At 72.1% G+C, this 113,581-nt stretch carries 97 protein-coding genes, 1 tRNA gene and 8 pseudogenes (2 of these 106 only partly in view); 57 read left to right on the plus strand and 49 right to left on the minus strand.

Features of this window, described 5'->3' with window-relative positions:
• Together ACFY3J_RS08500 and ACFY3J_RS08505 are read left to right on the plus strand one after the other, a co-directional pair.
• Positions 1-153, plus strand: partial view of a peptidylprolyl isomerase gene (locus ACFY3J_RS08500; protein ID WP_225076460.1) — the 3' end only. It extends 381 nt beyond the left edge of the window; the window shows 153 of its 534 coding nt (coding positions 382-534); its start codon lies beyond the left edge, outside the window; it ends in the stop codon at positions 151-153.
• A 131-nt stretch (positions 154-284) separates the two neighbouring features.
• On the plus strand, positions 285-1,211 hold the full coding sequence (locus ACFY3J_RS08505) for a rhomboid family intramembrane serine protease (protein ID WP_384174439.1): 927 nt from the start codon (positions 285-287) through the stop codon (positions 1,209-1,211).
• A gap of 269 nt (positions 1,212-1,480) precedes the next feature.
• Here the strand turns inward: ACFY3J_RS08505 and crgA are convergent, their stop codons facing one another.
• Positions 1,481-1,735 (minus strand): cell division protein CrgA, encoded by a 255-nt coding sequence (crgA, locus tag ACFY3J_RS08510; RefSeq protein ID WP_225076462.1) that lies wholly within the window; start codon positions 1,733-1,735, stop codon positions 1,481-1,483.
• A 140-nt stretch (positions 1,736-1,875) separates the two neighbouring features.
• On the opposite strand from crgA, the gene ACFY3J_RS08515 reads away from it, so the two are divergent.
• The 6 genes and pseudogenes from ACFY3J_RS08515 to ACFY3J_RS08540 all read left to right on the plus strand — a co-directional run bounded on the left by ACFY3J_RS08515 (position 1,876) and on the right by ACFY3J_RS08540 (position 5,662).
• Positions 1,876-2,652 carry a DUF881 domain-containing protein gene (locus tag ACFY3J_RS08515; RefSeq protein WP_384174443.1) on the plus strand — a complete coding sequence of 259 codons (777 nt, stop codon included), beginning with the start codon at positions 1,876-1,878 and terminating at the stop codon, positions 2,650-2,652.
• Between the two features lie 41 nt (positions 2,653-2,693).
• Positions 2,694-2,816: pseudogene (locus tag ACFY3J_RS08520) on the plus strand (class E sortase); the annotation flags it as partial.
• Between the two features lie 54 nt (positions 2,817-2,870).
• Positions 2,871-3,079: pseudogene (locus ACFY3J_RS08525) on the plus strand (hypothetical protein).
• Positions 3,076-3,714: an aminodeoxychorismate/anthranilate synthase component II gene (locus ACFY3J_RS08530; RefSeq protein WP_141359834.1), complete on the plus strand. Its 639-nt coding sequence runs from the start codon at positions 3,076-3,078 to the stop codon at positions 3,712-3,714. Before ACFY3J_RS08525 ends, ACFY3J_RS08530 begins: the two are co-directional and overlap by 4 nt.
• Entirely contained in the window at positions 3,711-4,871 is a 1,161-nt protein-coding gene (locus ACFY3J_RS08535) for a class E sortase (RefSeq protein ID WP_384174447.1), read from the plus strand. The genes ACFY3J_RS08530 and ACFY3J_RS08535 overlap by 4 nt, the downstream gene beginning before the upstream one ends.
• 14 nt (positions 4,872-4,885) lie before the next feature.
• On the plus strand, positions 4,886-5,662 hold the full coding sequence (locus ACFY3J_RS08540) for a class E sortase (protein WP_384174450.1): 777 nt from the start codon (positions 4,886-4,888) through the stop codon (positions 5,660-5,662).
• Positions 5,663-5,753: 91 nt separating this feature from the next.
• Here the strand turns inward: ACFY3J_RS08540 and pknB are convergent, their stop codons facing one another.
• The 6 genes from pknB to ACFY3J_RS08570 all read right to left on the minus strand — a co-directional run bounded on the left by pknB (position 5,754) and on the right by ACFY3J_RS08570 (position 13,925).
• Positions 5,754-7,733 (minus strand): Stk1 family PASTA domain-containing Ser/Thr kinase, encoded by a 1,980-nt coding sequence (gene pknB, locus ACFY3J_RS08545; RefSeq protein ID WP_384174454.1) that lies wholly within the window; start codon positions 7,731-7,733, stop codon positions 5,754-5,756.
• Positions 7,734-7,903: 170 nt separating this feature from the next.
• Entirely contained in the window at positions 7,904-9,388 is a 1,485-nt protein-coding gene (locus ACFY3J_RS08550) for a peptidoglycan D,D-transpeptidase FtsI family protein (protein WP_384174457.1), read from the minus strand.
• Entirely contained in the window at positions 9,385-10,830 is a 1,446-nt protein-coding gene (locus ACFY3J_RS08555; RefSeq protein ID WP_390840585.1) for an FtsW/RodA/SpoVE family cell cycle protein, read from the minus strand. The genes ACFY3J_RS08550 and ACFY3J_RS08555 overlap by 4 nt, the downstream gene beginning before the upstream one ends.
• Positions 10,831-10,857: 27 nt before the next feature.
• Positions 10,858-12,411, minus strand: coding sequence for a Stp1/IreP family PP2C-type Ser/Thr phosphatase (locus ACFY3J_RS08560; protein ID WP_390840586.1), 1,554 nt, complete (start codon positions 12,409-12,411; stop codon positions 10,858-10,860).
• A 121-nt stretch (positions 12,412-12,532) separates the two neighbouring features.
• Positions 12,533-13,045 carry an FHA domain-containing protein gene (locus ACFY3J_RS08565; RefSeq protein WP_384174466.1) on the minus strand — a complete coding sequence of 171 codons (513 nt, stop codon included), beginning with the start codon at positions 13,043-13,045 and terminating at the stop codon, positions 12,533-12,535.
• Between the two features lie 10 nt (positions 13,046-13,055).
• Positions 13,056-13,925: an FhaA domain-containing protein gene (locus tag ACFY3J_RS08570; RefSeq protein WP_384174469.1), complete on the minus strand. Its 870-nt coding sequence runs from the start codon at positions 13,923-13,925 to the stop codon at positions 13,056-13,058.
• A gap of 489 nt (positions 13,926-14,414) precedes the next feature.
• On the opposite strand from ACFY3J_RS08570, the gene ACFY3J_RS08575 reads away from it, so the two are divergent.
• A tRNA-Leu gene (locus tag ACFY3J_RS08575) sits at positions 14,415-14,501 on the plus strand.
• Positions 14,502-14,673: 172 nt separating this feature from the next.
• Here ACFY3J_RS08575 and ACFY3J_RS08580 read toward each other — a convergent pair.
• A pseudogene (locus ACFY3J_RS08580) lies at positions 14,674-15,363 on the minus strand (carbohydrate-binding protein); the annotation flags it as partial.
• A gap of 208 nt (positions 15,364-15,571) precedes the next feature.
• Between ACFY3J_RS08580 and ACFY3J_RS08585 the strand changes: the two are divergent.
• The 5 genes and pseudogenes from ACFY3J_RS08585 (at position 15,572) to ACFY3J_RS08605 (ending at position 20,494) form a co-directional block, all read left to right on the plus strand.
• The gene (locus tag ACFY3J_RS08585) at positions 15,572-16,420 is read left to right on the plus strand and encodes a hypothetical protein (RefSeq protein WP_390840587.1); all 849 of its coding nucleotides are present in this window, start codon (positions 15,572-15,574) and stop codon (positions 16,418-16,420) included.
• Between the two features lie 154 nt (positions 16,421-16,574).
• Positions 16,575-16,904, plus strand: a complete 330-nt coding sequence (locus ACFY3J_RS08590; protein ID WP_390840631.1) for a rhodanese-like domain-containing protein — start codon at positions 16,575-16,577, stop codon at positions 16,902-16,904.
• 829 nt (positions 16,905-17,733) lie between these two features.
• Positions 17,734-18,537, plus strand: a pseudogene (locus ACFY3J_RS08595) (DUF5819 family protein); the annotation flags it as partial.
• Positions 18,534-19,745 (plus strand): HTTM domain-containing protein, encoded by a 1,212-nt coding sequence (locus tag ACFY3J_RS08600; RefSeq protein ID WP_384174475.1) that lies wholly within the window; start codon positions 18,534-18,536, stop codon positions 19,743-19,745. The pseudogene ACFY3J_RS08595 and the gene ACFY3J_RS08600, both read left to right, overlap by 4 nt.
• Positions 19,742-20,494, plus strand: a complete 753-nt coding sequence (locus tag ACFY3J_RS08605) for a TrmH family RNA methyltransferase (RefSeq protein ID WP_390840588.1) — start codon at positions 19,742-19,744, stop codon at positions 20,492-20,494. Before ACFY3J_RS08600 ends, ACFY3J_RS08605 begins: the two co-directional genes overlap by 4 nt.
• A 13-nt stretch (positions 20,495-20,507) precedes the next feature.
• On the opposite strand, the gene paaN is transcribed toward ACFY3J_RS08605, so the two are convergent.
• Positions 20,508-22,199, minus strand: a complete 1,692-nt coding sequence (gene paaN / locus ACFY3J_RS08610; RefSeq protein WP_384174482.1) for a phenylacetic acid degradation protein PaaN — start codon at positions 22,197-22,199, stop codon at positions 20,508-20,510.
• A 170-nt stretch (positions 22,200-22,369) separates the two neighbouring features.
• On the opposite strand from paaN, the gene ACFY3J_RS08615 reads away from it, so the two are divergent.
• Together ACFY3J_RS08615 and ACFY3J_RS08620 are read left to right on the plus strand one after the other, a co-directional pair.
• Positions 22,370-23,884 (plus strand): 3-hydroxyacyl-CoA dehydrogenase, encoded by a 1,515-nt coding sequence (locus ACFY3J_RS08615; protein ID WP_384174484.1) that lies wholly within the window; start codon positions 22,370-22,372, stop codon positions 23,882-23,884.
• Positions 23,881-24,468, plus strand: a complete 588-nt coding sequence (locus tag ACFY3J_RS08620; RefSeq protein WP_384174487.1) for a TetR/AcrR family transcriptional regulator — start codon at positions 23,881-23,883, stop codon at positions 24,466-24,468. Before ACFY3J_RS08615 ends, ACFY3J_RS08620 begins: the two co-directional genes overlap by 4 nt.
• Before the next feature lie 13 nt (positions 24,469-24,481).
• Here the strand turns inward: ACFY3J_RS08620 and ACFY3J_RS08625 are convergent, their stop codons facing one another.
• Positions 24,482-24,961, minus strand: a complete 480-nt coding sequence (locus ACFY3J_RS08625) for an Lrp/AsnC family transcriptional regulator (RefSeq protein WP_384175055.1) — start codon at positions 24,959-24,961, stop codon at positions 24,482-24,484.
• Positions 24,962-25,151: 190 nt separating this feature from the next.
• Here ACFY3J_RS08625 and pdhA (ACFY3J_RS08630) point away from each other — a divergent pair, with 190 nt between their 5' ends.
• Genes pdhA (ACFY3J_RS08630) through ACFY3J_RS08660 form a run of 7 tightly spaced genes read left to right on the plus strand, consistent with a single transcriptional unit; the run spans position 25,152 to position 33,253 of the window.
• A complete protein-coding gene (pdhA, locus tag ACFY3J_RS08630; protein ID WP_141359818.1) occupies positions 25,152-26,291 on the plus strand; it encodes a pyruvate dehydrogenase (acetyl-transferring) E1 component subunit alpha in 1,140 nt (379 codons plus the stop codon).
• Positions 26,288-27,292, plus strand: a complete 1,005-nt coding sequence (locus ACFY3J_RS08635) for an alpha-ketoacid dehydrogenase subunit beta (protein WP_384174493.1) — start codon at positions 26,288-26,290, stop codon at positions 27,290-27,292. The genes pdhA (ACFY3J_RS08630) and ACFY3J_RS08635 overlap by 4 nt, the downstream gene beginning before the upstream one ends.
• A complete protein-coding gene (locus ACFY3J_RS08640; protein ID WP_390840589.1) occupies positions 27,292-28,698 on the plus strand; it encodes a dihydrolipoamide acetyltransferase family protein in 1,407 nt (468 codons plus the stop codon). Before ACFY3J_RS08635 ends, ACFY3J_RS08640 begins: the two co-directional genes overlap by 1 nt.
• A 55-nt stretch (positions 28,699-28,753) precedes the next feature.
• On the plus strand, positions 28,754-29,671 hold the full coding sequence (locus ACFY3J_RS08645; RefSeq protein WP_384174499.1) for an NTP transferase domain-containing protein: 918 nt from the start codon (positions 28,754-28,756) through the stop codon (positions 29,669-29,671).
• Positions 29,671-31,143 (plus strand): molybdopterin molybdotransferase MoeA, encoded by a 1,473-nt coding sequence (locus tag ACFY3J_RS08650; RefSeq protein ID WP_390840590.1) that lies wholly within the window; start codon positions 29,671-29,673, stop codon positions 31,141-31,143. Before ACFY3J_RS08645 ends, ACFY3J_RS08650 begins: the two co-directional genes overlap by 1 nt.
• Positions 31,140-32,240: a potassium channel family protein gene (locus ACFY3J_RS08655; RefSeq protein ID WP_384174505.1), complete on the plus strand. Its 1,101-nt coding sequence runs from the start codon at positions 31,140-31,142 to the stop codon at positions 32,238-32,240. The genes ACFY3J_RS08650 and ACFY3J_RS08655 overlap by 4 nt, the downstream gene beginning before the upstream one ends.
• Positions 32,241-32,272: 32 nt before the next feature.
• Positions 32,273-33,253 (plus strand): NAD(P)H-quinone oxidoreductase, encoded by a 981-nt coding sequence (locus ACFY3J_RS08660; protein WP_384174508.1) that lies wholly within the window; start codon positions 32,273-32,275, stop codon positions 33,251-33,253.
• A gap of 34 nt (positions 33,254-33,287) precedes the next feature.
• On the opposite strand, the gene ACFY3J_RS08665 is transcribed toward ACFY3J_RS08660, so the two are convergent.
• A complete protein-coding gene (locus ACFY3J_RS08665) occupies positions 33,288-33,959 on the minus strand; it encodes a hypothetical protein (RefSeq protein ID WP_384174511.1) in 672 nt (223 codons plus the stop codon).
• A 127-nt stretch (positions 33,960-34,086) separates the two neighbouring features.
• Between ACFY3J_RS08665 and ACFY3J_RS08670 the strand changes: the two genes are divergently transcribed.
• Positions 34,087-34,644, plus strand: a complete 558-nt coding sequence (locus ACFY3J_RS08670) for a PadR family transcriptional regulator (RefSeq protein WP_384174514.1) — start codon at positions 34,087-34,089, stop codon at positions 34,642-34,644.
• 66 nt (positions 34,645-34,710) lie between these two features.
• Positions 34,711-35,250, plus strand: a complete 540-nt coding sequence (locus tag ACFY3J_RS08675; protein WP_141359811.1) for a bacterial proteasome activator family protein — start codon at positions 34,711-34,713, stop codon at positions 35,248-35,250.
• A gap of 198 nt (positions 35,251-35,448) precedes the next feature.
• On the opposite strand, the gene ACFY3J_RS08680 is transcribed toward ACFY3J_RS08675, so the two are convergent.
• Positions 35,449-37,083, minus strand: a complete 1,635-nt coding sequence (locus ACFY3J_RS08680) for a protein kinase (protein WP_384174517.1) — start codon at positions 37,081-37,083, stop codon at positions 35,449-35,451.
• Between the two features lie 341 nt (positions 37,084-37,424).
• On the opposite strand from ACFY3J_RS08680, the gene ACFY3J_RS08685 reads away from it, so the two are divergent.
• Positions 37,425-39,035, plus strand: a complete 1,611-nt coding sequence (locus ACFY3J_RS08685) for a protein kinase (RefSeq protein WP_384174520.1) — start codon at positions 37,425-37,427, stop codon at positions 39,033-39,035.
• Positions 39,036-39,122: 87 nt separating this feature from the next.
• Here the strand turns inward: ACFY3J_RS08685 and ACFY3J_RS08690 are convergent, their stop codons facing one another.
• Positions 39,123-40,139 carry a phosphotransferase gene (locus ACFY3J_RS08690; protein WP_384174523.1) on the minus strand — a complete coding sequence of 339 codons (1,017 nt, stop codon included), beginning with the start codon at positions 40,137-40,139 and terminating at the stop codon, positions 39,123-39,125.
• A gap of 571 nt (positions 40,140-40,710) precedes the next feature.
• Here ACFY3J_RS08690 and pdhA (ACFY3J_RS08695) point away from each other — a divergent pair.
• From pdhA (ACFY3J_RS08695) to ACFY3J_RS08705, 3 genes are read left to right on the plus strand one after another with little or no spacing between them, the layout of a single operon-like run.
• Positions 40,711-41,907, plus strand: coding sequence for a pyruvate dehydrogenase (acetyl-transferring) E1 component subunit alpha (gene pdhA / locus ACFY3J_RS08695; protein WP_384174526.1), 1,197 nt, complete (start codon positions 40,711-40,713; stop codon positions 41,905-41,907).
• Between the two features lie 2 nt (positions 41,908-41,909).
• Complete coding sequence (locus ACFY3J_RS08700; protein ID WP_384174529.1) at positions 41,910-42,890, plus strand: alpha-ketoacid dehydrogenase subunit beta; 981 nt, start codon at positions 41,910-41,912, stop codon at positions 42,888-42,890.
• Positions 42,891-42,901: 11 nt separating this feature from the next.
• The gene (locus ACFY3J_RS08705; RefSeq protein WP_384174532.1) at positions 42,902-44,329 is read left to right on the plus strand and encodes a dihydrolipoamide acetyltransferase family protein; all 1,428 of its coding nucleotides are present in this window, start codon (positions 42,902-42,904) and stop codon (positions 44,327-44,329) included.
• Between the two features lie 91 nt (positions 44,330-44,420).
• Here the strand turns inward: ACFY3J_RS08705 and ACFY3J_RS08710 are convergent, their stop codons facing one another.
• From ACFY3J_RS08710 to ACFY3J_RS08720, 3 genes are all read right to left on the minus strand, one after another.
• Positions 44,421-45,422 (minus strand): DUF1648 domain-containing protein, encoded by a 1,002-nt coding sequence (locus ACFY3J_RS08710; RefSeq protein WP_390840591.1) that lies wholly within the window; start codon positions 45,420-45,422, stop codon positions 44,421-44,423.
• Entirely contained in the window at positions 45,419-45,766 is a 348-nt protein-coding gene (locus tag ACFY3J_RS08715) for a GntR family transcriptional regulator (protein WP_390840592.1), read from the minus strand. Before ACFY3J_RS08715 ends, ACFY3J_RS08710 begins: the two co-directional genes overlap by 4 nt.
• A gap of 96 nt (positions 45,767-45,862) precedes the next feature.
• Complete coding sequence (locus ACFY3J_RS08720) at positions 45,863-46,765, minus strand: D-alanyl-D-alanine carboxypeptidase family protein (protein ID WP_384174541.1); 903 nt, start codon at positions 46,763-46,765, stop codon at positions 45,863-45,865.
• A 200-nt stretch (positions 46,766-46,965) separates the two neighbouring features.
• Between ACFY3J_RS08720 and ACFY3J_RS08725 the strand changes: the two genes are divergently transcribed.
• The gene (locus ACFY3J_RS08725; RefSeq protein ID WP_384174544.1) at positions 46,966-47,616 is read left to right on the plus strand and encodes a GntR family transcriptional regulator; all 651 of its coding nucleotides are present in this window, start codon (positions 46,966-46,968) and stop codon (positions 47,614-47,616) included.
• A complete protein-coding gene (locus tag ACFY3J_RS08730; RefSeq protein WP_384174547.1) occupies positions 47,613-48,920 on the plus strand; it encodes a nitrate/nitrite transporter in 1,308 nt (435 codons plus the stop codon). The genes ACFY3J_RS08725 and ACFY3J_RS08730 overlap by 4 nt, the downstream gene beginning before the upstream one ends.
• 137 nt (positions 48,921-49,057) lie before the next feature.
• On the opposite strand, the gene ACFY3J_RS08735 is transcribed toward ACFY3J_RS08730, so the two are convergent.
• Positions 49,058-49,882 (minus strand): maleylpyruvate isomerase family mycothiol-dependent enzyme, encoded by an 825-nt coding sequence (locus ACFY3J_RS08735; protein WP_384174549.1) that lies wholly within the window; start codon positions 49,880-49,882, stop codon positions 49,058-49,060.
• Positions 49,883-50,063: 181 nt separating this feature from the next.
• Between ACFY3J_RS08735 and ACFY3J_RS08740 the strand changes: the two genes are divergently transcribed.
• Positions 50,064-50,888: a carbon-nitrogen family hydrolase gene (locus ACFY3J_RS08740; RefSeq protein WP_384174552.1), complete on the plus strand. Its 825-nt coding sequence runs from the start codon at positions 50,064-50,066 to the stop codon at positions 50,886-50,888.
• A 24-nt stretch (positions 50,889-50,912) separates the two neighbouring features.
• Here ACFY3J_RS08740 and ACFY3J_RS08745 read toward each other — a convergent pair whose 3' ends face one another.
• Positions 50,913-51,407: an LURP-one-related/scramblase family protein gene (locus ACFY3J_RS08745; RefSeq protein WP_384174555.1), complete on the minus strand. Its 495-nt coding sequence runs from the start codon at positions 51,405-51,407 to the stop codon at positions 50,913-50,915.
• Between the two features lie 110 nt (positions 51,408-51,517).
• Here ACFY3J_RS08745 and ACFY3J_RS08750 point away from each other — a divergent pair, with 110 nt between their 5' ends.
• Positions 51,518-53,347 (plus strand): NHL domain-containing thioredoxin family protein, encoded by a 1,830-nt coding sequence (locus ACFY3J_RS08750; protein WP_384174558.1) that lies wholly within the window; start codon positions 51,518-51,520, stop codon positions 53,345-53,347.
• Between the two features lie 25 nt (positions 53,348-53,372).
• On the opposite strand, the gene ACFY3J_RS08755 is transcribed toward ACFY3J_RS08750, so the two are convergent.
• The 5 genes from ACFY3J_RS08755 to ACFY3J_RS08775 form a co-directional block, all read right to left on the minus strand.
• Positions 53,373-53,537, minus strand: coding sequence for a hypothetical protein (locus ACFY3J_RS08755; RefSeq protein ID WP_172632907.1), 165 nt, complete (start codon positions 53,535-53,537; stop codon positions 53,373-53,375).
• A 68-nt stretch (positions 53,538-53,605) separates the two neighbouring features.
• Positions 53,606-54,640, minus strand: coding sequence for a glycosyltransferase (locus tag ACFY3J_RS08760; protein WP_384175057.1), 1,035 nt, complete (start codon positions 54,638-54,640; stop codon positions 53,606-53,608).
• A 313-nt stretch (positions 54,641-54,953) separates the two neighbouring features.
• Positions 54,954-55,202, minus strand: a complete 249-nt coding sequence (locus tag ACFY3J_RS08765) for a DUF6458 family protein (RefSeq protein ID WP_384174561.1) — start codon at positions 55,200-55,202, stop codon at positions 54,954-54,956.
• Positions 55,203-55,373: 171 nt separating this feature from the next.
• Entirely contained in the window at positions 55,374-56,672 is a 1,299-nt protein-coding gene (locus ACFY3J_RS08770; protein WP_390840594.1) for a M18 family aminopeptidase, read from the minus strand.
• 120 nt (positions 56,673-56,792) lie between these two features.
• Entirely contained in the window at positions 56,793-58,619 is a 1,827-nt protein-coding gene (locus ACFY3J_RS08775; RefSeq protein ID WP_384174568.1) for an acyl-CoA dehydrogenase, read from the minus strand.
• 160 nt (positions 58,620-58,779) lie between these two features.
• Between ACFY3J_RS08775 and ACFY3J_RS08780 the strand changes: the two genes are divergently transcribed.
• The 3 genes from ACFY3J_RS08780 (at position 58,780) to ACFY3J_RS08790 (ending at position 61,580) form a co-directional block, all read left to right on the plus strand.
• Complete coding sequence (locus tag ACFY3J_RS08780; RefSeq protein ID WP_141366432.1) at positions 58,780-59,262, plus strand: SseB family protein; 483 nt, start codon at positions 58,780-58,782, stop codon at positions 59,260-59,262.
• 116 nt (positions 59,263-59,378) lie between these two features.
• Entirely contained in the window at positions 59,379-60,350 is a 972-nt protein-coding gene (locus ACFY3J_RS08785) for a pirin family protein (protein ID WP_390840595.1), read from the plus strand.
• A gap of 183 nt (positions 60,351-60,533) precedes the next feature.
• The gene (locus ACFY3J_RS08790) at positions 60,534-61,580 is read left to right on the plus strand and encodes an AI-2E family transporter (RefSeq protein ID WP_384174574.1); all 1,047 of its coding nucleotides are present in this window, start codon (positions 60,534-60,536) and stop codon (positions 61,578-61,580) included.
• Positions 61,581-61,600: 20 nt separating this feature from the next.
• Here ACFY3J_RS08790 and ACFY3J_RS08795 read toward each other — a convergent pair whose 3' ends face one another.
• Positions 61,601-63,772 (minus strand): SpoIIE family protein phosphatase, encoded by a 2,172-nt coding sequence (locus ACFY3J_RS08795; protein WP_390840596.1) that lies wholly within the window; start codon positions 63,770-63,772, stop codon positions 61,601-61,603.
• A gap of 204 nt (positions 63,773-63,976) precedes the next feature.
• Between ACFY3J_RS08795 and aspS the strand changes: the two genes are divergently transcribed.
• Positions 63,977-65,740: an aspartate--tRNA ligase gene (gene aspS / locus ACFY3J_RS08800; RefSeq protein ID WP_390840597.1), complete on the plus strand. Its 1,764-nt coding sequence runs from the start codon at positions 63,977-63,979 to the stop codon at positions 65,738-65,740.
• A gap of 71 nt (positions 65,741-65,811) precedes the next feature.
• Here the strand turns inward: aspS and ACFY3J_RS08805 are convergent.
• Positions 65,812-66,685: pseudogene (locus tag ACFY3J_RS08805) on the minus strand (hypothetical protein).
• Positions 66,686-66,809: 124 nt separating this feature from the next.
• Positions 66,810-67,277 (minus strand): ATP-binding protein, encoded by a 468-nt coding sequence (locus tag ACFY3J_RS08810; protein ID WP_384174585.1) that lies wholly within the window; start codon positions 67,275-67,277, stop codon positions 66,810-66,812.
• A gap of 161 nt (positions 67,278-67,438) precedes the next feature.
• Here ACFY3J_RS08810 and ACFY3J_RS08815 point away from each other — a divergent pair.
• A pseudogene (locus tag ACFY3J_RS08815) lies at positions 67,439-68,313 on the plus strand (helix-turn-helix domain-containing protein).
• The gene (locus tag ACFY3J_RS08820; protein ID WP_384174588.1) at positions 68,310-68,519 is read left to right on the plus strand and encodes a DUF397 domain-containing protein; all 210 of its coding nucleotides are present in this window, start codon (positions 68,310-68,312) and stop codon (positions 68,517-68,519) included. Before ACFY3J_RS08815 ends, ACFY3J_RS08820 begins: the two are co-directional and overlap by 4 nt.
• Positions 68,520-68,588: 69 nt before the next feature.
• On the opposite strand, the gene metG is transcribed toward ACFY3J_RS08820, so the two are convergent.
• The 5 genes from metG to ACFY3J_RS08845 all read right to left on the minus strand — a co-directional run bounded on the left by metG (position 68,589) and on the right by ACFY3J_RS08845 (position 74,974).
• Positions 68,589-70,304: a methionine--tRNA ligase gene (gene metG / locus ACFY3J_RS08825; RefSeq protein WP_390840598.1), complete on the minus strand. Its 1,716-nt coding sequence runs from the start codon at positions 70,302-70,304 to the stop codon at positions 68,589-68,591.
• Between the two features lie 177 nt (positions 70,305-70,481).
• Positions 70,482-72,329 (minus strand): VWA domain-containing protein, encoded by a 1,848-nt coding sequence (locus ACFY3J_RS08830; RefSeq protein WP_390840599.1) that lies wholly within the window; start codon positions 72,327-72,329, stop codon positions 70,482-70,484.
• A gap of 115 nt (positions 72,330-72,444) precedes the next feature.
• Positions 72,445-73,362 carry an endonuclease/exonuclease/phosphatase family protein gene (locus tag ACFY3J_RS08835; RefSeq protein ID WP_384175059.1) on the minus strand — a complete coding sequence of 306 codons (918 nt, stop codon included), beginning with the start codon at positions 73,360-73,362 and terminating at the stop codon, positions 72,445-72,447.
• 105 nt (positions 73,363-73,467) lie between these two features.
• On the minus strand, positions 73,468-74,400 hold the full coding sequence (locus ACFY3J_RS08840) for a hypothetical protein (protein WP_390840632.1): 933 nt from the start codon (positions 74,398-74,400) through the stop codon (positions 73,468-73,470).
• A 133-nt stretch (positions 74,401-74,533) separates the two neighbouring features.
• Positions 74,534-74,974: a hypothetical protein gene (locus tag ACFY3J_RS08845; protein ID WP_384174594.1), complete on the minus strand. Its 441-nt coding sequence runs from the start codon at positions 74,972-74,974 to the stop codon at positions 74,534-74,536.
• 125 nt (positions 74,975-75,099) lie between these two features.
• On the opposite strand from ACFY3J_RS08845, the gene ACFY3J_RS08850 reads away from it, so the two are divergent.
• Together ACFY3J_RS08850 and ACFY3J_RS08855 are read left to right on the plus strand one after the other, a co-directional pair.
• Positions 75,100-76,161: a hypothetical protein gene (locus ACFY3J_RS08850; protein WP_384174596.1), complete on the plus strand. Its 1,062-nt coding sequence runs from the start codon at positions 75,100-75,102 to the stop codon at positions 76,159-76,161.
• A 54-nt stretch (positions 76,162-76,215) separates the two neighbouring features.
• Complete coding sequence (locus ACFY3J_RS08855; protein WP_390840601.1) at positions 76,216-76,506, plus strand: hypothetical protein; 291 nt, start codon at positions 76,216-76,218, stop codon at positions 76,504-76,506.
• Positions 76,507-76,823: 317 nt separating this feature from the next.
• Here the strand turns inward: ACFY3J_RS08855 and ACFY3J_RS08860 are convergent, their stop codons facing one another.
• The gene (locus tag ACFY3J_RS08860) at positions 76,824-76,988 is read right to left on the minus strand and encodes a hypothetical protein (protein WP_384174600.1); all 165 of its coding nucleotides are present in this window, start codon (positions 76,986-76,988) and stop codon (positions 76,824-76,826) included.
• Positions 76,989-77,176: 188 nt separating this feature from the next.
• Between ACFY3J_RS08860 and ACFY3J_RS08865 the strand changes: the two genes are divergently transcribed.
• A complete protein-coding gene (locus ACFY3J_RS08865) occupies positions 77,177-78,520 on the plus strand; it encodes a tetratricopeptide repeat protein (RefSeq protein WP_384174602.1) in 1,344 nt (447 codons plus the stop codon).
• Positions 78,521-78,741: 221 nt separating this feature from the next.
• Here the strand turns inward: ACFY3J_RS08865 and ACFY3J_RS08870 are convergent, their stop codons facing one another.
• Positions 78,742-79,512: a hypothetical protein gene (locus ACFY3J_RS08870; protein WP_390840602.1), complete on the minus strand. Its 771-nt coding sequence runs from the start codon at positions 79,510-79,512 to the stop codon at positions 78,742-78,744.
• Between the two features lie 295 nt (positions 79,513-79,807).
• Between ACFY3J_RS08870 and ACFY3J_RS08875 the strand changes: the two genes are divergently transcribed.
• On the plus strand, positions 79,808-80,779 hold the full coding sequence (locus ACFY3J_RS08875) for a nucleoside hydrolase (protein WP_384174606.1): 972 nt from the start codon (positions 79,808-79,810) through the stop codon (positions 80,777-80,779).
• Between the two features lie 72 nt (positions 80,780-80,851).
• Here ACFY3J_RS08875 and ACFY3J_RS08880 read toward each other — a convergent pair whose 3' ends face one another.
• Positions 80,852-81,808, minus strand: a complete 957-nt coding sequence (locus ACFY3J_RS08880; RefSeq protein ID WP_384174608.1) for an LAETG motif-containing sortase-dependent surface protein — start codon at positions 81,806-81,808, stop codon at positions 80,852-80,854.
• A gap of 321 nt (positions 81,809-82,129) precedes the next feature.
• Between ACFY3J_RS08880 and ACFY3J_RS08885 the strand changes: the two genes are divergently transcribed.
• On the plus strand, positions 82,130-83,827 hold the full coding sequence (locus tag ACFY3J_RS08885) for a glycoside hydrolase family 13 protein (RefSeq protein WP_390840603.1): 1,698 nt from the start codon (positions 82,130-82,132) through the stop codon (positions 83,825-83,827).
• 38 nt (positions 83,828-83,865) lie between these two features.
• Here the strand turns inward: ACFY3J_RS08885 and ACFY3J_RS08890 are convergent, their stop codons facing one another.
• The gene (locus tag ACFY3J_RS08890; RefSeq protein ID WP_376397628.1) at positions 83,866-84,582 is read right to left on the minus strand and encodes a DUF4142 domain-containing protein; all 717 of its coding nucleotides are present in this window, start codon (positions 84,580-84,582) and stop codon (positions 83,866-83,868) included.
• Positions 84,583-84,790: 208 nt separating this feature from the next.
• Between ACFY3J_RS08890 and ACFY3J_RS08895 the strand changes: the two are divergent.
• Positions 84,791-84,996: pseudogene (locus ACFY3J_RS08895) on the plus strand (hypothetical protein); the annotation flags it as partial.
• A 64-nt stretch (positions 84,997-85,060) separates the two neighbouring features.
• Here ACFY3J_RS08895 and ACFY3J_RS08900 read toward each other — a convergent pair.
• Positions 85,061-85,546 (minus strand): hypothetical protein, encoded by a 486-nt coding sequence (locus tag ACFY3J_RS08900; RefSeq protein ID WP_390840604.1) that lies wholly within the window; start codon positions 85,544-85,546, stop codon positions 85,061-85,063.
• A 186-nt stretch (positions 85,547-85,732) separates the two neighbouring features.
• On the opposite strand from ACFY3J_RS08900, the gene ACFY3J_RS08905 reads away from it, so the two are divergent.
• On the plus strand, positions 85,733-86,653 hold the full coding sequence (locus tag ACFY3J_RS08905) for an NAD(P)-dependent oxidoreductase (protein ID WP_384174615.1): 921 nt from the start codon (positions 85,733-85,735) through the stop codon (positions 86,651-86,653).
• Positions 86,654-86,686: 33 nt separating this feature from the next.
• Here ACFY3J_RS08905 and ACFY3J_RS08910 read toward each other — a convergent pair whose 3' ends face one another.
• From ACFY3J_RS08910 to ACFY3J_RS08950, 9 genes and pseudogenes are all read right to left on the minus strand, one after another.
• Positions 86,687-87,610, minus strand: coding sequence for a hypothetical protein (locus ACFY3J_RS08910; protein WP_384174617.1), 924 nt, complete (start codon positions 87,608-87,610; stop codon positions 86,687-86,689).
• Between the two features lie 144 nt (positions 87,611-87,754).
• Positions 87,755-88,120 (minus strand): annotated as a pseudogene (locus ACFY3J_RS08915) (hypothetical protein).
• A 38-nt stretch (positions 88,121-88,158) separates the two neighbouring features.
• Positions 88,159-89,217 carry a hypothetical protein gene (locus ACFY3J_RS08920; RefSeq protein ID WP_390840605.1) on the minus strand — a complete coding sequence of 353 codons (1,059 nt, stop codon included), beginning with the start codon at positions 89,215-89,217 and terminating at the stop codon, positions 88,159-88,161.
• Positions 89,218-89,307: 90 nt separating this feature from the next.
• Entirely contained in the window at positions 89,308-90,129 is an 822-nt protein-coding gene (locus ACFY3J_RS08925; RefSeq protein ID WP_390840606.1) for a rod shape-determining protein, read from the minus strand.
• 81 nt (positions 90,130-90,210) lie between these two features.
• Positions 90,211-90,543, minus strand: coding sequence for a TraR/DksA family transcriptional regulator (locus tag ACFY3J_RS08930; protein WP_384174624.1), 333 nt, complete (start codon positions 90,541-90,543; stop codon positions 90,211-90,213).
• A gap of 168 nt (positions 90,544-90,711) precedes the next feature.
• Complete coding sequence (gene secD / locus ACFY3J_RS08935) at positions 90,712-93,120, minus strand: protein translocase subunit SecD (RefSeq protein WP_390840607.1); 2,409 nt, start codon at positions 93,118-93,120, stop codon at positions 90,712-90,714.
• 72 nt (positions 93,121-93,192) lie between these two features.
• Positions 93,193-93,645 carry a hypothetical protein gene (locus ACFY3J_RS08940; RefSeq protein WP_390840608.1) on the minus strand — a complete coding sequence of 151 codons (453 nt, stop codon included), beginning with the start codon at positions 93,643-93,645 and terminating at the stop codon, positions 93,193-93,195.
• A gap of 115 nt (positions 93,646-93,760) precedes the next feature.
• The gene (locus tag ACFY3J_RS08945; RefSeq protein ID WP_100568361.1) at positions 93,761-94,420 is read right to left on the minus strand and encodes a response regulator transcription factor; all 660 of its coding nucleotides are present in this window, start codon (positions 94,418-94,420) and stop codon (positions 93,761-93,763) included.
• Positions 94,421-94,422: 2 nt separating this feature from the next.
• Positions 94,423-95,379 (minus strand): HAMP domain-containing sensor histidine kinase, encoded by a 957-nt coding sequence (locus ACFY3J_RS08950; RefSeq protein ID WP_384174630.1) that lies wholly within the window; start codon positions 95,377-95,379, stop codon positions 94,423-94,425.
• Between the two features lie 298 nt (positions 95,380-95,677).
• Here ACFY3J_RS08950 and ACFY3J_RS08955 point away from each other — a divergent pair, with 298 nt between their 5' ends.
• The 7 genes from ACFY3J_RS08955 (at position 95,678) to ACFY3J_RS08985 (ending at position 105,873) form a co-directional block, all read left to right on the plus strand.
• The gene (locus ACFY3J_RS08955) at positions 95,678-96,001 is read left to right on the plus strand and encodes a TraR/DksA C4-type zinc finger protein (RefSeq protein ID WP_225076525.1); all 324 of its coding nucleotides are present in this window, start codon (positions 95,678-95,680) and stop codon (positions 95,999-96,001) included.
• Positions 96,002-96,058: 57 nt separating this feature from the next.
• Entirely contained in the window at positions 96,059-96,430 is a 372-nt protein-coding gene (locus ACFY3J_RS08960; protein WP_384174632.1) for a TraR/DksA family transcriptional regulator, read from the plus strand.
• A complete protein-coding gene (locus ACFY3J_RS08965) occupies positions 96,427-97,251 on the plus strand; it encodes a rod shape-determining protein (protein WP_390840609.1) in 825 nt (274 codons plus the stop codon). Before ACFY3J_RS08960 ends, ACFY3J_RS08965 begins: the two co-directional genes overlap by 4 nt.
• A gap of 146 nt (positions 97,252-97,397) precedes the next feature.
• Positions 97,398-98,051: a hypothetical protein gene (locus ACFY3J_RS08970; protein WP_384174636.1), complete on the plus strand. Its 654-nt coding sequence runs from the start codon at positions 97,398-97,400 to the stop codon at positions 98,049-98,051.
• A gap of 433 nt (positions 98,052-98,484) precedes the next feature.
• Positions 98,485-100,584 (plus strand): SPFH domain-containing protein, encoded by a 2,100-nt coding sequence (locus ACFY3J_RS08975; RefSeq protein ID WP_384174638.1) that lies wholly within the window; start codon positions 98,485-98,487, stop codon positions 100,582-100,584.
• A 172-nt stretch (positions 100,585-100,756) separates the two neighbouring features.
• The gene (locus tag ACFY3J_RS08980) at positions 100,757-105,700 is read left to right on the plus strand and encodes a DNA repair ATPase (RefSeq protein WP_390840610.1); all 4,944 of its coding nucleotides are present in this window, start codon (positions 100,757-100,759) and stop codon (positions 105,698-105,700) included.
• A 5-nt stretch (positions 105,701-105,705) separates the two neighbouring features.
• Complete coding sequence (locus ACFY3J_RS08985) at positions 105,706-105,873, plus strand: hypothetical protein (RefSeq protein WP_384174642.1); 168 nt, start codon at positions 105,706-105,708, stop codon at positions 105,871-105,873.
• A gap of 25 nt (positions 105,874-105,898) precedes the next feature.
• Here the strand turns inward: ACFY3J_RS08985 and ACFY3J_RS08990 are convergent, their stop codons facing one another.
• Positions 105,899-106,165, minus strand: a complete 267-nt coding sequence (locus tag ACFY3J_RS08990) for a GlsB/YeaQ/YmgE family stress response membrane protein (RefSeq protein WP_141359764.1) — start codon at positions 106,163-106,165, stop codon at positions 105,899-105,901.
• A gap of 210 nt (positions 106,166-106,375) precedes the next feature.
• On the opposite strand from ACFY3J_RS08990, the gene ACFY3J_RS08995 reads away from it, so the two are divergent.
• Positions 106,376-107,569, plus strand: a complete 1,194-nt coding sequence (locus tag ACFY3J_RS08995) for a TerD family protein (RefSeq protein ID WP_390840611.1) — start codon at positions 106,376-106,378, stop codon at positions 107,567-107,569.
• A 560-nt stretch (positions 107,570-108,129) separates the two neighbouring features.
• Here the strand turns inward: ACFY3J_RS08995 and ACFY3J_RS09000 are convergent.
• From ACFY3J_RS09000 to ACFY3J_RS09010, 3 genes are all read right to left on the minus strand, one after another.
• Positions 108,130-108,813: a phosphatase PAP2 family protein gene (locus ACFY3J_RS09000; RefSeq protein WP_384174647.1), complete on the minus strand. Its 684-nt coding sequence runs from the start codon at positions 108,811-108,813 to the stop codon at positions 108,130-108,132.
• A 632-nt stretch (positions 108,814-109,445) separates the two neighbouring features.
• Entirely contained in the window at positions 109,446-110,303 is an 858-nt protein-coding gene (locus ACFY3J_RS09005) for a hypothetical protein (protein WP_390840613.1), read from the minus strand.
• A gap of 270 nt (positions 110,304-110,573) precedes the next feature.
• A complete protein-coding gene (locus tag ACFY3J_RS09010) occupies positions 110,574-111,206 on the minus strand; it encodes a TetR/AcrR family transcriptional regulator (RefSeq protein WP_384174651.1) in 633 nt (210 codons plus the stop codon).
• 78 nt (positions 111,207-111,284) lie between these two features.
• Between ACFY3J_RS09010 and ACFY3J_RS09015 the strand changes: the two genes are divergently transcribed.
• The 3 genes from ACFY3J_RS09015 to ACFY3J_RS09025 all read left to right on the plus strand — a co-directional run.
• Entirely contained in the window at positions 111,285-111,887 is a 603-nt protein-coding gene (locus ACFY3J_RS09015) for a peroxiredoxin-like family protein (RefSeq protein ID WP_384174653.1), read from the plus strand.
• Positions 111,884-112,252: a YrdB family protein gene (locus tag ACFY3J_RS09020; RefSeq protein WP_384174655.1), complete on the plus strand. Its 369-nt coding sequence runs from the start codon at positions 111,884-111,886 to the stop codon at positions 112,250-112,252. Before ACFY3J_RS09015 ends, ACFY3J_RS09020 begins: the two co-directional genes overlap by 4 nt.
• Positions 112,253-112,770: 518 nt before the next feature.
• A protein-coding gene (locus tag ACFY3J_RS09025) for a hypothetical protein (RefSeq protein ID WP_390840614.1) crosses the window boundary here: on the plus strand, positions 112,771-113,581 show its 5' portion. It continues 131 nt past the right edge of the window; the window shows 811 of its 942 coding nt (coding positions 1-811); the start codon lies at positions 112,771-112,773; its stop codon lies off the right edge, out of view.

A 113,581-nucleotide genomic window follows, 5' to 3' on the forward strand; every position in this document is an offset into this window, starting at 1 on the left:
AACCGCAAGCACACCATCTTCGGCGAGGTCACCGACGCGGCCAGCCAGAAGGTCGTGGACTCCATCGCGACCGCGCAGACCAACCCGCGCACCGACCGCCCGGTCAACGACGTCGTCATCGAGTCGGTCGTCGTCGAGACCCGCGAAGGCTGAGTGAAGGGCCCGTCCCGACACCTCCCCCAGGGAACCAAACGCCCCGCTTGTCCGTAAGGATGGGCGGGGCGGTGCATTGCCCACGAGCAGCCGCAGCCGTGCTCCGCGCAGGACGAATCGAGGGGAACCCCATGGACCAGGCACCAGGCAGCCCGCAGGGCCCGGCGGGCCAGGACCCGGCGGACCACGGCCCGCCGGACGCCCACCGCCTGCCCACCTGCTACCGCCATCCGGGCCGCGAGACCGGTATCCGCTGCGCCCGCTGCGACCGGGCGATCTGTCCCGAGTGCATGGTCGACGCCTCCGTGGGCTTCCAGTGCCCGGACTGCGTCCGCGGCGGCTCCGGCACCGGCCACCCGCCCGCCGCGTCGCGGCCCCGCACGCTGGCCGGCGGCACCATGACCGCCGACCCCCGCCTGCTCACCAAGATCCTCATCGGGATCAACATCGCGGTGTTCATCGCGGTCAGCGTCGACTCCTCACTCCTCGGGGACCTGTTCCTGATCGGCGCCTGGCCGCCGGCTCCCTTCACCCCCACCGCGGGTGTCGCGGACGGCGAGTGGTACCGCCTGGTGACCTCGATGTTCACGCACCAGGAGATCTGGCACATCGGCTTCAACATGCTGAGCCTGTGGTGGCTGGGCGGCCCCCTGGAGGCGGCCCTGGGCCGGCTGCGCTATCTGTCGCTGTACTTCGTCTCCGGGCTCGCGGGCGGAGCGCTGACGTACCTGCTCGCCTCGCCCAGCCAGGCCACGCTCGGCGCCTCGGGCGCCATCTTCGGACTGTTCGGCGCCACCGCGGTGCTGATGCGCCGGCTCAACTACGACATGCGGCCGATCATCGTCCTGCTGGTGATCAACCTGATCTTCACCTTCTCCCCGGGCTTCCACATCGCCTGGCAGGCGCACATCGGCGGTCTGGTGGCCGGTGTGGTGGTGGGGTACGCGATGGTGCACGCCCCACGTGAGCGGCGGGACCTGGTGCAGTACGGCACCTGTGCGCTGGTGCTGGTGGTCGTCGTCGTGTTGACGCTGCTCAGAACGGTTCAGCTCACCTGAGAGCGCCTGTTGTCCACAGCTGGTGTCCGATCTTGTGCATAGCGTGCGGGAACACGTGTGCCCCCTGCCGTCGACCTGCGTTGTCGCAGGTCAGGCAGGGGGCGTACGCACTCTGGATGAGCGGTGTGACAGTCGCACCGGTGTCAATGGCGCGCTGGTTATCCACAGATCATCAGCGTTTTCCCCAGGCCGCATGTGGAAATTCCTCCGGCCTGTGGATAACTCAGCGGATACCCGTGGGCAGAGCTGTGTTCACCGGGAGGACGAGGTCACTTCCACTGCGTGGAGACGGCGAATCCGGCCGCGATGAAGCCGAAGCCCACGACGATGTTCGCGTTGCCCAGGGCGTCGATGGGCAGGGAGCCGTCGGTCACATAGAAGACGACGATCCAGGCCAGGCCGATGAGGAAGAGCGCCAGCATGACGGGCGCCACCCAGCCGCGGCCCTCGAGCTTGATACTCGCGGCCTGCTTGGCGGGCGGCGGCGTGTAGTCGGCCTTCTTGCGGATACGTGACTTCGGCACGAGGGTCTCTCCTGTCGATGCGCTGGTGGCCGCGCAGGGAACTGGGCTGGCTCCGGGGCAGCGTACAAGGGCACACTGAGCACTCCCCCGGACGTCCGTTAGCGTAGTGCTTCCGCGGCGCCGAAGGAGATAAGGGTACGTTGAGCAATTCTGCCGACTTCCCGGGGACGGGTGCCGGCCCGGACCGCACGCGCCGCCCGAGGCCCGTGCGGATCATGACCGTGGCCGTCTTCGCCCTCGCCGGGTTGATCTTCTTCACCAGTTTCAACACGGCCAAGGGCACCAACATCCGCACGGACACGTCCCTTCTGAAGCTGTCCGACCTCATCCAGGAGCGCAGCCGGAAGAACAAGGAGCTGGACGAGTCCAACGCCGCCCTGCGCGACGACATCGAGTCCCTCGCCGCGCGCGACGACGGCGGCAAACCCCAGGACGGCAGGCTGACCGGCCTGGAGAAGAGCGCGGGCACCCAGAAGCTCACGGGCAAGGCGATCACGGTCACGCTCAACGACGCCCCGCCCGACGCCACCGCGAAGCTCCCCGGCTACCCCGAGCCGCAGCCCGACTACCTGGTGATCCACCAGCAGGATCTCCAGGCCGTGGTCAACGCGCTGTGGAAGGGCGGTGCCCAGGGCATCAAGGTGATGGACCAGCGGCTGATCTCCACCAGCGCGGTGCGCTGCGTGGGCAACACGCTGATCCTCCAGGGCCGCGTCTACTCGCCGCCGTACAAGATCACGGCGGTCGGTGATCCGGGCAAGCTCCAGAAGGCGCTCGCGGACTCCCCGGCGATCCAGAACTACATGGTGTACGTCAACGTCTACGGCCTCGGCTGGAAGGTCACCGACGACGGAACGGTGACGCTGCCCGGCTACTCCGGCACGGTGGACCTGCAGCACGCGCAGCCCGCGCAGTAGGCACGGACGCCAGGACGCCGGCACCCCGGTGCGGGCGCCCTGGCGCCGTACTGGTGAACGGAACGGCCTGGTTCGCGTATCGGATCGACAAAGGGCCGTACAAAACCGTGTCCGCGATCGTTGAGGTGATCGACGCTGTGCCACGTACGTCCGGTCGCACGCGGTTTTCGCACAGCTCGCGGAGGCCGGGAAACCTCGGGCGCCGCGCCGTTAGTCTGGTGGCGCACGGCGTGAGTCTGGTGCCGTGGGAGACGGAAGGGACGGCATGTACGGCTGGATCTGGCGGCATCTGCCGGGGAACGCGTGGGTGAAGGCGCTGATCTCACTGGTGCTGGTCCTGGCCGTGGTCTACGCCCTGTTCCAGTACGTCTTCCCGTGGGCCGAACCGCTGCTTCCCTTCAACGATGTGACGGTGGACAACCAGTGAGTGCGCGGATTCTCGTCGTCGACAACTACGACAGCTTCGTCTTCAACCTGGTCCAGTACCTGTACCAGCTGGGGGCCGAGTGCGAGGTGCTGCGCAACGACGAGGTGTCGACGGCGCACGCACAGGACGGCTTCGACGGCGTGCTGCTCTCGCCGGGACCGGGCACGCCCGAGCAGGCCGGCATCTGCGTGGAGATGGTCCGGCACTGCGCCGCGACCGGTGTTCCCGTGTTCGGTGTGTGCCTGGGCATGCAGTCGATGCAGGTGGCCTACGGCGGTGTGGTGGACCGCGCGCCCGAGCTGCTGCACGGCAAGACCTCGCTGGTGGAGCACGAGGGCACGGGCGTCTTCGCGGGCCTGCCCTCCCCCTTCACGGCGACCCGCTACCACTCCCTGGCCGCCGAGCCGGCGACCGTGCCCGACGAGCTGGTGGTCACGGCACGCACGCACGACGGCATCATCATGGGCCTGCGGCACCGTGAACTTCCCGTCGAGGGCGTGCAGTTCCATCCCGAGTCGGTGCTGACCGAGCACGGGCACCGGATGCTGGCCAACTGGCTGGCGGAGTGCGGCGACAAGGAGGCCGTGGCGAGGTCGGCGGGGCTCGCCCCGGTGGTGGGCAGGGCCACGGCGTGACCGCGCTGCGCCCCGAGCGCGACACGGACACCTCGTACGGGCCGCAGTCGTACGGGGGGCCGGACGCGTTCGAGGAGTGGTACGGCGGCGGGGCGCAGGGCACGCCCCAGGACCCCTACGCGGCGTCCTACGGCTCTCCTGGGGCGGCGCCTCAGCAGAACGCCACCCAGCAGCACGCGGCGCCTCAGCAGAGCGCGGCGGGGGTGCCGTACGGGCCCGCGGGTGACGCGACGGCGTATCTGCCTCCCGTCGACGACGAGACGATGGCGCTGCGGATCCCGGATCCGCCGCCTGGCGCGTCTTCCGCCGAGCGGGCCCCCGCACCCCCACCGGGTGGACGCGCGGCCCGCAGAAAGGCCGCCAGGCGCCGTCACGGCCGTGGTGGGGCCGCGGCGGGCGTGCCGTCGGAGGAGGACAGCCCGGCCGACCGGGTGTCCGCGCCGCTGTCCCGCGTGGAGGCGCGCCGGCAGGCGCGGGCACGCAGGGCGAGCCCGGCCGTGATCGCCAGCCGGGTCATCGGCGAGATGTTCATCACCACCGGTGTGGTGATGCTGCTCTTCGTCACCTACCAGTTGTGGTGGACGAACGTCCGGGCGCACGCGCAGGCGGGCAGTGAGGCAAACCAGTTGCAGGACGACTGGGCGACCGGCAAGCGCAATCCCGGGACGTTCGAGCCGGGGCAGGGATTCGCCCTCCTGCACATCCCGAAGCTGGACGTGGTGGTGCCCATCGCGGAGGGCATCAGCAAGCCGAAGGTGCTGGACAAGGGCATGGTCGGGCACTACGGGCAGGGCGACCTCAACACGGCCATGCCGGACGCGAAGACGGGCAACTTCGGGCTCGCGGGCCACCGCAACACGCACGGTGAGCCGTTCCGGTACATCAACAAGCTCTCGCCGGGCGACGCCATCGTCGTGGAGACGCAGGACACCTACTTCGTCTACAAGATGGCGTCGATACTGCCGGTGACCTCGCCGGCCAACATCAGTGTCCTCGATCCCGTCCCGAAGGGATCGGGCTTCACCGGGCCCGGCCGCTACATCACGCTGACCACCTGCACACCGGAGTTCACCAGCAAGTACCGGATGATCGTCTGGGGCAAGATGGTCGAGGAACGGCCGCGCAGCAAGGGCAAGCCGGATGCGCTCGTCAGTTAAAGGGCGGATGAACAGTGGCAGCGACCACGGACGACACGGCAGGGCACACCGACGGCCGCGAAGGGCACGGTGACGCGTCGGGCCCCGGCCGGGCGCGGCGCCGCCGGGGCACCGGCCCGCTGGCCCTCGCCGTCAGCGTCTTCGGCGAACTCCTCATCACGGCGGGTCTGGTCCTCGGCCTGTTCGTCGCCTACTCCCTGTGGTGGACGAACGTCCTGGCGGACCGCAAGGCCGGCCAGGAGGGCGGCAAGGTCCGCGACGAGTGGGCCCAGTCCGTGGCCGACGCCCCCGGAGCGCTGGACACCAAGGACGGCATCGGCTTCCTGCACGTGCCGTCCATGCACAACGGCGAGGTCCTGATCAAGAAGGGCACGTCGGCCGAGGTGCTGAACGACGGCGTGGCCGGCTACTACGTGGATCCCGCCAAGGCGACCCTGCCGACGTCCGGCAAGTCCGGCAACTTCACCCTCGCCGCCCACCGGGACGGTCACGGCGCGAAGTTCCACAACATCGACAAGGTGCGGGTGGGCGATCCGGTCGTCTTCGAGACCAAGGACAAGTGGTACGTCTACAAGGTCTACGACATCCTCCCCGAGACGTCGAAGTACAACGTCCAGGTCCTGTCCTCGGTCCCCAAGGAGTCGGGCGTCACGAAGGCCGGCCACTACATCACCCTGACGACCTGCACACCGGTGTACACCTCGCGCTACCGCTACGTGGTCTGGGGCGAACTGGTCCGCACGGAGAAGGTGGACGCCAAGCGCACACCGCCGAAGGAACTGACCGGTTGACGGACACCCTCCGGAGGGACGTGCGGTACGACGGAGCCCCGGTTCCCCTCCTGCGAGGGGAACCGGGGCTCTGAGTGTCAGGGGTCGGGGGTCAGCCTCCGAAGAAGCCGCCGTTGTTCCCGTTGCCGTTGTTGCCGCCGCCGCCGAAGGTCGTCAGCGTGATCGGCGTGTTGGGGTCGTCGACCTCTTGGCCCTCGTTCGGTTCCTGCTTGAAGACGAACGCGTTGTCGTCCTGGCTGCTTCCCTCGGCGAACTGGATGTTGGTGAAGCCGTTCTGCGCCAGAACCTGCTTGGCCTCCCCCAGACGCATGCCTTGGACCTTCGGCACCCGCTTCTTCTCCTGCTGCTGCAGCTTGCCGACCTGGATGTCGACGCTGGAGCCCTTGTCGACCTGCTGGTTGGCTTGCGGAACGGTCTGGACGACCTTGCCGTCCTGGTTGGGGTCGTTGGTGGGCACCTCCCTGCAGGTGCCCTTGAGGTTGCTGCCCTGAAGCTGCTGCTGGGCCTCTTCGCAGGTCGCGCCGACGACATTGGGGACAGTCGCCCTCTCGGCCGGCTTGGCGACCGTGAGGGTGATGGTGGAGCCCTTCTCCAGCTCCGTGTCGCCCTCGGGGTCCTGGCTGATGACCACGTCGGGGGTCTGGTCGGACTCCTGGGTCTTCTTCTCGACCGTGAAGCCCTTCTCCTTCAGTTGGGACTGCGCCTTGTCGAATGTCACGCCGCGGACATCGGGAACCGTCACCTTCGGCGCCCCGGTGGACAGCACCAGGTTGATCGTGTCGCCCTTCTTGACCTCGCCGTCCTTGGGGTCCTGTGAGCAGACCTTGCCCTTGGGCTGGTCCTCGCAGGTGTCCTGGGTGAAGGCCACTGCGACGCTGCCGTTCTCGGCCATTTTCTCGGCGGCGACCTTCGTTTGGCCGACGAAGTTGGGCACGGGCACCGTGTCGTTGTTGGCGCCCTTCCCGCCGAAGGCGTACATGCCGATGAAGATCGCGCCGACGAGGACCAGGAGGCCGGCGACGATCAGCAGGATCGTCGAGGTGTTGGACTTCTTCTGACGGCGCCGGTCGGGGCGGTCGTCGTAGCCGAAGCCGCCGTCGTCCGGGTTCATGGGCGGCAGCATCGTCGTCGCGGCCGCGGGGCCGGCGTCGGGGCGCAGCGCGGTGGTCGGCTGGTCGTCGGGGTAGGCGCCGTAGCCGACGGAGCCCATGGCCGCCGTGGCCGCGACCGGCTGGCCGTCGAGGCAGGCCTCGATGTCGGCGCGCATCTCGTCGGCGGACTGGTAGCGGTAGTCGGGGTCCTTGACCAGTGCCCGCATCACGATCGCGTCCATCTCGGGCGTGATCTCGGGATCGAAGACGCTCGGCGGCTGCGCTTCCTCGCGGACGTGCTGGTAGGCCACCGCGACCGGGGAGTCGCCCACGAAGGGCGGGCGGACCGTCAGCAGCTCGTAGAGCAGGCAACCCGTCGAGTACAGGTCCGAGCGCGCGTCGACCTGCTCGCCTTTGGCCTGCTCGGGAGACAGGTACTGGGCGGTGCCGATGACGGCCGCGGTCTGGGTCATGGTCATGCCGGAGTCGCCCATGGCGCGGGCGATGCCGAAGTCCATGACCTTGACCTGGCCGTTGCGGGTCAGCATGACGTTGGCCGGCTTGATGTCGCGGTGGACGATGCCGCTGCGGTGGGCGTACTCCAGGCCCTGGAGGATGCCGATGGTCATCTCCATGGACCGCTCGGGCAGCAGCTTGCGGCCGCTGTGCAGCAGTTCACGGAGCGTGGAGCCGTCGACGTACTCCATCACGATGTACGGGATCGAGACCCCGTCGATGTAGTCCTCGCCCGTGTCGTAGACCGCGACGATCGCGGGATGGTTGAGCGAGGCGGCCGACTGGGCCTCCCGGCGGAACCGGGCCTGGAAGGAAGGGTCGCGCGCCAGGTCGGCGCGCAGCGTCTTCACCGCCACGGTGCGTCCCAGCCGGGTGTCATGCGCGAGGTACACCTCCGCCATGCCACCACGGCCGAGCACATGGCCCAGCTCGTACCGGCCGCCTAGGCGACGCGGCTCTTCCATAGCTACCTACCAGCCCTCTCCGTCGGTCCCGACCGGCACCGCTTGTGCCGCCGGAGGCTGCTGTCCGGGCCTACCGTACCCGGCTCGCTCTGTGTGACCTGGCCAAGCCCGTCACCCGATACAGGACCGGTATCGCAACGTGCACCGATGTGAGGGGGGCGTGACAGGGCTCACTGCCTGGAGTTGATGACCGCCTCCATGACGTTCTTCGCGATGGGCGCCGCGAGGCCGCCACCGGAGATGTCGTCGCGGTTGGCGTTGTTGTCCTCGACCACCACCGCCACGGCGACCGGCGAGCTGCCGTCGGCGAGCTTGGCGTAGGAGATGAACCAGGCGTAAGGCTTCTCGCTGTTGTCGACGCCGTGCTGGGCGGTACCGGTCTTGCCGCCCACCGTGACGCCGTTGATCTGCGCGTTCTTGCCCGTGCCGTCCTTGACGACGGTCTCCATCATCGACTGCAGGATCTGGGCGTTCTGCGAGCTGAGCGGCCGGCTCAGTTCCTGCGGCTGGGTCTGCTCCAGAGTGTCCACGCCGGGAGACTGGAGCTTGTCGACCATGTACGGCTTCATCAGCTTGCCGTCGTTGGCGACGGCGGAGGCGACCATGGCCATCTGGAGCGGGGTGGCGGCGGTGTTGAACTGGCCGATGGAGGACAGCGCGGTCTGCGACTTGTTCATGTCGTTGGAGAACACCGAGGCGTTGGCGCGCACCGGCGTGAACTGCTCGCTGTCGAAGCCGAACTTCTTCGCCTCCTCGAGCATCTTGTCGTTGCCGAGGTCCGCGCCGATCTTGCCGAAGACGGTGTTGCAGGACACCCGCAGCGCCTCGCGCATGGTGGCGTTCCTACAGGGGATGTTGCCCTCGTTCGGCAGCTCGGTGGTGGTGCCGGGCATGGTCCACGGCAGCGGCGAGTCGGTGGCTTCGTCCGCCGACTTGTACAGCCCGTTCTCCAGCGCGGCGGCCGCGGTGACCACCTTGAAGGTGGAGCCCGGCGGGTAGGTCTCGCGCAGTGCCCGGTTCAGCATCGGGTCGTTGGGGTCGGACTTCTTCTGGAGCTTGTTCCAGGCCTTGGCGTCCGCGTCGGAGGTGCCGGCGAACGACGACGGGTCGTAGGACGGGTAGGACGCCAGGGCGAGGATCTTGCCCGTGGAGGGGTCCAGGGCCACCGCCGCGCCCTTGCCGCCGACCTTCTTCAGGCCGTTGAAGGCCGCCTTCTGCGCTGCCGCGTTGAGCGTGGTGACCACGTTGCCGCCCTGCTTGGGCTTGCCCGTGATCATGTCCAGGGTGTTGCGGAAGAAGAGCCGGTCGTCGTTTCCGGTGAGGATGCCGTCCTCGATGCTCTCCAGATGAGTGGCGCCGTAGGCCTGGGAGGTGAACCCGGTCACGGGCGCCCACATCGGGCCGTCCTTGTACGTGCGCTTGTACTTGAGGTCGTTGAGTCCGTTGCTCTTGGTCTCGACCGACCCGGTGACCGGGTTGCCGCCGACGATGATGTCGCCGCGCGGGGTGGCGTAACGCGCGATGGTGACGCGGCGGTTGTGCTTGTCGTTCTTGAGGGTGTCGGCCTTGACGTACTGGATCCAGTTGTCGCGGACGAGCAGCGTGAGGACGAGGAGCCCGCAGAAGATCGCGATTCGGCGCAGGGGCTTGTTCACGGGCGGACCACCTGGGTCATCTCGGCGTCGGGGTTGGAGGCGGGCGCGGGCGCGGGTCTGCGGGCGGTGTCGCTGATCCGGATCAGGATGCCGATCAGGGCCCAGTTGGCGATGACGGAGGAGCCGCCGTACGCCAGGAACGGCATCGTCATACCGGTGAGCGGGATGAGGCCCATCACACCGCCGGCCACGACGAAGACCTGCAGCGCGAAGGCGCCGGACAGGCCGATGGCGAGCAGCTTGCCGAAGGGGTCGCGGGCGGCCAGCGCGGTGCGTACGCCGCGCTCCACGATCAGGCCGTAGATGAGCAGGATCGCCATGAGGCCGGCCAGGCCCAGTTCCTCGCCGAAGGTGGCGAGGATGAAGTCGGAGTTGGCGGCGAACCGGATGAGGTCGGAGTGGCCCTGGCCGAGGCCGGAGCCGAGGGTGCCGCCGGAGCCGAACGCCCACAGCGCCTGCATGGCCTGCTCGGAGTGCATGATGCCGTCCTTGGTCCCGGCCCGGCTCAGCTGGTATTCGCGCATCGGGTCGAGCCAGGCCTGGACGCGCGTCTGGATGTGCGGTTCGAAGGACGCCACGCCGACGGCGCCGGCGGCGGACATCAGCAGACCGAAGACGATCCAGCTGGTCCGCTCGGTGGCGACGTACAGCATGACGACGAACATGCCGAAGAACAGCAGCGAGGTGCCGAGGTCGGTCTCGAAGACCAGGATGAGGATCGAGATCACCCAGACGACCAGGATCGGTCCGAGGTCGCGGCCGCGGGGCAGGTACAGGCCCATGAAGCGGCGGCTGGCCAGGGCGAGCGCGTCCCGCTTCACCATGAGGTAGCCGGCGAAGAAGATGGCGAGCACGATCTTGGCGAACTCACCGGGCTGGATGGAGAATCCGGCGACCGAGATCCAGATCTTGGCGCCGTAGATGTTGGCGCCGAGGCCCGGCACGAGCGGCAGCAGCAGCAGGATCAGCGCGCCGACCATGGAGATGTAGGTGTAGCGCTGAAGGGCGCGATGGTCCTTGAGGAAGATCAGCACCACCACGAACAGGGCGATGCCCAGGGCCGTGTACAGCAGCTGCCGTGGCGCGGCCGTTCCCGCCTGGTTGATGGCCTGGAGCAGTTTCGACTGGTCCAGCCGCCAGATGACGACCAGTCCGAGCCCGTTCAGCAGCGTGGCCAGCGGCAGCAGCAGCGGGTCCGCGTACGGGGCGAACTTGCGGACGACGAGGTGCGCGACGCCGGCCAGCAGACCGAGGCCCAGGCCGTAGCTCAGCAGGCCCGCGGGCACCTGGCTGTTGATGGCCAGGCCCACGTTGGCGTAGGCGAACACCGGGATGGCGACGGCGAAGACCAGCAGCGCCAGCTCGGTGTTGCGGCGGCTGGGCGCGCCGATCGCGCCGATCGTGGACGTGTGGTGCGTCGACGGGTTGGTAGTGCTGCTCATCGTGTGACAGGGCCTCTCACGGCTTGCCTACTGCTTACCGCACAGCGAGACGACCTTCTGCTCTTCCTCCGAGAGAGTGGGGCCGGGGCTGGGAGTGGACGCGGTGGCGGACGTGGACGGGGAGGACGGGGACGTGGTCGTCGACGGGTTCGGCGTCGGCGTCGCCTTGGACGTGAAGGAGGTGCGGGTGGTTCCCGTGGTGCCGGTGGTACCGCCCGCCTGGCCTTCTTGCGTCTTGGCGCCGTTCTTGTCCTCGGCGGTGCGGCGCTGGGTCTCCTTCTTGCACGCGGAGGCCTGCACGGACAGCTCGTCGATCTTCTTCTGGGCGTTGGTCAGACCGCCCTCGGTGATCGTCGCCTTGACCTGCTGCTGCTGATAGGGCGGCAGGTACTTGAGTTCGATCTCGGGGTGGTCCGTGTGGAGCTTCGACAGCTTCAGCCAGGCCAGGTCCTGGCTGATGCCCTGGTACAGCGCGACGTGCTCCTCGTTGGCGCCGACGAAGTACTGCGTCTGCGTCCAGCGGTAGCCGCCGTACAGGCCGCCGCCGAGCACGGCGAGCGCGAGCACGCTGTAGAAGGAGCGCTTGAGCCACCTGCGGTTCTTGCGGGGCTTGACGAAGTCCTCGTCGCCGTAGTCGCCGAAGCCGGCCGCGGGGGCGTAACCGTCGGTGTCGCCGGATCCGGGCGGACCGAACTCGCCGCCACCGCCGCCCTGTCCGGGCACCTGGCGGCCGAGGCCCGAGGCGCGTCCGGCGGGGGTCTGCATGATGCCGTTGTCGTGCAGGTGGTTCTGGTTCTCGGCGACCGCGCCGACCACGACCGGGGTGTCGGACAGCTGTCCGGCGAGGGTGTCGCCGGTGTCCAGGTCCAGGACGTCGGCGACGATGACGGTGATGTTGTCGGGGCCGCCGCCGCGCAGCGCGAACTGGATCAGCTCCTGCACCGTCTCCTGCGGGCCCTGGTAGCCGGCGAGGGTCTCCTCCATCGTCTGGTGGGAGACGACGCCGCTGAGGCCGTCGGAGCAGATCAGGTAGCGGTCGCCGGCGCGCACCTCGCGGATGGACAGGTCGGGCTCGACGTGTTCGCCGCTGCCGAGGGCGCGCATGAGCAGGGCGCGCTGCGGGTGGGTGGTGGCCTCTTCCTCGGTGATGCGTCCCTCGTCGACGAGGCGCTGCACCCAGGTGTGGTCCTGGGTGATCTGCGTCAGCACGCCGTCGCGCAGCAGGTAGGCGCGCGAGTCGCCGACGTGCACCAGGCCGAGTCGCTGGCCGGTCCACAGCAGGGCGGTGAGCGTGGTGCCCATGCCCTCCAGCTGCGGGTCCTCCTCGACCATGGCGCGCAACTGGTCGTTGGCGCGCCGTACGGCGGTGCCGAGCGAGGTGAGGATGTCGGAGCCGGGGATGTCGTCGTCGAGGGCGACGATGGTGGAGATCACCTCGGAGGAGGCGACCTCGCCGGCGGCCTGGCCGCCCATTCCGTCGGCGATCGCGAGCAGGCGGGGACCGGCGTACCCGGAATCCTCGTTGCCCTCGCGGATCATGCCTTTGTGCGATCCGGCGGCGAAGCGCAGTGACAGACTCATGCGCACCTCGCCCGTCGGCTCCGGGTACATCCGCACGGTGCCCACCCTCCGGTCGGGAGCGCGCCGGGGCCCGGGGTGCCGGCCGCCGTTGCGTGCTCGCTCCGCTCGCTCATTAGTCGTATTACTTCCGCAGCTCGATGACGGTCTTGCCGATGCGGATCGGCGCGCCCAGCGGCATTGGTGTGGGGGTCGTCAGCCGGGCCCGGTCCAGGTATGTGCCGTTGGTGGATCCGAGGTCCTCGACGATCCACTGGCCGTCGCGGTCCGGGTAGATCCTGGCATGGCGGCTGGAGGCGTAGTCGTCGTCCAGCACGATCGTGGAATCGTGCGCACGGCCCAGGGTGATGGTCTGGCCCTGCAGCGCGACGGTGGTGCCGGTGAGGATGCCCTCGGTCACCACGAGTTTGGTGGGGGCGTTGCGCCGCTGGCGGCCACCGCCCTGCTGACCGCGCTGCGGCGGTGGCGCCGCCTGGCGGGCGGCCTGCTGCGGCCGGGCTGTCTCCCTGCGGGCCCCCCGCTGGGTGACGCGCGTACCGAACAGGTCGCTGCGGATGACCTGCACGGCCACGATCACGAACAGCCACAGTACGGCCAGGAAACCCAGCCGCATGACCGTGAGGGTCAGCTCTGACATTGCCCCCGCTTCACCCTTCGGCTTGCCGGTAAATGATGGTGGTGCTGCCCACGACGATCCGCGAGCCGTCGCGGAGCGTAGCGCGGGTGGTGTGCTGCCCGTCCACCACGATGCCGTTGGTGGACCCGAGATCCTGGATCGTCGAGGGCGTTCCGGTCCGGATCTCGCAGTGCCGGCGGGAGACGCCGGGGTCGTCGATCCGCACGTCGGCCTCGGTGCTGCGGCCGAGCACGAGTGTCGGGCGGGAGATCTGGTGGCGGGTGCCGTTGATCTCGATCCAGTAGCGGGTGCGGCCGCCGCTCGCCGGGGCCGGCGCGGGCCGCTGGGCGGCGGGCGGCGGGTAGCCGTAGCCGCCGGGGCGGGCGCCGGGCGGCGGCGCGGACGGCATGGGGGGCGCTGCCGAGGGGCCGGCCGCGGGCGGGTAGCCGTACCCGCCCGGTGCGGCGGGGCGGCCGCCCGGGCCGGCCGAGGGTGCCTGGGGCGCCTGGGGAGCCTGCTGGCTGCTGGAGGAGGCGAGCGTACGGCTGCGCACCCGGTACAGGCCGGTGTCCAGGTCCTCCGCCTTCTCCAGGTGGACCTTGATCGGCCCCATGAAGGTGTAGCGCTGCTGCTTCGCGTAGTCGCGCACCATGCCGGCGAGCTCGTCGCCGAGCTGGCCGGAGTAGGGGCTCAGACGCTCGTAGTCGGGCGCGCTGAGCTCCACGATGAAGTCGTTGGGTACGACGGTGCGGTCGCGGTTCCAGATGGTCGCGTTGTTGTCGCACTCGCGCTGGAGCGCACCGGCGATCTCCACGGGCTGGACCTCGGACTTGAAGACCTTGGCGAAGGTGCCGTTGACCAGACCTTCGAGACGCTGCTCGAACTTCTTCAGGACTCCCATGGGGCACCTCCTCCATCGTTGCCGTCGCTGCGGGTCGTGCCGTCGTGCTGCGTGTTGCTTGCCTGGTACTGCTTACTGATCGTATCCACGCGCCGGTGAATCGGCTGGTTCCCCCTGTCGGCCCTGTCGATCGGGTGTCGACGCCTTCCGTGTGCCCGGTGTCGCTCGGTACTTCTGCCCAGGATCGTAGAGGGGGTCGCAGACCAGTGTCCCGCACCCGACTGTGGTCCTCGTCCGGCTCCTGGGCAGACGGGCGTGACCGGTACGAGGTTGATACGTGAACGGGCGCGCTCCGATACGGAAAGAGGGTCTGTCCTGGCGGCGTGGCCCGGGGGCCGGCGGCCTGCCGCGGCGGGTGGACGCGTTGCGGTCGGGGCTGGGCGTCTGCCCTGGGAAAGCGATGTGAATCCACCCTTCGGGGCGTGCTAATGTTCTGCATGTCGGAAGGCGCCAGCCCCCAGAGGGACGGAGCCGGAGGACACACCCAATGCGCGGGTGGCGGAATAGGCAGACGCGCTGGATTCAGGTTCCAGTGCCCGCAAGGGCGTGGGGGTTCAACTCCCCCCTCGCGCACCATGAGATACCGATGGAACGGGTCTCCGCCAGTGACGGAAGTCACGGTGGGGCCCGTTTCTCGTTGTGCCGGCGAGTGTGGGCCATTCCACAACTCGGCCGACGGACAACGACCCCGGCGCGTGAGATACCTCACGCGCCGGGGCCTCTTGTGTGCCGTCGGGGCCGATGGTCGCTCGCGCCGCCTGAGGGCGGGGACGTCCGGCGGTTCCCAGCCGGTCATGGATGTGTGGGCCTGGAGGCAGCGGTAGGCGGCGCCGGCGTACGTGACGCGGTCGCCCGCGGCGCAGGAGCGGCCGGGGGCCCGGCCGCGCAGACGTTCATCAGCGGCCGGGTCGAAGAGGGCGTCGGTGCCGTTGCGCGGCTCGCCGGGGAGGTGCAGCCGGGTGGTGAGCACCGGACGGCCGGGCGCCTGCGCCTTCACGTTGAGGTGCCGGGTGCGGCCGGGGTGGAGGCCCGGCACGATCGTGCTCAGCGCGTACGCGCCGGCGGAGTTCGTGAACTGGTGGCCCCGCTGGGCGTATCCGCCCATGTCGTGGGCGCCGGCGTCGTCGGCCTGCCAGAAGTCGAGCAGGGTGCCGGACAGCGGGACGCAGTTGCGGCCGAAGACATGGCCGTTGACGGTCGGCCGGGGTGTCGGGGTGCCGGGCGTCACCAGGGCGGTGCGCAGTGGTGAGTTCGGCTTGAAGCAGGGGCCTTCTATCTGGTCGTGGGTCCGGCCGTCCCCGTCGTCGCACACGGGCGTCGGCGGAGGGGACCGGTCCGGGGCGGTGGGGCCCTGGGCGGGTGTCATGGCGGTCCTCGGTTTCCTCGAGTCGGGGAAAGCGGGGAAAGCGTGGGGAGAGGGACGGGGCGTGCGTGACATGGAGCGCGCGGTGCGCTGGGCGCGCGGGTCGCGCTCCGGTGGGGGCCGCCGACGACGGTCATCGCGCCGGTCGCGCCCGAGGAGATGTCGTTGCGTCCCCCCTTGCCCGGCGTTGTGGGCGGCCCGGCGGACAGGGGGCGTTGGAGCCGGGGGCACGGTCGTCGCGGCGGTGGGCGGGGCCCGGCCCGTGCGGCGCTAGTCTGGTCGGGTGACGACCCCGGAAGCTGAACAGGGTGACGTCGCCGGGGCGGACCGGGCGACGTCCGAGGGCGCCTCTGCGCGGCCCGAGGAGCGGTTGGAGCGGGCCGTACGGGCCGCCGAACAGGCGCTCATCGACTACGAGATCGCGGTGGAGACCTTCCGGGTGGAGGTCGAGAACTTCGCCCGGCTGCACGAGCAGAGACTCGGACCGCTCTACGCCCGGCTGGAGGAGCTGAAGGCGCTGACGGCCGAGGCCAGGGCCGCGCGCACCGGTGACCCCGAGGACCTGCGCAAGGCGCGGGAGGCACGGGCCGATCTGCAGCCGATCCCCGGGGTCGAGGAGCTGCTGAACGGCTGGATGGACTCCAACGGTCTGTACCCGGAGGCCGTCGCGATGCTCACCGACGAGCCCGTGCGGCCCCCGCAGCGGGTGCGCCCCAGCGAGGAGGCCCGCCGCCTGTACCGCGAGCTGGCCCGCAAGGCTCACCCCGACCTGGCGCAGGAGGACGACGAGCGCAAGCGGCGCGAGGAGTTCCTCACCCGGGTCAACGCCGCCTACGCGCGCGGCGACGAGGACGCGCTGCGGGAGCTGGGCGCGGAGTGGGCGGCCGGCCCGAAGCTCAAGGAGCAGGGGCCGAGCCGCAGCGAGGAGCTCTACGCCCGCCTTGAATGGCTCGCCCGGCGCAAGGAGCTGCTCACGGTGGTCGCCAAGGGGCTGGAGGACGGCGCGATCGCCGGGATGCTTCGGCTGGCCCCCGACGATCCCGACCGCCTCCTCGACGAGATCGCCGAGCAGCTGCGCAAGGAGGTCGCGGAGCGCGAGGCGGAACTGGCCGAGCTGCTGAGCCAGGAGTGACACGCGTGACTTGTGTGGCTCTCCCCGTGTGACCTGCCCGCCCTCGCGTGACCTGCGTCACCCGTGACTGGCCGGGTGCCGGATCCGCGCCGGTCCGGGCCGGAACCCTCCGGTGCGCTTCGGGTAGCGTCGACTCATGCATTTCGGAGCTGGTGTGCCCACGGTCGGGGTCCAGGACCTCGAGGACGGCGACTTCCTGCTGGACGTCCGCGAGGCCGACGAGTGGCGGGCGGGCCACGCCGAGGGGGCGCTGCACATTCCCCTCAGCGAGTTCGTGGCCCGGTACGGCGAACTGACCGAGACGGCGCCCCAGGACGGGCGGGTCCATGTGATCTGCCGCTCCGGCGGGCGGTCGGCGCAGGTCGCGATGTACCTGGTCCAGCAGGGCGTCGACGCGGTGAACGTCGACGGCGGCATGCAGGTGTGGGCCGCCTCGGGGCGGCCCGTCGTGACCGACGAGGGGCGGCCCGGCCAGGTGGTGTGACACCGGGGCGGGGCCCTGTACTCCCCAGTGTCGACATGTACCTGGCGGGGTGTCAGGAGTGCGGTGGCTTGGGAGGATGGGCACGGCCGGACGGCCGACTGATCCCGTGTGCCCGGTCGATTCCATGTTGCGGCGGACCGCCGTAGGGTGGCCCCCTCCGCCGGACGACTGCCGGACGGCCGCCGGACGACTGCCGGTTCAGTCCGGCGCGGCGCCCGGTACGCCCCGGGGATGTGCCCGGAGGGCGGCCCTGAGTACCGTTCCGGTGCGGCGCCGGGAAGCGGTGCGCGCGGGCGGTGCGGGCGCCCCGCGGCCGGGTGGGGGCCGGAGGACGGACCGGGATCGGAAACGGGGCGGGATGAACGCGCACGACGACGACTCGACCGCCTCACGTGCCCCCAGCCGCCCGGGCGCCCGGCCGGACGAGGGCTCCCGGACCTCCGTCGGGTCCGCTGACGGGCCGCCGGCCGCTGCCGACCCGGACGAGGACGCCGGGGCCGCTGACAGGCCGGACGAGAACGCCCCGGCCCCCGCGCCCGTCTCCGTTCCAGCTCCCCGCTCAGCCCCCGGCACGGTTCCTGGTTCTGCCCCCGGTCCCGTTCCCGGTCCCGCTCCTGGTCCTGGTCGCGGCCCGGCCGCAGTCCCGGCTCCCGATGCCAGCACCGGTCCCACTCCCACTTCCCGTCCTGGCACCGTTCCCGGTCCTGGCCCCGGTTCTGCTTCCGGTAGCGGCCCGGCCGCAGTCCCGGCTCCCGACCTCAGCACCGGTCCCGCTCCCGCTCCCGGTCCCGCTCCCGCTCCCGGTCCTGGCACCGCTCCCGGTCCCTCTCCCGACCCCAGCCCCGGTCCCGACCTCTGCCCCGGTCCTGGCCCCGCCGCGCTCGCCGCTCCCGCCTCCATATCTGCCCCCGCCCCCGTACCCGTACCTGCTCCTCCCCCCGTACCTGCTCCTGCCCCCGCCCCCGCCCTCGGTGGGCCGGTGTCTCGTGGTGGTGTTGCCGCCTTGTCCCTGCCGTGTCAGGTGGGTGCGGTGCTGGTGCTCGCGGTGGTCGCCGTGGTGGTGTGTGTGCATCTCGGGATGGTGTTCCTGCACGTCACGCCGTCGAACACGGTGAACAGGGAGCACGCCGAGGCCGTCGACGGGTGGGTCTACCCGGAGTTCGAGCAGAACTGGAAGCTGTTCGCGCCGAACCCGCTCCAGCAGAACGTCGCCGTCCAGGTGCGCGCGGAGGTCGGCACGGCGGACGGCGGCACCCGTACCACCGGCTGGTACGACCTGTCCGCCGAGGACGGCCGGGCCATCGAGGGCAATCTGCTGCCCAGCCACACCCAGCAGAACGAACTGCGCCGCGCCTGGGACTTCTACGGCGCCGTCCACGACGCCGACAACCGGCCGGTGGGCCTGCGCGGCGCCCTGGCCGAGCAGTACCTGCGCCGTATCGCGGTGCTGCGTCTGGAACGCGGGGACGCGGCCGGCGCGGGCGGCGTCCTCGAACGCGTCCAGATCCGCAGCCGCACCAGCAACGTGCCCCCGCCCCCGTGGAGCAACGAGAAGGCGACAGGCAAGCCGTCCTACCGCACGCTGCCCTGGTGGACGGTGTCGGCCGGCGAGACCCGGGGAGGCGTACGGTGAACCGCCTCGCGCTCTCGGTCTCGCGCGGGGTCGCCCGGGTCACCGAGACGGCCCTGGGCCCCTACCAGACCGCCGTCATACGCATCGGCTTCTCCCTGACCTGGCTGCTGTTCCTGCTGCGCGAGTTTCCCCACCGCCATGAGCTCTACGGCCCCGACGGCCCGTGGAGCTGGAACCTGGCCCAGCAGCTGACCTCGGACAACGGCGCCTTCACGGCCCTGATGTGGTTCCGCGGCGACCTCTGGTTCGAGACGTGCTACGCGCTGGCCGTGCTGGCGAGCCTGCTGCTCGCGCTGGGCTGGCGCACCCGCACCACGTCCGTGCTCTTCATGGTCGGCGTGCTCTCCCTGCAGAACCGCAGCGTCTTCGTGGGCGACGGCGGTGACAACGTGCTGCACCTGATGTCGCTGTACCTGGTGTTCACCCGCTGCGGCCAGGTCTGGTCGCTCGACGCGCGCCGGGCCGCGCGGGTACGGGCGGCACACGCGCGCGGGGAGCGGGTCCCCGACCGGACCGGTCCCGCGCTGTGGAGCGTGCTGGGGCTGTTCCTGGCCGTGATCACCGCGGCGGGCCGGATGCAGGGCGAGGTGTTCGTGCCCGTCCTCCTGTGGACGGTCTGGCTGGGCCTGGCCCTGTGGTGGGCGGCCGGGCGCCGGGCGCGTTCGGCGCAGCCGCGGATGCTGCTGAACGTCGTCGCCGACATCGTCCACAACGGCGCCCTGCTCGTGATCATGGCCGAGGCCTGCCTGATCTACGCCACGGCCGGCTGGTACAAGGTCCAGGGCTCGCGCTGGCAGGACGGCACCGCTGTCTACTACCCGCTCCACCTGGACTACTTCTCGCCCTGGCCGGCCCTGGCCGGTCTGCTGTCCGCCAGCGGCACGCTGGTGATGCTGGTGACCTACGGGACGGTGATGGCGCAGGTCGCCTTCCCGTTCACGCTGTTCAACCGGCGGGTGAAGAACGTCCTGCTGGCGGTCATGATGACCGAGCACGCCGTGATCGCGGTCGTGCTGGGGCTGCCGTTCTTCTCACTGGCGATGATCGCGGCGGACTCGGTGTTCCTGCCGACGCCCTTCCTGCGCCACCTGGGCGGCCTCGCGGCACGCGCGCGTGCGCGACTGCGGCGGGGCGGGGACCGGCCCGAGGCGAAGGACCCGCGCTCGCCGGAGGACACCGGACCCGCCCGCGTAGGCTTCCCGGCATGAGCGACCCCGTACGCGCCTGGCACCGGCTGGCCGGCGGCTCCGTGCTGCTCGACGGCTTTCACGCCGTCAAGCACGCCCTGCGCTTCGGGGCCGAGGTGCCGGTGGCCGTCACCGCCGACCGGCACGCGGCGCTCGCCCTCGCCGACGAGCTGGCCCCCGACGTACGGGAGACGCTGGACGCCCTGCTGAACGAGGTGCCGCGGGAGACGTACGCCTCCCTCGTGCCGCGCCCGCATCCCACCGCCGTGGCGGCGCTCGCCGTGCGGCCCTCCCGCGAGGCCAATCTGCGGGCGCTGGCGCACTCGCCCCGCAGCGCGCCGGTCGTCGTCCTGGACCAGCCGCGCAACCTGGGCAACGCGGGCGCGGTGATCCGCCTGGCCGCCGGCTTCGGGGCGACCGGAGTGGTCACCACGGGCACTCTGGACCCCTGGCACCCGACGGTGGTGCGCGGCGGGGCGGGGCTGCACTTCGCGACCGCCGTGGAGCGGCTGGACGTCGACGAGCTGCCCCGGGGGCCGCTGTTCGCGCTCGACCCGGAGGGCGAGGACATCCGCGGGGTGAAGCTGCCCGACGACGCGGTGCTCGCCTTCGGCTCCGAGCGCAGCGGCCTGTCGGCCGAGCTGCGCGCGCGCACCGACCATCTGGTGGCGCTGCCGATGCGCCCCCAGGTCTCCAGTTACAACCTCGCCACCAGTGTGGCGATGACGCTGTACCACTGGAGCACCACCGGGGGCGCATCAGCATCCTGAGGGACTGAGGGACCTACGCCTCCCGACGGACCTCCACCACACGGAAGCGGTTGGCGACGAACGCACCGTCGGTGAGGGCCGCGTTGGCCGCCGGGTTGCCGCCGGAGCCGTGGAAGTCGGAGAAGGCGGCGGTCTGGTTGACGTACACCCCGCCGGTGAGGTTCAGCGACAGCTGGGCGGCCTCCTCCAGGCACACCTCCTGCACCGCCTGCTCGACCTCCTCGTCGGTCGTGTACGCGCCCACCGTCATCGCGCCCTTGTCGCGGATCGTGCGGCGCAGCAGCTCCACCGCGTCGGCGGCCGAGTCGACGGCGACGGCGAAGGAGACGGGGCCGAAGCACTCGTTCATGTAGGCGGCCTCGGCGTCCGGCTTGGCGCCGTCCAGCTTCACGATCACCGGCGAGCGGACGACCGCGCCGGGGAAGTCCGGGTTGGCGATCTCGCGGGAGGCGAGGGCGACCTCGCCGAGGCCCGCGGCGGCCTCCAGGCGGGCCTTGACGTCCGGGTTGACGATCGCGCCCAGCAGCGCGTTGGCGCGGGCGTCGTCGCCGAGGAGGCCGTCCACGGCCTTGGCGAGGTCGGCCGCCACCTCGTCGAAGGACTTGGGGCCCTCGTCGGTGCGGATGCCGTCGCGGGGGATCAGCAGGTTCTGCGGGGTGGTGCACATCTGGCCGCTGTAGAGGGACAGCGAGAAGGCCAGGTTGGCGAGCATCCCCTTGTAGTTCCCGGTGGACTCCACGAGCACCGTGTTGACGCCGGCCTTCTCCGTGTAGACCTGCGCCTGGCGGGCGTTGGTCTCCAGCCAGTCGCCGAAGGAGGTCGAGCCCGTGTAGTCGATGATCCTGATCTCGGGTCGGGTGGCCAGCGTCTTGGCGATGCCCTCGCCGGGACGTTCGGCGGCGAGCGCGATCAGGTTCGGGTCGAAGCCGGCCTCGGCGAGCACCTCGCGGGCGGTCTTCACCGTGAGCGCGAGCGGCAGCACCGCGCGCGGGTGGGGCTTGACCAGGACGGCGTTGCCGGTGGCGAGGGAGGCGAACAGGCCCGGGAAGCCGTTCCAGGTCGGGAAGGTGTTGCAGCCGATGACCAGCGCGATCCCGCGCGGGACGGCGGTGAACTGCTTGGTGAGGGCGAGCGGGTCGCGCTTGCCCTGCGGCTTGGTCCACTCGGCGGTGTCGGGGGTGCGCACCTGTTCCACGTACGCGTACGCCACCGCCTCCAGGCCGCGGTCCTGGGCGTGCGGGCCGCCCGCCTGGAACGCCATCATGAAGGCCTGGCCGGAGGTGTGCATGACCGCGTGCGCGAACTCGTGCGTCCGGTCGCTGATCCGCTTGAGGATCTCCAGGCACACCACGGCGCGCGCCTCCGCGCCCGCGTCCCGCCACGCCCGCTGGCCGGCCTTCATGGCGGGCAGCAGTACGTCGATGTCCGCGTGCGGGTAGCTCACGCCCAGTTCGATGCCGTACGGCGAGACCTCGCCGTCCACCCAGTCGTCCGTGCCGGGCTGGCCGAGGTCGAGGCGGGTGCCCAGGACGGCGTCGAAGGCGGCCTTGCCGGCGGCCGCGTCGAGGCTGCCGTTCTCCCCGTAGGCCTTGGGGTGCTCGGGGTGGGGCGACCAGTACGCGCGGGTGCGGATCGCCTCCAGCGCCTGGTCCAGGGTGGGCCGATGCCTGGCGATCAGCTCGTGTGCGGTCAGTTCGGCGGCCATGCGGGACCAACTCCTCGTCTCAAGAGCTCCTCGTCGAGCCCGTGATCTGGCATCTCCATGGTCACGGCCATGGGCAGGAACAGGCGGTCAGAGTTAGAGTAACCGAACGATCGGTCGGTACAAGGGGTCCGCCGCATCCGTGGACAGCGTTGTGCGGGAGGATCGCGAACATGACAGCACTCGACCTCAGCAGTCCGGTGGCCGTCGTCGGCACCGGCACCATGGGCCAGGGCATAGCCCAGGTCGCGCTGGTCGCGGGCCACACCGTACGCCTGTACGACGCCGTGCCCGGGCGGGCCCGGGAGGCGGCCGCCGCGATCGGCGCCCGGCTCGACCGGCTCGTCGAGAAGGACCGGCTGACCGGCGCCGAGCGGGACGCGGCCCGCGCCCGGCTCCTGGCCGCCGACGGCCTGAGTGAACTCGCCGACTGCGCGCTGGTCGCCGAGGCCGTCCTGGAGCGGCTCGACGTCAAGCAGGAACTGCTGAAGGAGCTGGAGGGCGTCGTCGGCGACGACTGCCTGCTCGCCACCAACACCTCCTCCCTGTCGGTGACGGCCGTCGGCGGCGCGCTGCGCGTCCCGGGCCGCCTCGTGGGTCTGCACTTCTTCAACCCGGCCCCGCTGATGCCGCTGGTCGAGGTGGTCTCCGGGTTCGCCACCGACGCCACGTCGGCCACGCGCGCGTACGAGACGGCCCGCGCCTGGGGCAAGACCCCCGTGGCCTGTGCGGACACCCCCGGATTCATCGTCAACCGCATCGCCCGGCCCTTCTACGCCGAGGCCTTCGCGGTGTACGAGTCCCGGGGCGCCGACCCCGCCACCATCGACGCGGTCCTGCGCGAGTCGGGCGGCTTCCGGATGGGCGCCTTCGAACTGACCGACCTCATCGGGCAGGACGTCAACGAGTCCGTCACGCACTCGGTGTGGCGGTCGTTCTTCCAGGACGTGCGCTTCACCCCCTCGCTGGCCCAGCGCCGTCTGGTCGAGTCCGGCCGGCACGGCAGGAAGAGCGGCCGGGGCTGGTACGACTACCGCGAGGGCGCCGAACGCCCCGAGCCGCACACCGCGGAACGGGAGGCGCCGCCCGCGTACGTGGTCGCCGAGGGCGGCCTCGGGCCCGCCTCGGACCTGCTCGCCCTGATCAGGGAGGCGGGCATCCAGGTGCGCGAGGAGGGCGAGGACCACGGCACCCGCCTGGTGCTGCCGAGCGGTGGCCGGCTGGTCCTCGCCGACGGGCAGACCTCGGTGGAGTTCCAGGACGTCGTCTACTTCGACCTCGCCCTCGACTACCGCGGGGCCACGCGGATCGCCCTGTCCGCCTCCCAGGACACCTCGCCGCGGACCGTCGCCGAGGCCACCGGCCTGTTCCAGGCGCTCGGCAAGAAGGTCAGCGTCATCGGGGACGTCCCCGGCATGATCGTCGCCCGCACGGTCGCCCGGATCGTCGACCTGGCGCACGACGCCGTCGCCAAGGGCGTGGCCACCGAGGAGGACATCGACACCGCGATGCGCCTGGGCGTCAACTACCCGCTCGGGCCCTTCGAGTGGAGCCGCAGGCTCGGCGGCACCTGGGCCCGCTCCCTGCTGGACAACCTGCACGAGTGCGATCCGTCCGGCCGCTACGCGCCGTCGCTCGCGCTCTACCGCCACGCCTACGCCACCGACAAGCGGGAGGGCACCTCATGACCACCGCCAGGCGCGACACGTACACCCCGGAGACGCTGCTGTCCGTGGCCGTTCAGGTCTTCATCGAACGCGGCTACGACGGCACCTCCATGGAGCACCTGTCCCGGGCGGCCGGCATCTCCAAGTCGTCGATCTACCACCACGTCGCCGGCAAGGAGGAGCTGCTGCGCCGGGCGGTCAGCCGGGCGCTGGACGAGCTGTTCGGGATCCTCGACGAGGAGCACGCGCGCACGGGGCGCGCCGTCCAGCGCCTGGAGCACGTGGTGCGGCGCATGGTCGAGGTGCTCATCGCCGAACTGCCCTATGTGACGCTGCTGCTGCGCGTGCGCGGCAACACCGAGACCGAGCGCTGGGCGCTGGAGCGGCGCCGCGACTTCGACCACCGGGTGGCCGATCTGCTGAGGGCGTCGGCCGAGGAGGGGGACGTGCGCGCCGACGTGGAGGTGCGGCTGGCGACCCGGCTCGTCTTCGGGATGATCAACTCGATCGTGGAGTGGTACCGGCCCGACGGGCGCGGCATGGGGGAGCGCGAGGTGGCCGACGCGGTGACGCGGCTGGTCTTCTCGGGGCTGCGCAAGGACTGACCCCCGCACCGCCTCACCCCTGCGGCTCCAGGTCCTCCTCCTCGAACACCAGCAGCGTGCGCGTGCTGAGCACCTCGGGGATGGCCTGGAGCCGGGTGAGGACCAGCTCACGCAGCGCCCGGTTGTCCGGGGTGTGCACCAGCAGCAGGACGTCGAAGTCGCCGCCGACCAGCGCGATGTGGTGGGCGCCTGGCAGCTGTCTGAGCTGTTCGCGCACCGTGCGCCAGGTGTTCTGCACGATCTTCAGGGTGATGTACGCGGATGTGCCGTGCCCCGCGCGTTCGTGGTCGACGCGGGCGCCGAAGCCGCGGATGACGCCGTCCTCGATGAGCCGGTTGATCCGGGCGTAGGCGTTGGCACGCGAGACGTGGACCCGTTCGGCGACCGACCGTATCGACGCGCGCCCGTCCGTCTGGAGCATGCGCAGGATGTCCTGGTCGATGGCGTCCAGCGGACGCGGCGGCGGTACGGCGCCGTCCGGCTCCTCGGCCATTTGTTCAGGTGCCATGTCCCCCCGCCTTTCCCTCGTGGACGCAGTGCGTCCATCTCAGGGTGTGGAGAACCGTTTGTCCACAGCCTGGGCCCGCCTGTAGCCAAAATGTGCCGACGACCGAACAATCGGTAGGTGGGGCGCGTCACAGCCGACGCGCCCCTCGTAGCCGCTCCCACGAGGAGGTGCCGTCATGACGGTCATGGAGCAGCGGGGCGCGTACCGGCCATCCCCGCCGCCCGCCTGGCAGCCCCGTACCGACCCCGCGCCGTTGCTGCCCGACGCGGAGCCCTACCGCGTCCTGGGGACGGAGGCGGCCGCGAAGGCCGATCCGGAGCTGCTGCGCCGTCTGTACGCGCAGCTGGTCCTGGGCCGCCGTTACAACACGCAGGCCACCGCCCTGACCAAGCAGGGCCGCCTGGCGGTCTACCCCTCCAGCACCGGCCAGGAGGCCTGCGAGGTCGCCGCGGCGCTCGCTCTGGAGGAGCGCGACTGGCTCTTCCCCAGCTACCGCGACACGCTCGCCGTCGTGGCCCGCGGCGTCGACCCCGTCGAGGCCCTGACGCTGCTGCGCGGCGACTGGCACACCGGCTACGACCCCTACGAGCACCGTGTCGCGCCGCTGTCGACGCCCCTCGCCACCCAGCTGCCGCACGCCGTCGGCCTCGCCCACGCCGCCCGCCTCAAGGGCGACGACGTGGTCGCGCTGGCGATGATCGGCGACGGCGGCACCAGCGAGGGCGACTTCCACGAGGCGCTGAACTTCGCCGCCGTCTGGCAGGCCCCCGTCGTCTTCCTCGTGCAGAACAACGGCTTCGCGATCTCCGTCCCGCTCGCCAAGCAGACCGCGGCACCGTCCCTGGCCCACAAGGCCGTCGGGTACGGCATGCCGGGCCGCCTGGTCGACGGCAACGACGCCGCCGCCGTGCACGAGGTGCTCGCCGACGCCGTGCGGCAGGCGCGCGCGGGGGGCGGGCCCACCCTTATCGAGGCGGTGACCTACCGCATCGACGCCCACACCAACGCCGACGACGCCACCCGCTACCGCGGCGACGCCGAGGTCGAGGCCTGGCGCGAGCACGACCCGATCCAGTTGCTGGAGCGGGAGCTGACCGGTCGCGGCCTGCTCGACGAGGACGGCGTCCGTGCCGCCCGCGAGGACGCCGAGGCGATGGCCGCGCGGCTGCGCGAGCGCATGAACCAGGACGCTCCGCTCGACCCCATGGACCTGTTCGCCCACGTGTACGCGGAGCCGACCCCGCAACTGCGCGAACAGCGCGCCCAGCTGGTCGCCGAGCTCCAGGCCGAGTCGGAGGAGGGTACGGCCCGATGACCACCGTCGCACTCAAGCCGGCCACCATGGCCCAGGCCCTCACGCGCGCGCTGCGCGACGCGATGGCCGCCGACCCCACCGTGCACGTCATGGGCGAGGACGTAGGCACCCTCGGCGGTGTCTTCCGTATCACCGACGGCCTCGCCAAGGAGTTCGGCGAGGACCGCTGCACGGACACCCCGCTGGCCGAGGCCGGCATCCTCGGCACCGCCGTCGGCATGGCCATGTACGGGCTGCGCCCGGTGGTCGAGATGCAGTTCGACGCCTTCGCCTACCCGGCGTTCGAGCAACTGGCCAGCCATGTCGCGAAGATGCGCAACCGCACCCGCGGCAAGATGCCCCTGCCGATCACCATCCGCATCCCCTACGGCGGCGGCATCGGCGGTGTGGAGCACCACAGCGACTCCTCCGAGGCGTACTACATGGCGACTCCGGGGCTCCATGTCGTCACGCCCGCGACCGTCGCCGACGCCTACGGGCTGCTGCGGGCCTCCATCGACTCCGACGACCCGGTCGTCTTCCTGGAGCCCAAGCGGCTGTACTGGTCGAAGGACACCTGGAACCCGGACGACCCGCAGACCGTCGAGCCGGTGGGCCGCGCGGTGGTGCGGCGCACCGGCAGGAGCGCCACGCTGATCACGTACGGCCCGTCCGTGCCCGTCTGCCTCGAAGCCGCCGAGGCGGCGCGGGCCGAGGGCTGGGAGCTGGAGGTCGTCGACCTGCGCTCGCTGGTGCCGTTCGACGACGAGACGGTGTGCGCGTCGGTGCGGCGCACCGGACGCGCGGTCGTCGTGCACGAGTCGGGCGGGTTCGGCGGCCCGGGCGGGGAGATCGCCGCCCGTGTCACGGAGCGCTGCTTCCACCACCTGGAGGCACCGGTGCTGCGCGTGGCCGGGTTCGACCTCCCCTACCCGCCGCCGATGCTGGAGCGGCACCACCTGCCCGGCGTCGACCGGATTCTGGACGCCGTGGCGCGTCTGCAGTGGGAGGCGGAGAGCTGATGGCACAGGTGCTGGAGTTCAGACTCCCCGACCTCGGGGAGGGGCTCACCGAGGCGGAGGTCGTCCGCTGGCTGGTCGAGGTGGGCGACGTGGTCGCCATCGACCAGCCGGTCGTCGAGGTCGAGACGGCCAAGGCGATGGTCGAAGTGCCCTGCCCCTACGCCGGCGTGGTCACCGCCCGCTTCGGCGAGGAGGGCGCGGAACTGCCCGTGGGAGCACCGCTGCTGACGGTGGCGGTCGGGGAGCAGGACGCCGGTGCCGCGGGTGACGCGGCTGACGACACCGAGGGCTCCGGCAACGTCCTGGTCGGCTACGGCACGGGGGCGCCTCCGGCGCGCCGCCGCAGGGTGCGCCCGGCACCGATGGCGTCGGGCGCGCGTGACACGAGCGGCGCCGTGGAAGCGGCGGCGCCCGTCGCGGCCGCGGCACCGGCCGCCAACGGGTCCGTGCGTACGGCGGGCGTTCCGGCGGCGGCCCACGCGACCGCGGTGGCCGAGCGGCCCGCCGACGGTCCCGTCCCCGTCATCTCGCCGCTCGTGCGCCGCCTCGCGCGGGAGAACGGCGTGGACCTGCGGCAGCTGTCGGGCTCCGGGCCCGAGGGGCTGATCCTGCGCGCGGACGTCGAGGACGTGCTCAGGGCCAACGCGGCACGGGGCCGCGGTGCCGGCGCACCGACGGCTCCCGCGACCGCGCCCGCGGCCGGGCCGGTGCAGTCCTCCGGCTCCCGCGTTCCCCTCAAGGGGGTGCGCGGAGCCGTCGCCGACAAGCTGTCCCGCAGCCGCCGGGAGATTCCGGACGCGACCTGCTGGGTGGACGCCGACGCCACGGAGCTGATGCGCGCCCGGGCCGCCATGAACGCCGCCGGGGGACAGAAGATCTCCCTGCTCGCGCTGCTGGCCCGGATCTGCACGGCCGCGCTCGCCCGCCATCCCGAGCTCAACTCGCGGGTCGACATGGAGGCCAGGGAGATCGTCCGGCTGGACGCCGTGCACCTCGGCTTCGCAGCGCAGACCGAACGCGGGCTCGTCGTCCCGGTCGTACGGGACGCGCACACGCGCGACGCGGAGTCGCTGACCGCCGAGTTCGCCCGGCTGACCGAGGCGGCCCGCGCCGGCACCCTCACTCCGGCCGAACTCACCGGCGGTACCTTCACGTTGAACAACTACGGAGTGTTCGGCGTCGACGGCTCCACACCGATCATCAACCACCCCGAGGCCGCCATGCTCGGCGTCGGCCGCATCGTCCCCAAGCCGTGGGTGCACGAGGGCGAGCTGGCGGTGCGGCAGGTCGTCCAGCTCTCGCTCACCTTCGACCACCGGGTGTGCGACGGCGGCACGGCGGGCGGTTTCCTGCGGTATGTGGCCGACTGCGTGGAACAGCCGGCGGTGCTGCTGCGCACGCTGTGACGGCAGTGTCCCGCCCGCGTTCCCCTTGATCGCGGGCGGGACGCATACTCGGGGGGTGACCTCCTACGAGCCCCTCGCCCACGACGCCGTCGTGCTCGCCGGAGGAGCCGCCCGGCGGCTCGGCGGCGCGGACAAGCCCGGCCTGCGCGTCGGCGGCCGCGCGCTGCTCGACCGCGTGCTCGCCGCCTGCGCCGACGCGGACACGACGGTGGTGGTCGCCGACCCCCGCCCCACCGCGCGGCCCGTGCGCTGGGCACGCGAGGAACCGGCCGGCGCCGGACCGCTCGCCGCGCTCGACGCCGGGCTGCGCCACACCACGGCGGACCATGTCGTCGTACTCTCCGCCGACCTGCCGTTCCTCGAACGCGACACGGTACGGCGGCTGTTGACGGCCCTGAGGGCCGGCCGGGCCGACGGCGTGTTGCTCACCGACGCCGACGGCCGCGACCAGCCGCTCGTGGCCGTCTATCGCGCGCAGGCGCTGCGCCGCGCGCTGGCCGCGCTCGCCCGCGCCGCGTCCGAGGGCGGCGCCGCCCGGGACGGCGCCCTCACCGGGCTGCCGCTTCGCCGGCTCACCGCCGCGCTCGATCTCACCCGCGTCCCCGACGACGTCGCGTCCTTCGACTGCGACACCTGGGACGACATCGTCATCGCCAGAGCACGTATCAGGGAGCATGGGCACGTGTTGGATGAATGGATTTCCGCAGTCAAGGACGAGTTGGGCATCGATCTGGACGTCGACACCCGCGCGCTGCTCGACCTCGCTCGCGACGCAGCCCACGGCGTGGCGCGGCCCGCGGCACCCCTGACCACTTTCCTCGTCGGTTATGCGGCCGCGCAGGCCAAGGGCGGCCCCGAAGCCGTCGCCGAGGCCGCCCGCAAGGCCGCGGCCCTCGCCCAGCGCTGGGCGGACGAGACCACCGGCGGCACCGGCACGTCCGACGCCACGCCCGACACCCGCCCGGACGTCTGATGCTCGGCCGTGGCACGCGGGTCGGCGAGAACGCCGAGAACGCCAAGAACGCTGGGGACGCTGGGGACGCTGGGGACGCCGAGGACTTCGACGTGGAGGAGGCGCTCGCCCTGGTGAACGAAGGCAGCAGCCGGCGTGCTCCCGAGCCCGGCCGGGGCCGGGCGGGACGCGGCGGCACCCCCGTATCCGGTTCCGCCTCCTTCGAGGACCACGGGAGCGCCGGTGCAGGTCACGGCACCCCGCATCCCGTGCACTCCCAGGAGGCCCGCCGCCAGGCCATCGCCTGGCCGCAGGCCCGCGAGACCGCCGCCCGCGCGGCCCGTGCCGGTGCCCGCCGGGCCCCCGTCCCGGTACCCCTCGAGGCCGCCCTGGGACTGGTCCTGGCCGCACCCCTGACCGCCCTGTGCGACCTGCCCTCCTTCGACACCTCCGCCATGGACGGCTGGGCGGTCGCCGGCCCCGGCCCCTGGGACGTACGCGACGAGGGCGTCCTGGCCGGGCACGACGAGCCCGAGCCGCTGACCGACGGCGAGGCGGTACGCGTCGCGACCGGCGCCCGCGTCCCGCAGGACACCACGGCCGTGCTGCGCAGCGAACACGGCCGCACCGACGCCAAGGGCCGGCTGTACGCCACCGAGGAGTCCGGGCACGGCAGGGACATCCGCCCGCGCGGGCAGGAGTGCCGCAGTGGCGACCAGTTGCTGCCCGTCGGCACCCTGGTGACCCCGGTGGTGCTCGGTCTGGCCGCGGCCGCCGGGTACGACACCCTCGCCACGGTCCCCCGCCCCCGCGTCGACGTCCTCGTGCTCGGCGACGAACTGCTCACCGAGGGCCTGCCGTACGACGGACGGATCCGGGACGCGCTCGGCCCGATGCTGCCGCCCTGGCTGCGCGCGCTGGGCGCCGAGGTCACCCGTGTGCGCCGGATCGGCGACGACGCCAAGGCCCTGCACAAGGCGGTCACCGGGTCGCAGGCCGACGTGATCGTCACCACCGGGGGAACCGCCGCCGGACCGGTCGACCACGTCCACCCCACCCTGCGCCGTATCGGCGCCGAACTCCTGGTGGACGGCGTCCAGGTGCGCCCCGGCCATCCCATGCTCCTGGCCCGCACCAAGGAGAACCAGCACCTCGTCGGCCTGCCCGGCAATCCGCTCGCGGCCGCCTCGGGGCTGCTGACGCTCGCCGAGCCGCTGCTGCGCACGCTGGCCGCGCGCCCGGCCCCGGAGCCGTACACGCTGCCGCTGACGGACGCGGTCCACGGGCACCCGGACGACACCCGGCTCGTGCCCGTGGTGCTGCGCGGCGACCGCGCCGTTCCGCTGCATTACAACGGCCCCGCCATGCTGCGCGGCGTCGCGGCGGCAGATGCCCTCGCCGTCGTACCACCGGGTGGTGCCCGGCCGGGTCGGGAGGCGGAACTCCTCGACCTGCCCTGGGCCGCCGCCGGAATCGGGGTGTGTTTCACGTGAAACTTCCGGGCCATGACGCGATCGCCCGCCAAGCGGACGAGCATCTCGTGACCCATCGGGTGAAGCTCCCTCGAAAAGTCGTGGAGCGCCCGATACGTCAGGTCGGCAAACGGCTGTTCCTGGCGGTGCTGGTGCTGCTCGTGACGGTCTTGATCGTCTACGCCGACCGTGAGGGATACCAGGACAGTGCCAAAGAAGCCCCGATGGACCTCATCGCCGCGGCGTACTACGCGACGGTGACCCTCTCCACCACCGGATACGGCGACATCACCCCCGTCAGCGACAGCGCGCGTCTCACCAACATCTTCGTCATCACCCCGCTGCGTGTGATCTTCCTGATCATCCTGGTCGGCACCACACTCGAAGTCCTCACCGAGCGAACCCGTGAGGAATGGCGTCTGAATCGCTGGAGGTCCACTTTGCGCGATCACACCGTCGTCGTCGGATTCGGCACGAAGGGGAGGTCCGCGCTCCAGACCGTCTGTGCGGCCGGGCTGAAGAAGCAGCAGGTCGTCGTGGTCGACCCCAGCGCCAAGGTGGTCGACGCGGCCACGGCGGAGGGCTACGCGGGCGTGGTCGGGGACGCCACCCGCAGCGAGGTGCTCATGCGGGCCGAGGTGCAGCGGGCACGGCAGATCATCATCGCCACCCAGCGGGACGACACCGCCGTGCTGGTCACGCTGACGGCCCGGCAGATCAACCGGGCGGCGAAGATCGTCGCGGCGGTGCGGGAGGAGGAGAACGCGCCGCTGCTCAAGCAGTCCGGGGCCGATGCCGTCGTCACCAGCGCGAGCGCGGCGGGGCGGCTGCTCGGGCTGTCCGTGCTCAGTCCGGCCGCGAGCATGGTCCTGGAGGACCTCATCCAGCAGGGCAGCGGCCTGGACATCATCGAACGGCCCGTCATAAAGGCCGAGGTGGGCCAGGACCCACGGGACATGGACGACCTGGTGGTGAGCGTGCTGCGCGGACACCGGGTGCTGGGCTACGACGACCCGTCCGTACGGGAACTGGAGCTGACCGACCGTCTGATCACCATCGTCCGGGCCACACCGGGAACGAAGGTCACCCCTGACACACGGCCGCTTCCCCAGGACTGACGACGGCACCGCGAAGCAGTAGCGTCGGGCCCATGCATGCGATCACGATTCCCGAACCCGGTGGGCCCGAGGCGTTGGTGTGGGACGAGGTACCGGATCCCGTGCCCGGCGAGGGGGAGGTGCTGGTCGAGGTGGCGGCGAGTGCCGTCAACCGGGCCGACATCCTGCAACGGCAGGGCTTCTACAGTCCGCCGCCCGGTGCCTCCCCGTACCCCGGGCTGGAGTGCTCCGGGCGGATCACGGAGCTCGGTCCCGGGGTGTCCGGCTGGGCCGTCGGCGACGAGGTGTGCGCGCTGCTCGCGGGCGGCGGTTACGCCGAGAAGGTCGCCGTTCCGGCCGGTCAGCTGCTGCCCGTGCCCGACGGCGTCGGCCTGAGGCAGGCCGCGGCGCTGCCGGAGGTGACCTGCACCGTCTGGTCCAATGTCTTCATGGTCGCCCAGCTGCGCCCCGGCGAGACGCTGCTCGTGCACGGCGGCTCCAGCGGCATCGGCACGATGGCGATCCAGCTCGCCCGAGCCGTGGGCGCGAAGGTCGCCGTGACGGCGGGCACCAAGGAGAAGCTCGAGCGCTGCGCCGAACTGGGCGCCGAGATCCTGATCAACTACCGCGAGCAGGACTTCGTCGAGGAGATCCGGCGGGCCACGGACGGGAACGGCGCCGACGTGATCCTCGACAACATGGGGGCCAAGTACCTGGACCGCAACGTCCAGGCCCTCGCCGTCAACGGCCGGCTCGCGATCATCGGCATGCAGGGCGGGGTCAAGGGCGAGCTCAACATCGGCACCCTGCTCGGCAAGCGGGCAGCGATCAGCGCGACCTCGCTGCGCGCCCGCCCGATCAGCGAGAAGGCGGTCATCGTCGCCGCCGTACGCGAACACGTCTGGCCGCTGTTCGCCGACGGGCACGTCCGGCCGGTGGTCGACCAGGAGCTCCCGATGAGCGACGCCGCGGCCGCCCACCGGATCCTGGAGGAGAGCGGCCACATCGGCAAGGTGCTTCTGGTGACACCCTGATCCCCGCACCTCCGCCGCACCGGTTGCGCCGGAGCTAGCTCCGGCGCAACCGCAGGGCGATGAACGCGAGGCCGAGGCCGAGGCCGATCAGGACGAGCCCGCTGCCCAGGGACACGGACCGCAGCACGGGTCCGTTCTCGGTCTGCGAGACGGGCAGGGCGCCGGGACTGTCCTGCGCCCCGGACGGCACGGGAGCGGCCTCCTGGCCCGAGGGCGAGGCGCTCGTCGCCTCCGGCGTCGCGCTCGCGCTCTCGAAGTCCTCGCTGCCGTCGTCGTGGTCCCTCTCCCTCTCCCACCAGTGCGGCCGCCCCGGCCGATGCCGCCCCCCACCGGGGTGGTTCCCGGCCCGCGACGGGTCGGAGGACGACAAGGACGCAGACGGCGAGGCGGAAGGGGACGAGGCCGGGTGTGAGGCTGGGGACGACGGCGTCGAGGGCGGGGGCCCGTGGACCGGCGAGGAGCGGGAGCCAGCGGCCATCCTGGGGGCGGCGGAGCCCGGGGCAGAGGTACCGGCCGCAGAGGCGCCGGAGGCGACGGTGCCGGAGGCGTCCGTGGCGGCCCCGGACGCGATGTCGTGCGGCGTGGCGGAGGCCGAGGGCGCTCGCGCGGCGCCGTACGCCGAGGCGGGGCCACTGGCCGGGACGGCCGCTGCCAGCGTGATCAGCAGTCCCGTCGCGCGCAGCAGAGCACGCAGCCATGGAGTCACGTCGGGGACCCCCTCACACGGTGTCCGGCCAGCGGATCAGATCATTTCTGTAACAACAGTCACATCACTGGACCAATCCGGCATTCCAGGATCGGCCACCGGGTCGAACCCACTGCACAATCCGGTTATGGCTATACGTCACGGACTGCTGGCGCTCCTGGCGGACGGCCCCCGCCACGGCTCCCGGCTGCGCGCCGAGTTCGAGGCGCGCACGGGGGCGGCCCGGCCGCTGTACATCGGCCGGGTCTGCGCCGCGCTCGGCCGCCTGGAGCACGAGGGCCTGGTCACCCGGGAGGGCGTGGACGAGGCCGGCCGGGTGGTCTACGCACTGGCCGAGGCGGGCCGCGCCGAGCTGCGGGCCTGGTACGCGCGGCCGGTGGAGCGGACGGGTCCGGCGTGCGACGAGCTGGCGATCAAGCTGGTGCTGGCGGTGGCGGCGCCCGGCGTCGATGTGCGCGAGGTCGTCGAGGTGCAGCGCCGGCATGTGTCCGAGTCGCTGCACGACTACGTGCGGCAGCGCGCCCAGGTTCTTGCCGGCCCGCTCGCGGGACCGGGCGAGGTGGCCCGGCTGCTGGTCGTGGAGCAGCTGATCTGCTGGGCCGAGGCGGAGTCCCGCTGGCTGGACCACTGCGAGGCCCGTCTGCTCCGGCTGGACCTCCCGCGGGTCGAAGACGCGTGGAAATGACGCGGTGGACCGCCTTCCGTGGGGGCGCCACGGAAGTGGCATGTACGGGTGCGAGACAATGGCGGCATGGAGATGCCGAGGAACGAACGGTCGCCGGAGAATCCGCAGATCCTGGTCGTGGGCCAGGACGGAATGGCGCTCGGCGGCGGCGGGGACGACGACTCCCGTGAGACCCCGGTGACGGAGCAGGTGGAGCAGCCCGCGAAGGTCATGCGGATCGGCAGCATGATCAAGCAGCTTCTCGAAGAGGTGCGCGCGGCTCCCCTGGACGAGGCCAGCCGGGTCCGGCTGAAGGAGATCCACACGAGCTCGGTCAAGGAGCTGGAGGACGGCCTGGCGCCGGAACTCGTCGAGGAGCTGGAGCGGCTCTCCCTGCCGTTCACCGACGAGGGAACCCCCAGTGACGCCGAACTGCGCATCGCACAGGCGCAGTTGGTGGGCTGGCTGGAGGGTCTCTTCCACGGGATCCAGACGACTCTGTTCGCCCAGCAGATGGCCGCCCGCGCCCAGCTGGAGCAGATGCGCCGTGCCCTGCCCCCGGGTATCGGGCACGACGGCGGCGACGACCCCCGCACGGGCGGCCGCTCGGGCGGGCCGTACCTGTAGGCACCCGTACGCGCAGGTGTCCTGCCCGCGGGCGCCGGGTCCGCGGGCCGTCTGCCGCGCCCCCGCCCGCACCTGTCCTCGTAGCGCGGACGTGACAAGGCCCCGGGGTACTGCCGGGGCCTTCTCCTTACGGGAACGCGCTTCTTGTTTACGGGACCGCCCGCCGTGCTCGGCGGGAGCCGGACGGGACGGTGACGGTCAGGACGACTGAGGGTTGCCGGTCGAGACGTCGAGCTGGATCACCGGCATGCTCTTCGGGTCGACGTCCGTGTCGGCTGCGGGGAACTGCTTGAGGACCGTGTCCTGGCCGAACGTGTTCTCGTCGACGTCGACCTTCTTCAGCTTCCAGCCGGCGGCCTGGAGGCACTCCTTGACCGACCCGAGGTTCTTGTACCGGAAGTCCGGCAGCCTGATCTTGTCCGGGTCGTTGTACGACTCCCGCGGTTCCTTGCAGTCGTCGGAGTCGATCGTCTTCGAGGTGTCCGGCCCGCGGTGGCCCTCGACCACCGAGGCGGACTTGCTCGCGCCGCCGCCCCCGCCCTTGGCCTCGTCTGCGCCGCCGCCGTTGTCCAGGGTCAGCGCGACGATCAGGCCGACCACCGCGATGGCGGCGACGGCGATCGACCCGATGACCACGGGCCGGGTGCTCCTGCCGCCGCCCGGCGGGGGCGTGTGCTGGGGCGAGACGACGTACGGCGGCGGGGTCGGCGCCTGCTGCTGCGCGTACGGCGACGCGACGGGCGTCTGGTAGCCGGGCTGCTGCGGGTAGCCGTAGCTCGCGGGCGTGGGGGCGCCGGTGCTGTAGGGGTTGGGCGTCGGGGCCGGCTGGTACGGCGTCTGCACATTGCCCTGGGCGACCGGGGAGGTCTGGTCGACGGGCGGGAAGACCGCCGAGCCGACGCCCGCGCCGCTCGGCGTATGGGCGCCGGGGACGATGCTGGGCGCGGCCGCCTGGAAGGAGGCCGCCACGCGCAGGCACTGGTCGCGCATGGACTCGGAGCTGGGGAAGCGCTCGTTGGGGTTCTTCTTCAGCGCGCGGGCGACCAGCGCGTCCACCGCCGGAGGAAGCGAGCGGTTGATCGAGGAGGGCGCCACCGGCTCCTCCTGCACATGCGCGTACGCGATGGCCAGGGGCGAGTCCGCGTCGAACGGCAGCCGCCCGGTGACCAGTTGGAACAGCATGATGCCGACCGAGTACAGGTCGGACCGCGCGTCCACGCCCCGGCCGAGCGCCTGCTCCGGCGAGAGGTACTGCGGGGTGCCGACGACCATGCCGGTCTGCGTCATCGACGTCACGCCGGACTGCATGGCGCGGGCGATGCCGAAGTCCATGACCTTGACCACGCCGCGCTTGGTCATCATCACGTTGCCCGGCTTGATGTCGCGGTGGACCAGGCCCATCTCGTGGCTGATCTCCAGCGCGGCGAGCACGTCTGCGGTGATCTTCAGCGCCTTGTCGGCGGGCATCGCGCCGTGCTGCCGGATGTCCTCCTCCAGCACCGAGCCGAGGGGGCGGCCCTCGACGTACTCCATGACGATGTACGGCGTCGTCATGCCGTCCACATCGTCCTCGCCGGTGTCGAAGACCGAGACGATGTTGGTGTGCGTGAGCTTCGCCACTGCCTGGGCCTCGCGGCGGAACCGCTCGCGGAAGGCCTGTTCGCGGCCGAGTTCGGTGTGGAGTGTCTTGATCGCGACCTGGCGGTCGAGCACGGAGTCGTAGGCGAGGTGCACCGAGGCCATGCCGCCCTCGCCGAGCAGGTCGCGCAGCTGGTAGCGGCCGCCGGCCAGTGCCCGTCCCGCGTACTGGCCGTGTGCGCCGTCCTGGCTCATGTCTCCGCGTCCCCCACTTAGGCCGTCCGGCGCCCTCGTTGATCGAATGAGTCATTCCCGGCCAGTCTGCCCCAGGGCACCGACACGTCAAGCTCAGTGCCCGTTCCGTGACCGTACGCGAAAGAAGCGTCGCGGAAGCGTTACAGCAGGCGTACGGCCGGTACACGGAATTTGCACCACGGCACCCGCACGCGGTTTCATGGCCGGTCCGTCTCGGGCCGGTCCCGGCGGTGCTCGCCGCGACGATCCTGGACCGGCGGCCCCCGCGGAGCCTGTAGCGTGGCCGACGGAGACCGTGACAACACCGCGCGCACCGCGGGCAGAAACGACGGCGAGGACTGATGGCACAGCAGCATCGCGCCCAGGGCCCGTCCGACCCCGAGGCGGCTGGCGGCGGTATGTCGGACGCGCCGGAGATGTGGGGCAACAACGGCCTGGTCGGCGACGGCCGGTACCGGTTGACGCACAGACTCGGCAGGGGCGGCATGGCCGAGGTGTTCGCCGCCGAGGACGTGCGCCTCGGGCGGACCGTGGCGGTCAAACTGCTCCGCGCAGACCTGGCCGAGGACCCCGTCTCCAAGGCCCGGTTCACACGTGAGGCCCAGTCAGTGGCCGGGCTCAACCACCACGCGATCGTCGCCGTGTACGACTCCGGCGAGGACCAGGCGGGCGGCCAGGCCGTGCCGTACATCGTGATGGAGTTGGTCGAGGGCCGCACCATCCGCGATCTGCTGCTCAACGCCGAGGCGCCCGGCCCGGAGCAGGCGCTGATCATCGTCTCCGGTGTGCTGGAGGCGCTGGCCTACTCGCACCAGCACGGCATCGTGCACCGCGACATCAAGCCGGCCAACGTCATCATCACCGACAACGGCGCCGTGAAGGTGATGGACTTCGGCATCGCCCGCGCCCTGCACGGGGCGTCCACGACGATGACGCAGACCGGCATGGTCATGGGCACTCCGCAGTACCTCTCCCCGGAACAGGCTCTCGGCAAGGCCGTCGACTACCGCTCCGACCTGTACGCCACGGGCTGCCTGCTGTACGAACTCCTCGCGCTGCGGCCCCCGTTCACCGGCGAGACCCCGCTGTCGGTGGTCTACCAGCACGTCCAGGACATGCCGGTGCTGCCGTCGCAGGTCCCCGGCGGCACCTGCCCGCCGGAACTCGACGGCCTGGTCATGCGCTCGCTGGCCAAGGAGCCCGACGACCGTTTCCAGACCGCCGAGGAGATGCGCGGGCTGGTCCAGTACGGGTTGCAGATGCTGTACGACCAGGGTGGCCACACCGGCACCTGGAACACCGGCCCGGTCGAGGCGCACGACGGCCGGCACACCCCGGCGGCGGGCTACGCGGGCACGACCGTGATGCCGCACCAGGCCGACCTCGGCTCCGGCACCACGCAGATCCCCCAGCCGATCCTGCCCACCGGGTACGGCAACCCGGACGACGGCGGCTTCGAGGGGCACGGCAACAAGGGCAGCGGCCGCGGCAAGCTGTGGATCCTGGCCGTCCTCGCGGTGATCGCCATCGCCGCGGGCGTGGCACTGGCGCTGCAGAACACCGGCGGCGACACCGGCACCGGCGGCGACACCACCAAGTCGCCGTCGAACACGCAGTCCACCGACGACGCGCAGCCCAGCACCACCCCGAGCGACACGTCGAACGAGGAGCCGTCGGACACGTCGACGGACCGGGGCTACGGCTCGGGCGGGGGCGGCTGGAAGTACACGCCGTCGTACCGGCCGTCGTGGACCCCGTCGGAGCCGTCCGGCGAGCAGCCCTCCAACGAGCAGTCCGACCCGCAGACCTCCAGCGAACCGGCCGATCCCGGGCCTCCGTCGACCTCCCAGGACCCGGGCGTCCCGACGAGCGACGGCTCCGGGGACAGCGGCGGTGGCGACGCCGCCGGCACCGCCGCGGGCGCGGCGGGGAACCCCGTCGGAGGCAACTGAGTCCCGCCGCGAACCGAGCATCCTTCACGCGCGCGTGAGGCCGTACGGGCCCACGCGCGCGTGGTGTTCCGTCCGGCTCCTTCGGCGTCACTCCGCGAACGCGCCGCACACCGCGCCGTACTCCCGCGTCCACCACACCGCGAGCGCCGAGGCGGCCGGGAACTGCGGGTCCGCGCGGGTGTCGCCGCGCTCGTAGTGCCAGCGCAGCATCCAGAAGTCGTTCAGGCGCTCCCACCACACGCGGTGCACGGCCGCCGCGAGCTCCGAGGGGGTGGCGCCGGCCGCCAGCCGGTACGCGCGCGCGTACGCCCTGACCTTCGGCAGGTCCAGGGTGCCGGCGGGCCGGACGAAGAAGATCGCGGCGGCGCGCACCGCCTCCTCCGCGCGGGGCTGCACGCCGAGCCGGTCCCAGTCGACGATCGCGGCGGGGGCCTCCCCCTGGTAGAGCAGGTTGAAGGGGTGGAAGTCGCCGTGCACCCAGCCGACGGGCCCGCCGGGCGGCGGACGCCGGTCCGCGTGCCGTTCCAGGAGCGCGCGCCGCTCCAGGAGCCGGTGCCGGGCCAGTTCGTCGAAGGTGTCCGGGGGCCGGTGGCGGCGGACGTGCCCGAGCAGGTCGTCGATCAGCGTGAAGGTGTCGGCGGGATCGGCGCTCTCCACGGGGTGGGGACTCGCGGCGGGGCGGGTGCGGCCCTTGGGCGGCATCACCCGCTCCAGGCACGCGTGCACGGCTCCCAGCAGTGCTCCCAGGCGGGCGCACTGCTTGGTGGTGAGCTGCCCGCCGTGCCGGTGCCGGCCGTCGATCCAGGGGTGCAGGGCGTAGGCGTGGCCGCCGACGACGGCGACCGTGCGCCCGTCGCGGCCGGTGAGCGGCGGCGCCACCGGGACGCCGAGGTCGGCCAGGCGCTGGGTGGCCCGGTGCTGGCGCGCGATGGCGGTGGGATCGGCGGTGTCCGGATCGAAGTGGTGCTTGAGGAAATAACGGCCGCGGGTCGTGCACAGCCGGTAGCCGCGGTTGAGCAGGCCCTGGTCGACCGGCTCGCAGGTGAGGGCGGAACCGGCGGCGTACTGGCGCAGCAAGGCGCGCAGAGGGGGCGCGTGGGGCACGGGGGGTGGTACACATGGGCGCGGCACGCGCCAGATGCTAGGGCACCTGCGGACGCCGTGAGCTGGGGCTTGTCACAGGCAGTCGTCGATGGTCGCTTTCGGTCACATGAGGTCGTGATGCCGTCCCGACACCGCCCGCCGTGCGCCGGTTGACCCTCGGTGGCGCCCCTTGTCGCCGCGCGGCGGGTCCTGTTTCGGCGTCCCCCGTGCGGGGTCATCCATCAAGAGCAGTTCCGGCCATTCGCCGACCCTTCCCGACTCAGGGGTGGCCGGGATAACGTGCCGGTGTTCCGGCCCCCTGCACGGCTGTGACCAGCGGCTGCCCCGACTGTCCGGCGAGGTACTTGGACGTCCAAGTGGAAATACTTGGAAATCCAAGGAAACGCCCAGGTCAGGGGGGTTTCCCAGAAATGTGGAGCACTGGGTAACGTGACTGCTGCAGGGCGCTCGCCGGGGCACCTGTCACGCCTGTTCCCGGCCGAGTGGCACCCACCCCGTGCCCGGTGGTCCGGAACAGGTGAGCCGCACTGGCTACCGGCAACCCCGGGGCCGGACCGACGGAGGAGCACACGTGACCGTGGAGAGCACTGCCGCGCGCACACCGCGACGCAGCGCCGGAAGCAAGGCCGGCGCGACCGGCACGAAAGCCGCAGGCACCAGGCGGCGTACCGGCGCCAAGAAGAGCGCCGACCCCGAACTCGTGCAGTTGCTGACGCCCGAGGGCAAGCGCGTCAAGAACGCCGAGTACGACCAGTACGTCGCCGGCATCACCGCCGAGGAGCTTCGCGGTCTGTACCGCGACATGGTGCTCACCCGCCGCTTCGACGCCGAGGCCACCGCCCTGCAGCGCCAGGGCGAACTGGGACTGTGGGCCTCGCTGCTCGGCCAGGAGGCCGCCCAGATCGGCTCCGGCCGCGCCACCCGCGAGGACGACTACGTCTTCCCGACCTACCGTGAACACGGCGTCGCCTGGTGCCGCGGGGTGGATCCGACCAACCTGCTCGGCATGTTCCGGGGTGTGAACAACGGCGGTTGGGACCCCAACGGCAACAACTTCCACCTCTACACGATCGTCATCGGCTCCCAGGCGCTGCACGCCACGGGCTACGCGATGGGCGTCGCCAAGGACGGCGCCGACTCCGCGGTCATCGCCTACTTCGGCGACGGCGCCTCCAGCCAGGGCGACGTGGCCGAGGCCTTCACCTTCTCCGCGGTCTACAACGCCCCCGTGGTGTTCTTCTGCCAGAACAACCAGTGGGCGATCTCCGAGCCGACCGAGAAGCAGACCCGCGTCCCGCTCTACCAGCGCGCGGCGGGCTTCGGCTTCCCCGGCGTCCGCGTCGACGGCAACGACGTACTGGCCTGCCTCGCCGTCACCAAGTGGGCGCTGGAGCGCGCCCGCAGCGGCGAGGGCCCCACCCTGGTCGAGGCGTACACCTACCGCATGGGCGCCCACACCACCTCCGACGACCCCACCCGCTACCGGGGGGACGAGGAGCGCCTGGCCTGGGAGGCGAAGGACCCGATCCTGCGCCTTCGCCGCCACCTGGAGGCCGCAAACCACGCGGACGAGGGATTCTTCGAGGAACTCGAGGCCGAGAGCGAGGCGTTGGGCAAACGAGTGCGCGAAGCGGTCCGTGCCATGCCCGACCCGGACCTTTTCGCCATCTTCGAGAACGTGTACGCGGACGGGCACGCGCTCGTCGATGAGGAGCGCGCCCAGTTCGCCGCCTACCAGGCGTCGTTCGCGGACGCAGAGGGGGTCTGATCATGGCTGCTGAGAAGATGGCCCTGGCCAAGGCGATCAACGAGTCGCTGCGCCGCGCCCTGGACAACGACCCCAAGGTCCTCGTCATGGGCGAGGACGTCGGCAAGCTCGGCGGCGTGTTCCGGGTGACGGACGGCCTCCAGAAGGACTTCGGCGAGAGCCGCGTCATCGACACCCCGCTCGCCGAGTCCGGCATCGTCGGCACCGCGATCGGCCTCGCCCTGCGCGGCTACCGCCCGGTGGTCGAGATCCAGTTCGACGGCTTCGTCTTCCCGGCGTACGACCAGATCGTCACGCAGCTCGCGAAGATGCACGCCCGCTCGCTGGGCAAGGTCAAGCTCCCGGTCGTCATCCGCATCCCCTACGGCGGCGGCATCGGCGCGGTCGAGCACCACTCGGAGTCCCCCGAGGCGCTGTTCGCGCACGTGGCGGGCCTGAAGATCGTCAGCCCCTCCAACGCGTCGGACGCGTACTGGATGATGCAGCAGGCCATCCAGAGCGACGACCCGGTGATCTACTTCGAGCCCAAGCGGCGCTACTGGGACAAGGCCGAGGTCAACACGGAGGCCATCCCGAACCCGCTGCACAAGGCGCAGGTCGTCCGCGAGGGCACGGACCTGACCCTGGCGGCCTACGGCCCGATGGTGAAGCTCTGCCAGGAGGTCGCCGCCGCGGCCGCCGAGGAGGGCAAGTCCCTGGAGGTCCTGGACCTGCGCTCGGTCTCCCCGATCGACTTCGACGCCATCCAGGCCTCGGTGGAGCGGACCCGCCGCCTCGTCGTCGTCCACGAGGCGCCGGTGTTCTTCGGCTCCGGCGCGGAGATCGCCGCCCGGATCACCGAGCGCTGCTTCTACCACCTGGAGGCCCCCGTGCTGCGGGTCGGCGGCTACCACGCCCCGTACCCGCCGGCCCGCCTGGAGGAGTCCTACCTGCCGGACCTGGACCGCGTGCTCGACGCCGTCGACCGCTCGCTGGCGTACTGAGGGAGAGGTTCGTGACGACGATGACCGATGCGTCCGTGCGTGAGTTCAAGATGCCGGATGTCGGCGAGGGTCTGACCGAGGCGGAGATCCTCAAGTGGTACGTCCAGCCCGGTGACACGGTCACCGACGGCCAGGTGGTCTGCGAGGTCGAGACCGCCAAGGCGGCCGTCGAACTGCCCATCCCCTACGACGGGGTGGTGCGCGAGCTGCACTTCGCCGAGGGCACCACGGTGGACGTGGGCACGTCCATCATCGCGGTGCAGGTTGCGGGCGCGGCCCCGGCCGAGGTCCCGGCGCAGGCCGCTCCGGTGGCCGAGCCGAAGACCGAGCCGGACACGGACGGGGAGGAGAAGCCGCAGGGCCGCCAGCCGGTGCTGGTGGGCTACGGCGTCTCGGCGTCCTCCACCAAGCGCCGTCCGCGCAAGGCCCCGGAGGCCGCGGCCGCCCCGGCGGCGACGGCACCCCGGCCGGAGCTGAACGGCCACGGCACCGTGGCCCCGGCGGCCGTCGCGGCGTCCGCCGGGCCCCGCCCGCTGGCCAAGCCTCCGGTGCGCAAGCTGGCCAAGGACCTGGGCGTGGACCTCGCCACGGTCGTGCCGTCCGGCCCGGACGGCATCATCACGCGCGAGGACGTGCACGCGGCGGTGGCGGTACCGGCCGCACCACAGGCCCCCGAGCCGCCGGCGGCGATGGTCCCGGTGGCCGCGGCTCCGGCCCCCGCCGTGAGCTACGACGGGGCGCGCGAGACCCGGGTCCCCGTCAAGGGCGTCCGCAAGGCGACGGCGGCGGCGATGGTCGGCTCGGCGTTCACGGCCCCGCACGTCACGGAGTTCGTGACGGTGGACGTGACGCGGACGATGAAGCTGGTCGAGGAGCTCAAGCAGGACAAGGAGATGCAGGGGCTGCGGGTCAACCCGCTGCTGCTGATCGCCAAGGCCCTGCTGGTCGCCATCAAGCGCAACCCGGAGATCAACGCGTCCTGGGACGAGGCGGCTCAGGAGATCGTCCAGAAGCACTACGTCAACCTGGGCATCGCGGCGGCGACCCCGCGCGGCCTGATCGTCCCGAACATCAAGGACGCCCACGTCAAGACGCTGCCGCAGCTCGCGGAGGCCCTCGGCGAGCTGGTGTCCACGGCTCGCGAGGGCAGGACGTCCCCGGCGGCCATGCAGGGCGGCACGGTGACGATCACCAACGTCGGCGTCTTCGGCGTCGACACCGGCACACCGATCCTCAACCCCGGCGAGTCCGCGATCCTCGCCGTCGGCGCGATCAAGCTCCAGCCGTGGGTCCACAAGGGCAAGGTCAAGCCCCGCCAGGTCACCACGCTGGCGCTCAGCTTCGACCACCGCCTGGTCGACGGCGAACTCGGCTCCAAGGTCCTGGCCGACGTGGCCGCGATCCTGGAACAGCCGAAGCGACTGATCACCTGGGCGTAGCAGCCCACGGCGAAACGGGGCGGCGCACCTCTCACGGAGGTGCGCCGCCTCGGCGTCCGCGGTGGTCCAGGGGTGTGACGGGCCGGGAGGGTCAGCTCGGCTGGTGGGTGCGCAGCGCGTTCAGGAGGGCGGCTCCGCGTTCGGCGTCGTCCACGCTGACCGCGAAGTCGCCCCGGCCGCCCCGGGCCCGGATCACCAGGCACTCCCCGGCCCGCAGCATGACCGTGGTGCCCAGGCCGCTGAAGCGGTAGCCCCAGCCGCCGACCTGCGCGGGCGTACGGTTCTCGGCGCGGGCGGACTCGATCGCGTCGGGCGCCCAGCGCCGTACCGGCCAGCCGAGCGGGCCGAAGGCCACCTCCAGGCCCCGCCGGGACACACGCGTCTGGACCGAGGCACAGCCGGCTCCCGCGAGGGAGGCGACCGCGCACGAGGCGAACAACCACCACCCCGCGCCGGGCCCGGCGAGTCCGGCGACGAGCGCGACCAGGGCGGCCACCGCCACCACTCCGGTCACGGCCGCGACGAGGTGCAGCCACAGGTTGGTGGTGCGCGAGAACCACACCACCCGCTGCCCCTCGGGGATCTCCAGTGTCGGTTCGGCGGCGTTCCGTTCCCCGGACACCGGGCCGGAGACGTGTCCCCGCGTGCCCACCAGCCAGCCGGCGATCCCGGCGAGCACCGCCACCACCAGCGAGACGACGATGCCCGCGATCGGCAGCCGCACCTGGTGCCAGTCCGTGTGATCGAGGTTCGCCCGCACGACGGAGAGCTGGCCACCGACGATGACCACACCGGCCGACAACAGCCCGGCCAGCGCCCGCGGCCGCGTCACCGCCAGGCCGTCCTCCCCGGCCCGCCGCCGCATCATCTCCATGCCCACGCCCAGCACGAGCCAGACCAGAGCGGGGACGAGCGAGGCCGCCCACAGCGGCATCGCGCCGTCGGCCGCGGATCCATTCCAGTGGGTCGCCAACCGCTCCGGCAGCCGGTCGCTCGCGGCCCAGGGCAGCGCGGCGATCAGGACCGCGATACCGGCCGTCCAGACGGCGGCTCCCCAGCGCGTCCCGTTTCCGTGCCTTCTCGACTTGTTCATCGCGTCCCCCTGATCATCTCGATGAGGTCGTTCCGGCTGTAGCCCAGGCGGCCCGCCTCGGCCAGCAGTTCGCGCACCCGGATCCGCAGCCCCGAGTGACGGTCCGCGTCCTCCGCCACGGTCACCCCTCGTCCCCGGCGGAACTCCAGCAGTCCCTCGTCCCGCAGGCCGCGCAGGCCGCGCAGGACGGTGTTGATGTTGATGTCGAGCATCTGCGAGAGGTCGCGCGCCGACGGCAGCCGGTCGCCCGGGCGGCATTCCCCCTCGGCGATGGCGCGCCGGATGGCGCCGGCGACCTGCTCGTGCAGAGGCCGGGTGTCCCTCTTGTCCAATCGCAGCAACATGATGCTAATGATGCTAGCACCATCCATACACGCGGACACAGGAAAAGGGCCCGTCGCTGAGGTCAGCGGCGGGCCCTTCGGCCTGGTGGGCGGGTGTCAGACCTTCTTGGCGAACCCGTAGTTCAGGAGCTTCGTGGCGTCCGTCGCGCGCTGCGCGTACGTGGACGAGGCCAGAACCGTGCCGATGACGGTCCTGCCGTTCCTGGTGGCGGCGAAGACGAGGCAGGCCCCGGCCTGGGGGCCGGAGCCCGTCTTCACGCCGATCGCGCCGCTGTAGCTGCTGAGCAGCGTGTTCGTGTTCGTCCACTTGCCCATCGTGCGGGTGCTGCCCGTCTTGGTGACGGTCTTGGCGGTGTACGACTTCGTCTTCACGATCGTGCGGAACGTGGAGTTCTTCATCGCGCTGCGCGCCAGCTTCGTCAGGTCGCGCGGCGTCGAGTAGTTGCTGCCCTTGCCGATGCCGTCGAACGAGTCGAAGCGCGTGTTCGTCATGCCGAGGCTCTTGGCGGTGCTGTTCATCTTGCCGATGAAGGACTTCACGCGCGCGTCCCGCGTCGAGCCCGAACCGTACTTGTCGGCCAGCGCGTACGCGGCGTCGCAGCCCGAGGGCAGCATCAGGCCGTACAGCAGCTGACGGACGGTCACCTTGTCGCCGACGATCAGGTGGGCCTGGGAGGCGTTGTTCTTGACGACGTAGTCGCTGTACGCCTTCTGGATGGTGACCTTGGCGTCGAGGTTCAGTTTCGGCTGGGCCAGCACGACCTTGGCGGTCATGATCTTCGTGGTGGAGCCGGTGGAGCGCTTGGTGTCCGCGGCCTTGCCGTAGAGGGACTTGCCGGTCGCGTCGTCCATCACGTAGCCGCCCTTGGCCACGATCGACGGCGCGGTGACGGCCTGCGCGGGTGCCGCGGTGAGGGCCCCGGCGGCGAGCACGGCGCTCGTGGTCACGACGACTGCGGCGGCTCTGCGGATACGGATGCCCTGGATGCCGGTTTTCAAGTGAGGTACCCCGATTATGTTGTATTCCTCTGCGGTGCGGCAGAGTTGAGAGCCCACAAAGAAGTGGGGCCGCATCTGTCTGACTCACGGGTGGGGCGGATGGTTGCGCGGTTTCCGGGGTGGATTCGGCCGTCGGGCCCGTATGGTCCGCATGCTGGATGGGGCGGGTCTTGGGTACGTGTTGTATCTATGCTGTGGGCATGAGCCTGGCCGTGAAACAGCCCCCCGCCGCCGATCGCGTGTACACGCACGTCAAGCAAGCCGTACTGGACCGCAGTTACGAGGGCGGCACCCTGCTGACCGAGGGGGAGCTGGCCGAGGCCGTCGGGGTCTCGCGCACGCCCGTGCGCGAGGCGCTGCTGCGGCTGGAGGTCGAGGGGCTCATCAAGCTCTACCCGAAGAAGGGGGCCCTCGTCCTGCCGGTCTCCGCGCAGGAGATCGCCGACGTGGTCGAGACCCGGCAGCTGGTCGAGGAGTACGCGGCCCGGAAGGCCGTACCCGCGCCGCCGGGGCTCATCGAGCGGCTCGAGGAACTGCTCCGGAAGCAGAAGAAGCAGGCCGCCGCCGGTGACTTCGCCGCGGCCGCCGTCACCGACCGCTGCTTCCACGCCGAGATCGTCCGCAGCGGCGGCAACGAGATCCTGTCCCGCCTCTACGACCAGTTGCGCGACCGCCAGCTGCGCATGGGCGTCGCCGTCATGCACTCCCATCCCGACCGGCTCGCCAAGACGCTCGCCGAGCACGAGCAGATCCTGGACGCGCTGCGCTCGGGGGACGCGGAGGCGGCCGTCGACGTCGTGCACCGGCACGTCAACTGGTTCTCCCACCTCGCCCGGGGGGAGGTCCGGTGAGCTCCTCGTCCTCGCCGGCCTCCCTGCCCGGTGATCCGCCCGGCGGCCGGCGCGCCGTCGCCGTCTGGAGCATCGGCGTCGCCGTCTACTTCGTCGCCGTCATCTTCCGCACCTCCCTGGGCGTCGCCGGTCTCGACGCCGCCGACCGCTTCCATGTGGGCGCCTCGGCGCTGTCGACCTTCTCGATCCTCCAACTCCTCGTCTACGCCGGTATGCAGATACCCGTCGGTCTGCTGGTCGACCGGCTCGGCACCAAGAAGGTGCTGGCCATCGGCGCCGTGCTCTTCACGGCCGGCCAGCTCGGCTTCGCGTTCTCCCCGTCGTACGGCACCGCGCTCGCCTCGCGTGCGCTGCTCGGCTGCGGGGACGCCATGACGTTCATCAGCGTGCTGCGGCTGGGCACCCGGTGGTTCCCCGCCCGGCGCGGGCCGCTGGTCGCCCAGTTGGCCGGGCTGGCCGGAATGGCCGGCAACCTGGTGTCCACGCTGGTGCTGGCCCGGCTGCTGCACGGCGTGGGCTGGACGGCGGCCTTCGCGGGCAGCGCGCTGGCCGGAGCGGTGGTGCTGGTGCTGCTCGTGCTGTTCCTCAAGGACCACCCGGAGGGCCACGAACCGGAGCCGCTGCCCCACCTGGGCGCCGCGTACGTACGCCGGCAGATCGTCGCGTCCTGGCGGGAGCCCGGGACGCGGCTCGGGCTGTGGGTGCACTTCACCACGCAGTTCCCGGCGATGGTGTTCCTGCTGCTGTGGGGGCTGCCGTTCCTGGTCGAGGCCCAGGGCCTGTCGCGGGCGGACGCGGGTGAACTGCTCACGCTCGTCGTGGTGTCCAACATGGCCGTCGGGCTCGTGTACGGGCAGATCGTCGCCCGGCACCACGCCGCGCGGCTGCCGCTCGCCCTCGGCACGGTGGCGGCGACCGCGGGCATCTGGGCGGTGACGCTGGCGTATCCGGGCGGGCGGGCGCCGATGTGGCTGCTGGTCGTGCTGTGCCTGGTGCTCGGCGCGTGCGGTCCGGCCTCGATGATCGGGTTCGACTTCGCACGGCCGGCGAATCCGGCGGAGCGTCAGGGGACGGCCTCGGGCATCACCAACATGGGCGGCTTCGTGGCCTCGATGACGACCTTGTTCGCGATCGGCGTGCTGCTGGACGCGACCGGGGACGACTACCGGATCGCCTTCTCGGCGGTGTTCGTGCTCCAGGCGCTGGGTGTGAGCCAGATCCTGCGGCTGCGGAAGCGGGCGGCCCGGCGCGAGCGGGAGCGGCTGGTCGCCAGCCGGGTCGAGACGGTGCACGTGCCGGCGTGACGGTGCCCTGCGCCGCCGCCGCGAGGTGGGGCCGGATCCGGTGCGCTCGCCGCGGGCGGGAGGCGCCCCCCCCGGCTCCTGGAGCAGGGGGGCTCCGGCTCGCCCCCAGGGAGGCACGTCTGTCCGCGGCCACGACCCTAGGCGGTCACCACGAAGTTCCGCAGGATCGCCGCCGCCAGGTCCAGGTCGCCCTCCGTCTTCACACGGTCAGCGACCGCTTCCGGGGTGACCCGGCCGCAGGCCAGGCGGACGTAGGTCTCCCAGTCGAGCGCGAGGGAAGCCGCCGGGCCGAGGGCCGGGGCCGTCTCCAGGGTGCCGCGGCCCTGGATGTCGACGCGGATCGTGCGCAGGAACTCCACCGGGCCGTGCACGTCGAAGACGATCGCCGAGCTGCGCGGGGCGTCCGCCTTGACCGCGACCACGTCCGGGAGGGCGGCCAGCAGGTAGTCCCGGGCGATGTGGGCGCCGGGCGAGTCGAGGTCGCCGGGGCGGCCGAGGGCCGCGCGCAGGTCCTGCTCGTGCACCCAGATGTCGAAGGCGCGGTAGCGCATGGCCTCTTCGAGGGTGATCTCCGCGCCGAGCGGGCCGCGCACCTTGGTGCCGGGGTCGCGGGACTCGTTCCGCAGCTGGCGGTTGCGGCGGATGATCGTGTACTCCAGCTCGGAGGTCATCTCCGGCGATGTGTGGTGGCGGCGGACGTCGACCTGCATCTCCATGTAGCGCTGGTGCTCGTTGGTGACGTGGAACAGGTCGCGCGGGAGCGCGTGGATGGGCCGCGGGTCGCCGAGCATCTCGCAGTCCATGCCGATGATGTGCGAGACGATGTCGCGGACCGACCAGCCCGGGCACGGGGTGCGCCGGTTCCAATCGGCCTCCACCAGGGGCTGCATCAGCTCCGATATCGCCTCGACGGAGTGGGTCCAGGCATCGGCGTAGGGCTGGAGGGTGGGATGCAGACTCACGGAACGGGACCCCTCGGCGGTCGGTACACGGGCGGATGTGATGGCATTGCCAGTGGGAGGTGGCTGCGGTCGGCGGGTGTCTTGGAACGCTAAGTTACGCTGCTGTGAGGCAGCCCGGCAGTGCTTTCGTGTGACGATCGTAGGCCTGTCCGGACGACTCGAGTGCCAGGACGGTGGTAGTGTGCGCGCCTCGCTGATCCAGATTGCCGTGAACGAGGGTGAATCGGTCGATTCGCGGCGTCGGCGGGTGGCCGCGCTGGTGTGCGAGCAGGCCGGGGCCGACCTCGTGGTGCTGCCGGAGCTGTGGACCACCGGGGCCTTCGCCTTCGAGGAGTTCGAACGCGAGGCCGAACCGCTGGACGGTCCCACCTACGAGGCGATGGCCAAGGCGGCGAGCGACGCGGGCGTGTGGCTGCACGCCGGCTCGATCCCCGAACGCGCCGCGTCCGACGGCGACTCGGCCGCGGGCTCCCTCTACAACTCCTCCCTGGTCTTCTCCCCCTCCGGCGACTTGGCCGCCGTCTACCGCAAGATCCACCGCTTCGGCTTCGACAAGGGCGAGGCCGTGCTGATGAGCGCGGGGCGGGAACTGGTGACGGTCCCTCTGCCGGACACCACTCTGGGCCTCGCGACCTGTTACGACCTCCGTTTCCCCGAACTCTTCCGCGGGCTCGTCGACGCCGGGGCGCAGACCCTGGTGGTCCCGGCGGGCTGGCCCGAGCGCCGGCGTGCGCACTGGACCCTGCTGGCCCGGGCGCGGGCGGTGGAGGACCAGGCGTTCGTGCTCGCCTGTGGAACGGCCGGGACGCACGCGGGAGTTCCGCAGGCGGGTCACTCGATCGTGGTGGACCCCTGGGGCGAGGTGCTGGCCGAGGCCGGCCCCGGCGAGGAGGTCCTCACGGTCGACTTCGACCCGGCGAGGGTGCCGGCCACCCGGGACCAGTTCCCGGCCCTGAAGGACCGGGTCCTCGGCCTGGAGCCGCCGCGCCGCCAGGACGCCTCCTAGCGCCTACGGATCAGTCCCCGGCGCCTACCGCTCCTCGCGTTCCTTCTCCGCCAGGTGGATCACGCACACCGCCACCGCGATCACCAGCGCGGGGTCGGCGTCCTCGCGTACGACCTCGACGCCGTAGGTCTCCACGACGCTCAGCCATCGCCGGGAGATCACCGCGAGCAGTTCGCCGTCGTACTCGACGGCGAACTCCCGGTCGAGGATCTTGCCGCTGACGTCGAGCTCGGTGCCGTCCACCATGGACACCCGGTAGTGGTTGCGCAGCAGCGAGAGCCGCTTGCGCCTGATCTTCGCCAGGGCCTCCCCGTCCCGCTCGATCACCATCGTGTCCCGCAGCGCGAGCATCTTCTGGTGGATGTTGATCAGGACCCGGCCGTGGGCGTCCTTCAGCTCGAAGGTGTCCCGCAGCCGCATCGCCTTGCCGTCGACGAGGAAGACCTTGCGGCCGTGCTCGTCCTCGATCCAGTAGTCGTCACCGATGCCGAAAATCCGGTCGCGTACGAGGAATCTCATGTCCTCACCGCTTCCCCGGCTCCGCCCCGGCGACGCCGCCGGTGGTCCGACGGGCCCAGTACGGCACCGCGCCGGGCGGGCCGCCGCCGGCGGGTGGCACCCTTGGTCCCATGAACGACACGGCACCCCGACGAGCCCGCGTCCGCGCCCCCGAGCTGATCGGCAAGGGCGGCTGGCTCAACACCGGTGGGAAGAACCTCACGCTCGCCGACCTGCGAGGCAAGTGCGTCGTGGTGGATTTCTGGACGTTTTGCTGCGTGAACTGCCTGCACGTCCTGGACGAGCTGCGGGAGCTGGAGGAGAAGCACCGGGACACGGTCGTGGTCGTCGGGGTGCACTCGCCGAAGTTCGTGCACGAGGCGGAGCACCAGGCGGTGGTCGACGCGGTGGAGCGGTACGGCGTGGAGCATCCGGTGCTCGACGACCCGGAGCTCGCCACCTGGAAGCAGTACGCGGTACGGGCCTGGCCGACGCTGGTCGTCATCGACCCGGAGGGCTACGTCGTCGCGCAGCACGCCGGCGAGGGGCACGCGCACGCGATCGAGCGGCTGGTGGAGGAGCTGGAGGCCGAGCACGAGGCGAAGGGCACCCTGCGCCGCGGCGACGGGCCGTACGTGCCGCCGGAGCCGGAGCCCACCACCCTGCGCTTCCCGGGCAAGGCGGTGCTGCTGCCGTCCGGGAACTTCCTGGTCGGCGACACCACCCGGCACCAGCTGGTGGAGCTGGCGGAGGACGGCGAGACCGTGGTGCGGCGGATCGGCCAGGGCGGCCGGGGGATGACCGACGGCGGCCCCGACCGGGCCCGGTTCCAGGAGCCGCAGGGGCTCGCACTCCTGCCGGACGGCACCGTCGTGGTGGCCGACACGGTCAACCACGCCCTGCGGCGCTTCGACCCGGAGACGGGTGAGACCACGACCCTGGCCGGCACCGGACACCAGTGGATGCAGGGCGAGGCCACGTCCGGCCCCGCGCTGGACGTGAAGCTGTCCTCGCCCTGGGACGTGGCCTGGTGGAACGGCAAGGTGTGGATCGCCATGGCGGGCGTGCACCAGCTGTGGGCCTACGACCCGGTCGCGGGTACCGTCGCCGTCACCGCCGGGACCACGAACGAGGGGCTCGTCGACGGGCCCGGCGCGGAGGCCTGGTTCGCGCAGCCCTCCGGGCTCGCGGCCACGCCCGACCGGCTGTGGCTCGCCGACTCCGAGACGTCCGCCCTGCGCTGGGTCGATCTCGACGGCGCCGTCCACACGGCGGTCGGCACCGGGCTGTTCGACTTCGGGCACCGGGACGGAGCCGCCGGACAGGCGCTGCTCCAGCACCCGCTGGGCGTGACCGCACTGCCGGACGGCTCGGTCGCCGTCAGCGACACCTACAACCACGCCCTGCGCCGCTACGACCCGGCGACCGGCGAGGTCACGACCCTCGCCACCGACCTGCGTGAGCCCAGCGACGCCGTGCTGGTCGGTGAGGACATCGTGGTCGTGGAGTCGGCCCGGCACCGGCTGACCCGGCTGCGGCTGCCGGAGGAGGCGGTACGGGTCGAGGCCGTCGCCCACCGGACCCGGCGCGCCGCCACGGAGGTCGCCCCCGGCCGCCTGCGCCTGGACGTGATCTTCCAGGCCCCGGCGGGCCAGAAGCTCGACACCCGGTACGGACCGTCGACCCGGCTGCTGGTCTCCTCGACCCCGCCCGAGCTGCTGCTGAAGGGCGAGGGCGCGGACACCGACCTGTGCCGCGAACTGGAGCTGAACCCCGCCGTTTCGGAGGGGGTCCTGCACGTCTCCGCGATGGCGGCCTCGTGCGACGACGACCCCGCGAACGAGTACCCCGCCTGCCATGTGCACCAGCAGGACTGGGGCGTTCCGGTCCGCCTCACCGAGGGCGCGACGGACCGGCTGCCGCTCGTCCTGGCCGGGATGGACGAGACCGCGGCAGGCTGATCGCCGAGTGGCCCCGGGACAGGCCCTAGCGGCGCCGCGGGCGCGGCGCCAGCTTGAACAGGGCCACTCCCGCGGCCACCAGGGTGGTGGCCGCGACCATCATGGCCATGCTGTTCATCCACACGCCGGTGGCGGCCAGCGTGGCGCCTCCGGCGCCGGTGGTGCCGGCGCCGACGACTCGTCCGTACATGTCGTTCTCCTTGCTCTGGTGCGGGTGTGAAGAGGACGCGCCGCGGGTGCGGCGCGGGGTGGGGGGGCTCAGGTGGCCACCCACTTCTCCTCGCTGCGGCGCAGCAGGCCCCACAGCGAGCAGAAGTAGACGGCGTGCTGGAAGAGGTCGTAGAGCATCTCCGGGATCATCAGCAGCGCCACCAGCATCGGCAGGGGGCCGGCGCGGCGTACGGAGACGACCTTCTCGACGACGAAGATCAGGCCGATCGAGGTCCACACCGGTGACAGGCCCGGCGGGCCGTACAGGGTGATGGACGTGATCATGAAGGTCAGGTAGACGAGGAAGGACAGCGCGCCGAACCCCATGAGGAATTGCTGGAGGAAGTAGCGGGCGGTGACGCGGGTCCAGCCGTAGTCGCGGAGGTTCTCCAGGGCGCCGCGCTGCCAGCGCAGCCGCTGGTGCCACAGCTTGCCCAGGGTCGGCATGACCTCGGTGGTGACCGCGCAGCCCGCCGGGGACATGGCGCGGTAGCCGAGGGTCTTGACCGCCTTGGTCATCTCGTCGTCCTCGGTGAGGGAGGCGAGGCTGTAGTAGCCGTTGCCGCCGCCGATGACGCCGGCGCGGCGGGCCGCCCGCACCTCGCGCAGCACCCGGGCCCGGAACATGGTGCCGGTGCCGGTGAGCACCTGCGCCTTGCCCCCGGTGCGCTCCAGCTCCCAGGCGTAGCGGTGGAACTCCATGCGCTGGAGCAGACCGAGCAGGCCGCCGCCCTCCTCGCCGTAGAAGACTCCGCCGACGGCGCCGACCTTGCGGTTGAAGGTGGCCAGGGCGGTCTCGGCGAACCACGGGTTGAGCACGGTGTCGGCGTCCTGCACCAGCAGCAGGTCCCGGTCGTCGAGGTGGGGCAGCACCCAGGCGATGGCCTGGTTGAGGGCGCCCGCCTTCTTGTGCGTGTTGCCCTGGGTGTGGAAGACCTGCGCGCCGTGCGCGACGGCGATCCGGGCGGTGTCGTCGGTGCAGTTGTCGGCGACGACCACGATCAGGTCCGGCCGCCGGCTCTGCCGCCACAGGCCCTCGATCGCGGCGGCGACGCGGTCCTGCTCGTTGTGGGCGGGGATCAGGACCGCGAGCCGGGGTCTGCCGGCCGGCTCCTCCTCCGCGGCGTGCGCGCGGCGGGCGGCATGCCGGCCCGTGGGTCGGGGCCGCGCCGTCGGCGCAGCGCCCAGGGAGCCGCCGGGTGCGGCGAAGTCGAGCACGGCAGAGTCCCCCGTCGTGATGGCTGCTTGACGCCCGGTTTCTCCCCTACGGGCTCAAGGGCGCCAAGTCTTCACGATATTCACACAACACGACAAGGAGGTGCGCGTAACGGAATGCTCAATCTTGTTGCCGACTGTCCGTCATGTTCCGCGACCGCGGGACCGGCTCGGCACGTGCTCAGATGCCGTAGCCGTCGCCGTAGCCGTCGCGTGCGTGGTGGTGGCGGTCCTCTTCGACGACCGCGGTGGGGGGCACCATGACGCGGCGGCGCCGGTAGATGCTGCTGAACGTCGTGACGCCGATCAGGCCGACGATCATCAGGATGACGCCGACCACGTGCAGGTCGACCCCCTGCATGTGCCAGTCGGTCGCGAACGTGAGAATGGCTCCCACGGCGATGAGGATGATGCAGCCGCCGAGGCCCATGAGTGTCGCCTCCCTGTCCGGTGTCGGGTCCGGTGGTTCCGGTCGGTTCCGGTCCCTTCCGGTCAACTCCGGGTACCCGCAAGCCGGGTGACCATGCGGAGGCGGCCCCTCATGGGCCATGGGGTCCCCCCTGCTCGAGCGAAGCCGAGCGCTTGGGGGAGGCCGTGCCGCTCAGCCCTCCAGGAACGCCACCAGCGCGTTCGCCAGCAGGAACGGGTCGTCGGCGGCACACAGTTCACGGGCGCTGTGCATCGACAGGATGGCCACGCCGATGTCGACGGTGCGGATGCCGTGCCGGGCCGCGGTGATCGGGCCGATGGTCGTGCCGCACGGCATGGAGTTGTTGGAGACGAAGGACTGGAAGGGGACGCCGGCCTTCTCGCAGGCCGCCACCCACACCGCGCGTCCCGAACCGTCCGTCGCGTAGCGGTTGTTGACGTTGACCTTGAGGATCGGACCGCCGCCCGCGCGCGGGTGGTGGGTCGGGTCGTGCCGCTCGGCGTAGTTGGGGTGGACGGCGTGGCCGGTGTCGGAGGACAGACAGACCGTGCCGGCGAAGGCGCGGGCCCGGTCCTCGAACGATCCACCGCGCGCGAACACCGAGCGCTCCAGCACCGATCCGAGCAGCGGGCCGTCCGCGCCGGTGTCCGACTGGGAGCCGTTCTCCTCGTGGTCGAAGGCGGCCAGCACCGGGATGTACGGCAGCTCCGGCGTCCCCGCCGTGACGGCCGTGAGCGCCGCCGCGGCGGCGTGCACCGACAGCAGGTTGTCCATGCGGGGGCCGGCCATCAGCTCCCGGTCCCGGCCCAGGTAGGCGGGGGGCTCCACGGAGTGCGTCATCAGGTCCCAGCCGGCCACCTCGCCCGCGGCGAGTCCCGCCTCCGCCTCGAGGAAGGCGATCAGGTCGCCGTCGCGGACGTCGTCGCCCAGGCCCCACACCGGTTGCAGGTGCCGCTGCTTGTCCAGCTTGAGGCCCTCCGCCGAGACCTGGCGGTCCAGGTGGATCGCCAACTGGGGGACGCGCAGCAGCGGGCGGTCGACGTTGACCAGGCGGGTGGAGCCGTCGCGCAGAGTGAGCCGACCGGCCAGGCCCAGGTCGCGGTCGAGCCAGGAGTTCATCAGCGGGCCGCCGTAGATCTCCACGGCGACCTGGCGCCAGCCGTGCGCCCCGGTGTCGGGCAGCGGCTTGACCCGCAGGTTGGGGGAGTCGGTGTGCGCGCCGACGATGCGGAAGGGGGTGTGCGGCGCGGCACCCTCGGGGACGTACCAGGCCACGATCGCCCCGCCGCGCAGCACGTACTTTCCGCCCGCCGTGCCGTCCCACGCGTCCGTCTCGCGGACCTGGCGGAAGCCGGCCTTCTCCAGCCGCTCGGCCGTGTTCGCCACGGCGTGGTACGGCGACGGGCTCGCCGTCAGGAAGGACATCAGGTCGTCGGTGTGGCCGCGGTCGAAGCGCTGGCTTGTACTCATGGGTTCACCTTAACGACGTCACGAGGGTCCACTCCCGGTGTCGGGAGCGGACCCTCGCAGGTGGGGGGTGGGGACAGCGCAGGTGGGGGGTGGGGACGGACGCCGGCGCCGGGACCCGTCCTAGAAGGCGGCCTCGTCCAGCTCCATCAGGTCCAGGTCCACGTTCTGGGCGACCTTGCGGGCCAGGGTGACGCCCGGCAGGACGTTGGCCGCGAAGAACTTCGCCGCCGCGATCTTGCCCTGGTAGAACGCCCGGTCCTTCGAGGAGGCCGTCTCCAGCTTCTCGGCGGCGATCGCGGCGCCCTTGAGCAGCAGGTGGCCGACGATCACGTCACCGGAGGCGAGCAGCAGGCGGGTGGTGTTCAGGCCCACCTTGTAGATGCTCTTGACGTCCTTCTCGGTGGCGGCGAGGTCGGTCAGCATCAGGCCGACGAGGGCCTCCAGTTCGGCGGCGGCCCTGGCGAGGTGCTCGCGGGCGTCGGCCAGGTCCTCGCCACCGGTGCCGAGGGCCAGGAACTCCTTGATGTCCTCGGCGATCGAGTTCAGCGCGGCGCCCTGGTTGCGGACGATCTTCCGGAAGAAGAAGTCCTGGCCCTGGATGGCCGTGGTGCCCTCGTACAGGGTGTCGATCTTGGCGTCCCGGATGTACTGCTCGACCGGGTACTCCTGGAGGAAGCCGGAGCCGCCGAAGGTCTGCAGCGACTGGGCGAGCTGCTCGTATCCCTTCTCCGAGCCGTAGCCCTTGACGATGGGCAGGAGCAGGTCGTTGAGCGCGTGGTCGGCCGAGGCGTCCTCGCCGTCGGCCTCCTTGACCGCGATCGCGTCCTGCACCGCGGCGGTGTGCAGGACGAGGGCGCGCATGCCCTCGGCGTACGCCTTCTGCGTCATCAGCGAGCGGCGCACGTCGGGGTGGTGCGTGATGGTGACCTTGGGCGCGGACTTGTCCATGAAGTTCGCCAGGTCGGGACCCTGGACGCGCTCCTTGGCGTACTCCAGCGCGTTCAGGTAGCCGGTGGACAGCGTGGAGATCGCCTTCGTGCCGACCATCATGCGGGCGAACTCGATGATGCGGAACATCTGGCGGATGCCGTCGTGCTTGTCGCCGATCAGCCAGCCCTTGGCGGGGTGGCGGTCGCCGAAGGTCATCTCGCAGGTGTTGGAGGCCTTCAGGCCCATCTTGTGCTCGACGTTGGTGGCGTAGACGCCGTTGCGCTCGCCCAGCTCGCCGGTCTCCCAGTCGAACAGGTACTTCGGCACGAGGAAGAGGGACAGGCCCTTGGTGCCGGGGCCGGCGCCCTCGGGGCGGGCGAGGACGTAGTGGAGGATGTTCTCCTCCATGTCGTGCTCACCGGAGGTGATGAAGCGCTTCACGCCCTCGATGTGCCAGGAGCCGTCCTCCTGCTGGACCGCCCTGGTGCGGCCGGCGCCGACGTCCGAGCCCGCGTCGGGCTCGGTGAGCACCATGGTGGAGCCCCAGGTCCTCTCGACCGCGATCGAGGCGATCTTCCGCTGCTCCTCGGTGCCCTCCTCGAAGAGGATGCGGGCGAACGCCGGGCCGGAGGAGTACATCCAGATCGCCGGGTTGGCGCCGAGGATCAGCTCGGCGTAGGCCCAGATCAGGGACGGGGGCGCGGTGGTGCCGCCGATCTCCTCGGGCAGGCCCAGACGCCAGTACTCGGAGTCCATGAAGGCCTTGTAGCTCTTCTTGAAGGTCTCCGGCACCGGCGCGGTGTTCGTCTCGGGGTCGAACACCGGCGGGTTGCGGTCGGCGTCCGCGAAGGACTCCGCCAGCTCGTTCTCCGCCAGGCGGGTCAGCTCCTCCAGGACGCTCCTGGCGGTGTCGGCGTCCATCTCCTCGAACGGACCGGTGCCGTACAGCTTGTCGCGTCCGAGCACTTCGAAGAGGTTGAACTCGATGTCGCGGAGGTTCGACTTGTAGTGCCCCATGGCCACGGCTCCCGTCGAGGACTCGGCGAGGCACTGGCTCCTCGCATCTGGTTCACGTACCAACTAGTAGCTCCGATGATGCTACCCGTCGGTAATAAGAAGCAACCCCGATCCCGCCATGTGTGACCGAGCCCTCGTGCGGGTCAGTACGCTGTGGGTCATGTACGGATACGGCCAGCCGATGGACAGCGGGGCGGCACAGCAGGGGTACGTCCCTCCGCAGCAGCAGATGCCCGGCGGTGTCGGCGGGTACGGCCAGCAGGCTCCGGCCTATCCCGAGCCCTCGCCGCCCTCGCTCGCGGACGCGGTGCGCGCCTTCACCACGGGGCAGCTGGCCGCCGAGGACTTCCAGCAGGTGTTCGCGACCTCCAAGGTGTACTGCCCGCGCGGCGACAACCCCGGGTTCCTGGCGCTGCACAACACCCAGCAGCCGGTGATCCCGATGTTCACCTCGCTCAAGGAGCTGCGCCGGTACGCGGGCAAGGAGTCCAAGTACTTCGTGATCACCGGTGCCGAGGTGATCGACCTGCTGCCGACCGGCTACGGCTTCGTGCTCGACATGGAGGGCGAGCACCGGATGGTGTTCGACGCCAAGGCGGTCGAGCAGATGGTCGACTTCGCGATGCGCCGGATGTACGGCTAGGCCGGCCGTGGACGCCGCCGCTCGGAGCCCGGAGGGAATTCTCTCCGGGCTTCTTCCGTTGGGGCTGGCAGAAAGTTCAACGCTCAACTAAAGTGGTCGCACAAGGAGGAACCGACATGCCTGCAGTGACTGTCGAGAACCCGCTGACGCTGCCCCGTGTGGCCGCGCCCGCCGATGCCGTGGCACGTCCCGTGCTCACCGTCACGACCGCGCCCAGCGGATTCGAGGGCGAGGGCTTCCCGGTGCGCCGGGCGTTCGCGGGGATCAACTACCGCCATCTCGACCCGTTCATCATGATGGACCAGATGGGTGAGGTGGAGTACGCGCCGGGCGAGCCCAAGGGCACCCCCTGGCACCCCCACCGTGGCTTCGAGACCGTCACGTACATCATCGACGGGGTCTTCGACCACCAGGACTCCAACGGCGGTGGCGGCACCATCACCAACGGCGACACCCAGTGGATGACGGCGGGCAGCGGCCTGCTGCACATCGAGGCCCCGCCGGAGTCGCTGGTCCTGTCCGGCGGCCTCTTCCACGGCCTCCAGCTGTGGGTGAACCTGCCGGCCAAGGACAAGATGATGGCGCCGCGCTACCAGGACATCCGCGGCGGCAGCGTCCAGCTGCTCACCTCCCCCGACGGCGGCGCGCTGCTGCGGGTCATCGCCGGTGAGCTGGACGGCCACGCCGGCCCCGGCATCACGCACACGCCGATCACGATGATCCACGCGACGGTGGCGCCGGGCGCGGAGGTCACCCTGCCCTGGCGGGAGGACTTCAACGGCCTGGCGTACGTGATGGCGGGACGCGGCACCGTGGGCGCCGAACGCCGGCCGATCCACCTCGGTCAGACCGCGGTCTTCGGCGCCGGTTCCTCGCTGACCGTCCGCGCGGACGAGAAGCAGGACGCGCACACGCCCGACCTGGAGGTCGTCCTCCTCGGCGGGCAGCCGATCCGCGAGCCGATGGCCCACTACGGCCCCTTCGTCATGAACACCCGGGACGAGCTCATGCAGGCCTTCGAGGACTTCAAGAAGGGCCGCCTCGGCACCGTTCCGGCGGTTCACGGGATGAGCGAGGAAGGGCTGTAGGCCTTCCCGGCCACTGGGCTCAAGGGCCCCGTCCGCTGGTGGACGGGGCCCTTTCGCGTTCCTGCCGGGCCCCGTGCGGGACGCGGACCGCGCCACCGGCCGGAGTGCCGGTGGCTGACGCCGTGTCACCCGGGTGGACCGTCCGTGCGGGACAGCACGTCCGGCGTGTGATCGTCTGGAGGTGTGCAGGCCCCCGCCCCGCTGCTGCCCGAGCCCGTCCGGCGTCTCGCCGCCTGGTGCGCCGTCGTGCTGCTGGTGTCCGGGGTGGTGTGGATCGGGGTCGAGCTGTGCGTGAAGTTCCGGACCGCGGTGATCCCGGTGCTGCTGGCGCTGTTGGGGACGGCCCTGCTGCGGCCGTTCTTCCGGCAGCTCGTGCGGGCGGGGGTGAACCGGTCGCTCGCCGCCGGGATCACCTGTGTGGCGGTCGTCGTGGTCGTCGGCGGCGCGGTGTACATCGTGGTGGCCGCACTGATCGACAGCGGGGCCCAGATCCTCGCCTCGCTCAAGAAGGCCGCGCAGTCGCTCACCACCCACTTCGGGGCGGCCGGGACCTCGCTGGACGACCTCGCCTCCAACGGCAGGCGACTGCTGGAGAAGTTCGGCGGGACGGCCGCCTCCAACGTCATCAGCGGGGTCAGCGTGGTCGCCGAGTCGATCGCCATGGCCGTACTGGCCCTGCTGCTCGTGTTCTTCTTCCTGCGCGACTCGCACAAGGCCGCCGCCACCCTGCGCACGCTCGCCCCGCACGGGACCGGCGACACCGCGGAGGCCATGGCCCGGCGGGCCTTCGCGGCCGTGGAGGGCTTCATGCGCGGCACGACGCTCATCGCGCTGATCGACGCCGTCTGCATCACCGTCGGCCTGCTCGTGCTGAAGGTGCCCGGCGCGGTCGGGCTCGGCGCGCTGGTCTTCGTCGGCGCCTACATCCCCTACCTGGGCGCCTTCCTCTCCGGCGCGGTCTCCGTGCTGGTCGCGCTCGCCGACCGCGGGTTCGTCATCGCGCTGTGGGCGCTCGGGGTGGTGCTGGCGGTACAGGTGCTGGAGGGGCACGTGCTCCAGCCGCTGATCCAGAGCCGGACCGTGCAGATGCACCCGGCCGTGGTGATGCTGGCGATCACCGGGGGAGCGTCGGTCGCCGGGATCGTGGGGATGCTGCTGGCGGTGCCGTTGACCGCGGCGGCCTTCGGGACCGCGCACGAGCTGCGGGAACGGTACGCGGCTTCGCCGTAGGGCTCATGCCGGGGAGCGGCTCACCTGGCCACCGAGGCCTCGTACAGCTCGAACCAGATGCTCTTGCCCCGGCCCCGCGGCACGACGCCCCACGCGTCCGCGAGCAGTTCGATCAGCACCAGCCCGCGCCCGGAGGAGGCGAGTTCGCCGGGCCGGCGCTTGTGCGGCAGGTCGTCGCCGGTGTCGGTGACCTCCACCCGCAGACGCCGCTCGCCCCTCTCCCCGCTGACCTCGGCCAGGACCAGCGCGTCGACGTCGGTGTGCAGCAGGACGTTGGCGAGGGTCTCCGACAGCAGCAGCACCGCCGAGTCCACGTGCTCCTCGCTCGGCCAGTCGTGCAGCAGCTCCCGCAGTTGCCGGCGGGCCACGGAGACCCGCTCGGGCTCGGCCTGGGCGACCGTCATCAGGGTGTGCCGCAGCCTGGGGCGGACCGCCCGGCCGTCGCGGCGCCGGCTCAGCAGCAGCACGGCGATGTCGTCCTCGCGGCGGTCGGCCAGGGGCCCGGTGGTGTGGTGCGAGGAGGGTCCGTGCACGGCCCGCACCAGCGCGTCGGCGAGTTCCTCGGCGTCGCCGCCGTGCCGTTCCAGGACCGTACGGATCCGCTGCCAGCCGGTGTCCAGGTCGTGGCCGCCGGTCTCGATCAGGCCGTCGGTGCAGATCATCATCGTCTCGCCCGGCTCCAGGGTGAACCGGGTGGTCGGGTAGTCGGAGTCCGGGTCGATGCCGAGCGGCAGCCCGCCCGCCGTCGGGCGTCGCAGCACCGTGCCGTCCGCCATCCGGATCACGAGGTCCGGGTGCCCCGCGCGGGCCACCTCCAGGACTCCGGTGCGCGGGTCGACCTCGGCGTACAGGCAGGTCGCGAAGCGCAGGTCGGCGACCTCGTCGGCGTCCTCGCCGTCCTCGCCGTCCTCGCCGTCGGCGCCGGCGGCGAGGACGCCGTGCAGGAAACGGGAGGCGCGGGAGAGCACCGCGTCCGGGCGGTGCCCCTCGGAGGCGTAGGCGCGCAGGGCGATGCGCAACTGGCCCATGAGCCCCGCGGCACGCACGTCGTGGCCCTGGACGTCCCCCATGACCAGGGCGAAGCGTCCCGGCCCGGAGGACGTGCGGGACCGCGAGGTGGCGCCGGGCAGCGGGATCATGTCGTACCAGTCGCCGCCGACCTGGAGGCCGCCGCCGGTGGGGACGTAGCGGGCGGCCACGTCCATGCCGGGGACCTCGGGGCCCACCGTCGGCATCATCGCGCGCTGGAGGCCCTCGCTCAGCTCCCGCTCGGTCTCCGCGGTCCCGGCCCGGGACAGGGCCTGGGCGAGCATGCGGGCCACCGTGGTCAGCACCGAGCGCTCGTCGGGAGTGAAGGCCACCGGGTAGGTGAAGGCGGCCATCCAGGCGCCCATCGTGCGGCCCGCGACGGTCAGCGGCAGGAACGCCCAGGAGTGGCGGTGGAAGCGCTCGGCGAGCGGCCAGGTGAGCGGATAGCGGGACTTGTACTGCCCGGGGGAGGAGAGGTAGACGGCCCGCCCGGTGCGGACCACCTCGGCGGCCGGGTAGTCCGTCTCCAGCGCCATGTGCACGAAGGGGCCCTCGTCGCCGGGCCGCTGCCCGTGGTGGCCGATGATCGTCAGCCGGTCGCCCTGGATGCCGAAGACCGCCAGCCCGTCCGGCGAGAATCCCGGCATCGACAGGCCGGCCGCCACCCGCAGCACCTCCGCCGTGGAGCGGGCCTCGGCCAGCGCCCGGCCGGCGTCGAGCAGGAAGGCCTCCCGCGAGCGCCGCCAGTCCCCGGTGACCGCTCTTCGCCCGGCGGGGGAACCGGGCGTCGGCTCGGCGACCTCCTGAAGGGTCCCGATCAGCTTGTACGCCTTCTTGCGGGCGTCGAAGGTCGGCTTGGAGCGGCTGCGCACGACGCGGATGATCCGGTTGCGCTCGTCCATGACGCGGATGCGCACCTCGGCGAGGGTGCCCTCGGCGACGGCCAGCTGCACCACGCCGGTTATCTCGTTCCAGTCGACCGGGTGGAGGCGGGCGCGCACCTCGGCTTCCCTGAGCGTCGCCTCCTCGGCGGGCAGCCCGAGCAGTCGGGCCGCCTCGGCGTCGACCGAGACCAGGCCGGTGGCCGTGTCCCAGTGCCACATCCCGGTCGCGAGGGAGGCGAGTACGTCCCCCACGGCGGGCAGGGGCTCACCAGTGCGCATTGCCCCACTGTAAGAAGAGGCGATCGAACACTGCCACCGAAGGTGTACGGCCGTGCGGACTTCGGCCCTGCCCCGGTACTGCCCGTCACCGCCCGGGACCTCTCTCAATGGTGGGGAGCCGATCTTGAGCTGCCCGGTACGCTTGGTAGGTCCGGGCCGTGCCCGCCCGGTGATCCCCGATCCGCGAAGACTGGATGAACGACGATGCATCGGTACAGGTCCCACACCTGCGGCGAGCTCCGCGCCTCTGACGTCGGCACCGACGTCCGGCTGAGTGGCTGGCTGCACAATCGGCGCGACCTGGGCGGCATCCTCTTCATCGATCTGCGCGACCACTACGGCATCACGCAGCTCGTCGCCCGCCCCGGCACGCCCGCGTACGAGGCCCTCGACAAGCTCTCCAAGGAGACCGTCGTCCGCGTCGACGGCAAGGTCGTCTCCCGCGGCGCCGACAACGTCAACCCCGAGCTGCCCACCGGCGAGATCGAGATCGAGGTCGGCGAGGTCGAGGTGCTGGGCGCGGCGGCCCCGCTCCCCTTCACCATCAACACCGAGGACGGGGTCAACGAGGAGCGGCGCCTGGAGTACCGCTTCCTGGACCTGCGCCGCGAGCGCATGCACCGCAACATCCTGCTGCGCACGGCGGTGATCTCCGCCATCCGCGAGAAGATGTCGGCGATGGGCTTCAACGAGATGGCGACGCCGATCCTGTCCGCCACCTCCCCCGAGGGCGCCCGCGACTACGTGGTCCCCTCCCGGGTCCACCCGGGCAGGTTCTACGCCCTCCCGCAGGCCCCGCAGCAGTTCAAGCAGCTGCTGATGATCTCGGGCTTCGACCGCTACTTCCAGATCGCGCCCTGCTTCCGTGACGAGGACGCCCGCGCGGACCGCTCGCCGGGCGAGTTCTACCAGCTCGACGTCGAGATGAGCTTCGTCGAGCAGGAGGACGTCTTCCAGCCGATCGAGAAGCTCATGACGGAGCTCTTCGAGGAGTTCGGGGACGGCCGCCACGTCACCTCCCCCTTCCCGCGGATCCCGTTCCGCGAGGCGATGCTGAAGTACGGCTCCGACAAGCCGGACCTGCGCGCCAAGCTGGAGCTCGTCGACATCACCGACATCTTCGCGGGCTCGGAGTTCAAGGCGTTCGCGGGCAAGCACGTCCGCGCGCTGCCGGTGCCGGACACCGCCGGGCAGCCCCGCAAGTTCTTCGACCAGCTCGGCGAGTACGCGGTCGAGCAGGGCGCGAAGGGCCTGGCGTGGGTGCGGGTCGGCGAGGACGGCGCGCTGACCGGCCCGATCGCGAAGTTCCTGACCGAGGAGAACGTCGCGGAGCTGACCAAGCGGCTGTCGCTCGCCCCCGGTCACGCGGTGTTCTTCGGCGCGGGCGACTTCGACGAGGTCTCGAAGATCATGGGCGCGGTGCGGGTGGAGGCCGCCAAGCGTGCCGGCCAGTTCGAGGAGAACGTCTTCCGCTTCTGCTGGATCGTCGACTTCCCGATGTACGAGCGGGACGAGGAGACGGGCGGGATCGACTTCTCCCACAACCCGTTCTCGATGCCGCAGGGCGGCCTTGAGGCCCTGGAGACCCAGGACCCGCTGGACATCCTGGGCTGGCAGTACGACATCGTCTGCAACGGTGTCGAGCTGTCCTCCGGCGCCATCCGCAACCACGAGCCGGACATCATGCTCAAGGCCTTCGAGATCGCGGGCTACGACCGAGAGACCGTCGAGGAGAAGTTCGCCGGCATGCTCCGCGCGTTCCGCTTCGGCGCCCCGCCGCACGGCGGCATCGCGCCGGGCGTCGACCGCATCGTCATGCTGCTGGCGGACGAGCCCAACATCCGCGAGACCATCGCCTTCCCGCTCAACGGCAACGCCCAGGACCTGATGATGGGCGCCCCGACCGAGCTGGACGAGTCCCGCCTGCGGGAACTGCACCTGTCGGTACGCAAGCCGCAGCCGAAGTAGTCCCCCACGGAAGCGGGAGAGGCCCGGAACCCCCTCGGGGTTCCGGGCCTTTGCCTGTTCAAGGGCTGAGGCTACTCATCCGTGAAGACGTCTTCGGCCGTCGGGGCCGTGACGGCACGCCGCAGCCAGTGGCGCAGGATCTCGGAGTCGCCACAGCCGGTGATGCGTTCCCGGACCGCTTCGGGGACGTCGATGCCGCGCACTTCCAGGATGGCCAGGACATCCTCGGCGGCGCGTCGAGCCTCGCCCTCCGCGCGGAGTTCCTCGGAGAGGGGCGACTTGTAGAAGGAGAGGTCCACGGCCACCAGTTTCCTCCACAGTTGTGCGGCTGGGTGCTTGCCCAGGCCTTGTGCGATGAGTTCGATGATCGGGTCGGCGACGCTTTGCGGTGTGTCCCGCAGAACGGTCGTCATTGGTTTGAGTATGGCCCCGGCGTCCGGATGCGTGACGTGGGTGATCGCGGACAGCGTGGCGAGGGCGAGATCCTTGCGGACTTCGGCCGGGTTCGTGATCACCGGCATGTTGTGCGGTCCCGCGACCAGTGGCCGCAGGGTCAGCAGGGGCCACTGGCGAGGACCGAAGGTGACCTCACGCGCGGCCCATTCCGCGGTGGCGCGGTCCTGGCAGACGACCAGCAGCATCGGCTGCAGGCGATACTTCGTGAGCAGGTACGAGGCGTAGTACGCCCAGCTGGCGGGCTTGTCCGGGTCCTTCCTGCCCTGTGCCTCGACCGCGAGGAGCAGCGGCTCGTCGTCCTCCGCCTCCAGCCGCAGGAGTGTGTCCACGCGGCGTTCGACGGGGGGTGGTCTCGGTGAGGTCGTTGGGCAGGACGGTGACCGAGGTGGGCGGGGAGAAGTCGATGCCGAGTACCTCGGACACCCCGGAGAAGAGGCCCGGATACTGCTGGAAGATGCGGTGCATCGCCTCGTGGGGCGAGCTGACCATACGGATTCCTGTGAGGGTGAGGGGTAACGCACGGACGGGGCATTGCCTCTGGCACATGCCAATCCGTGTTCTACGGGGAGCGTATGAGTGCAACTCGGCCGGGCGGGCGCGAAGTTGGTGATGTTCACCCGGGGGAGTGAGCGTGCGCCGTTTCCGCTGGTCGCGTCGTCGGTAGGTCGAGTTCTGCCCATACGGTCTTGCGGGGGATCGGGCCGAGTTGTACGCCCCAGCGGTCGGCGAGGGACTCGACGAGGAGCAGGCCGCGGCCGGACTCGGCGTCAGGGGTGGGTGGGCGGCGGCGCGGGAGGTCGTCGCCTCGGGTGTCCGTGACCTCGATGCGGAGGGTCGCGCGGCGGTCCAGGAGTGCCAGGCGGAAGTCGCGTCCGGGGAGCCGGCCGTGGGTGGCTGCGTTCGCGGCGAGTTCGGCGACAACGTGTTCGGCGGCCTCGGCCACGCGGTGCGGCAGATCGCGCGTACGCATCCAGTCCGTGGCGAGAAGCCGGGCCAGGCGGGCGCCGCGGGGCGTGGGTGACAGCAGCACGTGGAAGTGGTCGGCGGGCAAGACAAGTTGGGTGGACTTTTCGCTGTTCACGTGACCGAGCGTGGCCGTGCGTGCCTACCGTGAACAGTGACAGCGATGATACGTAGGGTGACTGTCCGGCGCTTGTCCGCTGTTGTCCGGGCTGTCTGAACTGGGCCTACGGGCAGCGGCGTTGTGGTACGGCGGTACAGCGGTACGACGGAGGGTGCGGGATGCGGGTGGACGGCGAGGTGCGGCGGGTCACGGACCAGGCGGACGAGCCGGGGTGGGAGGTGGATCCGGACGATGAGTGGGGAGTGGCCGTCATCACCACTGTGGGGCGGCAGTTGAAGCTGCGGCGAGAGGCGAAGGGGCTGCGGGCCGCCGAGTTCGCGGAGGCGGTCGGGTACGGGGAGGACCTTGTCTACAAGGTCGAGGGCGGGAAGCGGATTCCCCGGCCCGAGTTCCTGGACAGGGCGGACGCGGTGTTGGGGGCGGGTGGCTTGCTGTCCGCGATGAAGGAGGACGTGGCCAGGGTTCGGTACCCGAAGAAGGTTCGGGAACTGGGGAAGTTGGAGGCCAAGGCGGTCGAGATCGGTGTGTACGAGTGCAACAGCATCCATGGGCTGCTGCAGACACCGGAGCACGCCCGAGCCCTGATGGAGGCGGCACAACCGCCTTACTCCGCGGACGATGTGGAACGCATGGTGGCCGCGCGGCTGTCCCGGCAGTCCGTCTTTGAACGCGTCCCGGCTCCGTCGCTCCACTTCGTGATGGAAGAGGCACCTCTGCGCCGACAGGTCGGGGGCACAATGGTGTGGCAGCGCCAGCTCGAACGTCTGTCGGAGGTGGGGCGGTTGAACAACGTCACGCTCAGGTCATGCCGACGAACACGGATGCTCACCCAGGAGTGGACGGCAAGATCGAGTTGCTGAAGTTCCCGGACGGTACGGCAGTGGGACGCTCCGACGGGGCGTTCAACGGGCGGACGATTGCCGATCCGAAGCAGCTTCGCATCCTTGAACTGCGGTATGGCACGATCCGGGCGCAGGCACTCCCCCCGAGGGAGTCGCTGGCCTTCATCGAGAAACTGCTGGGAGAAACATGATCCGCAAGGCCTCCGCCAGCGACGCCTCCGAACTGGCGTGGTTCAAGAGCAGCTACAGCAGCGGCACGGATGGCAACTCCTGCGTTGAGCTCGCCGTCACCCCCGGCACCGTGCATGTCCGCGATTCCAAGAACGTAGGAGGCCCTCAGCTTGCGCTCACGCGCGACGCGTGGAAGGGCTTCGTGGCCTACGCCTCGGAACGCTGACCCGGCAAGGGAGTGCGAAGAGGCCCGGGAACAAGTCGTTCCCGGGCCCCTGTGCGCAAGCGGTGAGCCCTACTCGTCCGAGCCGCCGAAGCGCTCCTTGTAGGTCTCCAGGTCGTCGTCCGTGAGCTTGGCGAAGAGGACCGGGGGCACCGTGAACGGGGTGCCGGCGGGGACGGTGGACAGGGAGGCCGCCTCGGCGGCGGTCACCCAGGTCGCCGTGTCGCCGTCCAGGGAGAACGCCGCGCGCATGGCCGCCGACGAGGTGGGGATGAACGGTTCCGAGACCACCGCGTAGAGGTGGATCAGGTTCATCGCGGTGCGCAGGGTGAGGGCCGCGCCGTCCTTGTCGGTCTTGATCTCCAGCCAGGGGGACTTCTCCTCCAGGTAGGAGTTGCCCGCCGACCACAGGGCGCGCAGGGAGGCCGCCGCCTTGCGGAACTGGATGGCCTCCATGTGCTCCTCGTACTCGGCGAGGAGACGGGCGATCTCCTCCCCGAGCCTGGCCTCGGCCTCGCCCGGCTCGCCGCCCTCCGGGACCGCGTCGCCGAAGCGCTTGCGGGAGAAGGACAGCACCCGGTTGACGAAGTTGCCCAGCGTGTCCGCCAGGTCCTTGTTCACCGTGGCCGTGAAGTGCTCCCAGGTGAAGGACGAGTCGTCGGACTCCGGCGCGTTCGCCATCATGAAGTAGCGCCAGTAGTCGGCCGGGAGGATCTCCAGCGCGTCGTGCGTGAAGACACCGCGCCGCTGCGACGTGGAGAACTTGCCGCCGTAGTAGTTGAGCCAGTTGAAGGCCTTGATGACGTCGACCTTCTTCCACGGCGCGCGGGTGCCCAGCAGGGTCGCCGGGAACATCACGCTGTGGAAGGGCACGTTGTCCTTGCCCATGAACTGCGTGTAGTGGACGTCCGCGTCCGACTCCCACCACCACGAACGCCAGTCCCGGTTCTCCGGGTCCTGGTCCGCCCACTCCTTCGTGGCGCCGATGTACTCGATCGGGGCGTCGAACCAGACGTAGAAGACCTTGCCCTCGGCGGCCAGGTCCGGCCAGGTGTCGGCCGGGACCGGGACGCCCCAGTCCAGGTCACGGGTGATCGCACGGTCGTGCAGGCCCTCGGTGAGCCACTTGCGGGCGATCGAGGAGGCCAGCACCGGCCAGTCGTCGGCGCGCTCGTCGACCCACGCCTCGACCTCGCCGGCCAGCACGGACTGGAGGAGGAAGAGGTGCTTGGTCTCGCGGACCTCCAGGTCGCTGCTGCCGCTGATCGCGGAGCGCGGCTCGATCAGGTCGGTCGGGTCCAGGACCCGCGTGCAGTTCTCGCACTGGTCGCCGCGCGCCTTGTCGTAGCCGCAGTGCGGGCAGGTGCCGATGATGTACCGGTCGGGCAGGAAGCGGCCGTCGGCGTTGGAGTACACCTGGCGGATGGCCCGCTCCTCGATGAACCCGTTCGCCTTGAGCTCGCGGGCGATCTCCTGTGTGATCTCCCGGTTCTGCGGGGACGAGCTGCGGCCGAAGTAGTCGAAGGCCAGCGCGAAGCCGTCGTAGACCGCCTTCTGCGCGTCGTGCGCCTGCGCGCAGAACTCGTCGACCGGGAGACCCTGCTCCTTGGCCGCGAGCTCCGCCGGGGTGCCGTGCTCGTCCGTCGCGCAGATGTACAGGACGTCGTGGCCGCGCTGGCGCAGATAGCGCGAGTACACGTCCGCCGGGAGCATGGACCCCACCATGTTGCCCAGGTGCTTGATCCCGTTGATGTACGGAAGGGCGCTGGTGATGAGGTGTCGAGCCATCGCGGGCTGCTCCCAAGTCGCTACGTGGGGTGACGATCTCGTCGGGTGCGGGTCGTCTACGGAACCTTGAAATCGTAGCCGACATGGGTGGGCCGCCCGCTTCCCGTTTTGAGGGGTGGGAAGGGGCGGCCCTGGTGCAGCGTGGTTACGGGCGCGCGGTCCCGTGGGGCGCGCGGGTCACGGGCGCCAGTTCGCCAGTACGCCCTCGTAGAGCTCCTGGTCCGTGAGCTCGCGGGGGGTGGGGCCGGCGTGGAAGAAGGACGCGGTGTCGGTCTTCAGTTTGCGGAGGTAGTCGAAGGCCTTGTTGTCGTGCTCGCCGAAGGCGACGAAGGAGAAGAAGACAGCGGGGTGCTTCTTCGCCGCGTCGGTGAGGGACTGGGTGGCCGGGGTCTTGGCGTCCGGCGCGCCGTCCGTCTGGAAGATCACCAGGGCGGGGGTCGCCGGGTCGTCGGCCGACTCCGCGCGGTGGGCCAGTACGGCGTCCACGGCGGCGTGGTAGCTGGTGCGGCCCATGCGGCCGAGGGAGCCGTGCAGGTCGTCGATCCGGTTCTCGTGTTCGGCGAGGGTCAGCTCGCCGGTGCCGTCCACCTCCGTGGAGAAGAACACGACCTGGACCGTCGCCTCGGGGTCGAGGTGGGCCGCGAGGGCGAGGGTCTGCTCGCCGAGGGCCTGGGCGGAGCCGTCCTTGTAGTACGGGCGCATGGAGGCGGAGCGGTCGAGGACGAGGTAGACCTTGGCGCGGGTGCCGGTGAGGTCGTACTTCGCGAGGGCGGATGCGGCGGACTGGTAGGCGGTGGTGAGGGCGGGGGCGTGCGAGTGGATGTGGGCGAGGGGGGTGGCGGGCTCGGTGCCCGTGGTCTCCGCCTCGGGTTCGGCGTCCGGCTCCGGCTCGGACTGGGCGTCCGGCGCAGTGTCGGTTTCGGCGTCCGGCTCCGGCTTGGTTTCGGCGTCGGTGTCGGCCTCGGCTTCGCCTTCGGCCGGTGAGGGCGACTGCTCAGACGCGGGCTCCGGTTCCGGCTCCGGTTCCGTGGTCGGCTGTTCGGCTGCCGGTTCGGGGGTGGGCTCGGCCTCGGCTTCACCTTCGGCCGGTTCGTTCCCGCCCGCACCACCCGTGCGGCTTTCGCTGTCGGGTGCGAGTGGCCCTCGTGGGGCTTCCTCGCCGTCGGCGGCTTGCGGGGTGTCGGCCTCCGGCTCCGCCTCGGTCTCGGTCTCCGCCTCGGTCTCGGCCTGCGATTCGGGGGTGGGCTCGGCCTCGGCTTCGCCTGCGGCCGGTTCGTTCCCACCCGCACCACCCGTGCGGCTTTCGCTGTCGGGTGCGAGTGGCCCCTCCGGGGCTTCCTCGCCGTCGGCGGCTTGCGGCGCGTCGGCCTCCGGCTCCGCCTCGGTCTCAGCCTGGGCCTGCGGTTCGGGCGTCGCCTCGGGCTCCGGCTCCTGCTCCGCTGCTGCCGGTTCGGCTGTCGGTTCCGGGGTCGGCTCCTCAGCGACCGGGTTGGAGGTCGCAGACGCCGGCTCGGCTGCCGGAGCCGGTTCTTCGGCTGCCGGTTCCGGCTCCGTGGCTGCCGGGGTCGGCTCCTCGGCTGCCGGTTCGAGGGCCGGCTCAGGCTCCGACTCCGGTTCCGTGGCTGCCGATTCGGGGGCCGGGGTCGGCTCCTCGGTTGCCGGTTCGGGTGTTGCCTCGGGCTCCGGCTGCGGTTCCGCGGCTGTCGGTTCGGGGGTCGGGGTGGGCTCCTCCGTCGATTCGGTCGGGTCCACGGGGGTGGCCGGCTTGGGGACGGTGACGTTGTCGAAGGCGGCCGAGACCAGATCGTGTTCGTCGCCGGTGGAGGGCCGGGGGTCCGGGACGTGGACGGTGGCGGGGGGCTCCGGGGCGGACTCGGCCGCCGGGGCGGGGACCTTCGGCTCCGGCTGCTGGGCAGCGGTGGGGGTCGGCTCCTGGGTTGGAGTCTGCTCCGCACCCTCTGCCTCGGCCGTACGCCCCTTGCGTGACCGGCCGAACGCGTTCCGCAGGAGAGTGAGAATGCCCATGTGCGCAACCCTTCGTGAGTTGATGCCCGTCAATCCCTGGCCAGGACGGACACGTAAGGTTAGCGGCCCCGAGTGGTGATCTTGGGCAGGGGCGAGTACCGGCAGGCGGGCCGTGTCAATGCGATCCTCGGCCGTCGTGCAGCGTGATGTCGACGAGCAGCGCGCGGTGGTCGGTGTCGGCCAGGGCGAGGAAGCGGGCGCCGGTCGCGGAGAAGTCCGGTGAGACGAGCACGTGGTCGATCTGGGCGCCGAGGGTGGGCGCGGTGCGGGCCGGCCAGCTGGGAGCGCGCTCGGCGCCGGCCAGGCGGGCGGCGTCGCGCAGTCCGGTGTCGATGATGCTGCGGAAGGCCGCGTGGTCCTGGGAGGCGTTGAAGTCGCCGGCCAGCACGGTCGGGGTCGTACGGTCCGCCGCGGCGAAGGCGCGCAGCCGGGCGAGTTCCCGGTGCCAGAGCGCGACCTGGCCGGGCAGCGGTGGCATGGGGTGCGCGAGCTGGAGGCGTACCGCGTGCCCGCGGACGTCGGCGACCGCGCCCGGCATGCCCATCGTGCCGCGGACCCCGGCGGTGCCGCGCAGGGCGTAGCGGCTGAGGATCAGGGACCCCTGCGAACCGCCCGCCCGGACCGCCCGCCGGTACGGGTAGTCGCCGCCGACCTCCCGGTCCAGCGTCGCCTGGCAGGTGTACTCGCACTCCTCGACGAAGACGATGTCGGGCCGCTCGCGGCGGATGACCGGGGCGAGGGCCGGGGCGCCACGCCCGAACTGCACGTTCGAGGTCAGCACCCGCACCCCGGCCACGGCATGGCCGGCCGGCGCGGACACCCTGCCGTACGGCTCGATGAACCACGCCAGCAGCCCCAGCAGCGCCACACCCCACACCGCCCCCGCCCACCAGCGTCCGCGCAGCGTGAACGCCAGGCCCAGTCCGGTGGGCACGAGCAGCCACGGCAGGAAGGCGAGGAGCTGCGGTACGGGCGTGATGCCGTCGCTGTCGGCCAGCCGGCACCCGACGACGACGCTCACCCCCGCGAACATCAGCCCGGCGCACCAGCTCGCGAACCGTCCCCCCTGCTTGGTCACGACGACGAGCCTACGGGGTCGCCACGGACCCCGGGCGTCCTGCGCGCGGGAGCAGCGGGATCAGACGCGCACGCGTGGCGGCGGCTGCTCGGGGCGGGTCTGGGTGGTGGGTGCCTCGGCCGCCCGGCGGCGGCGGAAGGGCCGGCGTGGGCGACGCGAGAGCCAGGTCAGCGCGGCCACCGTCAGACCGAGCGCGACCAGGATCCACGAGGTGGTGCGCAGGGTGGCCGTGAGGGCGTCGTAGACGGCGCCGACGGCCGGCTGGGAGACCTCGGCGGGGAGGTCGGCGAGGGTCAGGCTGCGGCCGATGGCGACGGCGAGGGCGAGCAGCGCGCCGCCGAGGGCAGTGCCGAGCGCGGTGGCGGTCAGCGCCCGGCGGCGGCGGGCGGCCAGGGCGAGCCCGGCGACGGCGAACGCGACGGCCGCGACCGGCAGCCAGAAACCGGCGACTTCGAGCACGTGGAACCCCTTCCGCAGGCGGCCCAGTTGCTGGGCCGGAAGCAGATCGACCTCGGTGTGCTGGACGGGGATGCGGTTCGCGAGCGGTACGTGGTCCTGGGCGAGCCGGGCCTTGACCTGGGCGGTGACGGGCGCGAGGTCGACGGTGACCGGGCGTTCGAGGGGGTCGCGTTCGTCGCGCAGGGCCCGCAGCACGGCGTCGTGGGCGGCCCGGTTGCCCTCGTTCCACGCCGTGCGGAACGCCTCGGTCTGGGTGAACGAGCGGACCGCGTCGTGCACGAAGGGGGTGATGGTGCCGGGGTGCACCTGGGCGTCCAGCCCGTGGCCGATCTCCTGCACGATCCCGTCCCCGACGGTGTCCGCGATCGCGTCGCGCACGTCCGGGTCGTCGGCGAGCGGCGCCATCGTGGTGACGTAGCGACCGGTGTCGGAGAGCCCGTACGCCGCCCAGGCCGACAGCACGCCGAACGGCACGAGCAGGCACGAGAGCGCGATGAGCACGGCCGACAGACCGCTTCGCATACGTCGGGACACGTTCTCAGCCAAGGCCGTCTCCCGCCCCTCCGCGAGCGGAGGGGCGGCATTCGGGTGACCGGGAGAGCGGGTCGGTCGGTTCGGACGGGTCGGTCGGTTCGGGTCGACTGACGCGGGTCAGCGGATCAGCGGGTCAACTCACGCGATGGCCCGCCGCGTCCTCGTGCGTGTAGAACCAGTAGAAGCAGAAGAGGCCCGCGACGATCGCGATCCCCAGCGACAGACCGACCGTCGACACGAGCGCATCGCCGCTCTGGCTGTAGAGGAAGCCGAACGCCACGCCGATGAAGGCGAACCACAGCGCCGCGTGCTGCTCCCGCCGCAGCCGGGGGCCGAGCATGAGGACGCCCGCCAGGAGCACCGTGAACACGATCGTGGTCACGAAGCCGAACAGCACGTTCCACCCCGTGATCGGTCCGCCGTCGCGCCGGTCGGCCGCGGCCCAGTAGCCGTAGACGAGCCCCAGCGCGAGCGGTCCCGCCCACCGGCCGATGGCGTGGGCCCGGTTGCTGAACAGGTTCGGTGGGCGGGTGGTGCGGGTGGTGATACCGGACACGGGTGCCGCGTGAGCCATGAGAGCGCTCCTCTCTCTCCTCGCCCCCGCCTACCAGAGCACACCGGGGAAGGGGCCCTGGCAAGTCGGTGGAGCGGTTAACGTGCTGACGTACGCGACCGACCGGATCACGACACGGGGGGACGATGCCCGGAACCGTGCTGCTGCTCGCGGCCGCGCCCGTGGGCAGGGGGCGTCTGGTGGACGCCGCGTCCGTGCTGCCGGTGCTGGCCGCCGTGGCGCCCTCCGTGCTGTCCGGCACGGACACCGCGACCGTGGTGGAGCTCGCCGACCCGCTGGAGCCGCAGGCCGTGCTCACCCGGCTGCGCGCGGCCGCGGCGGCGCCCGGCCCGCTCACCGTGTTCCTCACCGGCCAGCTCCAGCTGGACCGCCGCCAGCACCTGCCCCACCTGGCGCTCGCCCGCACCACCCCGGCGACCGTCCGCTACACGGCCCTGCCCTGGCACTGGCTGCGCGAGGAACTCCGGCTGCGCCCGGACGGCACCACCACGGTCGTGGCCGACCTGCACGCGGACGCGGAGAGCTGGGAACTGCTGCGCGGGCGCCCCTTGGACTGCGGGCACAACATCGCCCTGTACGGCCGGATCGCGCCGCCGCCGCCCCGGCGCACGGTGGCGGCACCGGCGTACATGAGGGCGGTGGCGACGATCCTGCGCAGCGGGCACCGGCCGCCCCCGGCGGAGCTGCACGAGCAGGCGCTGTCACGGCTGACCGAGGAGTACGGCGGCCCCGGCCTCGTGCTCACCGCGCCCGGGCCGGGGCCGGCCGACCCGCACACGGTCATCGCCGCCTGGGTGCAGGCCGGCCGGCACGGCGACGCCGACGCGCTCGCCGCCTGCTGGGAGCGGGCCGCCGCCCTCGCCCACGGAGCGGCCTCCGAGGACGCGCTGCACTGGGCCGAGGTCCGCGCGGACCTGGCGATGTTCGCGGGCGACGCCGCCCGCAGCTGCCGGGCCTGGCTGACCGTGGCCACCACCCGCCTGGCGATGGGCCAGGCCGCCGACGCCGTGGCCGTCGAGACCGCCGTCGACCGCGCCCACCACCAGTGGGGGCTGATCCACGATCCGGAACGGGCCCGCGAACTCGGCTCGGTGCTCGCGGAGTTGCGCGGCCGGGTGCCGGGTCGGCGAGAGGGCGCGCTGGACCATGTGCGCCGCCAGCTGAGCCAGCTGCAGACGCAGGCCTGAGGCGGGGCCGGCGCAGATCTGGCGCGGGTCCGACGCGGGTCCGACGCGGTTCTGGTGCAGGTCCGACCCGGGTTCGCCGTGGCCGGTGCGGGTCCGGTGTGGCCGAAATGCCGTCCCGGTTACGCCCGCGGCATCCTGCTGCCCGCCCTCCAGCGGGCGGTCTCCCGACCGCGCCCGCCGCTCTACGGGGCGTTCACCCAGGCCTTCACCGCTCAGCTGGGTGCCCTGTTCACCGACGACCCGCCCAGTGACGCGGTGCCGGCCGGCCGGCTGGACGAGGCGCTGCGCCGAGCGCTGCCCGGGCTGAGCGCGACCCGCGACGAGGGCGCCGAAACGGGTGGCTAGTGCTGTGACCGGAGAGGTTTGCCGGGAAGCTCGCGGCGTCCGGTGCTGGGGGCACCTCCCACGCCGTTCAGGCAGTGGGGGAGCATCGCAAGGCGGAGCATGACCCGCGTACTGGATGTACTCGGGTGATGCGACAACTTGCTGGGGGCACCTCCCACGCCGTTCAGGCAGTGGGGGAGCATCGCAAGGCGGAGCATGATCCGCGTACTGGACGTACTCGGGTGATGCGACAACGCGGCTGGGGGTCCCCCCTGCTCGAAGAGCTTGGGGGAGCCGTGCCGGGCGTCGCGAGCCGGTGAACCTTTCCGTTCACAGCACTAGCGGGTCTGGACCGCCTGCGGGGCGGGGACCGGGTCGGCCGAGCGCACCGGTCCGGCGTTGGCCGCCGCGACCAGGGCGGCCACGGCTATGACGGCCGCACCGAATCCTCTGACGCAACGTGCGGAGAAGTGTCCTTGGCGCGCGACAGTGCGTCCGAGCACGGCAACCGACCTCGCAACGACAGTGATGGATTAAGCGCGTTTAACGCACTCTCCAACGTAGGGGGTGAGGGGGCCGAACGGAAAGTGCGCCAGGGCGAGTTGGGACCTGCTGCGCATAAGGTCCGGTGCTGACCTCCGGTCAGTGGAGACGGCTCGCCGCAACTCGGCTTACTGGCATGATGAACCGCATGGCGAAGCGGGACGACCCGGAGACCATCGGGCGCAGGGTTCAGCGGCTACGGCGGGAACGGGGCCTGACCCAGCGGCAGCTGGCGGAGCCGGCGTACACCCCCGCGTACATCTCCACGCTCGAGGCGGGACGGGTCCGGCCCTCCGACGAGGCGCTCAAGCACGTCGCCGAGCGGCTCGGGGTCGCCTTCGACGAACTCGCCACCGGACGCCCGGCCCATCTCGCCACCGACCTGCGCCTCAGACTGACCGAGGCCCGGCGCACGCTCGCCACCGGGGAGTCGGTGAAGGCGGCCGAGCAGTACACCCGGCTGCTGGCGGAGGCCGAGGAGCACGAACTCGTCGACGTCCAGGCCGAGGCGCTGCTGGGGCTCGGTGAATGCGCCCTGGAGACCGGCGAACTGGAGAGCGGCCGGCAGTTCTTCGAACGGTCCGAGCGGGCCCTCGCCGACGCGCCGCTGCCCGCCCGGGTCCCGGCGCTGCGCGGCCGCGCCGTCTCCCACTACCTGGCGGGGGAGCTGCGGTACGCCGTCTATCTGATGGAGTCCACCCTCGACGAGCTCAACCGGGGCGGGCTGCACGACCCGGACGCGCTGCTGCTGCTCTACGCCGGCGTCATCGGGCCGTACATGGACATGGGGGCGCACGCCCGGGCGGCCCAGGCGGCCGAGTTCGCGCTCGCGCTGGCCCCGCAGGCGGGTGATCCCGCACTGGTGGCCCGGATGCACCGGTCGGTGGCCCGCACCCTGCTCGCCGAGGGCCGGATCGCCGAGGCCGACGCCTCGCTCGCCAAGGCCGCCGAGCTCTACCGCGCCCTCCAGTTGCGCACCGAACTCGCCAACTGCCACTGGATGCGCGGCTATGTGTGTGCGCAGAACGGCGAACTGGAGCGCGCCGAGGAGGAGTTGCGGGCCGCCCAGGCCATGCTGTCCGCCAAGCGTGCCGCGCTCTACACCAGCCAGGTCGCGGTCGAGCTGGCCGACGTCCTGCACCGGCGCGGCAAGTCCGAGGAGGCCGCCGACCTGCTGCGGAACGTCCTGGGCGACCTCTCCCCCGAACGGGGCGCCGTGCACGCCGCCGCTGCGCACCGCCTGCTCGGCATCATCGCCGAGGACACCCGCGACACGGAGGCCGCCGAGGAGCACTACGTGCGTGCGCTGAGCCTGCTGGAGCGGGCGGGCGCGGCCGGCGACCTGGCCGACCTGTGCCGCCTCCTCGGTGATCTGCTGCGCCGCACCGGCCGCGTGGAGGCGGCCCTGGACGCCTACCGCACCGGCCTCGGCCACCGCACCGCCCCCGGCACCACGACCCTGGGCCCGGCCCCGGCGCAGCCGCCGCTGTGACGGCCCGCCCGCCGCGGTGACGGCGGCGGCGCGCGGCCCCCGGGGGGCGGACCCCGTCGTTTCCGGGGGCGGTTTCCGGGACGGTTTCCCGGGGTGCGCGGGGGGTACCTGCCGCGCACCCCGAGCCGGGGACTCGCGTTGGCGGTTCTCCTCGTTCGGCGCGTGTGAGTGCGTCTGGTCCCGGGGCGGCGCGCGGACGGGCGACGACGGCCGGCCTGGGCTCAGGCCGGGGTCCGTGCCTTGCGCTGCACCGCCGTCAGGCGGTTTACGGCGTGCTGGACCGCCTGTTCGGTGGCGTCCCGCGGCAGGGTGCCCAGGGCGCCGGTGGTGAGGACGATCGCGTCGTCGCCGACGCGAACCGCGGCGAGGTCCAGGGTGAGGGTGGTCAGGGTGTCCTCGTACGACTCGGCGGTGAAGGTGAGGCGCAAGCCCTGGCGGGCGTCGCCGACGTTCGGCAGGGCGAGGTCCGCGACCCGTACGTCCAGGAAGTCGGAGTTCGTGGCCGTGGCGGTGAAGTCCGCGCAGGTCTGCGGCATGGTCTTGAGCCAGGCGAGGCTGCGGTCCACGTCCGGGGCGCGCAGCGCGAGCACCTGGTGGCGCAGCTGGGCCCCGTCGTCGCCGTCGTCGTAGGCGGCCACCGCGTGCGCGCCCGAGGGAGTGCCGAACGGTTCCTCGGTGTAGAGGGCGTCGAGGAGGCGCCCGCACTCGGTGGTGTCGGCTCGCGCCTTGAGCACACCGTCCCGCCAGGTCGCCGCGCCCTGGGTCGGCGCCCACAGCGATCCGAGGTCGGCCTGGGTCAGTAACGCGGCCCGCGCCTGGTCCGGCGTGAGCGCGGCGGCCGGCGCGGCGGCGGGGCCGGGCCGGCGGGTGGCCACCGGCGTGGAGGCGTGGACGGCCCGCCCGGACTGCCCGGCGGTGCAGGCGGCCCCGGTCAGCAGGACGGCCGCGCAGAGCGCGGAGGCGGCCAGGACACGGGCCGGGGTACGGGACATGCATGCCTCCAGACGGACGGAACGCGCGCCGCGGACCTGGCGTCCGGGCGGCGGCGCTCCTCCCACGGCACCACCGGGCGGCCCCGCCCACCAGCGCGCCGGTCCGTCCGGGTGAGCGCCGCGGAGGGGGGAAGGCCGGCGGACGGGCGCGCGCGGCACCGGGCGGGGCAAGTGACGATGGTGATGGGCCCCGTACGCGGCACCAGAACGCGGCACCCGTACGGCGGAACCTCCACGGCGGACCCCTCGCGGCGGACCCCCCGCGACGGACCCCGTACGACGGAAGGAGCGCCCTGTGACCTCGCGGCCCACTCCTGTGATCATCGACTGCGACACCGGCGTCGACGACGCGCTCGCCCTGCTGCTCGCCGTCCGCCACCCGGGCCTCGACCTGCGCGCGGTCTCCTGTGTGGCCGGGAACACGGACGTGGACCAGGTGGTACGGAACACGCTGACCGTCCTGGAGCAGGCGCGCGCTCCCGCCGTCCCGGTCGCGCGGGGCGCCGAGCGGCCGCTGCTCGAACCCCTGCGCACCGCCCTTCATGTGCACGGCAAGGACGGCATGGGCGACCTCGGGCTGCCCGCGCCGACCCGCCGTCCCGCGGACGTGGACGCGGTGACGCTGCTCCGCCACGCGATCCTGGACTGCGACCGCCCGGTCACCCTGATCCCCACCGCGCCGCTGACGAACATCGCCCTGCTGCTGCGCACCCACCCCGAGGTCACCCGCAACATCGAGCGGATCGTGTTCATGGGCGGCGCGGTCGCCACCGGAAACGCCACGCCCGTCGCCGAGTTCAACGTCTGGCACGATCCGGAGGCCGCTGCCGTCCTGCTCACCGCGGGCGTGCCGATCACGATGTACGGGCTCGACGTGTTCCAGCGGGTGCTCGTGCCGGAGGCGGACGTACGGCGGCTGTGCGGGCGCGAGGAGCCCGGCGCCCGGCTGGCCGGACTGCTGCTGTCCCGCCCCGACCCGGCCGTCGCCGTGGACGCCCCGCACGGCGTCCTCGGCGACGCGGGCACGGTGTGCTCGGTGGCCGACCCGGAGGGGCTGACCACCCACCGGCTGCCGGTGGAGGTGAACCTCGCGCCGGGCCCGGCCCGCGGGCAGACGGTCGTCGACCGCCGCCCGCGTCCGGGCGAGGCGGAACTGCATGGAGAGGACCGCGAACAGGCCCTGGTCGACGTGGCGTTGGACATCGACGCCGAGCGGTACGTCCGGCTGTACCTGACCACCGTCGAGGGCACCGAGGACAGTGCCTAGGTCAACTCCCCTGGCGCCGGCCGCCGTCGGCGAGCCGCGGCGGCCGGCACCCCGCGATGTGATCCGCGGGGGTCAGGAGGACTGCTTCGCCGCCCGGCGACGCGTGGCGACGACGAGCGCCGCGCCGCCCGCCAGCAGCACCGCCGCGCCGCCCGCGACGAGGCCGGTGCCGCTGCCGCCGCCGGTCTCGGCGAGGTCGCCGCTGCCGCCGTTCGGGGCCGGGGCCGGTGCGGTGGTGGACTCGGAGGCCGACGGGGCCGGGGCCTCGCTCGGCTGCGTCGCCGGGGCCGACGAAGGGCTCTCCGTCTCGGCGGGGCTCTTCGTGGCCGGGAGCGTCGGCTCCTCGGCCGGGGCCGACGACTCGGGGGCGGACGGGGCAGGCGGCGTGGTCGGGGGCTGTTCCTCGGTGGCCGTGCAGTCCTTGGTGCCACCGTTCCAGGCCGCGATCAGCTTGTCCTTGATGACCGGGCGGTCCGGACCCTTGGGCAGGTCGCCGTGCTCGAAGCCGTCGTTCGCGTCCGCCTTGCCGTCGAACTTGACCGCGCCGCGGTAGAGGTCGATCTGGGCGAAGCAGCCCGCGTCCGGGACGGCGATGTCGAGGGAGCCGGTCTCGCCCCGCTTCACCGTCACCGTGTCGAAGTCGACGAACACCTGCTCGCCGGAGGTGGCGAAGGTGGCGCCGTGGGCGAGGTAGGAGGCCAGGGAGGCGGTGCAGGTCGTGGCGTCGTGGGCGGTGCGGACCGTGATGTGGACCTTGCCGTCCTCGGTGGGCCGCAGGTTCTGGTCGTCGACCTTGACGGCGTCGTAGAAGTTCTTGCCGTCGAGCGAGAACTGGCAGCGGTCGCTCTCGGTGACCGTGCCGGCGCCCGTGCCGGGCTGGTAGCGGCCGCCGCCCTTCCAGCCCTCGCCGCCTGGCGCGCCGTGGGCCCAGGCACCGGAGGCGGCGGCGACGGAGGCGGCACACAGGGCGAGCGTCGCGGCGCCCGTTCCCAGCAGGCGGGCGGCGGAGACACGACTGGCTATGGACATACGGATCCCATCTTGCTTGTGCGCGGGGTGGCTGGTCGCGGGGCAACGGCACGGACCAGGACGGGCCGACGGAAGGTCGAAGGGAACAACGGGCCCATCGGTCACATGCGCCACAGTGTGAGGTCATGGTCGTGTGTGCGGCTGAGCCTGTCAATCTGCCGGAACACAAAGGGACTTCACGCCTTCATCACGCTTGTGCCACATAGGGAGCGACTCACTCCGTCACGGGGGCGGTGTTCACTTTTCGGGCGATGTGGACAGAGTTCTCGTGTCGCCCGTAGCCATCCGTACGTCCGCCGTACGCACCGAAGAGGAGACCGCGTGACCGATCCCGCCCCCACGCACGACTCCCCGCACGACTCCCCCCAGGACACCGCGCCCGACCTGTCGTCCAGGAACCCGGACTGGTGGCGGCAGGCCGTCGTCTACCAGGTCTACCCCCGCAGCTTCGCCGACTTCGACGGCGACGGACTCGGCGACCTCCGCGGCATCACCGGGCGGCTGCCGCACCTCGCCGCCCTCGGTGTGGACGCCGTGTGGCTCAGCCCCTTCTACCCCTCCGAACTCGCCGACGGCGGCTACGACGTCGCCGACCACCGCGACGTGGACCCCCGCCTCGGCACGCTGGACGACTTCGCCGCCCTGACCGCCGAGGCGCACCGCCTGGGCCTGAAGGTGATCGTGGACCTCGTCCCCAACCACACCTCCCACCGGCACCCCTGGTTCCAGGAGGCGTTGCGGGCCGGCCCCGGCTCCCCCGCCCGCGACCGCTACGTGTTCCGCGACGGCCGCGGAGCGCACGGCGAACTCCCGCCCACCGACTGGCAGTCGGTCTTCGGCGGCAGCGCCTGGCGGCGGGTGCCGGACGGGCAGTGGTACCTGCATCTGTTCGCGCCCGAGCAGCCGGACCTGAACTGGGGCAGCGCGGAGGTGCGCGCCGACTTCCGCACCACGCTGCGGTTCTGGGCCGACCGCGGAGTGGACGGCTTCCGCGTCGACGTGGCGCACGCCCTGGCCAAGGACCTCGACGAGCCGCTGCGGGACGTCGGGGGCATCGGCGCCACCGGCGAGGGCGCACTGCCGCTCGTGCCGCCCGGCAGCCATCCGTACTACGACCGGGACGAGGTGCACGAGATCTACCGCGACTGGCGGCGGATCCTCGACTCCTACTCCCCGCCGCGTACGGCGGTCGCCGAGGCCTGGGTGCCGGGCGCCCGGCGCGCGCTGTACGCCCGGCCCGACGAACTCGGCCAGGCCTTCAACTTCGAGTACCTCCAGACCGGATGGGACGCCGGCCAACTGCGGCAGGTCATCACCGAGTCGCTGGCCACCGCGCGGGCCGCGGGGGCGTCGGCCACCTGGGTGCTGTCCAACCACGACGTCGTACGGCACGCCTCGCGCCTGATGCTCCCGCCCGGCACCGACGAGAACGCCTGGTTGCTGTCCGGCGGCCGCGCCCCGGCCGTCGACGGGGCGGCGGGGCTGCGCCGCGCCCGCGCGGCGACGCTGCTGATGCTGGCGCTGCCCGGCTCGGCCTACCTCTACCAGGGCGAGGAACTGGGCCTGCCGGAGGTGGCCGACCTGCCCGCCCAGGTCCTCCAGGACCCGGTGTGGGAGCAGACCGGCCGTGCCCGCAAGGGGCGCGACGGCTGCCGGGTGCCGCTGCCGTGGACCACCACCGGGGCGTCGTACGGCTTCGGTCCGGGCGCCGCCTGGCTGCCGCAGCCGCCGTGCTTCGCCGCGTACGCCGTCGAGGCGCAGGACGGAGTGGAGGGCTCGACCCTGGAGCTGTACCGCTCGGCGCTGCGGCTGCGCCGCAAGCTGCTGGAGGGCGAGTCGCTGACCTGGGTGGAGGGCGGCCCGGCCGGGGTGCTGGCGTTCGCCCGCTCCGGCGGCCGGCGGTGCGTCACCAATCTGTCGGGCCGGGCCGTGCCGCTGCCGCCGGGGGAGGTGCTGCTGAGCAGTTCGCCCCTGACGGGGCGCCGGCTGGACCCGGACACCACCGTGTGGCTCGCGTAGTCCCCGCGCGCGGGTTCTTTCCCGCGCGCGGGTTCGCCTCAGCCCGCCGCCGGGCTGGGGCTCGGGTCGCCGGGCAGCACCAGCGGGCTCGACGTGGCGTTCGGCGGCGGGGTGAGCACGACCTCGGGCTGCCCGCCGGAGGGGGGCGGCGGGGTCAGGTCCGAGTCGGGCAGCTTGGGCGGGGTCGTCTGCATGAAGAGCACCTGGTCGAAGTTGACCAGGCCCGTCTCCTCCATGACCGTGATGTGGTCCAGGACGGTGGCGTTGGCCTGGTTGGCGAGCTCGCGGACCAGGCTGTTCTTGGTGGTGGAGCGGATCTTCGCGATGGTGTTGAAGATCGAGCCGTGCGTCACGCGCAGGATGTTGGCCATGTCGGAGTCGAACTGCTTGCCGGTGTCCCCGGCGAGCTGGGTGACGAAGCCCTGCTGCTGGGGGCTGGCCACGTTCGGCAGCGTGATGTTGAGCATGGGGGCGATCCTGCGGCAGCTCACGTCCAGTTGCGCATGCCCGTCGATCAGGTGCTTGCCCGCCTTGACGACCTCCTTGGTGGTCCCCTTGCTCACCGCCATCTCGCCGACGGGGTACTCCCACAGCCCGGCCGCGCGCACCTTGACCACGAAGTCCCGGTCCGCCTCCGTCAGCGGCCCCCACTGGGTCTGGGCGATGATTCGGGAGCCGTCGCTGGAGACCTTCTCGAGGCCGAGCATGCTGGGGTAGGCGAGCGCGACCAGGGTCAGGCTGAGGGCACCGCCCACAAAAAGAGTTCCCGTCGCGTTCCGCGAAAAGCGCACCGTGCCTCCTGCCCGGTCATGGTCCCGCCGTGGGCGGTTCGGACACTCACATGTACGGGCCGGGAAGCGTGAAGAACCTTTTGATTTGGTAAAAAGAACTGCCCGTCATGTGAGACTGCTCACGCTCGCGGGGCAGTTGAGCCCGCTTCCCCGGCCGCCGCGTCCACGTCGCAACGTCGTGCGGCCCCCGCAGCACAACCTCGCGAGGCCCTCGGCACGCGGTTCGTCGCGCCGGACGCCTTCGAGGAGGACGTCCGCGTGCCGCACAAGGCCAACCGGCTGCTCCTCCATCACGCCAACCTCGTGCACAGCGCGACCGGTTACTGCGGTCGGAGCCTGGAGGACAAGCGCATGACGGCGGTCTTCTTCCGGATGGCCCGACCCGGTCCCTCAGGGGCGCCGCCCGGGGCCGGCCGGGGGGCGGGGCGCACGGCGCGGCGGATCAGTACCGCAGCGCGGTGCCCACGTCCGCCCTGACGGGGCCGGACAGCTTGCGGATGCTGCGGGCGGTGGCCGTGGCGGTCTTCCCGGCCGGTACGTCGGGGACGGTGACGAGCACCGTGTCGAGCAGGTTGCCGCCGCTGTCCTTGAAGTCGACCCGCACGGCGAAGGACTTGGCGGAGTCCGCCCTGTTCTCCACCCTGACCGCGACGGTGGCGTGCCCGTCCGAGGCGGTGGCCGGGGCGCCCAGGGTCACGGCGCTCCGGGCGTCGATGCCGTTCTTCACCTCGTCCAGCCTGCGGCCCGCCTCCGCGGTGGCCGAGGAGAGCATCTCGTCGGCCTGCGAGGCGAGCGAGGAGACCGCGGACGCCGCCTGGCTCGCGCTGCCGGAGGGTGTGCTGCCGCCGCCGGAGCAGCCGGTCGTGCCGAGGGCGACGGCCACCGCGAGCGCCGCGCCCGTCGTCCAGCGTGCCCGGTGACCGGCCATGTCGCCTCCCACTGCCCGTTCGCCCGCCCCTCGCGCGGAGAAGGGACCGGCCACCCCTCAAGTGAACCGCCGGGCACGGGTACCCGCACCTTCGTGTCACCCGTCGGCCCCGCGGCCGAGCCGCTGCGCCGGACGCCGGCCCGGGGTCCGCGCGATACTCACCGCATCGATCAGGAGGAGGACGGCATGACCGACATCCGTACCGTGGGCGTCCTGGGCGCCGGGATCATGGGCGCCGCGATGGCCCGCAACCTCGCGAAGGCCGGGCACACCGTCCGGGTGTGGAACCGCACCCGGGCCAAGGCCGAGCCGCTGGCCGCCGACGGCGCGCACGTCGCGGACACCCCCGCCGAGGCGGTGCGCGACGCCGACGTGGTCCTGACGATGCTCTACGACGGCGGCACGGTGCTGGAGGTCATGCGCGAGGCCGCCCCCGCGCTGCGTCCGGGCACGGTCTGGGCGCAGTCGACCACGGTCGGCCTGGAGGCGGCCGGTGAGCTGGCCGACCTCGCCCGTGAGCACGGACTGGTCCTCTACGACGCCCCGGTGCTCGGTACCCGGCAGCCCGCCGAGGCGGGCCGGCTGACCGTGCTGGCGGCGGGGCCGGCCGAGGGCCGGGAGACGGTGACGCCGGTGTTCGAGGCGGTCGGCGCCCACACGGTGTGGACGGGTGAGGACGCCGCGGCGGCCACCGCCACCCGGCTGAAGCTGGTGGCCAACAGCTGGGTCATCGCGGCCACCGCGGCGACCGGGGAGGCACTGGCCCTGGCCAAGGGGCTCGGAGTGGACCCCCAGGGCTTCTTCGACCTGATCGCCGACGGCCCGCTCGACATGGGCTACCTGCACGCCAAGGCCGGCGTCATCCTCGACGGCGCGTACCTGCCCCCGAGCTTCGCGGTGGCCACCGCGGAGAAGGACGCCCGCCTGATCGTCCAGGCCGGCGAGGCCCACGGCGTCCGCCTGGACGTGGCCGCCGCGAGCGCCGAACGCTTCGCCCGCGCCGCCGCGGGGGGCCATGCCGACGAGGACATGGCCGCGGCGTACTTCGCCAGCTTCGCGGACGACTCCGGCGGGCCCGGCGAGTCCGCCGGACCCGCCGGGTCCTGACCGTTCGGCCGCCCGCACCTGCGGGCCGGGTGGTCAGCCGAGGCAGATCACCAGCAGGCAGAGGTGGGACGGCGACGTGGGCGTGTCCGTGGGGCTCGTCTGCGGGGCGTGCTGGGCGTTGCCGTCGGACGAGCCGGCCCCGGGCGCGGTCCGCTGGGTCGCCGTCGAGGACGACCGGGAAGCCGACTGGCCCGATTGGCCCGCCGGGACCGGCTGGGCGGACGGGGCCGACTGGCCCGGCTGGGTGGCGGAGCTGGAGCCGCCGGCGGCCGGCGCCGTGTTGTCCGGCCGCGGTGCGGACAGCACCGTCCGCGTCGGCGCCTCGTGCACGCCGGCGGGCGCGGACGGGGCCTGCGCGGTACGGGGAGCGGCGGCGTCCGGGCGTACGTCCTGCGGCGTGGTGCCCCGCGGCGCCGACCGCTGGTGCGGCACACCGGCCGCGGGCGGGGACTGCCGGGTGTCGGAGGGCGACGAGGACGGGTCGCCGTGCTGCGCCGGCCGGCTGTCCCCCACGGTGCCCGTGTGCGGGGCCTCCGGTGCCGGGGCCGCCTGCGTGCGGTCGGTGGAGTGCCGGTCCATCGAGGCGACGGTCAGACCTCCCCCGACGAGAGCGACGGCGGTCGCCACCAGAGCCCTGCGCTGGGTCTTCTTCCAGCGGGCCAGCTGACGGCGCCGGGCCGCACGCCCGGGCCGCTGCCGCGGTGGCGGCGCGTCCGTCGCGTCTGCGGCGAGGCCCGCGGGGATGTCGCCGGGGACATCGGCGGGGATGTCGCCGGGGGCGAGGCCCGCGGCCCCGCCCGCCGCGAGGCCGGCCGTGCGGGCCGTCGCGGAATCGGTCGCGGTATCGGTCGTGAGGGGCGCCGTGACGTCCGGTGCTATGTCCGGTGCGTACGCACCGCAACCGGGGCACACCAGGGCGCCGTTGAGGTGCCTACGGCACGTGGAGCAGTAGTCCATCCGGTCTTCCTGACTAGGCCTGCCGAGCGGCCAGTCACGCTAACAAGGCTCGCGAGGGACTGTGTGCAGCCTGTGTGACGCTCCTGCGCGGATTCCCGTCACCCGAACCCGAGCGTGTATGCCCACTCGGGTCCGGGTGGACCGTCAGGCGCGGTCGGTCAGCTCCTCGGCGTACACCTGCGACAGCGGCTGAGGACCCACGTACTGCTGGCAGTTGCACTGCCCCGGCTCGAAGCGCAGCGGCTTCTTGTTCTCGTCCCAGGCCGTCGGCACCTCGACGCGCTCGTGGCACCGGCCGCTCTTGTCGTGCTTGGCCAGATGGTGGGTGCATCCGCACACCGGCTCCGGCGGCTTGTGCGCCGTCTCGACCGCCAGCCGCTAGGCCTTCGCCGCCTCCATCAGTTCGAGCTTGCGCTCGTGCCGGTTGCGCAGCGCGGTGCGGACGTTGTCGGCGAGCCAGGCGAAACCGCCGGTCCAGAAGACGATCAGCACCCACCAGATCCAGCCCATCGGCCCTCACCCTTCCCCCTGCGGAGTCCATCGTGATTTTAGGAGGAGTCCCGGGCGTTCGCGCCCGGCAGGGCCGGGTGACGTCGCGGACGCTGCGGCGGGTGGTGCGGATGCGGGCCCGTCGGGGCACCAGCCGGGGCCGGGGCCGCGACCCGCCGCCATCCGTCCAGTGCGGCCGCCCGGCCCGGCAGCCATCTCGGGCCGCGGCCGTGGAAGAGCGCGAGGACGATCGCCGCGGCCACCGCGATGAGGTGCTCGCGGCCGGCCAGGTTGGGCCTGACCACCGACTCCGCCACCATCGAGCCGCCGGTCAGGAAGAACACGACCGGGGCGCGCCGCACCACGGACAGATAGGTGAACAGGCCCACCACGGCTGCGGACGGCCCGGTGTCGAGGATCCGGCCGGCCTCGGGCGGCAGCCCCAGCCCCCACCAGCCGGGCCCGATCGCGATCATCGCCCGCACGGTGAGGGTGCCGGCCAGGGTGGTCGCGTACGAGATGAACAGCGTCCGGCCCCGGCCCAGGGTGAGTTCGGCCAGCGCGAACGCGAGGAACAGCTGGGTGATGCCGGCCCACACCGGCAGGTCGAGCGCCGGGACGTACAGCGACACCGGGGTGCGCAGCAGGGCCAGCCACAGCGGCAGGTCGCCCTGGACGCCGCCGAGGACCCGTACCGCCGCCGCCCCGGCCGGCCGCTGCGCCACCTCGTGGAAGAAGATCACGCCGAAGGCCGCCACGAAGGCCAGTACCAGTCCGGACAGCCCCCGGCGCGCCAGTTGCCGTACGGGGTCGACGACGATGCCGTGCCACTCGGCGCGCAGCGTCCGCCCGGTGAACCGCGCGAACCGTGCGGCCACGTCACGCACCCGCGCCGGTCCGCCGTCCTCCGGCCCGCTGTTCTCCGGTCCGGCGCGCTCCGGTCCGCTGTTCTCCGGTCCGCTGTTCTCCGGTCCGGCGTGCTTCGGTCCGCCGTTCTCCGGTCCGGCATCCGGTGGTCGGCCGCTCCGCCGTCCGCGGCCCCGCCACTCGTCGTCCGCCGGTCCCCCCGGATCCGCCGGCTCCCCTGTCGATGGCTGCGTACCGCTGTGCTGCTGCACCGCCGTTCGGCTCCTTAGCAGTTCCCCCACCCCACCGTGCGCACAACCGTATGGACCGTAATCGAGCCCGCCGCGTTCCCACAGACGGCGTCACAGCGGCGGCAGGGGCAGCGGCGGGCTCAGGGCGGGATGGCGCAGGACCGAGTGCAGGGCTTCGACGGCGCCACGTACGGCGGCGGTCTGCGGCCGCGGCACGGCCCGGACGTGGCTGCGCAGCCGCGCGGAGAGCCGGTAGGCGAGCTCGGGGCGCAGGGCGCCGCCGCCGGCGAGCAGCGGGCCGCGGTCGAGAGCGTCGACGAGTGCGGGCCGGCGATCGTCCCGGAGCAGCCCGGTGACCAGCGTGGTGACGGCGGTGACCAGTTCGGCGAGGGTGGCGGCGCGCACGTCGTCGGTGCCCATGGTGGCCCGGCGGGCGGCGGCCACCCGGCCGTCGGTGAGCAGGGCCACCTCGCTGAGCTGGGCGCCGACGTCGATGACGAGCAGTGCGTCGGACAGGTCGGCTCCGGCGCCCAGCGCGGCGGCGCGGACGCTGTCGATGGTCAGCACGGCCCGCGGCCGCAGTACCTGAAGGACGCCGACGGCGGTGGCGTGGGGCCGCGGCCCGCTCAGGACCGGGGTGGTGAGGACGACGACGGGCCGGGCGTGGTGCGGGACGCGGTCGGCCAGCAGCCGGGAGACGAGCCGGGTCGCGGCGGCCGGGTCCACGACGGTGCCGCGCCGGACGGGGCGGGCGGCGGCGGAGCCCTGGTGGGTGACCGTGGGCACGTCGAGGATGCCGCCGAGACCCTCCGCCCAGACCCGGGTCCGGGCGCTGCCCAGGTCCAGGGCGATGCCCGGACCGCGCCTGCGGACCGGTCCGGTGGGCCTGCGGCCCGCCGGGGCGGCGGCTGCCGTGCTGTCGCCGAGGATCACCGGTCGGCCTCCTTCACCTCGGACAGGGGACGCGAACGCGGACCGCGCCACGCGGCGGCGCCGTCGGGCGCGGGAGCCGGATCAGCCGGCGCGCTGCTGGCAGGGCACGCAGCAGCGCGCGTACGGAAGGATCTCCAGGCGCTCCACCGGGATGGGCTTGGCGCAGTCCTCGCAGTTCCCGTAGGAGCCGTCGTCCAGCCGGGCGAAGGCGGCCTCGATGTCCTTCAGCGCCCGCTGCAGGGCGTTCTTCTGCGCGGTCAGGAGGTCGTCGGCCTCCTGACCGCCGTCCTCGGTCTCCTGGACGGCCCGCAGCTGGGCGAGGCGGGAGTTGCGCTCGTGTTCGAGGCGCTGCCGGGCATCGTGCGCGCTCAGGCGCTCGGCCGCGGAGGCACTGCTGGTGGTCTCCCACGACATCGGCGATACGGTCCCTTCTGGCAAAAGAGCCGGTGACGAGGGGGGCCGCGGTGACGTACGGCCCCCCTCCTGACCCTCCAGCGTGGCCGCGCGCGCGAGATGCGGCCATCGGTCGCAGTACCCATTTCCGGTGGGCGGCGGGGTGCACCGCCGCCCACCGTCAGGGCCTCAGACCCGCGCCGGTGCGCTCCGGCGGGCGGGCTTGCCGCCGCCCGAGCCGCCGCCCGAGCCGCGGCGCCGGCCGCCGCGCTCGTGGCGGTGCAGCTCGATGGCGAGCGGGGAGGCGGTGAACACCGAGGAGTAGGTGCCGATCACGAGACCGATGAGCAGGGCGAGCGCGAAGTCGGTCAGTGAGTCCCCGCCGAAGACCGTCAGGGAGATCAGGATCAGCACCGCGCCCATGCCCGTGTTGATCGTGCGGGGCAGTGTCTGAAGGATTCCCTTGTTGGTGATCTGCTCCAGCGGTGTCTTGCGGTCGCGTCCGAGCAGTTCCCGGATGCGGTCGAACAGGACCACCGAGTCGTTGACCGAGTAGCCGATGACGGTGAGCAGTGACGCCAGGAACACACCGTCGATGGGCTTGCCGAGCCACGCGAAGACGCCGACGAGGATGACGACGTCGTGCGCGAGCGCGGCGACCGCCGCGGTGCCGAACAGCCATCGGAAGCGGGCCGCGAGATACAGCAACTGTGCGGTGAGGGCGACGCCGAGTGCGATGAGCGCGTTGCGGCGCAGCTCCTCGCCCAGGCTCGGGCCGATCAGCTCGTCGCGGATCTTCTCCGTCTTGCCGCCGAGTTCGCTGATGGTCCCGGTGACCTTGGCGGCCTCGGCGTTGGTCAGGTCCTCGGTGCGCACGGTCAGGCCGTTGTCGTTGGACGACTGCACGAGCGCGCCGGGGAAGCCCGCGTCGGCGAGGGCGGTGCGGGCCCGCTCGGGGTTCACGGGGGTCGCGGTGGTGTACTCGATCAGCCGGCCGCCGGTGAACTCCAGGCCGAAGTTCAGGCCCCGGGCCGCGATGCCCGAACCGGCGAGCACGAGCAGGACCGCGGAGACGGCCAGCCAGCGACGCGGGTGGCGCATCAGGTCCGGGTCGCGGCGCACGAGCAGATCGCGGACTCGACCGGTGGTCGCCAGACCCGTGAGCAGGTGGCGGCGGCGCACCCAGGCGCGGTCCACGGCGAACTCGGCGAGCACCCGGGTGATCACCAGCGCGCTGATCATGGACGCGGCGACACCGATGGCGAGGGTGACGGCGAAGCCGCGCACCGGACCGGTGGACAGGAAGAACAGCAGTCCCGCGGCGATCAGCGTGGTGATGTTGGAGTCGGCGATCGCGCTGAAGGCGTTGCGGAATCCGGCGGTGAGGGCCGAGCGCGGGCTCGGCCGGTGCATACCGGCGTACTCCTCACGGGCTCGTTCGAAGACGAGCACGTTGGCGTCCACGGCCATGCCGATCGCCAGGACGAAACCGGCCAGGCCCGGCAGGGTCAGGGTCGCGCCGAGGACGGCCAGGGCGGCGTAGGAGATCACTCCGTAGCAGAGCAGGGCCACAGCCGAGAGGAAGCCGGTGAGGCGGTAGACGGTGATGATGAACAGGATCGTCAGGGCGGTGCCGATCACCGCGGCCCAGGCGGTGGCCTCGATGGCGCTGGCGCCGAGGGTGGGGCCGATGGTGTGCTGCTCGACCGTCTCGACCGGCACGGGCAGGGCGCCGCCGTTGATGAGCAGCGCCAGCTCGCGGGCCTCGGCGTCGTCGAAGGAGCCGGTGATCTGCGTGGAGCCGTCCGCGATGCCCGTGCCGCAGGCGACGGACGGGGCGACCTGCGGGGAGGAGATGATCCGGTCGTCGAGCACGATGGCGACCCGGCGCGCGGGGTCGCCCACCTCGCGGCAGGCGGCCTCACTGGTCAGCTTGGCCCACGCGGTCCGGCCCGCCTTGTCGAAGTCGACGGTGACGGTCCAGCCGGCGCCCGTCTCCTGCTCGAAGCGGGCCTGAGCGCCCTTGACGTCCTTGCCGGTCATGGCGCTGTCCTGAAGGCGCAGCTTCTGCCCCGACTCGTCGGGCAGGACGAGTTCCTTGGACGCGTCGGGCTCCTTGGACGCGTCGGGTTCCTTCGAAGCGTCGGTTTCCTTGGGATCCTTGGGTTCCTTGGGTTCCTTGGGTTCCTTGGACGCCTCGGGCTTGGACGTGGCGGGGTCCTCGGTGCCGTCGGCGACGCCGACCACCGGGTGGAAGGTCAGCTGGGCGGTACGGCCGAGCACGTCGGCCGCCTTCTTGGGGTCCTGCACGCCGGGCAGCTCGACGATGATCCGGTTGCTGCCCGAGCGGACGAGGGTCGGTTCGGCGACGCCGAGCGCGTCGACCCGGCCGCGCAGCACCTCCAGGGAGCGGTCGGTGGCCTCGCGGTCGGCCTTGGTGGTCGGGGTGGAGCGGGTCTCCAGGACGATCTGGGTGCCGCCCCGCAGGTCGAGTCCGAGGCGGACGGGGATGGTGGCGGTGATGTACACGGACAGGGCGATCACGGCGAGGGCGAACAGCGCTCTCACCCGGGAAGTACTGCGTTTCGTACGTTTCAACGGAGGCCTCCGGCAGGCACGCCGCGACTGCGGCCGACGCGGTCACGGCGGTCGAGGGGCGAACGGGGGACGTCAGATGCCGAAGGCCCGCGGCGGTGCCCGACCGCCGTCCTGCACCACGTGCACCGTGCGGGCGGCGACGGTCACCGGGACCGGTCGCGTCCGCCCGGGTGCGGGGAGGGGGACGTCCGTGACGTCCTCGGTGGTGGCGAACTGCCCGTGCGCGACGGGCCGGTCCCCGTGGAACTCCTGCCGGGTGCCGTCCTGCCCGGAGCAGACGACGGTGCACCCCTGCCCGGCGTGCGGGGCGTCCGTGGGACGCTCGTCGGAGCCGGGGTGGCCGCCGCCGGGCGCGGAGCCGGAACGCGGTCCGGGTGCGAGGTCCGCGACGGATGCCGCCGCGATGGCGGGCGCCGGCAGCGGCGGAGGGCTGCCGGTGGTGAAGACCGCCAGCAGGGTGAGCAGCGCGGCCGTCAGGAAGGCCAGGGCACGGGACGAGGGAGCGGTGCTCGGCGCTGGGTGCATGCACCGTCCCCTTTCCTGTTCGTGGTGGCACTCGTGGCGGACGCGGGTGTGTCGTACCCGGGATCCCGACCGGGGAGTGGGCAGCCGGGACCCCGGGCGGTCGTGGGGCGGGCCGTCAGGGTTCGATCAGACCGGCCCGGATGGCGTAGCGGGTGAGTTCGAGCCGGTCGCGCAGACCGAGCTTCTGGAGCAGGTTGGCGCGGTGCCGCTGGACGGTCTTGATGCTGATGAAGAGGATCTCGCCGATCTCCTTCGAGGAGTGCCCCTCCGCGACCAGCTTCAGGACCTCCTCCTCGCGGGGCGTCAGGACCTGGTCCGGGGTCTCCTCGCCGTGGCGGACCCGGTCCAGGTAGTTGCGGATGAGCGCGGTCACCGCGCCCGGGTACAGGAACGGCTCGTCCCGCATCGCCGCCCGGCACGCGGCGACCAGGTCCTGGTCGGCGACGGACTTCAGCACGTACCCGCTGGCACCGGCCTTGAGGGCCTGGAAGAAGTACTGCTCGTTGTCGTGCATGGTGAGCATCAGGATCCGCAGGTCCGGCTTGAGCGCGACCAGCTCGCGGGTGGCCTGGAGCCCGGTCAGCCGCGGCATCGCGATGTCCAGCACGGCGAGGTCGATGTCGTGGGTGCGGGCCATCTCGATGGCCTCCGCGCCGTCACCGGCCTCGGCGACCACCTCCAGGTCCGGTTCCTGGTCGAGGATGAGCCGCACCCCCCGTCGTACCAACGCGTGGTCGTCGGCGAGCAGGATGCGGATCGTGGTCGGCTCGGACATGGTCAGGTCTGCTTCCTGGGGACGACGGGCGCGGTCAGCCGGACCTCGGTTCCGGCCGCGGGGGCGGGGGCGATGTCGAGGCCGGCCCCGATGAGCAGGGCCCGCTCGCGCATGCCGCGTATGCCGGCGCCTTCGTGCGCCGCCTTGATGCCGCGGCCGTCGTCGGTGATGGCCAGCACCACGGCGTCGTCGGTGCGCCGCAGGCTGACCACGATCCGTTCGGCGTCCGCGTGCCGGGCCACGTTGGTCAGGCTCTCCTGGGCGACACGGTAGAGGACCAGTTCGGTCTCCGGCTCCAGGGCGGGCAGGTCGGCGTCGAAGCGGCGCACGACCTGAAGCCCCGTGTGGGTGGCGAAGTCGTGGGTCAGCGAGGTCAGCGCGGCGACCAGACCGAGGTCGTCCAGGACGCCGGGCCGCAGCCGGCGCACCAGCCGGCGGACCTCGTCCAGGCTCGACCGGGTGATCTCCTGCGCCTGGTGCAGTTCGTCGCGCAGCGGCGGGGCCGCCTCGTCCGCGGCCCGCTTGAGCGCGAGCAGGATCGCGGTCATGCTCTGGCCCACCTCGTCGTGCAGCTCCTGCGCGATACGGCGCCGCTCGGCCTCCTGGGCGAGCAGGACCCGGGCACTGCTCGTGGCCCGCTCGTTCTCCAGCCGGTCCAGCATGGCGTTGAACGTGCGGATGAGCTCCGCGACCTCGCCGCCGCCCTGCTCGGGCAGCCGCTGGCCGGGGCGCAGCAGGTCCACGGTGGTCATCAGCTTCGTCACCCGGTCCAGCGGGGCCAGCCCCCAGCGCAGCAGGGCGGCGTTGGCGACCAGCATGACGGCGAGGCCGCCCACCAGGATGACGGCCTCGGTCAGCACGACCGGCACCGAGACGGTCACCGGGGCCCACAGCAGCAGCGCGGTGGCCGTGCCCAGCACCACTGCGTTGAGCCCGAAGATCCGCCAGAACAGGGACACCAGGGTCGAGCCTCCTTCCGTGATGCGGTCTGCCTCTACTGTCGGGCATCGCGCATCCTGGACGAGCCGCGGCCCCCTGGTCCCGACCGGGCCTGCCGCCAGTCTCCCTCCCGCCGGCCGCCGGGATCGATGGGGCACGGTCCCCATTTCGCCGGGTGCGGCCTACCCATGCGCGTGTCGAGTGGATCCCCCGACCGGCCGCAAATGGGCTCTGGACCCGATGGGAAACCGCGGCGGGTTCGACCAGGGTTGATGTGACCGACCCCCGTCCCCCGTTGCAGAAAGAAGGGCACTGACGATGTCGCTCGACGCCGCCCGGACCGAACCCCGCGAGCGCCTGTCCGCTCAGGAGGCCCGCCGGCGCCTTGAACACGCCCGCGGGACCCGGCTGGTCCAGCTGGAAGCCCTCGGCGAGACCGGGCAGACGGCGGACGACCACCTGATGTCCTCCCAGCGTGAGGCCATCCAGCGGGTGCTGAAGGAGATCGACGAGGCGTTCGCCCGCATCGAGGACGGCACCTACGGGACCTGCCTGGAATGCGGCAAGCCGGTCCCGGCGGAGCGCCTGGAGATCCTGCCGTACACGGGGCACTGCGTCGCCTGCCGGCGCCGTACCGCCTGACCCCGCCCGCCCCGTCCGTCCTGCCTTCGTCTTCCGCCCTGCCCAAGGGGTGAAACGGTGAACAACCAGATCATCGGCGACCGCGACACGTACCTGACGGCCGAGGACCTCGCCGCGCTGCGCGCGAACCTCGACGAACAGCGCATGTTCCGCCAGGAACAACTGGAGCAGATCTCGGCCGCCGCGACGTCCCGCGCGGACGCCCTGCTCCAGCAGCAGGCCGCCTCGCAGGTGGAGGTCCGCGTGAAACTCGCGGCCTCCGCCCGCATGGTCCTCGCCGACGTCGAGGCGGCCCTGGCGCGCATGGACGAGGGCAGCTACGGCACCTGCCACCTGTGCCGGCGTCCCATCGCGCGGGAGCGGCTGGAGATCGTGCCGCAGGCCCGCTACTGCGCGCGCTGCCAGCAGGTCAGGGAGGCCGGACGGTGACCGTCACCCAGCGTTCGCGTGCCGCCGCGGCCACCCGGCACCGGCCGTGGCCGCTGGGCCGGCAGGGCTGGGGCGTCGCCCTCGACATGGGCAGCGCCCGCACCCGCGCCTGGGTCGCCGGGCGGGGGCTGGTCCTGGACGTCCCCACGGTGACGTTCCCCGGCTCCGGGGCGGTGTACCCGATCCAGCGCGGCACGATCATCGACACCGAGGGCACCGCCCGGATGCTCGACCGCCTGCTCGGCAACCGCCTGCCCCGCTTCACCCGCCCCCTGGTCGTCCTCACCGCCCCCGTACTGGACGGGGTGGCCTTCCGCAACGAGGCCCGTACGGCGGTGGAGGTGCTGCGGCCGCGCGGCGTGCTGACCATTCCCAGCGCGCGGGCCGTCGCCCTGGCCGCGGGCGCGGACCTGTCCCGCCCGCTGCTCGTGGTGGACATCGGCGCGCATCTGACCGAGGTGGTGCTGCTGTCGGAGGGCGCCGTCGTCGACGCGCGCCGCACCGCGCTGGGCACCAGCGACCTCGACTCCGCCTCGCCGATGCAGATCTGCGAGGCGGTGGCCACCATGGTGACCGCGATGCTGCGGCAGGACCGTACGTCGCTCACCGTGGACGCCCTGCGCCGGGGCGCCCTGCTGGCCGGGGGTGGAGCCCTGCGCCCGGAGATCACCTACCACCTCACCGGCAGGCTGCACGCCCCCCTCAAGGCCGTGGCGGCGCCGCACACCGCCGCCGTCCGTGGTGCCGCCACCCTGCTGCGGGCCGCGCACGACCACCCGGAGGGCCCGGCGGGCGCGTCCTCCGGACCACCCGCCCCCTAGACCCGTAGACCAGCCCCCGTCCCCACCGCGCACGGAAAAAGAGGACCACGCGGACCACGCGGACCACGCGGACTGTGCGGACTGCGCGGACTGCGCGGATCACGAGGACCACGAGGACCACGAGGACACGGAAGGAGGGCCGCACCATGGCCGGCGGCATCCCTCGGGCCCAGCCGCCCCCCGAAGGGCTGTTCCCCGACGACCCGCTCCCCGACGAACTCCCCAGCCGCATGCTCTGGCGCATGCGGCGCAACCCGATGCGCCGCCCCAGCGACCTGCTCCAGGCGTGGATCGGCCTCGGCATCCTGCTGGCCGTCCTGGCCGGCACGCCTGTGGCCATGTTCTTCGTCGGCGACACCGCCCTGCGCCACTACGAGCAGGCGGCCGAGCACCAGGAGAAGACGCGGCGGCAGACCACCGCGGTCCTCCTGCACGCTGCTCCCCGCCATCCCGAGCCGGGCTCCGAGGAGGCGAAGAAGACCCGCTATCCGGTACCGGTGCGCTTCACCGACCAGGGCGGGCTCGCCCGCACCGACAGGACCGACGTCGAGCCCGGCCTGCCCGCCGGCAGCTCCGTCGACATATGGGCCGACACCGACGGCCGCATCACCGAGCCGCCCCTGACCACCGCCCAGGTCCGCAGCCACAGCACGGGCTGGGCGATCCTCGCCGCCCTGGCCGTCCCGGTCACCGGCGCCGCGGTGTACGGCGCCACCGGCCTGCTGCTCCGCCACCGCAACCTGGCCGCCTGGGACAGCGCCTGGGCCCGCACGGCCCCCCGCTGGCCGCCGTCCCCGTGATCGCGGGGTGCCGGCGGCCGCGGGCCGCACCGTGCCGCATCCGGTACGGCCCGCGAAGACGGCGGCGCTCTCCGGACCTTCCGAACCCGGTTCCCCGATCTTGATGCTGCACTGTCAGGTCACCGGCAGGAAGTACCGCCGAACACTGCCGGAAACCGGCAATGTGCGAGGTAGGCCAGGTCGGGCATCATGTTGCGAGGGGAGCACCGCGGACGGTTCCGGTGCCGGACACCGGCAGATGTCCGGTGCCGGGGCCGGCAGGGGGGAAGTACCGCCGCCCGGTGCGTCGCAGGGGGAAGAGGGGGCTCGAAGATTCCGCGGCGCACCCGCCGCCCGCCGCCCGGCGCCCGAGTCGCCGGGACACGGCGGGGGCCGGACCCGGCCACCCGGTCTCTCCCTTACTCACCGTTCCTTACCGTCAAGGACGTATGCCATGGATGTCATCGGCGCACTCGTCGCGGCCTGCCTGCTCCTCGTTCTCCTCGTGCTGTTCACCTTCTCCCGGCTGTTCCGGAAGGTGGAGCAGGGCAAGGCCCTGATCGTCTCCAAGATGCGCAAGGTCGACGTGACCTTCACCGGCCAGGTCGTCCTGCCGGTGCTGCACAAGGCCGAGGTCATGGACATCTCGGTGAAGGCCATCGAGATCACGCGCACCGGCCGCGAGGGGCTCATCTGCCGGGACAACATCCGCGCCGACATCCGCATCACGTTCTTCGTACGGGTCAACAAGACCGTCGAGGACGTCGTCAGGGTCGCCCAGGCCGTCGGCACCGCCCGCGCCAGCGACCGGGACACGTTGCAGGAGCTGTTCCACGCCAAGTTCTCCGAGGCGCTGAAGACCGTCGGCAAGCAGATGGACTTCACCGACCTCTACACCAAGCGTGAGGAACTGCGGTTCCAGATCATCGAGGTCATCGGTGTCGACCTGAACGGCTACCACCTCGAGGACGCGGCGATCGACTACCTGGAGCAGACGCCGCTGACCCAGCTCGACCCGGGCAACGTCCTCGACGCCCAGGGCATCCGGAAGATCACCGAGCTGACGGCCGTGGAGCACGTGCGCACCAACGAGGCGCAGCGCACCGAGCAGAAGGAGATCACCCGGCAGAACGTCGACGCGCGCGAGGCCATCCTGGAGCTGGAGCGCCGCCAGGCGGACGCCGAGATCAAGCAGAAGCGGGAGATCGAGACCTCCCGCGCCCGCGAGGAGGCCGAGACCGCCCGCGTGGTGGAGGAGGAGCGGCTGCGCGCGCAGAGCGCCTTCCTGCGCACCGAGGAAGAGCTCGGCGTCCAGCGCGAGAACCAGGCCCGTGAGGTCGCCGTCGCCGCGAAGAACCGCGAGCGGGTCATCGCCATCGAGAACGAGCGCATCGAGAAGGACCGCCTCCTGGAGGTCATCGCCCGGGAGCGGGAGACCCAGCTCACCCGGATCGCCGCCGACAAGGAGGTCGAGGCGGAAAAGCGGGAGATCGCCGAGGTCGTCCGCGAGCGGGTCGCGGTGGACCGTACGGTCGCCGAGCAGGAGGAGTCCATCAAGAAGCTGCGCGCCGTGGAGGAGGCGGAGCGCGAGCGCCAGGCCGTGATCATCGCCGCCGAGGCGGAGGCGCAGGAGAAGCTGGTCAAGGACATCAAGGCCGCCGAGGCCGCCGAGCAGGCCGCCACCCACCGCGCGGCCGAGGAACTCACCCTGGCCGAGGCCCGGTTGAAGACCGCCGACCTCGACGCCCGCGCCAAGCTGCGCCTCGCGGAGGCCGTCAAGGCCGAGGCCGCCGCGGAGGGGCTGGCCGCCGTCCAGGTCCGCGAGCAGGAGGCCGAGGTCATCGAGAAGGCCGGCCGCGCCGAGGCCGAGGCGTTGCAGGCCCGGCTGCGTGCGGAGGCCGAGGGCGCCCAGGCCAAGGCATTGGCCGAGGCTCAGGGCACCGAGGCACGGCTGCGCGCGGAGGCCGAGGGCGCTCAGGCCAAGGCGCTCGCCGAGGCCGCCGCGATCGGCGAGAAGCTGAAGGCCGAGGCGGCGGGCCTGACCGAGAAGGCGGCCGCGATGGCCGCCCTGGACGAGGCCTCCCGCGAGCACGAGGAGTACCGGCTGCGGCTCCAGGCGGAGAAGGAGATCCGGCTGGCCGGCCTGGAGGCGCAGCGGCAGGTCGCCGAGGCGCAGGCCACGGTCATCGCGACCGGCCTGGAGCACGCCGACATCGACATCGTCGGCGGCGAGTCGGTCTTCTTCGACCGCCTGATGAGCGCCATCTCGTTCGGCAAGGGCGTCGACGGCTTCGTGGAGAACTCCCGGACCGCGCAGGCCCTGGCGGGGCCCTGGCTGGACGGCTCGTCGAACTTCACCGACGACCTCGCCCGGATCCTCGGCCAGGTCAGCTCGGCCGACGTCAAGAACCTGACGGTCTCCGCGCTGCTGATGAAGATGATGCAGTCGGGCGGCACGAACGCCGGTCAGCTCCAGCAGCTCCTCGACCGCGCCGGTGAGCTGGGCCTCGCCGACACCCCGCTCACCGCACTCAACGGCACCGCCCGGGTCTGACGACCCGCGGGGACGGGCCCCAAACCGCCGCCGGAAGACGGCGGTCGAGGGCCCGCCCCGCGGACACGCCGGAATCACGGGGCCGAAAAAGCCCCGCCGACGGGGCCCGGCCTGATCCGCCGGACAGGCCGGGCCCCGGGCCCGCACCTCTTCGCGAAGGGACGCACCACCCATGGCCACCGCCCTGGAGACGGGTTCGTACGACTCCGTGGACACCGGAACGTACGAGGTGCTGCGCGACCGGCTGACCGCGCAGGCCGCCGAGCTCGCCCGCGGTGCCGAGCGACTCAACGCCCGACGGGCCGAGGAGTTCGGCGCCACGCGCCTGGACCTCACCGGCACCGGCCGGCTGCGCACCGAGCACCCCAGCGTGCCCCGCGACGTCGTGGCCGTCGGCGACCGCCTGCTGTTCGGGTACAACGGCAACCGGCCCGAGCCCGAGGTCGGCGACGTCCTCGCGCTGCACGACCGGGAACTGAACCGGCTGCCCGAGGACGCGGTGCCCGGACTCCTCGACGACCCCGCCTTCGTAAGGGAGTTCGGGGCCCTGCATCGCTACTACCGGCAGGCCCGGCTGCTGAGCTTGCGCCGCGTGGAGGGCCGGCTCCTGGCCGTCTTCCGGACCGGCGAGAAGGCCGGCGACATCCGGGTGCTGCGCTGGACGCTCACCGCCGACGGCCGGGCGACGTTCCTGGACGGGCGCGGCGAACGCGACCATGTGCCGCCGCCGTCCCACGACTTCGAGTGGACCGCGACCGGCCGCGAGGACCACGTCCTGGGCCGCCACCCGCACGTCTCCGTGCGCGGCGAGATCTTCGTCTCCACCGTCGGCGGCCACCTCACCGTCAAGACGGAGGACGACACCGAGACCGGAGAGGGCATCCACAGTGAGCCGGTCGACGAACCGCTCCAGTCCCTCGCCGACGCGGATGTCGCGCACGCGAGCGTGGGCCCGCTGATCCTGCTGCGGATCCGCCCCTACAAGGAGCAGGCCCACCGCTACCTCGTCTTCCACACCCTCACCAGGGGCGTGGTCCGCCTCGACGGCATCGGGCAGGCCTGCCGGCGTCTGCCCGACGACCAGGGCATCGTGTTCCCCGGGGGCTACTGCCTGGCCACCGGCGCCCACAAGACCTACGAACTCGACAGCACGGGCCTGGAGTTCGAGCGCGAGGTGCGTTCGCCCTACGGCGAGGACGTGCTGTACGCCTTCCACGCGCCCGCCGAGGGACGCAGCCTGCTGCTGTCGTACAACACCATCCGCGAAGAGGTCGCCACCCCGCTGTCCTGCCACGGCTGGGCGCTGTTCGACGACGGCACGCTGATGGCGCTGCGCACGGACCCCTCGGCGGGCCCCGACGAGCCGGGCCGCGTGCACCCCCTCCAGCTGTGGAGCTCCCCCTACGTCTCCGACACCCACGCGGGAGCCACGGGCACCGGACTGCTCGGCCGGGTCGGCAACGCCGACCTGGTGCGGGGCATCTCCGACTGCCTGTCCATCAGCCGCGCCGTCGCCGAGACCACGCCGACCGCCGAGGTGTACGAGGCGCTGGCCGCCGGCTGCGTCCGCGCCCTCGACAGCCACCACTGGCTGGGCGAGGAGGAACTGGGGGACCTGCGCACCCCGCTGGACGCCGTACGGGCCACCGCCGAGCAGGTGCTGGGGGAGTTCCGTACCGTACAGACGCTGACCCGGCAGGCCGCCGACGCGCTCGACGCGGCCGCCGGCCGGCTCGCCGCGGTGGTGCGCCGGCTGCGCGGCGAGGCACCGCGCGGCGCCGCCGCCTGGGTCGGCGGCCTGAGCGAACTGAGGCAGGCCCAGGGCCACTTGCTGACCCTGAAGGAGATGCGGTACGCCGACACCGCCCGCATCGACGAGCTGGCCGCCGAGACGGAGGCCGACCTCGCCACGTTCGGGCAGCGGGCGGTCGCCTTCCTGGCCCGCGAGGACGCCTTCGCCGACCACCACGAGGAGGTCGAACGCCTCGCCTCCGACGCCGAGTCGATCGGCAGCGTCGCCGAGGCGGCACCGGTCGCCGGCCGGCTCGACGACCTCGCCGGCTCGCTGCGCACGGTCACCGAGGTCGTCGCCGGCCTCGACATCGGCGACGCCACCGTGCGCACCTCCGTCCTGGAACGCATCGCCGAGGTGCTGGGCGGTGTCAACCGCGCCCGAGCCCTGCTCGACGCCCGCCGCCGCGAACTGCGCGACCACGAGGGACGCGCCGAGTTCGCGGCCGAGTTCGCCCTGCTCGGCCAGGCCGTCACCGGCGCGCTCGCGGCCGCGGACGATCCCGAGGCCTGCGACGAGCAACTCGCGTCCATGCTGGTGCGGCTGGAGAACCTGGAGTCCCGCTTCGCGGAGTTCGACGACTTCCTCGGCGAGCTGACCGACAAGCGCACCGAGATCTACGAGGCCTTCTCCGGCCGCAAGCAGGGCCTCCTGGACGCCCGCGCCCGCCGCGCCGAACAACTCGCCGCGTCCGCGGGCCGGGTGCTGGAGACGATCGCCCGGCGCGCGGCCACGCTCGCCGACGCCGACGCCGTCAGCACCTTCTTCGCCTCCGACCCGCTGGTCGCCAAGGCCCGCCGCACCGCCGGGGAACTGCGCGAACTCGGCGACCCGGTAAGGGCGGAGGAGCTGGACGGCCGGCTGAAGTCCGCCCGCCAGGAGGCCGCCCGCGCGCTGCGCGACCGCACCGACCTGTACGCCGACGGCGGCCGCACCCTCCGCCTGGGCACCCACCGCTTCGCCGTCACCACCCGGCCGCTCGACCTCACCCTGGTCCCGCACGGCGACGGCCTCGCCTTCGCCCTGTCCGGCACCGACTACCGCGCCCCGGTCACCGACCCGGGCTTCGCGGACACACGCCCGTACTGGGACCGGCGGCTGCCGTCCGAGTCGCCCGAGGTCTACCGCGCCGAACACCTCGCCGCCCGGCTGCTGCGCCGCCACGGCGCGGCCGCACCGGCACAGGCCGACCTGCCGGCCCTGGTGCGCGGGGCCGCGGAGGAGGCGTACGACGAGGGCTACGAGCGCGGCGTGCACGACCACGACGCGACGGCGATCCTCACCGCCCTGCTCCCCCTGTACGAGCAGGCCGGGCCCCTGCGCCACGAACCCGCCGCGCGAGCCGCCGCCCAGCTGTTCTGGGCGCACGGCACCAGCGCCGAGGCCCGCACGGCCTGGACCCGGCGAGCGGCCTCCCTGGCCCGCGCCCGCGACGCCTTCGGCCCGTCCCCCGCCATCGCCGAACTCGCGGCGGAACTCGCGGCGGCCCTCGAGACCTGGCCGGCCGCCCCGGGCGGCCACGGACCGGCCTCCCTGGGCGGCCACGGACCGGCCTCCCTGGGCGCGGGCGACCTGGCGCCAGCCGCCGCGGCGTATCTGTTCCAGGAGCTGACGAGCGGGCCCGACGGGTTCGTCATCAGCGCCGCCACCCGCACCCTGCTCGACAAGTTCCGCCGCACCGTGGGCAGTTCCGCCTACGACGAGGACCTGGCGGCGCTCGACGACCTCGCCGCGCGCCGCCAGCTGGCCGAGGCGTGGCTGTCGGCGTACGTCACCTCCACCGGTACCGAGACCACCGCCGGTGACCTGGCCGAGGCGGTGGCCGCCGAGCTGTGCCCGGACCTGCCCCGCTACGAGTCCGAGGTCTCCCCGGTGACCACGGTCGAGGGCCTGCTCGGCACCCACCCGCGCATCGAGGGCCGCAACCTCACCCTGCGGATCGACGAGTTCCTGGCCCGCACCGAACGCTTCGAGACGCGGGAGGCACCCGCCTTCCGCGCCTACCAGCGCCGCCGCACCGCCCTGGTCGACACCGAGCGGGCCCGGCTGCGCCTGGACGACCACCGCCCGCGCTCCATGGCCGCGTTCGTCCGCAACCGGCTCATCGACGAGGTCTACCTGCCGCTCATCGGCGACAGTCTCGCCCGCCAGCTCGGCACCGCGGGCGAGACCAGGCGCACCGACACCGGCGGCCTGCTGCTGCTCGTCTCGCCGCCCGGCTACGGCAAGACCACGCTGATGGAGTACGTCGCCGACCGTCTCGGCCTGATGCTGGTCAAGATCAGCGGCCCGGCGCTCGGCCACGCCGTCACCTCGCTGGACCCGGCCGAGGCCCCGAACGCCACGGCCCGACAGGAGATCGAGAAGATCAACTTCGCGCTGGCGGCGGGCAACAACACCCTGCTCCTCCTGGACGACATCCAGCACACCTCGCCGGAGCTGCTCCAGAAGTTCATCCCGCTGTGCGACGCCACCCGCCGTGTCGAGGGCGTCCGGAACGGCGAGGCGCGCACCTACGACCTGCGCGGCAAGCGGTTCGCCGTCTGCATGACCGGCAACCCCTACACCGAGTCGGGCGAGCGCTTCCGCGTCCCCGACATGCTCGCCAACCGCGCCGACGTCTGGAACCTCGGTGACGTCCTGACCGGCAAGGAGGACGTCTTCGCCCTCAGCTTCCTGGAGAACGCGCTCACCGCGAACCCCGTGCTGGCCCCGCTGGCCGGCCGCGACCGCCGCGACCTCGACCTGTTCCTCCGGCTCGCGGCCCATGACCCCGCAGCCCACGCCGACCGGCTCGGGCACCCCTACGCGCCCGCCGAGGTCGAGCAGATCGTGTCCGTGCTGCGCCATCTGCTCGGCGCGCGTGAGACGGTCCTCGCGGTCAACGCCGCCTACATCGCCTCCGCCGCCCAGTCCGACGCGACGCGCACCGAGCCGCCGTTCCGGCTCCAGGGCTCCTACCGCACCATGAACAAGATCGCCCAGCGGCTGCGGCCCGTCATGAACGACGCCGAACTGTCCGCCGTCCTCGACGACCACTTCACCGCCGAGGCACAGACCCTCACCACGGGAGCCGAGGCCAACCTGCTGAAACTGGCCGAACTGCGCGGCACCCTGACCCCGCAACAGGCGGATCGCTGGGCCGAGTTGAAGTCCGCCCACGTCCGCGCGCAGGCCCTCGGCGGCCCGGCCGGGGATCCCCTCACGCGCGCGACCGCCGCTCTTGCCCTGCTGGCCGACCGGATGGGCGCCATCGAGGCCGCCCTGACCGGCAGCACCGCCTCCCGGGCCCGGCACGCGGCCGAGCGCGCAAAGGAGGAGTGACGACGATGGAGACGATGACGGCGGTCACCGCGGCGATGGCCTTGATGACGCCCTTCCTGGTCCCGCTCAGCACCGCCACGCTGATCGTGGCGGCCAGTACGACCGTCCTGATCCGCCGCGACCGCCGCCGGGCCCACGCCTACCGGTGCCCGTCGCCGGCCGAGGAGGAGTGAGCGCCTCCCGGGCGGTGCCGCCGGATCAGTTCCGCGAGTTGCCGAACAGGAGGCGGTAGCCGATGAGCAGCACGAGCGAGCCGCCGATGGCCGCGCCCCAGGTGTAGAGGTCGAAGAAGTTGCTCTCCACGGGCCGGTCGAGGAACCTGGCGGAGAGCCACCCGCCCACGAACGCGCCCGCGATGCCGATGAGGGTCGTGCCGATCAGTCCGCCCGGGTCCCGCCCCGGCAGCAGGATCTTGGCGATGGCCCCGGCTAGCAGTCCGAGGATGATCCAGCCGATGATGCTCACGTCGCCTGTCCTCCAGGAGTGTTGGTTGCCCGATCGCGTGGTTCCGGATGCCTGCTCTGGTCAGGACGCGAGGTACGGCACCCGTGGTTGCCTGGCCGGTCCGCGTCCAGCCACATATTTTCATTATTGCGCAACCCCGGAACTGCCGAGGAGGGCAAGCGCGTTGACCCCCATGAACACGGGGGACCGGAAAATCTGCGGAGGAGTTCGATGAGTGTGCCCTTGACCAAGGGCGGCAACGTTTCGCTGAGCAAGCAGGCTCCCGGCCTGACGGCGGTCACGGTCGGGCTGGGCTGGCAGGCGGATGCCGGATACGAGCTGGACGCCAGCGCGCTGTTGTGCGACGCGTCCGGCAAGGTGCTGTCCGAACGGCACTTCGTCTTCTTCAACAACCTGAGCAGCCCCGACGGTTCGGTCCGCCACAGCGGCGGCGGCAGCCCCGTCGGCGGCGACGACCAGCGGATCGACGTCGACCTGACCCGTGTGCCCGCCGAGATCACGAAGGTGGTCTTCCCGGTCTCGCTCCACGAGGGAGCCGCCCGCGGGCAGTCCTTCGGCCGGGTGCAGCACGCCCACATCCGCGTGCTCGACCGGGAGGGCGGCGCCGAACTCGCCCGGTACGACCTGGCGGCCGGCGGCCTGGCCGGTGAGACGGCGCTGGTCTTCGGCGAGCTGTACCGGCACGGCGCCGAGTGGAAGTTCCGGGCGGTCGGACAGGGGTACGCCTCGGGCCTCGCGGGCATCGCCACCGACTACGGCGTGGACGTCCTGCAGGAGACGGCCGACCCGGACCCGGACCCGGACCCGGACCCGGCCCCGAACCCGGCCCCGTCCGCCCCGGACCCCGGTACGGGAGCGTACGGCCCGCCCCCGCCGGCCCCGGCGCCCACGCCCCCGCCCGCCCCCACACACATGCCCCCGCCCAGCCTCCCTGTGACACCGACACCGACCCTGGTGTCCCCCCAGCCGCCGATCGTCGCCGCACCACCGCACCCCACGAGGAGTCCCGACATGACCTGCTTCTTCGACCCCGGCCACGGCCCCGGCACGACGAGCGTCAGCTGGTACCCGCAGTGGGGCGTGCCCCGGCCGGTCCAGGCGTGCGCCGAGTGCGCGCAGCGCGTCCAGACCACCGCGCCGCCGTTCTACACCCCGCCCCAGCCGATGAGCCCCGGATATCCCCAGGCCCAGCAGGGCTATCCGCAGCAGGGCTATCCGCAACAGGGGTACCCGCAGCAGGGCTACCCGGCCCCCCAGGGCGACCAGCAGCAGGGCGGTCGCCGCTTCGGCACCGGCGCGCTCATCGGCGCCGGCGCGGCCGGCCTGGTCGGCGGGGCCCTGCTGAACGAGGCGTTCGACGACGACGAGCCGGACGTGGTGATCAACAACTACTACGAGGAATGACCGGCTCCCGCGGAGCCGGGGAGCGGGGCGGAGAAGGCGGGACATGACCGGTGCCCGGTCGCGCCGGCGTTGGCCCGGCGGTGGGGCTCCTGGCCGCCGCCTCCCACAGCGGCGTGCGCGCGGCCGGCGGGCCGCCCTCCGGCTCCGCTCCCCGGTCCGCGCCGGTTGTCCCGGCCCCGGCCTCGCCCACCGGCCCGGCGCGGGCCTCGGCGACGGCGACCACGGGACCGTACGACCCGGCCGACCACGCCCCCAGGTGCGCCGGAGGGCCGACCGGGCGGGCGTCAGCGCACGGCTGCTGACGGCGATCGTCTACAACGAGTCGTACCAGCCCCACGAGCCCGGTCTCGAAAAGGGGCCTGGCAGAAGTGGCAAGCCGGACGCCGCCTTCGGCATCGCCGACATGCTCGCCCCCGCCCGCGGGGGCCACCCCCGGCAGCCAGGCCCGGTCCCACCTCGACAAGCTGCACGCGAACCGGGCCAGGGGCCGGACGGTCCGCTCCTGACCCGACGAGAGGCGCTAGTTGTGCTGTGACCGGCAAACCTTTCCGGTCACAGCGCTAGACCCGGGCCCGCGTCGCCGCCCGGCCCGAGCGCGCCGTCGGCCGGGCCCGCTTCGCGGTCCGGGCGACGAGCAGCGGACTCAGTGGCCCGGCGCCCAGCCGTTCCACCAGCGGCGGGGCGAACCGGCGCGCCATCAGCACGACGATCAGGGTGATGACGGTCCCCACCAGGGCGCCGACGCCGACGTCATGGGGGTAGTGGGCACCGACGTAGACACGCGAGGCCCCCATCGCCACGGCCATGAGCAGGGCGATGGACCCCAGCCACCGGCTGATGACGAGCAGGGCCACCGCGAACGCGAAGGCGACCGTGGTGTGGTTGCTGGGGAAGGCGTAGTCGTCGACCGGGGGACACGCCTCGATGAGGAAGCTGTGCGGGAGGGCCCGGCAGGGGCGCGGCTCCTCGAAGACGTTCTTGATCCCGCTGTTGACGACGTACGCCAGGATCACGGCGAACGGCGTGGCCAGTACGGCGGCCATCACCGTGTTCCCCTCGCGCCGGGCGCGCCACCAGGCCAGCAGCAGGAAGAGCGCGAACAGGCCCATGCCGAGGTCGGAGAAGAGCGCGGCGGGCTCGTTCAGCCAGTGCGTGTCCCGAGCGAAGTTGGTGACGTCGGTGTAGAGGCCGCCGTCGATGGCCGCGCCGTCGAGCCCCGTGGCGGGCGGGGAGGAAGTCGTCATCAGGTGGATCTCCGGGCCATGGGTCCACGTGCGTGAGCGCTCCGGGGAACGCGTGTGAACACACGCGGACGCAGAAGTGGAACCCTCGTGAAGCCGGGCCGTCCGAGGGATGAACGTCTACAGATTGGTAGACGGTAGCAGTTGGAGATCGGGTTGCTTCAGGCGCCGTCGTATTGCCGCCGGGCCGATCACGGCCTCCTGAGGACGGGCGGTCGCGGCCAGAGGCGTCCTGGCGCTCGCCGTCATCCGCCCCGGCTCGCGCGGCAGCGCCACGACCAGGCAAATCCGCGGGGAACGCTCCGGCGGCGGGCTCATGCGGCCGGCGGGCCGGCCAAGTGATGGAGCACCGGCCAAGTGATGAAGCAGGGGCAGACCCGCCACGGGGGGGGTGCGAACGAGTCTGCCCCTGCACGATGCCGCCCGCGTACCTCCCCCCGGAGAGCAGGCGGCCTGACCCCGCCCGGGGGTCACTGGGTTCAGCGCTGCGGGAGCGCCGAATGTCACGGGTCCCGGTGCACTGACACGAAGTCGACACATCTGTGCAGTAAGGCACTCATCGCGTCACTCAGTGCGTCACAACTCGCAGGCGGCATTCCATGTGATCCCACGTGATTCCATGCGATTCCACGCGTTCACGTGCCGGATTGCCCGGTCTTCGCCGCACCGGCCTGGGGAGCGCGGCCCGGCGGACTGGTCTGTCCGTTCTTCTGGTTCTTCTGGTTCTTCTCGACGGCCGAGTTGCCGTTCGGCTGTCCGTTCTCCTTGCCCGGGTCGCTCGCGTTGCCGGGGTCGCTCCCGCTCCCGGAGTCGTTCCCGTTGCCCGAGCCGCTCCCCTTGCCCGGGCTGCCGGTCTCGGCCTGCGCCAACTGGTCGGCGCAGTAGGCGTCGACGTTGTCCTCGCCTCCGGCGGCCTCGACGAACCGCTTCCAGGCCGTCGACTCCAGCGCCTTGCCGCTGCCCTTCACCGACGCGTACGCGCGGCAGTGGGCCTGGATGTCCTTGGCCGTCGGCGGCCGGTCCCGGGTCACGGAGGGAACGGGCGTGGGGGAGGCGGGCCCGGTCGGTGCGGCGTCGGTGGGCGCCGGTGCGGTCGACCGGTCGGGCGACGGAGCCTGGGGAGCGGTGGGCGACGGATGCCGCCGTGCGCGACCGTCGTCCGCTGCCTTCCCGTCGGATTTCGGTGAGCCGATCGCCGCGATCGCCACGCCGCTGAGCGTCAGGCCGGCGAAGAACACGGCGATGGCGGCCCGCACCGAACGCCGCCCCGGGACGCGCCGCGGTCGCCAGTCGTCCCGCCTCCGCGCCCGTGCCTGCTGGTGGGCGCCCTCCTCCCGGGCGGCCCGGAAGGCGGCCACGGCCCGCTGCTCGGCCGACGCGTCGAGGGCCTCGGCGCACAGGGCGCGGCGGAGGACGGGTTCCAGCGCGGTGGCGCGGGTGTCACCGTCGCCGCCGGGCCCGCGGCCGCCCGTGCCGGCGCGTCGGCGGTCCACGCCCCCACCGTCGCTGTGTCGGTCGCCCATACCCGTGTCCATCCCATGCGGTTGCTACTCGTTCGCTCTACGGATCCGACGCCCTCGCTGCTCATTCCGACTGCCTCAGCGTATGGAGGCCCTATCCCGTCACACCCGGCCTCTGCCGACCGGTCCGGCCAGGGCGGGGCATGGCGTGTTCAGGGACAGGCACGGCTCGATCGCCGTCGGCGCGGACGGCGCGTACCGCACCGGTGCGCCGTGCGCCTTCAGGCCGCCGTCAGGCCGCTGTCACGCGTCGAGACCGCCGAGGCCGTCGATGCCGTCGAGGAGCAGGGTGAGTCCTCCCAGGAACTCCTGGTCGGCGCCGACGTTCCGGGCGTCCCGGGCGGTCTCCGCCATGTGCGGGAACTCGGCGGACGGCAGCTCGGTGATGGCCACGGTGCCCGGACCGGACAGGGCTCCGAGATGTTCGAGCTGGATGGCCCCGATGACGTAACTGAGCAGTCCGCGCAGGGCGACGACCCGCCGCTCGCCCGTGACGCCCGCCTCGGTGAGGACGGCGAGCACGGCCTCCGACCAGCGCAGCACTCCGAGGGAGTGGTGCCGGTGGGAGATGGCGAGCGGGACGATCGCCGGGTGGTCCGCCACGGCGTCGCGCAGCCGCCGCACCATGACCTCGATCCGCTCGCGCCACGGCATGGCGGGGTCCGGCGGCTCGACGTCCACGCGGGCGAGTACGAGCTCGACGACGAGTCGTTCCAGTTCCTCGCGGTCGTCCACGTACCGGTAGAGCCCCATCGTGCTCATGCCGAGTTCCTTGGCGACGGCGCGCATCGACAGTCCGGTGAGCCCGTCCCGGTCGATGACTGCGAGGGCGGCCGCGGCCGGCTGGTCCTGTGTGAGTGAACGTGGGCGTGGCATGGCGGTTGACAGCGTACGGGATACGCCTACGCTGGTAAGCGTATGTCGTACGCTTACGGAGGGGAGCCCGTCGTGCGCATGTCCCGCAGCCCAGTGAGGCCCGGTTCCACCGTCCGGGACCGGCGTCTCACCGCCGTCTCCGGCGACCAGGTCGCCGTTCCCGATCCCGGCCGGCTGATCCACCTCCAGTTCCGGCGGTTCGCCGGCTGCCCGGTCTGCAACCTGCACCTGCGCTCGGTGGTGCGGCGGCACGGGGAGATCGAGGCCGCCGGTGTCCGCGAGGTCGTGGTCTTCCACTCGCCCGCCGACGAACTGCTGCCCCACACCACCGATCTGCCGTTCGCCGTCGTCGCCGACCCGGCCAGGCTGCTCTACACGGAGTTCGGCGTGGAACGCTCGCCCCGCGCCCTGCTCCACCCGCGCGCCTGGTGGCCGATCCTCCGGGCGGTCCTGAGCGGCCTGCGGGAGGTCGTGCGCGGGCGGGAGCACCTGCCGTCCACCAGCCCGCACGGCGGCCGGCTCGGTCTGCCCGCCGACTTCCTCATCGCACCCGACGGCCGGGTCCTCGCCGCCAAGTACGGTGAGCACGTCTACGACCAGTGGTCGGTCGACGAACTGCTGGAACTGGCGGCCACGCGCGTGGGGAAGGTGACGAAGGTGACGGAGGACGACTCCTGGTGACGCTTCCCGGCTCGTTGCACGTGATCAATGAAGGGCTGGCGTTCCTCCTGGAGGTGCTGGCCCTGGCCGCCCTCGCCTGGTGGGGGTGGCAGAGCGCGGACCACACGGCCGCGCGTCTCCTCCTCGCCGTCGCCGCTCCCGCGGCGGCGGCCGTCGTGTGGGGCCTGTTCGCCGCCCCGAAGGCCCGGGTGGCGCTGCCGGTGCTGGGCGTTCTGGCCGTGAAGGCGCTGGTGTTCGGCACCGCGGTGGCCGCCCTGTACGCCGTCGGCCGGGACAGGTGGGCCACCGTCTTCGCCGTCGTGGTCGCGGTCAACACCGTCCTCGCCACCCTGGACCGCAACGCCTTGACGCACCGCGGATCCTGACCCGCCGCCCGCGCCTCACTGCGGCGGGTGGGACCCGCGGCCGGCATCGCCCGCAGCGCGGCGTACTGGCTCCCGTGCGGCGGGGATCCGGATGCGAGACGCGCTCCCCGAACGCACGGGACGCCGCCCAAGACCGTGCCGCCGCCGGCGACGGCGGTCGCCCCTCTCGCACGGCCAAGACCGCGCAGGCCACGGTCACATGTGCCGACGAGGCAGAAGGAAGAGTGCATTCATCGTGCGAGTACAAGGCGCACGGCGCCTCTCCGCGGCTTCTCCGACCACGGCTTCGGTCACGGCTTCGGTCACCGATTCGACGACGGATCCGTTGTGATCGTCGAGCTCTAGTGGCGACTGCCGCAGGAACCCAAGAGGCAGGGGGCGCGCTCATCACGGGCGCGCCCCCGAGCTGATCACCCTGGAGAAGGGCTACGCCTGCCGGCGCCCTCGCACCCGGCCCGCCCGGCACCTGATCTGGGCTACGTTTTGCTTCTCGGATCACGAGAACACGGGGGTGAGTGTTGTACTCGAACGAACTCGGCGTGCTGCCTGCCGTACTCACGGGCACAACCATTGGATTGCTGGGGCTGTACTGGGCGATTCGGCCGACGAACCGATTGCATCTGTCATTCTGCGCAGGTCTGGCATGTGCTGCCTCCGCAATGGTGTATGCGCTGCTGAATCCGCTCCTTCAAGTGAGCGATTTCTCGGCAGCCCATTTGAGGGATGAGATTACGAACGGGCATTTGGCGCTGAGAGCGACATCCCTGATCATCGGATTCTCGTTCTGCGTGATCTTCTGGCGGGTCGCCCACGAAAAGGCACCCGAATACTCCATGGGCGCGGATCCCGAAAAAGACCTGCGCACCATGACGCAAGAGGCAAGAAGAGGAATCTGGACGCTGGAGCGAGCCGCTGCCCAGGGTGTACTTTTCATGGTCATCCTGGTCGGCCTGTGGGTGCTCGTGATCACGTCCCGCACCTCCACTCTCATCGCCATCCTGAACTGGGCCTTCCTCTTCATCGTCGACGACTTCGTGATGAGCGCGAACTACATCGCCCACCGCCGCGTCGGCCCCCCGAAGCTGGACGCCTGGAAGATCGCCGGCTGCTCACTCGGCACGGTCGTGCTCTTCGTGATCATCCTCTTCCAGGAATTCGACCGCTGGGTCGGCTGGACCGTTCTCTGTTTCACGTTGCTCATTGCCATGGTGACGCTCTTCCGTGCTGTCGCCCCTTTCCTTGCGGCGGCCGCCTCGAACTTCGGAATCATGCCGGAAGAAGACGACTGGCGTCCCGACGAGGAAGAAGGGGTCCTCATCGAAAACCTGA

The organism is Streptomyces sp. NPDC001231 (assembly GCF_042896885.1).
Lineage (GTDB): Bacteria > Actinomycetota > Actinomycetes > Streptomycetales > Streptomycetaceae > Streptomyces.

Coding starts and splice junctions, on each gene's coding strand:
- ACFY3J_RS08650 (WP_390840590.1), top strand. CDS start 29,671: ATGCTCGGCCGTGGCACGCGGGTCGGCGAGAACGCCGAGAACGCCAAG.
- ACFY3J_RS08565 (WP_384174466.1), bottom strand. CDS start 13,045: ATGTCAGAGCTGACCCTCACGGTCATGCGGCTGGGTTTCCTGGCCGTA.
- metG (WP_390840598.1), bottom strand. CDS start 70,304: ATGGCTCGACACCTCATCACCAGCGCCCTTCCGTACATCAACGGGATC.
- ACFY3J_RS08945 (WP_100568361.1), bottom strand. CDS start 94,420: ATGTCCGAGCCGACCACGATCCGCATCCTGCTCGCCGACGACCACGCG.
- ACFY3J_RS08745 (WP_384174555.1), bottom strand. CDS start 51,407: ATGAGATTCCTCGTACGCGACCGGATTTTCGGCATCGGTGACGACTAC.
- ACFY3J_RS08930 (WP_384174624.1), bottom strand. CDS start 90,543: ATGTCGTGGGAGACCACCAGCAGTGCCTCCGCGGCCGAGCGCCTGAGC.
- ACFY3J_RS08675 (WP_141359811.1), top strand. CDS start 34,711: ATGGAGATGCCGAGGAACGAACGGTCGCCGGAGAATCCGCAGATCCTG.
- ACFY3J_RS08830 (WP_390840599.1), bottom strand. CDS start 72,329: ATGGGCATTCTCACTCTCCTGCGGAACGCGTTCGGCCGGTCACGCAAG.
- pknB (WP_384174454.1), bottom strand. CDS start 7,733: ATGGAAGAGCCGCGTCGCCTAGGCGGCCGGTACGAGCTGGGCCATGTG.
- ACFY3J_RS08905 (WP_384174615.1), top strand. CDS start 85,733: ATGACCGACATCCGTACCGTGGGCGTCCTGGGCGCCGGGATCATGGGC.
- pdhA (WP_141359818.1), top strand. CDS start 25,152: ATGACGGTCATGGAGCAGCGGGGCGCGTACCGGCCATCCCCGCCGCCC.
- ACFY3J_RS09010 (WP_384174651.1), bottom strand. CDS start 111,206: ATGCCACGCCCACGTTCACTCACACAGGACCAGCCGGCCGCGGCCGCC.
- ACFY3J_RS08680 (WP_384174517.1), bottom strand. CDS start 37,083: ATGAGCCAGGACGGCGCACACGGCCAGTACGCGGGACGGGCACTGGCC.
- ACFY3J_RS08555 (WP_390840585.1), bottom strand. CDS start 10,830: ATGAGCAGCACTACCAACCCGTCGACGCACCACACGTCCACGATCGGC.
- ACFY3J_RS09015 (WP_384174653.1), top strand. CDS start 111,285: ATGTCCCGCAGCCCAGTGAGGCCCGGTTCCACCGTCCGGGACCGGCGT.
- ACFY3J_RS08845 (WP_384174594.1), bottom strand. CDS start 74,974: ATGGCTCACGCGGCACCCGTGTCCGGTATCACCACCCGCACCACCCGC.
- ACFY3J_RS08560 (WP_390840586.1), bottom strand. CDS start 12,411: ATGAGTCTGTCACTGCGCTTCGCCGCCGGATCGCACAAAGGCATGATC.
- ACFY3J_RS08910 (WP_384174617.1), bottom strand. CDS start 87,610: ATGGACTACTGCTCCACGTGCCGTAGGCACCTCAACGGCGCCCTGGTG.
- ACFY3J_RS08725 (WP_384174544.1), top strand. CDS start 46,966: ATGAGCCTGGCCGTGAAACAGCCCCCCGCCGCCGATCGCGTGTACACG.
- ACFY3J_RS08620 (WP_384174487.1), top strand. CDS start 23,881: ATGACCACCGCCAGGCGCGACACGTACACCCCGGAGACGCTGCTGTCC.
- ACFY3J_RS08975 (WP_384174638.1), top strand. CDS start 98,485: ATGGATGTCATCGGCGCACTCGTCGCGGCCTGCCTGCTCCTCGTTCTC.
- ACFY3J_RS08685 (WP_384174520.1), top strand. CDS start 37,425: ATGGCACAGCAGCATCGCGCCCAGGGCCCGTCCGACCCCGAGGCGGCT.
- ACFY3J_RS08615 (WP_384174484.1), top strand. CDS start 22,370: ATGACAGCACTCGACCTCAGCAGTCCGGTGGCCGTCGTCGGCACCGGC.
- ACFY3J_RS08625 (WP_384175055.1), bottom strand. CDS start 24,961: ATGGCCGAGGAGCCGGACGGCGCCGTACCGCCGCCGCGTCCGCTGGAC.
- ACFY3J_RS08900 (WP_390840604.1), bottom strand. CDS start 85,546: ATGGCCGGTCACCGGGCACGCTGGACGACGGGCGCGGCGCTCGCGGTG.
- ACFY3J_RS08605 (WP_390840588.1), top strand. CDS start 19,742: ATGAGCGACCCCGTACGCGCCTGGCACCGGCTGGCCGGCGGCTCCGTG.
- ACFY3J_RS08710 (WP_390840591.1), bottom strand. CDS start 45,422: ATGAACAAGTCGAGAAGGCACGGAAACGGGACGCGCTGGGGAGCCGCC.
- ACFY3J_RS08700 (WP_384174529.1), top strand. CDS start 41,910: ATGGCTGCTGAGAAGATGGCCCTGGCCAAGGCGATCAACGAGTCGCTG.
- ACFY3J_RS08635 (WP_384174493.1), top strand. CDS start 26,288: ATGACCACCGTCGCACTCAAGCCGGCCACCATGGCCCAGGCCCTCACG.
- ACFY3J_RS08750 (WP_384174558.1), top strand. CDS start 51,518: ATGAACGACACGGCACCCCGACGAGCCCGCGTCCGCGCCCCCGAGCTG.
- ACFY3J_RS08985 (WP_384174642.1), top strand. CDS start 105,706: ATGGAGACGATGACGGCGGTCACCGCGGCGATGGCCTTGATGACGCCC.
- ACFY3J_RS08865 (WP_384174602.1), top strand. CDS start 77,177: ATGGCGAAGCGGGACGACCCGGAGACCATCGGGCGCAGGGTTCAGCGG.
- ACFY3J_RS08670 (WP_384174514.1), top strand. CDS start 34,087: ATGGCTATACGTCACGGACTGCTGGCGCTCCTGGCGGACGGCCCCCGC.
- aspS (WP_390840597.1), top strand. CDS start 63,977: ATGCATCGGTACAGGTCCCACACCTGCGGCGAGCTCCGCGCCTCTGAC.
- ACFY3J_RS08880 (WP_384174608.1), bottom strand. CDS start 81,808: ATGTCCATAGCCAGTCGTGTCTCCGCCGCCCGCCTGCTGGGAACGGGC.
- ACFY3J_RS09000 (WP_384174647.1), bottom strand. CDS start 108,813: ATGACGACTTCCTCCCCGCCCGCCACGGGGCTCGACGGCGCGGCCATC.
- ACFY3J_RS08780 (WP_141366432.1), top strand. CDS start 58,780: ATGTACGGATACGGCCAGCCGATGGACAGCGGGGCGGCACAGCAGGGG.
- ACFY3J_RS08970 (WP_384174636.1), top strand. CDS start 97,398: ATGGCCGGCGGCATCCCTCGGGCCCAGCCGCCCCCCGAAGGGCTGTTC.
- ACFY3J_RS08765 (WP_384174561.1), bottom strand. CDS start 55,202: ATGGGCCTCGGCGGCTGCATCATCCTCATCGCCGTGGGAGCCATTCTC.
- ACFY3J_RS08715 (WP_390840592.1), bottom strand. CDS start 45,766: ATGTTGCTGCGATTGGACAAGAGGGACACCCGGCCTCTGCACGAGCAG.
- ACFY3J_RS08755 (WP_172632907.1), bottom strand. CDS start 53,537: ATGTACGGACGAGTCGTCGGCGCCGGCACCACCGGCGCCGGAGGCGCC.
- ACFY3J_RS08785 (WP_390840595.1), top strand. CDS start 59,379: ATGCCTGCAGTGACTGTCGAGAACCCGCTGACGCTGCCCCGTGTGGCC.
- ACFY3J_RS08505 (WP_384174439.1), top strand. CDS start 285: ATGGACCAGGCACCAGGCAGCCCGCAGGGCCCGGCGGGCCAGGACCCG.
- ACFY3J_RS08850 (WP_384174596.1), top strand. CDS start 75,100: ATGCCCGGAACCGTGCTGCTGCTCGCGGCCGCGCCCGTGGGCAGGGGG.
- ACFY3J_RS08660 (WP_384174508.1), top strand. CDS start 32,273: ATGCATGCGATCACGATTCCCGAACCCGGTGGGCCCGAGGCGTTGGTG.
- ACFY3J_RS08870 (WP_390840602.1), bottom strand. CDS start 79,512: ATGTCCCGTACCCCGGCCCGTGTCCTGGCCGCCTCCGCGCTCTGCGCG.
- ACFY3J_RS08955 (WP_225076525.1), top strand. CDS start 95,678: ATGTCGCTCGACGCCGCCCGGACCGAACCCCGCGAGCGCCTGTCCGCT.
- ACFY3J_RS08640 (WP_390840589.1), top strand. CDS start 27,292: ATGGCACAGGTGCTGGAGTTCAGACTCCCCGACCTCGGGGAGGGGCTC.
- ACFY3J_RS08820 (WP_384174588.1), top strand. CDS start 68,310: ATGATCCGCAAGGCCTCCGCCAGCGACGCCTCCGAACTGGCGTGGTTC.
- ACFY3J_RS08770 (WP_390840594.1), bottom strand. CDS start 56,672: ATGAGTACAAGCCAGCGCTTCGACCGCGGCCACACCGACGACCTGATG.
- ACFY3J_RS08980 (WP_390840610.1), top strand. CDS start 100,757: ATGGCCACCGCCCTGGAGACGGGTTCGTACGACTCCGTGGACACCGGA.
- ACFY3J_RS08795 (WP_390840596.1), bottom strand. CDS start 63,772: ATGCGCACTGGTGAGCCCCTGCCCGCCGTGGGGGACGTACTCGCCTCC.
- ACFY3J_RS08835 (WP_384175059.1), bottom strand. CDS start 73,362: ATGTTCGCGGGGGTGAGCGTCGTCGTCGGGTGCCGGCTGGCCGACAGC.
- ACFY3J_RS08775 (WP_384174568.1), bottom strand. CDS start 58,619: ATGGGGCACTACAAGTCGAACCTCCGCGACATCGAGTTCAACCTCTTC.
- paaN (WP_384174482.1), bottom strand. CDS start 22,199: ATGGCCGCCGAACTGACCGCACACGAGCTGATCGCCAGGCATCGGCCC.
- ACFY3J_RS08995 (WP_390840611.1), top strand. CDS start 106,376: ATGAGTGTGCCCTTGACCAAGGGCGGCAACGTTTCGCTGAGCAAGCAG.
- ACFY3J_RS08940 (WP_390840608.1), bottom strand. CDS start 93,645: ATGCACCCAGCGCCGAGCACCGCTCCCTCGTCCCGTGCCCTGGCCTTC.
- ACFY3J_RS08570 (WP_384174469.1), bottom strand. CDS start 13,925: ATGGGAGTCCTGAAGAAGTTCGAGCAGCGTCTCGAAGGTCTGGTCAAC.